Genomic DNA, 115,343 nt, shown 5'->3' with positions numbered 1-115,343 from the left:
TCTTTTGAAAAAAACGATTGACTTCCTCAAACACATGCTCCGGCTCCATCATTCTTCCTTGACCAGACAATCCACTGGCCAATTCGCCCGATTCAGCATCCAAAATCTGATTTCCAAAAGACTGAATACGAGCTAAATTAGTCCGAACAGCGGGATGCTGATACATGTCCAAATCCATCGCAGGAGCCAACATAACCGGACAACGGGCTGAGAGATAGGTGGCGGTGAGCAGATTATCACAGATGCCATTGGCGAGCTTTGCCAGGGTATTGGCACTCAATGGGGCAATCAAAAAAAGATCTGCCCAAAGGCTTAATTCGACATGATTGTTCCAAACTCCAGTTTCATCTTTTTGAAATTGATGAAGAGCGGGCCTCTTGGAAAGGGTTGCCAAGGTCAAAGGGCTAATAAAATCAAGAGCAGAAGCGCTCATAATGATTTGCACTTCTGCTCCTGCTTTTCTTAATAAACGGGTCAGATGGGCGGATTTGTACGCGGCAATACTGCCCGTCACACCTAAAATGATCCGCTTCCCCTGAAGGTTCATTTTTATTGCTCTGATTCTTGTTCGGGGAATCTGTGGTAAATTTTCCCCTCAACGAATTCTTCTAAGGCCAAAGTAGAGGGCTTAGGCATTCGCTCATAAAATTTGGAGATTTCGATTTGTTCCTTGTTCTCAAAGACCTCTTCCAAATTATCCACCGTGGAGGCAAACTCAGACAATTTTGTATTCAACTCTTCCTTAAGATTAGAAGAAATTTGCTTTGCACGCTGTCCGATCACATGGATGGATTCATAGATGTTGCCGGTTGGTTCGGCTATTTTTTCTAGATCTCGCGTAATGATGGATGGATTGACTGCCATTTTATTTATTCGTTTGTTAATTTCTGTTTGATTCGACTAATTCTTCAGCTTGTTTTTTTTGTTCGGCTTCCCGTTCGGCATATTGTTTTTTAAGCTCAAGGTGGGAGGTCAACTCTTCTTTGGAGGAGGCTTCATATTTTTTCACCTCAGAAAGGTATTTACTGTCCGGATATTTTCGGAAAAAATCTGAAGCAAAGTTTAAAGACTCATTTAATCGTTCTTCCTTTTTATTGAAAACACTGTTCATGGCATAGGTAGAACTCACCTCAACCAGTTTGTAAGCCAATTCCTCGTTGTATTTACTTTCAGGATAATCTCTAGCAAAGTTTTGAAAATTGACAATACATGCTTTTCGGTATTCTCCAGGAAATAAGCCATCTTTCAAGCGGTAGTACATAGTTGCTTCTTGGTAGGCTTTTTCTTCAAACCTCGACTCTAAATCCTCCAGCATTTCCATTGCCCGTTCGTAACTGGCTGAGCCGGGAAACTGTATAACAAATTGCTGAATGGCCGCAACTGCTTCTTGACTACTCTGCTGATCCAAATTGTAATCTGGAGAATCCAAGTACAAGGCATAGGCATTCATAAATAAGGCTTCTTCCGCTAAAGGACTTCTGTTGTAAGTCCGGTAGAAGTTGTTGAAATATCCTGCCGCCTCAATGTATCGCTTCGTTTTAAAGTGGCAATTGGCATAATTGTAATCTGCCAATTCAGCCTTTTCACTTCCCCTAATCACCGGCAAAACCTTATCATAAAGAATAATAGCCTTGTTGTATTCTCCTTTTTGGTAATAATCATTCGCTCCCTCGTAAAGCTCTTCCCAATTGGTGCTTTTTTCAAGCTTGCTAAATGGACCACAGGAAGCGGCTAGGAGTGAAATAAATAAAAGGGAAAGGATGGATAAACGCATGTTCATTTTCAAGACCGCAAATATACGGGATATTAATTGGTATTCAAACGGATAGATCAGAGGATAGATTTACTTCTTTACAACGAGTTTTTTTGTGACAATATTTTTATTGTCGACAAAAAGCGTGTAAAAATATACTCCCGGGTTAAAGTCAGAGACATTGACCTGAAGGGTAGTTCGCTCAGGGTCCAGCTCATATTCTGCAACTGGATTCCCAATAAAGCTGTTAATTGAGATTTTGGCTTTGGAAGACCTGTTTTTGATTAAGTAGTCAAAATAGGCCATTCGATTGCTCGGATTAGGGTATACATCGCTCAAGGAAAGGGCCTGGTAATCAAATTCATCAACCTTCTTTTCTGGATTGGAAACTTCGTATTGAGCCTCCACCAAAAAGGCATCGCGTATGTTTTCCACATTGACAAAGAACAAATCAAAACTCCCTCTGGTCTCCGCAATCCCCATTTCAAACTCTACATAAAGGTCTGTGATGATTTCACCCGGCTCCATGATTAATTTAACTTTTGCCAAGTCCTTTTTGGCATCAAAGCATTGCTCCCCTACACAGATTTTCATGTTTTGCGAGGAGCCTATACTACCTCGGATATTTTTGAGGTAAAAGGTCTTGGCACGGTCGGATTCATTTTGAATCAAAATACTTTTCCGTTGCGAAGAACCAATGTCTCCCACAAACTCCAAGTTCTCACTCAAAACACGAATATCCTGGGCTTCCACTAAAAATGGGAGCGACAGCATGAGCCATGTGAAAAGTTTGAAAATTTTGTTCATGTAAAGTTTTACGCTATAAGCTCTTCGATTTTTTTAATCTCTAAACAATATACGGACAAAATTAACTCCTGGATAGCCTCTGAGCGAAAAAATGCGGTTAATTGTTGTTAAGCCTTTTAAAATTTTTCCTGCCTTTGATCGTTTGCCCCTTTGATCTTGGTAGGGGCCTTTTTCAAACGACTCTTTAGCTCCGATGAAACGCTTTTTTCCAGTGATTTCTCCATCTCTTCCTCGGTAGGCATTCTGAGTCTGACATTGGGAATGTCGAATAGATTTTTTTGATCTAAATCAATTTCATCTACTTTTCGCCATGCCAAAATATCCTCCATTCGAGGCTTTTCTTCTTCTCTCCATTGGAAACCTTCCAATCGTGTTGATTTTTCATCGGTATCCTGAATAGGAATAAACCTCCCATCAGGTTTTACCCCATAATTAACACGGCGTACGGCCCCATCTTGAAAGTTCAACCGTATCGTAGCGGAAAGCGTTCGATTGATCCCTTGATTTAGTGTATCCCCCTCCAAAGCATAGTAAAGCGACTCCCCATTTCCTTCAATAAAAAGCTGTCTGATTTCTCCTTCCCCAAAAAAAGCAGTCATTTTTCTCCCTTTCATCTGATTAAAATTAGCCAGAGTATCAGTCATGACTGAAAACACTTTTTCTTTCATGATAGCCCGCTCCAGTTCCTCATTAACCAGGTAAAAAACCATTGAATCGGCAGAAATCTGGTTCCTTTGATTCCATATCACCGGATCATTAAACAGCTGGATAGAAGAATCCGCATAATTGTATACCAAAGAATCAGCAATCCCAGAAAGGTCCGATTTGATGAGGTTTATGGATCGAAAAGCCTTCAAAAATCTCAGGGAATCCCCTTCCTTATCCTGTGAAATCAGCGTATCGGAAATCATAAATAAGGTATCCTTCTCAAAGTATTTTCTTACTAGCGCATTGCCATATACACGACTATACCCACGGTCTTCCCAATAATTTCCCACATCCCCAAAAATCTCTACCTCTCGCTCTTTATTTAAGACAGCCACCCGGCCCTTTCCTTCGTAGTAAGCGTCCAGCTCTCGATAGATCAATTCGTCTGCTTTCACTCGACTGTTTTCGGTATCCACCACACCTTCAAAAAACCGGAACTGTTTGGTTTGCGTATGGTAAAAACTCCCCCGTTGAGCGTCAAGCGTGGTTCCATCCTCTGCGATTAGATTTGTTAAACCTTTGGTTTCTGCCGTCTTGGGAATCGTCATATAGACCAGATGATTGGTTTTCATCGTATAGTCCGGATTGACCAAAATCACCTCTTCATTAAAAGTAATGCGTTCCAAATTGACCTCATATCGACCTTTCACACTCGTCAGTACATTGGTGGTATCCACTACTTTCCCTTCATTGAAGTACACCGCCACATTTGCGGCTCGATCGAAATCCAAGTAATCGGTGTATAATGAGGTCTCCCCATTCGTCATCACTACATTGGTCCGGAGTTTGGCCAATTTGGTATTTCCATTGTAATCGGCATAAGCACTTCGAGTAGTTACTGAATCTTCCAAATTTTCAATAAATACCCGACCATAAAGTTTGGCTACATTTTGGGCACGGTAAAAGTGAGCCGAATCACAGTTGATGAGTGTACTTTGATTTTTCATCTTTACATCCCCATACAGCCGCTGAAAACCCTGGGCCCCTACCAAAGAATCTGCCCTAATGATCTCCAGCTGATTACTCCCCTCAGACTGTTCCGAAGAGGCAGAGGCATCTCGACGTGGATTGCCTTGCGAAAAGGTGGTTTCGGAAAACAGCAGCAAAAGGAAGAATAAAACCGGGAAGAGATTTCTCATGATGAATCGACAGTGGGCAAAATTAGTAGAAAAAGCTATTTTTGATCAATGATCACAGCCTTTAAAACGCATATACGTCAAAAGAACCTTTTGGATGCTCACAAAACCTATTTACTGGCCTGTAGCGGGGGACTAGACAGCATGGTTCTGGGAGAGCTTTTATTGGAATCGGGTGTGAACTTCGAAGTTGCCCATATGAATTTTCAATTGCGTGGACGTGAAAGTAGAGGCGATGAAGATTTTGTCGCAACTTGGGCAGAAAAAAATTCCCTGAAGCTCCACACCCAACGTGTGGATGCTGAAACGTTTGCATCCCAACAAAAAATTTCCATTCAGATGGCTGCACGGCAGCTTCGATACGAATGGTTTGAGAAACTGCGTCAGGCTAGAAACCTATCGGGAATTATCCTCGCCCATCATGAAGATGATCAAGTAGAAACCGTTTTTTTGAATCTTCTCCGAGGCACCGGACTGGATGGGTTACAAGGTATGGCAGATCGAAATGGTCAGTTGATAAGACCCTTATTGACCTTTTCTAGAGAAGACCTAGCCGCATTTGCGCAAGAAAAAAAAATTAGCTGGCGGGAAGACAGTTCCAACCAAAAAACCGACTACAAACGGAATAAGCTGCGATTGGAAGTCCTCCCAAAACTTTATGAAAGCAACCCAGACGCTAAAAAAAATCTGCTAGCAAGTCTTGCCCGGATTAAAGACAGCACCCGAGCTTTTGGAGGTCTTTATGAGCAGTGGATCCAACAACATGTCCGCAAAGAGGATGATGTGTCATTTTTGGCGATTTCAAGATTTATTCACATGCCCGGAGCAGTTAGTTTAATTTACCTGTGGATTAGGTCCTTTGGATTCAACTCAGATCAGGCAGAGTCTATTTATCAGGCTGCCAAATCCGGCGAAGTGGGTAAAATTTTCACCTCCACTACACACCTTTTGAATCTGGATCGGGATGATTTGATTCTAATGCCTCAGCGCCCAGATTTCCAGGCTTTGGAAATTTCAGAAAATGATATCGAAGTTTTTTTACCGGAGAATACTTATGACTTAATCAAGCTAAGCTGTCCAGTTTCCCTAGATACCCATCGAAGCAATGCCATGCTGGACCTGGAACAGTTAGAATTTCCTTTGGTGATCCGAAACTGGGTAATTGGGGATCGATTTATTCCTCTTGGAATGAAAAACAGTAAAAAGGTATCGGACTTTTTAATAGATTTGAAAGTACCATTAGCACAGAAATCCAAAATCAAGGTGCTCGTTTCCGGCGGAAAAATCGCCTGGATTGTCGGATATCGAATTGCAGAATGGGCTAAATACAATCCAGCAACTCGGAAATTGCTTTACTTCAAACAAAAAGTCCATGCGTAACCCTTTTTCCAAGACCTATACAGAAGAAGATCTGCAGTTGTTTGATTTTCTAAGATTAATCAAATTTTTTGAACGGCTTAAAAACAAAGAGATGGAACGTTTTCTCCCGGCCATGCATCAGCGCAAATACAAGAGGGATGAGGTTGTCTTTTTCAGTAAAGATCCCAGCCAGGCGCTTTATTTGGTCAAGAAGGGAAAAGTCAATTTAATGATTGATATTAAAGACAATTTCGAAACCATTCTGGAAATCAACCGCGGAGAAGCGTTTGGTGAAAATTCACTTTTAGAAAATGCCAAAAGAACTTACACCGCACTGGTCACCTCAGATGAAGCAGATTTGATCGTGATACCGCATTTTGTGATTCAGGAAATCTTTGATTCCAATCCAAAAATAAAAGCCAAAATGATGACCTCCTTGTCGGAATATTACAATGAAAATAATCAGCGCCTATTTCGATCTTACCGGGAGTCGTTTGGTTTTTTCAGCTTGAGGCAGATGTTTGAATGAAGTAATTCACTTTTCTTTCCATTTTCGTCCCCAATCCCTACCGCCAAACAAAGTATTCACTTTCGGGTTTCGAATCCTGTCTTTGTTAATTAACTTAGCGTCGCTTTTAGGCAGTTACCAATAATAAATCAAAACATAATTATGAGCAAAGTTACCGTAGTAGGGGCTGGAAATGTCGGTGCAACCTGCGCTGATGTATTGGCCTATCGCGAAATCGCCGAAGAAATTGTTTTAGTTGACATCAAAGAAGGCGTAGCTGAAGGAAAATCGCTTGATATTTGGCAAAAGGCACCCATCAATCAGTACGATAGCCGGACGATTGGCAGCACCAATGATTACAGCAAAACTGCCAATTCAGATGTGGTGGTCATCACCTCAGGACTTCCGAGAAAACCGGGGATGACTCGGGATGATTTGATTGAAACCAATGCCGGAATTGTAAAATCAGTTACTGAAAATGTGATCAAATATTCCCCCGATGCCATCATCATCGTAGTTTCAAATCCATTGGATGTGATGACTTATCAGGCTCACCTGACCTCCAAACTCCCTAGAACGAAGGTTATGGGAATGGCTGGAATCTTGGATACGGCAAGATATCGTGCGTTTTTAGCTGAAGAGTTGAACGTATCTGCTAAAGAAATTCAAGCCATTTTAATGGGTGGACATGGCGATACGATGGTACCCTTACCAAGATATACTACCGTTGCTGGAATCCCGGTGACCGAATTAGTCGCCAAAGATAAACTTGACGCCATCATCGAGCGAACCAAATTCGGAGGAGGTGAACTTGTTAAATTAATGGGTACCTCCGCATGGTACGCACCTGGCTCTGCTGCTGCACAAATGGTAGAAGCCATTCTAAAAAATCAGCGAAGAGTATTCCCAGTATGTATCAAGCTGGAAGGAGAATATGGAATCGATGATTGCTACCTTGGAGTGCCAGTAATTCTCGGAAAAAATGGCATCGAAAAGGTCATTGAGTTGGACCTAAATCAAGAAGAAAAAGACCTCCTCGAAACCTCCAGGGGACACGTCAAAGAAGTCATGAGTGTATTGGACAACTTATCCAACTAAATACATCTATTGACTAAAACCCGGCCTCCGAACGTTCTGGTTGGAGCCGGGTTTTATTATTATTTGATTGCCTGGATTTGACTACTCGCCTGTGAAACTCTGGAAAAGCCTTCTTATTTTAGTCCTGATTACCAGTGGTGGCCTTGCTGCTTATTGGGTGTATGACACCTATTTTGCAAAGACTGAAGTCAAACCGCTCGATTTGATCAGTCAAGATGCGGTTTTTGTATTTGAAAGTGAGCAGGGATCCACTACTTGGAATGCGCTTGTCGAGCATCCTTCTTGGGAAATTTTCCAAAGCTTCCCTGCTTTCCAAAAAATCTCTTCCCAACTCCAAGCACTCGATAGCCTCACCGGCAATAGCGGCCAGATCAGCAAAATTCTATCAGGCAATACACTGACAGTCAGCTACCACTCCATTGGGGCAGACAGTTTTGACCTGCTTTACACGCTGTCGGCGAGCACGAAAACGGGCCCCAATCTACTCGATGAATTAAAATCAAAACTTCCCCGAAACAGCAAGATTAACGAGAGAAAATACTCCGATCAACCTGTTTTTGAATATTTTGATGCTTCCAATACCCGGGTGTGGACTTTTTCATTTTTAGGCCCAATACTAATTATCTCCCAGTCCTCGGCAGTCGTCGAAGAAGCCATCAGGCATTACCTCAACCCAGAATTGATCACCTATCATGACCTGATTTCTGCCAACTCCTCAATTGATTATGAATTGGGAAGATTATGGGTGAACTCCCAAGGAATCAAAACACTCATGAGTGGTACGCTGTCAAACCGGGACCAAGATATTGTCCAAAGTATCGGGAGCTTTTCTGCACTTGCCGGACTGGAATTGTTTTTGGACGAAGGTCAACTCAGATTCGAAGGACCGGTTTGGTTTCCAGATACCATAGATTTTACGCCCTCCATCCAGGCAAATATAAGCCAACTGGAACAGGCCATTTCTGCCCGGGCAATTGCGGTAACCCAAATCAACTTAGGCAGCATCTTTGAAACTCAGAAACTGGTGAACCGCGCATTTCCGAGTAAATCAACCTTGGCTGCAGAAATCCAGCGAAATCTGCTAGATAAAGGCCTATTGGATGATTTTACCGGAGAAATCTACCTGCTTGACCTAGAACCCTACGGAGGCTCCTCCACCAACAAAGCACTTTTGGTCAGAAGCAAAAATACCGAAGCGGCTATTTCCTTATTTTCTGAATACTTAATGAATACAGAAGGTGAAACCACGGGAGATTTTTATGCCGGAAGAGATATTTTATTTATTGACGAAGAGGAGTTTCCAGCCTATATATTCGGGGGTAAATTTATGGGGTTTGAACAGACCTATCTTGCTGAGGTCGATGAGCTGTTGATTTTTGCCAATACTCAGCAAAGCATGAAACTGATTCTAGACGACATACAAAGTGGAAATACATGGGCTAATGCCAATCGTGCCCCAGAAGGAAAAATTGCACTTACGCCTACTGCAGGTTTTTCAAAAATTATCTTGACTAAAAACAGTTGGGACAAGTGGATAGCAGAAACCAACTCCTCATGGCGCACTTTCCTCCAAAAATATCAATCCGCATTTCAGGCCTTTCCTTACCTATCCTTCCGGATCAATCAACTTGCGGATGGTCCAAAGGCTAGTTTGACTATTCCCTTTCAATCAGCAAACCTCCAAAACATCGCATCCGAGACTTCTAGTGTAAGCATGGAAGCACAGAACCGCATTGGTTTTGATGCAAGACTGACCTATGGTCCGAAAGTTGCGATCAATCACTTAGACCTCACCGAGGATTTGGTGGTTCAGAATGAAAACCAAGTCGTTTATCAGGTGAATTCTGCTGGAGAAATTGTTTATTCTGTACCCCTTGACGGGCCGATAATTTCAGATTTGTTCCAGGTGGACTATTACCGAAATAACAAACTGCAAATTCTCTTTGCGACTCAAAATTCCATTTATGGGATTGACCGTTTGGGAAATCCATTACCCAATTACCCCATCAAAATTCCGGGAGAACAAATCACCCACCTCAATTTGGTGGATTACGACAACAATAAAAACTACCGCTATTTTGTCGCGACGCAATCAGGGAACCTTTACCTACTCGACAAAACGGGGAAGCAACTTGAAGGATGGAATCCACTTTCCACTACGGAGCCCTTAGTGAACCCTCCAAGCCACCTCCGCGTACCGGGACAAGGCGATTTTATGGTGAGTTTAAGCCCATCAGGCAACTTAAATTTATTTAACCGAAGGGGCGAGTACCAAGCCGGATCTCCAATCTCCTTAGGTAATTCCTTTTCATCGGGAATGATTTTGGAGCGAAACCCCAACTCAGGGGCATTTCAATTAGTCGGAGTGACGCAAAGCGGCGAAGTGGTGCGGGTAAATTTCAACGGGGAGATCACTTACCGAAACCAACTGATCAAAGAAGATCGGGACAGTGAGTTTATGCTCATTCCTGATCAAAAAAATCAGGACTACCTAATTCTCACTAGAAACTATAACCAAGTGAAGGTAATGGATCGTCAGGAAAACGAACTTTTCACGGCTCGGGTTTCTGAAGGGGATTTGGACTATCAGTATTTTGACTTCGGAGGAAAAAGACAGATTGTAGTGATCACAGATCTCACCCAAGAATTTTCCTACCTCTATAACAAGGATGGGGATTTATTGACTCAACTTCCTCCTGAAAGCAGTGGAACGCTTCACATCAGCTATCTAGCCAACCAAGGCAAATTACTGATTCGCACCATTGCCGGTAATTATTTGACCACTTACCAACTTAGCGAGTAGCTTTGGGTCGGGCGTGGGATTTGACTAAATTGGGGCAACTTTAATCAACAATGCAGAAAAACCTATTACTCTTCCTCGTTTTTTTTAGTTTGATCGCCAACCAGGCAAAGGGGCAGTTAGTCGAAGACACGATCGTCAAAGATCAATTTTCGAATCAAATCAATCTCAGCTCACCGTATTACACCACTCTTTCCTTTTTCTACAATTTGGAAGAATCGAACTTCAATCCAGATGAAGCCGCTAAGACCCTCCGGATTTCCGAGGAAATGGATCAGAGTGAGGAGACTTTGGCCATTAAGTTAAAACAAATTTTTGAGGGCAAAGGAGTCATGGTTCGCACCAGTTCCATTCCCAATGTATCCGATTACCAAGACAGCACCTCAGGAGTCGGCCAACCCATATTTTATTTCGATAAATCAAAACTGCCGGGGGTATTTTTAGAAAAGGTGGACAACCAGTGGAAATTTTCCTCTTTTACCGTCAGTCAAATCCCGGATTTGCATAAAGAGACCTACCCTTATGGAACTGATCGGCTTCTCAACCTGCTGCCCAAAATCGGAAACCAAGAATACTTTGGGCTGTACTTATGGCAGCTATCAGGTCTATTTTTGCTGGTTTTCATCGTTTTTCTTGCCCATTTCTTTTTCACCTTCCTATTAGACAAAGGCTTGGTTTATTTTTTCAAGCGGCTCGAATACCAACAAATTGGCGAAAATTACATTCTTCCGGTGGCACGGATCCTATCCTATTACCTCATTGTCCTTTTGCTTTCGGTGTTTATGCCTGTGCTTCAGTTGCCAGTTGAAATCTGGTCATGGATCATCGTCATTTTAAATACCCTCAAACCCTTATTTATCACCGTTGCTTTTTATAAACTGGTCAATGTAGTAGCCGTATATTTTGCACGGTTAGCAACCAAAACCGAGTCCACACTCGATGATCAGTTGGTTCCGTTAATGCGAAAAACGCTGAAAGCGTTTGTAGTGGTCATAGGTACCTTATTCATTTTGCGGGATGGACTTAATCTGGATATCATTCCATTTCTGACTGGATTATCCATTGGGGGTGTCGCCATAGCCCTTGCTGCCCAGGATACGATCAAAAATTTCTTTGGTTCGGTAATGATTTTCATCGATAAACCTTTCCAAGTTGGCGATTGGATAACTTCGGGTGACATTGATGGCACAGTAGAGGAAGTGGGATTTCGATCTACCAGAATCCGTACGTTCAGAAATTCACTCATGTACGTTCCCAACGGCAAAATCGCAGATGCCGTACTGGACAATCATGGCTTGAGAAGATATCGGCGATTTTTAACTACCTTGACGGTAACTTACGACACTCCTCCCCTCTTAATTGAGGAGTTTGTCAAGGGACTTCGTGAAATCGTAGCCGCTCATCCCGATACCCGAAAGGATTATTACCACATTTATTTCAATAATCTTTCTGCCTACAGTCAGGACATCATGTTTTACATATTTTTCGAGGTCCCCGGCTGGCCTGATGAACTCCGTGCTCGACATGAAGTATTAATCCAAATCGTCAAATTAGCCAATACGCTAGGGGTTCGTTTTGCCTTCCCGACGCAGACTCTCCACATGGAGTCTTTCCCTGAAAAGAAAGAGTTGATTCCTGAATACCCCTCAGATTCCACCTTTTATCAGAAAAAACTTGGAGAGTTTCTAACCAACGAATTGAAGAAAAAATAAACCGCTTAATTCCCTTTAACTTCAAATTGAAGTAGAGCAGTTGTCAGGCTTCCATCCTGATTTTTGAATTTGACCTTAATCTCAAATTCTCCTGGAAGTTGAGAAGTCAAAATCTCCAATTCCCTTGAATCCGGCAGATTTTGCAAAGGATCTTTAGACCAAAACAACAGAGATCTGAGATCAGCTAAGGAACCGGGTTGAGAAAGGGATTTTTCCATTTCGATTGGAATCTGAATGCCTTTATATTGTGAGAAAATCGCATTGCTTGGCAAAGGAAATCCACCTACATTTCCCTCATACGTAGAAAAACTCATCACCCCTTCATATTCCTGTTCGTTGAGATAAAATCTCCGAGATAGCACGTCGAGTTTTTCAAAACTCTCTGGATTAAACGAAGCCATTTGATCAGAATCAAAGACGGGCATCCCATCCACCAGCATCAAGGGATTTTCTGAAAAACTATTTCCAAATTCATTCACGGAGCGAAATTGCTTTTTTCCTTGGCGAGTGCGAACAGCAATCATGGGCACATATTCTTTGATCACAGTTTCCACGGTCTCAAAACGGGTATAATCATCCAACAGAAAGGTGCGGTCCGCCACAAATCCCGTGACCACCGGAATAGGTTCTTGTTCATAGCGCTCGGAGTAAAATGTCTGCACGCCACTGCTAATCAGCAGCTGGCGCAAAAACGCTTCATCATTGGGACCGATTTCCAATTCGGGAAAAATAAAATCGCTTTTAAATGCTGTCTGTACCGCTGGAGACTGAAGTTCAAAATCCAACAAACTCCCGTTTTGATCTGCCTGAGCAATGACAAATTCCCAGTGCTTTAACCCCCCAATGTCGAAATGGAGAACCCCCTCTGCATCGGCTCGATCGGTATATAAGGCAGACTCCATTCCATGAACTGACAGAAAATATACTCGGGTAGTATCCAGTAATTTGGGGTCCACTCTTGCGGTGACGATATGTCCAAAAAGTTCGGGAACCAAATCTCCTTTTACTTCGGTTTGATAAATAACTTTCGACGGAATTTGCCCTGATTTTTGCAAAAACGGATTAAAAATAGCCACACTGATTTCTTGGATTTCGGTCAAATCCCCGAATTTCAGCGTTAATTTTTCCCCAGCTTTCACTTCACTACTCGAAAGTCGGAGGGAGGCTGAAGACTCGGCTATGGAAAACGCCCGGGTGATCGATTCAGCGCTGACTTTTGGTGGTTTTGTGGGATTAAAAATTGTAATAAATTCTTGTTTGAGTCCATTTTCCAAATCAATTAATGGACTCACCCGAGTAAACACCCGAAGCAAGTAATGATCGGAAGGTAGGTTTTCCGGGATTTCCAAAAAATGAAATACCCTGCCCTTTTCAAGAAGAAACTTCTCCACATGTACCGATTGGTTTTCCCGATTGAGCAGTTCGGCATAAAGCACCTGTGAAGTCGAAGGTTTTTCATTTTGAAAGACGGAAGCCTCCAGCCAGATTTTTTCCCCAGTGAAATAAATCGACTTGGGGATCGAATAATTCACCTGCTCTTTGACCAGTTCTTGGGCAAAAAGTACCTGAACCCCAAAGGTCAAGATTAGGGTAAGGATTTTCCGGTAATTTCTCATAAATCTTCCCAAAATTCTGGTTTCACATTCGTTCCTCTTCGGGTACAATCCACACAGGATGCCGTGGCGTATCGATAGCCTATTGGCGCTAATGCATTACCTTCAGCAAAAATTGGAAGTGTCGGCATGTTTCTCCCGGTACGAAAATAATCATCATAGTCCTTTACCAGAACCGTATCCGGTTCCTGAATGCATCCAAAATATTCAGGCACTTCAGCTCTCCAAGGGACTACATCCCGCAGATCAATAAAGAGTCGCTTTTGTCTTATTTTACCCAGACTGACTTGCCCAATTACAGGAGCATCCGGATTTTGGTCTTGTCGGATATTTCCTCTGATATTGGAGGGAAGGGGACTAAAAATTGAACCCAAATCGTCGGTATTCTTTTTCAAAATCTCCCAAAATTCAGCATCTTCTTTGCTCAGGGCCATTTGGGAAATCAGGATACTGTAGCGAAGTGAAAGTCGCTCATCACCCTCATCGATCTGATTGATTGCCTGACGAAAAACAAACTGATCCTCGAAGCGGGAAGAAGTCTCCAGGAGCAGATCAGAGTTTCGCTCGCTTTTATAACAGACATCTATTCGCTCATCGGGCTCCCGCAGGATCACTTGCTTTGTTGCCGTATCGTATTTGACTTGAGAGGGAAAAGGAGGCCTAAATGCCCAAGTTTCCTCATACATCCACAGAAAGTCATCGGCATTCTCATCCCCCTGTGTGGTGAGAAAAATCTCTACGCCATCCTCGTTTCGTTCAAAGCCCACATCGACAATATCCGGGGTGAGGATAGGTGCCAATTCCTCAGAAGTATAACTCGTACCATTGGCTAAAATAATCCGTAACTGATAACGATCTTGCTCATTGATATCCTGGGAAAACTGATAGCTCCCTCCTCCAACCTCCTCCAAAGGAAAGCGATCCCCCCCAGAATTCTCCAAATACAGCGTCGCTCCAACCACAGGAACCAACTGTGGCAAATCCTCTTGAATGGGCCGGGTATAACTCAAGGAAATCAAGCTCGGTGAACCATCAGAGTCCAAGTAGCCTTCGACTACTAGAACGTTAAGATCAACCGCGTCAATTTCTGGTTCAAAAGGCTCTCTGCAAGCTCCAAAAGCCAGAAAAATCAAACTGTATAAAAACAAAATGCGCTTCATCAAAACTTGAAATTATAGGTAATAAATGGAATAGGACGTGCGAAAATGGAAAGTTGATAGCCTCTTAACTGCCCATCAACCGGAGCATAATAAACCGAATAAGGATTACTTCTCCCCAGCACATTGTACACGCCCACAGACCAAGAAGAATGGGCTAATTTTCTGACTTTGTGATTGCCTTCCAGATTGACTGAAACATCAATTCGGAAATAATCTGGAATTCGGTAGGCATTTCGATCGGAAAAATACACCCGTTCCGATCCGGCATATTCGAACTTGGCGATGGGTAAGGTTACGGGTCTTCCGGTACTGTAGTTTCCATTGATTGAGGTATTGATCCGCTTGCTTAATTCCAAATTCCCTACCAAAACTACATGATGTGGTTGGTCAAAATTGCTGGAATAGAAACGTCCTTGGTTAATCTTCTCGACACTCGGCTCATTGGAAGTCCGTAACAGGGATCGAGAGTAGGTATAGGCTAAAGATCCAGTGAGATTACCGGAGGTTTTTTTAAGTAATAGCTCTATCCCATAGGCTTTACCCAAAGAATTGAGAACATCCTGTTCAATATGGTCATTTAAAATAATCGTCGCTCCAGATCGATAGTCGAGCAGGTTATTCATGTATCGATAATACAATTCTCCAGAAAACTCCAAAGTATTGGAAGCCATATTGCGATAATAGCCTAAAGAAGCTTGGCCTCCAGTCTGAGGTTTGATGTATCGATCACTGAGTTTCCAGCTATCTGTCGGTGCAATGGCCGAGGTATTGGAAAGCAGGTGAAGATTTTGTCGCATGGTCGTGAACCCCAGTTTAATCGAAGATTGATTGGTAAGGGTATAGCGACCCGAAAGTCTAAACTCAGGTCCATGGTAAGTTTGGACCGTTTCTCCTGCGCCATAGGTTTGCTCTCCGATAACATTGCTTTCGGTAATTGCCTCCCCTGGCACATAGTCATTGACAGTCATCGGACCATAAAGCTGATAAAACATGTATCGCCCCCCATAGCTAATCGATAGCCGTTCGCTGATGGTCATTTCATCCCCGAAATACAAGGCAAACTCTCGCGCATTTTCATCTGAAATATCCTCGGGGATGACAATGGATTCCTCCCCAAAAGGAAGATTGGTACCCGGGTTAAGCTGGTATTGGATGCCGTGCACCCCAAATTTATAGAGGTGTCTTTCTCCTTTTCGGTACTCAAAATCCGCTCGAAAATGGAATTGATTAACGTCAAAATTAAACTGATACGCATTCAGAGGGTTATCAGCTCCAACAATGCCAAACTCATAGCCATCATAGCCTAAGGTCAAGCTTCCCTCCAATTCATCGTTAAAGAAGTGTCGCCAAGTGGCGGCCAGGTTCGTATTTTGGTAAGAATAGGTGGTGTCCCGATCAAACCCGAATTCATCTCTGGAAAGGTAAGAAGTGATTTCCACCTGATTCTTTTCGTTAAATTCATGCCGGACATTGGCATTAAAGTCATAAAAGGATGCATTGGAACCATTGAGTGCCGCTTCATCCTCAAGCAGATCGAGTGCCCAGTTGGAATAAGTAGTCCTTCCGCCTACAATAAATGTGGTCTTCTCTCCAATCGGTCCCTCTAGACTCAATCGCCCAGTCATGATTCCTATACCTCCGCTTCCGCCGATTTTATCCGAGCGTCCGAATTTGGGTTCGACCTGAAGCACCGAAGACAGCCGACCTCCATAATTTACCGGAATGGAACCTTTGTACAACTCGACCCCAGAAACCATATCCGGGTTAAAAGCCGAGAAAAACCCAAAAACATGCGCTGGATTAAATACCGTAGATTGATTGTAGAGAATCAGGTTTTGATCGGCAGCTCCTCCCCGGACATTGAACCCTACACTGGCCTCCCCTACAGTATTGACTCCTGGCATGGTCATGATGCCACGAATCACATCTACCTCACCCAAGATGGCCGGCAGACGTTTTACTTGGGACATGCTCATGGATTGCACGCCCATATCCAGTTTGCTGACATTACTAAGAGCACCCGAATTCACGACGATTTCATCCAAAGAGAGGAAACTTTCCTGTACTTCCAAATCAAACTCCCCATCTCCAAAGAGCTCGATTTGCCGCTGTTCTTGGTATCCACCCGGATTCTGAACAAAAAGTGTATGTCGCCCTTTGGGAAGTTCTAATCGGTATTTCCCTTGCTCATCGGTGATGGCTTGTAAGAATCCTTCCTTCTCAAAAATCACGGTTCCAAGCATCGGACTGCCGTTATCAATACTAGTAATCGTTCCGCTAAGAACTGCTGTCCTTTTGTTGGGATCCTGATTGTCTTTGCCGATTTCAAAGCGCATATTTCTTGCAAAAGCTCCCAAATTTGAATCCCCGGGTTCATCGGTACCTTGTTCGGCTTTGGACCGAGGTTCAAAATACCCTCTTGCAAAATTTACTACCATTTTTTTGCCTTGAGTGATGAAAACTCGATGGTCATCCGCAATGGAAAACTTAAAATCTGTGCCTGAAAAGATGGTTTCCAGCAAATCTGCCAAGTCACTGTCTTCCGCCTGTAAATTGACGGTTGTTTGAGCTAGCTGTTCTTGATCGTAAACAAACCGATAATCACTGCTTTCCTCGATTCTCTCGGTAAAACGATCGAAGGAAATCCCAGCAAAAAAACCTGAAATTTTTTGCCTTTGCTGTGCCTGAAGACTTTGATGACTCCATCCAGTGATCAGAAGGAAAAAAAATAAAATTCTACTTAAACTCATTTTGTGGTCATTTTGCTGGGACTGGATAAGTTCACTAACTCCTTCAAAAAGAGTTTTCGGTTTTGGTTGAAGTAAATGCCTTTTCGAATTAAATTCTCCCGCACTTCTTTTTTCTCAATTTGAAGAAGCTTGATGGCATCTTTTTTCTTACGGATGGGAAAAAACACTCCTTCTTTCTCAAGAAAAAAGTCTTCATATTCCACATAATAGGCCACAAACTCACCCACTTCGCGTGCAGGTTTCTCTTCTTTGTAATGCTTGGAAAGTAATCGAAACGATCCGGTTTCGATTAGTTCATAAAAGCCATTTCTATTATAAAAGTAGCGTTCGTTTCCCTTAAGCTGTATAAACTCCCTTCCGTCGGCAAGGACAAAGGCATCGATTTTATCGGGATTGATCAAAAGCTTCTGCGAGAAAAGCGGATGAAAGGTCACCAACTGATCGAACCTGATGTCATATAGTAGTGGAACATCGGGGTAGAAAACCCGGTTGATCGTCAACCCTCCATTTTGGAAAGACCGAGTTTCCAAAAAAGGAAAACCCTCGTGATTTCGGGGAGGTTCGGGATATTGGGCACCCGTTATCAATTCTTGAAAAAAAGGAAGCTGTTCTTGATACTGATCAAGATTTGCCAAATTTTCATTGACTGTTTGAGCTAGGGACGAAACCGTCAAAACCACAGATAAGCCCCAAGAAAAAATAAATTTCCGCATGGATGAAATTACGATAGAATCCTCTGGAAGATTCTTATTTTTAGAAATAAGTATAAATGGTATTCTTTTTCTATGAAAGGAAATATTCCTACATCAAAAATAGCACAATCCTAGCATGACTTCACGCAGAAATTTACTTAAAAGCCTCGCATGGGCTCCACTCTTGACTTTAGCAGGGCCTGCATGGGCAAAACCAAAATCCGGTCAGGAAGCGAATTTTCGCTTTTCACTAAATACCAGCACCATCAGAGGGCAAAAGCTTTCCCTTTCCGAAATGATTGAAGTAACAGCCCGGGCAGGATACGATGGCATAGAGCTTTGGATGATGGAAATCGATGCATACTTGGAATCAGGAAAAAGTTTGGCTATGCTTAAAAAAGAACTGGATGATGCAGGAATCGAAGCGGTCAATGCGATTGGTTTTGCTACTTGGATGGCTCAGGATCCAGAGAAAAGTAGTCGTGGCTTTGAGCAAATCAAGAAAGAAATGAATCAACTGGCAGCGATTGGCTGTAAACGCATCGCCGCCCCAGCCATTGGAGCCGAGGCGCCGGTGGATTTGATGGAAGCTGGTGAAAAATATGCGCAGCTTTTGGAACTTGGACGCAACACAGGCTGTATGCCCCAGCTCGAATTTTGGGGAGCCTTCCCTCCTTTTCATCAATTGGGACAAGCCTTGGCGGTTGCAGCCATGGCCAATGATCCGGATGCGCGATTATTACCGGATATATACCACTTGTTTCGCGGAGGTTCTGGATTTGATGGATTGAAGTTAATTCATGGACAGGCGATTGAAGTATTTCATCTTAATGATTTTCCGGATGCCTTGCCGCGTACCGAACAAGAGGACAAACACCGGGTGTATCCGGGAGATGGTGTAGGTCCTTTGGCAGAAGTAGCGCAAACCCTGAAATCCATGGGAGGTACCAAAATTCTGTCTCTTGAACTTTTTAATCCTAGTCTTTGGAAAATGGATGCGGATTTAGTCGCTCAAACTGGACTGCAAAAAATGAAACAGTTTTTCTAGGAAAGGGTCAAAAAAGGGGATTTGGATATAAGCAATCCTTGCTAGGTTAATGCAGGCCATATCTTAATCCAAAACCAGGAACCCATGGTTGGTTAAATGGGCATTACCCAAACAAATCTGAGCTCAAATAACGATCTCCCCGATCACAGGTAATGCAGACGATCAAGCCTTCTTCAAGTTCTTTGGAAAGTTCAATGGCGGCATGCAATGCCCCCCCACTGCTCATTCCTGCCAAAATCCCCTCTTCTTTTGCCATGCGACGAGTCATTTCAGTAGCTTGCTGCTGAGAGACATCGATTACTCGATCTACCCGTTCCTTTTCAAAAATTGCCGGCAAAAATTCCGGAGACCAGCGCCGGATTCCCGGAATACTCGACCCGTCAGTGGGTTGGGTCCCGACTATTTGTACGGTGGGATTCTTTTCTTTCAAGTAGCGGGACACCCCCATAATGGTTCCTGTAGTTCCCATTGCTGAGACAAAATGGGTAACTTTCCCATCGGTATCCCTCCAAATTTCAGGACCTGTGGTTTTGTAATGAGCCAGGTAATTATCCGGATTAGCAAACTGATTGAGCATAAAATACCCCTCTTCAGCATTCATTTTTTCGGCAAGTGTACGGGAATATTCAATGGTTTTGGCAGCAGGAGTCAAAATCACCCTGGCCCCATAAGCCTCCATCGAGAGTACCCGCTCGCGGGTAGAATTATCTGGCATAATCAGCGTCATATCCAAGCCCAAAACCTTGGCAACCATGGCCAAGGCAATACCGGTATTTCCACTTGTCGCCTCGACCAGTTTATCGCCCTTTTTGATTTCACCCCGATCTAATGCTGATTGGAGCATATTAAAAGCTGCCCGATCTTTAACACTTCCCCCGGGATTCTGCCCTTCCATTTTACAGAGAATGGTCACTTTGGGATTGACCGAAATATGTTGGATTTCGATAAGAGGCGTATTACCGATTAATTCAAAGAGTTTCATTTTCATCATTTTTGAAAATATACAAGTCAGTCACTTCCGAATCGGCATGGTGCATTTGTGCCTGATAATATACTTTAGATCCTGCGGCTACGGATTTAGTCAGCCAAACATTTCCTCCGATGGTGCTTCCTTTTCCAATGACGGTTTTTCCTCCAAGTATGGTAGCACCAGCATAGATCACCACATCATCCTCAATGGTTGGGTGACGCTTGCTATCTGCATCGGCTTTATCTACGCTCAAGGCCCCTAAGGTCACTCCTTGATAAATCTTAACCCGGTTACCAATTACTGTGGTTTCTCCTATGACTACGCCGGTACCGTGATCAATACAGAAATGCTGACCGATCTTCGCTCCAGGATGAATATCAATTCCAGTTCGGCTATGAGCGATCTCGGTAATCATCCTAGGAATCAACTTAATACCCAGGACATGAAGTTCATGGGCTATTCTATAGGCAGCAATGGCAAAAAAGCCAGGATAAGAACGGAGAATCTCAGTTCGGGATTTTGCAGCCGGATCTCCCGAAAACATGGCGTCTACGTCCTGATGAATCCAATCATACACCCGTTCCAATTGAATGAAAAACTGGTGAGCGAGTTGTTTGCCATCTTGTCCGTGCAGGTGCGTGTTTCGCTCCAGAATCTTGGCTAAACGCTCCTCCAATGCAGCAAGTTTTTGACTAATCTCTTGCTCCTCTTTGAGCTTTTGAACGGTGTACTCAGGAAAAAGCAATCCCAGCAATTCTTCAAAAAATTGCTGGATCACTTGTGGAGAAGGACAATCTGAACACTCTTGGTGGGCTTGATGGATTTTCTTAATCAATGAATTCATCGAATAGGTTTGAAGCGTGGTTACATCACAAAACCCACACGAATGACATAAGGTTCACCATAGGGTGAACGAAGATTGTCATGGAGAATATTGTAAAGAAAAGTGAAATTGGCTCCCCCTCTACCTCCGCCAAACGGCGCAAAATACCCTGCTCCAAGAAAAAGCGCATTGGACCAAATCCGGCTAAATTCTCCATTAAACTGATTAAAATTATCAAAGTTAATGGACTCAAATTCTCCATGAAGGAAAATATTGGGCAAAACATTATAGCGATTGAAAACCCTAGCTCCATAGGTGGAAGTAGACCCTCCTACGAAACGGCGGTCATTGAAATATTGATAGGTCACCCCCAAGCCGGCCGAATACCGCTCCGTAATCATCACCCCCGCCAAGGGGGAGACGTCCACAAGCGTAATGTTTCCAAACTGCATTCCAAAATTACCCCCGAAATACAGGCGATCCTTGAAAGGAATAGAGTCCGAATAGATTTCGCGCTGGGCTAGGCTTGCTAGACATGTAGTAAAGAATAATAACCCAAAAAGCAGTAAAAATTTATTCTTTGACAATAACATAGAGGTCCTCCGTTTTCTTCTTCATGAAATATTTTTCACGGGCAAACTTCTCCAAAAGTTCAGGGTTATTCATTAATTCTTTTCGGTCTGCCTGAATTTTTTGTTTTCGTTCTTGGTAAAACTCCTTTTGGTCTTCCAATTGATTTAATTTATGGCTCAGTTTAAACTGATTGACAATATTATTCGAATCAATAAAAATCATCCAAAACAAAAAGGAAAGGGTGGCAATACCGTAGAAATTGGTCGTGAATTTGAAAATCTTTTTCATCTGTTTATAATTGTTTTTTATTTATTTTTATATTTTTAGGTAAAGGGGTAAAAGACGCTAAGAAGTTAAATTTTCATCTACATGCTCGCGGCAATACTCCTGTGTGCTTAGCGTCTGATGTCAATTTCATCTGCGGGGTTTCGCTGCTTTCACAACGATGTTTCAACCTCCAGTAAAAAACGACCTTTGTTTTTTTATGCTACCTTTTCCTTGTCCAGTTCCACGCCAAGTTCCCTGAGTTTGTCCAGGTAATGTTGGATTTGTCTGTCCTTCTTCCGGCTTTCCAAGTATTCTGCTCCGAGTTCTTTGTATGTTGTTTTGTCCTTCAGGATGAAGTAGGCCGCTATCAGGATCTTGTGTCCTATTGCTACCAGCGCCTTTTTTTTACCTCTTCTTCCAACCAGACTTTCATACTTGCTCCTCAGATACGTGTTCTTGGTCCGTGTTGCCGCCCAGGCAAACTGCGTGAGCATTGACTTTAAATATTTGTCTCCATGGGTGGTCCGACTACTTTTTTTTTTACCGGCCGATTCATTGCTGCCCGGGCTCATCCCCGCCCAGGAGGCTAAATGCTGCTCATTGGGAAAGCGGTCCATGTCATTGCCGATCTCAGCCAGAATGTAAGCGGCTCCGTCTTTGCCCACCCCGGGAATGGTCTCCAGCAGTTTGGCGTCCAGCTCCAGCTGGTTCTCCTGGAGCATTTTATCAATCTGTTCATTCAGTCTGGCGATCAGCCGGTCTTTTTCGCTGATCGATTCTTTAATCGTCTGCAGCATGAACCGGTGATGGGCACTCAGCCTACCTCTCAGTGAGGCCGCCAGTTCTTCTTTGGTGCAGCGCATTTTCCCATGACGGAACTTCACCAGCTCGTCCACGTCCTCTTCCCCCTCGATCAGGGCCTTGATGATCTTGGTGGCCACCGCCCCGCTCATGTCACTGATCACACTGGAGAGTTTGATGTTGGCATCCTCCAGGATCTTCTGAATCCTGTTCTTCTCCGAGGCAATCTGGTTGATTATTTTGCGCTTGTATCGGGTCAGGTCACGCAGTTCCCGGATCCCTTTGGGAGGGATAAAACTCCCTTTCAACAATCCGCAAAGCAGCAGTTTGGCAATCCACTTGCTGTCCTTTTTGTCGGTCTTGTGCCCCGGCACGTTCTTGATATGACGCGCATTGACCAGTATAACCTCAAAATCTTCTTCCAATATGTTGTAAACAGGTTTCCAGTAGACCCCCGTACTTTCCATGGCTACATGGGTCACACGGTGCTCTTTCAACCAGTCCCGAAGCTGTTCAAGCGATTCGGTGAAGCCGTCATAGGAACGGGTCTCTTCCTTTAAGCCTTCACCCTTGATAGTCGCCACGATAAGGCTCTTGTGGACATCTATTCCACAGCCCCTTGCAATGAGTTGATCAAAGTTTACTGTCTGAGCTTTCATATCGTCCTGATTTGTACAGTTGATTTCTACGAAAACGGTGGATGCTCGGATATAATCATCCCCCTGTGTGTCGCGCTCCCGTCATGGATATTTCATCTGTTTATAATTGTTTTCAGCGGTCAGATGGAATGCCCTGTATAATCATTCCCCTGTGTGAGGTTTATTCTCATGGGCATTTCATCTGTTTATAATTTGTTTCTCAGAGGCCATATGGAATCTTCGCATTGATTATAAACATCCCTCTGTGTGTCGCTTTAGTCATGCTCGATTTCATCTATTTATAATTTGCTTTTCAGCAGTCAGATGGAATCTTGCAGCATTGATAATCATGCCCGTGTGTGACGGGTACGTCATGCTCGATTTCATCGGAATTACTATATCAACTTAAGGTACAAAAATGGTGCAAAAGCAAGTATCATTTCTATGGATTTTTATTAACCGCTTCAACTAAGTCCAAAAAAAACGTCCCCCTACTAAAAGCAAGAGGACGTTTTCAAAATTATGGAGAGTTTGGATTACTCTTATTTCAATTTCCCTTTGAATACCGCCGATTCGCCCAACTGCTCTTCGATACGAAGCAATTGATTGTATTTGGCCATTCGATCAGATCGAGAAGCTGAACCCGTCTTAATTTGTCCGGTATTCAAGGCTACTGCCAAATCTGCAATAGTTGAATCCTCCGTCTCCCCTGAGCGGTGAGACATTACTGCTGTAAAGCCAGCTTTGTGGGCCAAGTTTACCGCATTGATCGTCTCGGTAAGCGTACCGATTTGGTTTACTTTAATTAAAATGGAATTCGCCGATTTCTCTTCGATCCCTCTCTGCAAAAATTTCACATTGGTTACAAAAAGATCATCACCGACTAGCTGCACCTTATCTCCAATTTTAGCAGTTAGCATAGCCCAACCTTCCCAATCTTCTTCAGCACATCCATCTTCAATCGAGTCGATGGGGTATTTTTGAGAAAGTTCAGCTAAATAATCTACCTGCTCTTCTCTAGAGCGAACTTTTCCAGTTGAACCTTCAAATTTGTAATAATCGTATTTTCCATCTACAAAAAATTCGGAGGCAGCACAATCCAATGCTATGGTGACTTGCTCTCCAGCCTTGTAGCCTGCTTTGGAAATCGCATCCAAAATACTTCCAAGCGCTTCTTCAGTCCCCCCAGAGAAGTTTGGCGCAAAACCGCCTTCGTCCCCTACCGCAGTCACCAAGTTTTTGTCATGCAGGATTTTTTTCAGGTGATGGAAAATTTCAGCACCCATTCGAATGGCTTCAGAAAAACTTTCTGCGCCTACAGGACGAATCATAAATTCCTGAAAAGCAATAGGTGCATCTGAGTGAGACCCCCCATTGATGATGTTCATCATCGGCACAGGAAGCGTATTGGCATTAACTCCGCCGATGTAGCGGTAAAGTGGCTGACCAGACTCCATGGCTGCGGCTTTTGCCACAGCAAGGGATACACCCAAAATTGCATTGGCTCCAAGTTTACTTTTATTGGCAGTGCCATCGAGTTCGATCATGATTTGGTCGATCATGTTTTGCTCAAAAACATCCATACCAACTAGTTCTGGAGCAATCACGTCGTTGACATTGGATACCGCCTTTAACACCCCTTTTCCGAGGTATTTACTTTTGTCTCCGTCTCGAAGCTCCACTGCTTCATTGGCTCCAGTAGAGGCTCCACTAGGGACTGCTGCACGTCCAAAGGCTCCGTTTTCGGTCACCACATCTACTTCCACAGTAGGGTTTCCTCTAGAGTCAAGGATTTGTCTGGCATGAATTGATTGAATCAAGGTCATAGTTTTAAAAGGTTTAAGCGATTTAATTTTGATTGATTAAGGAAATAAAGTCATCAAAAAGGTACCTGGAATCGTGCGGTCCCGGAGATGACTCAGGATGATACTGCACAGAAAATGCAGGCTTATTTTTAAGTTTTATCCCTGCTACAGTATTATCATTCAAATGTACATGGGTGATTTCTACCTCGGCATGCTTCTCGGTATCTTCCCGCACAATATTGAATCCATGGTTTTGGGAGGTAATCTCACTTTTACCTGAAGTTAAATTTTTGATGGGGTGATTAATCCCACGATGCCCATGGTGCATTTTATAGGTGGATATCCCGACTGACTCAGCCAAGAGTTGATGCCCTAGACAAATCCCAAATAGGGGTTTACCTGTCTCCAATATATCTTTAACGGTATCTACAGCATATTCCATGACCGCCGGATCCCCCGGGCCGTTGGAGAGAAAATAGGCATTGGGTGACCATGCTTCCATTTCGGCTAATTTTGTTTTAGCGGGAAACACTTTACAATACACCCCTCTAGAAGCCAGATTTCTCAGAATATTCTTTTTAATGCCAAAATCCAAACAAGCCACTTTTATCCCTGCATTTTCATCTCCATAAAAATAAGGTTCTTGCGTACAGACCTTGGAAGAAAGCTCCAACCCATTCATATCGGGAAGTTTCTCCAACTCGGCACGCAATCCATCCCTATTGCCTTCAAACTCGGAACTGATAATCGCATTCATTGCCCCTTGAGAGCGAATATGTCTTACCAATTTCCGGGTATCGATATCGGCAATACCCGTTATTTTGTACTTAACCAAATAATCTTGGAGGGAACCATGTCCATCCAATCGGGAATAAACCTCGGAAAAGCAATTGACTACAATTCCGCCAATAGTAGGATGATCAGATTCTATTTCTTCATCGTGAACGCCATAATTTCCAATATGGGAAGTCGTCGTCACGATGACCTGTCCGGTATAGGAAGGGTCGGTGTAAATTTCTTGATAACCCGTCATACCGGTATTGAAGCAAATTTCACCGCCATTGGTGCCCGGGTTACCGATTAATGAACCGTGAAAAACGGTTCCGTCTGCAAGGAGTAAGGTAGCTTTTTGTTTAATCATGTTTCAAAAGATTGTCCAAAGTTAAGTAATTCTTGGAAGGAGGAGGAATGGTTGGGTATAAAAAAAAGGATTGAACTAACGTCCAATCCTTTTTATGTGTTGATAAGTATCCAATCTTATTTTTCTTCAGATTCAGCATTGGTATCATCAGAAGCCTCAGGTGCTTGTGGCTTGGAAGGCTTTTCCTCTGCTGAGGTTTCAACGGTAGCCTCAGTTTCGGCTGGCTTAGAAGCACCGCTTCCTCTACGAGATCTACGGGTAGTTTTCTTAGCTGGCTTAGCATCCTTCAACATCAATTCATTGAAATCTACTAACTCAATAATACACATTTCGGCATTATCACCTAATCTGAATCCCGTCTTGATGATACGTGTGTATCCACCTGGACGAGTACCCACTTTAGCAATTACTTCTCCGAAAAGAGAAATAATGGCTTCCTTATTCTTAAGATAAGAAAATGCCACACGTCGATTATGTGTAGTATCTTCTTTTGCTCTGGTTACCAGAGGCTCTACATATTTTTTCAATTCCTTTGCCTTGGCAAGCGTGGTAGAGATACGCTTGTGAAGAATCAGGGATGTAGCCATGTTAGAAAGCATCGCTTTCCTATGAGCAGCCTTTCTTCCAAGGTGGTTAAATTTCTTACCGTGTCTCATTTTATTTATTCTTCATCAAGTTTATACTTTGAAATATCCATTCCAAAGGTCAGGCCTTTTTCCTGAATCAGCTGCTCAAGCTCAGCCAATGATTTTTTACCGAAATTTCTGAATTTCATCATGTCAGAAATCTCCAACTTAGCTAAATCTCCCAAAGTCTTCACATCAGCAGCTTTAAGGCAGTTGAATGCTCGAACAGAAAGATCTAGATCACTGAGGGATGTTTTTAAGAGTTTTCTCATGTGAAGAAACTCCTCATCGATCGGCTCAGTCTCAGCAGGTCCAGTTGAATCAAGAACCATGGTCTGATCAGAGAACAACATGAAATGCTGGATCAGAATTTTGGCTGATTCTTGAAGTGCTTTTTCCGGGTGAATTGACCCGTCGGTGGTCACTTCAAGGATCAACTTTTCGAAGTCAGTTTTTTGCTCCACACGGGTGTTTTCTACACTATACTTCACATTTTTGATTGGAGTGAAGATCGCGTCTATGGCAATCTGACCAAAAACTTGCTCCTTTGGTTTGGATTCTTCAGCTGGCAAGTAGCCTCTCCCTTTATCAAGAATCAATTCGATCTCGAAGGTTTTTTTCTCATCGATATGGCAAATGACCAAATCAGGATTGAGTACTTCAAAGGAAGAAGTGAACTTGGCAATGTCCCCGGCAGTGAAGACAGACTGATTTTTAACTTCCACAGTAATTTTGCCGTCGAAAGCCTCATGTACTTTCTTAAATCGGACCTGCTTCAGGTTCAAAATAATGTCGGTCACATCCTCCACTACACCTTCGATGGTAGAAAACTCATGCACCACTCCAGGGATTTTGATTGAAGTGATGGCATAACCCTCCAGCGAAGAAAGCAATATTCTTCTCAGGGCGTTACCGATAGTAACTCCATAGCCTTTTTCGAGTGGTTTGAAGGTAAACAAGCCATGAAAGTCATCGGCTTTTTCCATTACCACTTTTTCGGGCATTTGAAATGCTAATATGGACATATATCTTGTTCTTTGTTTTAAAGCTGAAAATAGTAAATATTACTTAGAGTAAAGTTCGACAATAAGTTGCTCCTTGATATTCTCAGGAATATCATCTCTGCTTGGGATACTGACAAACTTTCCGGACAATGAAGCACCATCCCACTCTAACCAGGAATATTTATTGGCACCTTTTCCTGCTAGGCTTTCGGTGATCGCTTCTAAGGATTTGGACCGCTCTCTGACAGAAACGATGTCCCCTGGCTTCAAGGTAAATGATGGAATATTAACCACCTCACCATTGACCAAAATGTGCTTATGGGAAACCAATTGTCTAGCACCTCTACGAGTAGGAGAGATTCCTAATCTGTAAACGGTATTATCCAAACGCGCCTCGAGCAATTGCAATAGGTTTTCACCAGTGATTCCATTTTTTCTGGAAGCGATGTCAAACATTTTAGCGAATTGTCTTTCCAATACACCGTAAATGTATTTTGCTTTTTGCTTTTCAGCAAGCTGGATTGCGTATTCAGACTGCTTCTTTCTTCTTCCTCGCCCGTGCTGTCCGGGAGGATAGTTCTTCTTTTGAAGCGCTTTGCTATGCCCTTCGATAGGCTCGCCAAATTTTCGAGCGATCTTTGATTTAGGACCTGTATATCTAGCCATTCTGTTACAATTTTATAATTAAACTCTTCTACGCTTAGGAGGACGGCAACCATTATGTGGCATCGGAGTCACATCAATGATGGTGGTCACATCCAATCCTACATTTTGCAATGTTCTAATCGCTGATTCCCTACCGGATCCCGGACCTTTTACAAAAACTTCGATTTTTCGCAAACCTAAGTCATATGCAACCTGACCACAATTTTGGGCAGCCATTTGTGCAGCATAAGGAGTGTTTTTCTTTGAACCTCTGAATCCCATTTTACCGGCAGAAGCCCAAGAGATAACCTGTCCTGAATTATTGGTAATAGAGATGATAATATTGTTAAAGGAAGCTTTAATGTGGGCCTGGCCTACCGCCTCAACTTTAACTACTCTTTTTTTACCTTTTGCTTTATCGTTTCTTTTCTGAGCCATAATCTAAATCAGGTTTTATTTAGTCGCTTTTTTCTTGTTAGCAACTGTCTTACGCTTACCCTTCCTTGTTCTGGCGTTGTTTTTGGTCTTTTGACCACGCACTGGAAGTCCTTTTCTGTGTCTTAAACCTCTGTAACAACCGATGTCCATCAGTCGCTTGATGTTTAATTGGATCTCTGACTTCAACACACCTTCAGTTCTGAATTCCTCAGAGATGATGTTACGGATGGCAGTAGACTCATCGTCATCCCACTCTCCTGCTTTTTTGTCGAAGGAGATACCGGCCTTGTTCAGGATCGCTCTGGCGGAGCTTCTTCCTATTCCGAAGATATAGGTAAGTCCTACCTCGCCGCGCTTATTGTCTGGTATATCTACACCTGCAATTCTAGCCATAATCTTAACCTTGTCTTTGTTTAAACTTAGGATTCTTCTTATTGATGACATAAAGCTTTCCGTTTCTTCGGATCACCTTACAGTCAACACTTCTCTTTTTGATAGATGCTTTAACTTTCATATCAGTTTATTTATATCGATATACAATTCTGCCTTTTGACAAATCATAGGGAGAAAGTTCTAATTTGACGCGATCTCCAGGAAGGATTTTGATGTAATTCATCCTCATTTTACCAGAAATATGCGCAATCAATTGATGCCCATTCTCTAGTTCCACTTTGAACATGGCGTTGGATAACGCCTCTATGATTGTTCCGTCTTGCTCTATTGAAGTCTGTTTTGCCATATTAGAATTTAAAACTCTCTTCTATGTACTTATGTGAGGTCAAAACCTCTGTTCTATCTTCGAAAATCGCAACCGTGTGCTCATAATGTGCGCTGGGCTTTCGATCCGCTGTGCGGATCGTCCATCCATCCCGCTCTTGTACGATATTTCGCGTACCCAGATTAATCATGGGCTCAATTGCAATAACCATCCCTGCTTTTAGCAAGGGACCACTACCTCGTTTACCGTAATTAGGAACTTCAGGAGCTTCATGCAGATTTTTTCCTAGTCCATGACCTACCAATTCTCTGACCACGGTATAGCCTTTAGACTCAACAAATTTCTGAATTGCATGACCGATATCTCCAATCCGGTTACCAAAAATAGCCTGCTCTATTCCCAAATAAAGCGAATCTCGAGTGGCTTTTAATAAATTCAAAACAGGAATGGAGACTTCACCGATGGGGTAAGTATAAGCGGAATCGCTATGAAAACCTTGGTGAAAGACTCCACAATCTATTGAGATTATATCGCCATCTTTCAATTCATATGAGCTGGGAAATCCATGAACGACAACTTCATTCACAGAAATGCAGAGTGAAGCGGGAAAGCCATTATATCCTTTAAAGGACGGTACAGCTTGATGATCCCGAATGAACTCTTCAGCTATTTTATCTAAGTAAGAGGTCTTTACCCCTACTTTGACATGCTTGGCTACTTCTCCGTGAGCTTTGGCCAAGATGTCAGCACTTTCTTTAATCTTTTGAACTTCCTCTGAAGTCTTATAATGAATCATCTTAAGCTACTTGGTAATTTGAAGCACTATTCTTCATATTACCACTCTTCATCATTCCTTCGTAATGTCTCATCAAAAGATAACTTTCGATTTGACGAAGGGTATCCATGATCACACCTACCATAATCAACAGAGAGGTACCTCCATAGAATTGAGCAAATTCTGCACCTACACCTGCAATGATCGCCAGGGCCGGTAAAATGGCCACTACAGCAAGCAAAATGGAACCTGGAAGGGTGATTTTAGAAATAATACCATCAATGAACTCTGAGGTCGGCGCTCCAGGCTTAATTCCCGGAACAAAGCCACCATTTCGCTTCATATCCTCTGCGATTTGTTCTGGATTCACCGTGATCGCGGTGTAGAAGAAGGTAAAGATGATGATTAATGCGCCAAAGAGTACATTATACTGCCAAGAGGTAAAGTCAGAGAAGGTCGTTCCAATGTAATTGGCAATATCACTTTCACCAGCCCAAATTTGGGCAATCAAAGCAGGCACAAACATCAAAGATTGGGCAAAGATAATGGGCATTACACCGGATGCATTGACCTTAATAGGAATGTATTGACGCTGCCCACCGTACACTTTTCCACCTACCACTTGTTTGGCATACTGTACAGGAATTCGTCGAGTAGCTTCAGTGAGTGCAATTACGCAAACCACTACAAAGAACAAGACTGCCGCCTCAATCAAGAGTAGTAGCAAACCTGAAGTGTTTTTCTCCAAAACTTCCGCGATAATCGCACCGGGAAATCTGGAGATGATCCCAATCATGATCAGCATAGAGATCCCATTTCCAATCCCTTTTTCTGTGATCTTCTCACCCAACCACATACAGAACATCGTACCGGCTGAAAGAAGAACCAAAGAACTAAACATGAATAAGCCTGTACTAACCATCACAGCTCCGGTAGGTAAAATGGTAGCAGTTACATACCCTATACCCTGAGCAACTGTGATTAAGATGGTGAGAACCCGAGTGATCTGATTGATTCGTTTTCGACCAGATTCACCCTCTTTCTGCATTTTTTGAAAGTAAGGTACTCCGACAGTCAATAGCTGCAACACAATGGAAGCAGAAATGTAGGGCATAATCCCCAATCCAAAGATAGAAGCGTTACTAAACGCTCCTCCAAGGAAAGTGTCAATCAATCCGAAGATTCCCTCTTGAGGTCCTCCCAATTTGGAAGGGTCAACGCCGGGAAGTACGATAAACGAACCCAATCTGAAAATAATCAGAAAGCCTATCGTGTTAAGGATTCGAATCCTTAAGTCTTCGATCGAGAAGATATTCTTAACTGTCGAAATAAACTTTTTCATTTAATTAAATCTTGTTTACAGAACCACCCACTTTTTCAATGGCAGCGACAGCGCTGGCAGAGAAACCATGGGCAGAAACAGATAGCTTGGAACTCAACTCCCCATTACCCAAAATTTTAATCTTGTCATTTCTGGAAGCAACTCCATGAGCTACTAATGTCTCCATATCGACAGACTCCAAATTGTATTGAGAAGCCAGGGCCTGCAAGGTATCCAAATTTACTGGTTTGAACTCAACTCTGTTGAAGCTTTTGAATCCAAATTTAGGAACTCTTCGCTGAAGTGGCATTTGACCCCCTTCAAATCCTAACTTGGACTTGTAACCAGATCTTGATTTAGCACCCTTATGACCTCTTGTAGAGGTTCCTCCTCTACCGGATCCTTGACCTCTACCGATTCTTTTTCGGTTTTTGGTAGATCCTTCGGCTGGTTTTAATGTATGTAATTTCATAATTAAGCTTCCTCCACTTTTACAAGGTGATTAACTTTCTTTACCATACCGGCGATCTGAGGAGTATTTTCAACTTCTACAGATTTGCTGATTTTACCAAGACCAAGAGCGACAATAGTTGCTTTTTGATCTTTAGGTCTATCAATGACGGATTTAATTTGCGTGATTTTGATCTTAGCCATGATGATTATCCGTTAAAAACTTTAGACATTTTCACCCCTCGTTGCTGAGAAACAGCAATGGCATCTCTAAGCTGCAATAGTGCGTCTATTGTTGCTTTCACCACATTATGAGGATTGGAAGAACCTTTGGATTTAGCCAAAACGTCAGTCACTCCTGCCGATTCCAACACCGCACGCATCGCACCACCTGCAATCACCCCAGTACCTGGAGCCGCCGGTTTGATCAATACTAAACCACCTCCAAATTTACCAATTTGCTCATGAGGAATAGTTCCTTTAAGCACAGGTACTTTAACAAGGTTTTTCTTTGCGTCTTCGATGCCTTTGGTAATTGCATCAGTTACTTCATTGGCCTTACCCAATCCATAACCTACAACACCATTGCCATCTCCTACTACCACGATTGAAGAAAAAGAGAACCTTCTACCACCTTTTACCACTTTGGCTACGCGGTTGATTGCAACTACTTTTTCCTTTAATTCTGTATCTGTAGCCCTGATAGGCTTTTTTCTTAGTTGAGACATAATGGATTAAAATTTAAGGCCTCCTTCTCTGGCGCCTTCGGCCAAAGCTTTCACATTACCATGATACAAGTAGCCATTTCTATCAAATACTACTTCGGTGACACCATTGGCCACTGCTCGTTCAGCAAGTTTCTTCCCTACTTCGACAGAGACGGAAACGTTGATGTTTTGCTTTGCTCCCAATTCTTTGGAAGAAGCTTGAGCAAGAGTCTGACCTTTAAGGTCATCGATGAGCTGAGCGTAAATACCCGTATTACTTTTGAATACAGATAACCGAGGTCTGGAATCGGTACCGGAGATTTTTCTACGGATCCCCTGCTTGATTCTAAGTCTTCTGGAATTCTTATTAAATGCCATAACCTATTATTTTTTACCGGCAGTTTTACCAGCCTTACGTCTAATTTGTTCACCCACGAAACGTACACCTTTGCCTTTATATGGCTCGATTTTACGCAACGATTTGATTTTTGCAGCGATTTGCCCGATCAATTCCTTGTCAATTGCTTCCAGGGTGATGATGGGATTTTTACCTTTTGGGGTTTCAGTTTTCACCGCTACATCATTTGGCAATGCAAAAAAGATGTTGTGTGAATAACCGAGGTTCAATTCAAGAACCTGACCTTGATTGGCCGCTTTGTAACCTACACCAACTAGCTCCAACTCCTTTTTGTAGCCCTCAGAAACCCCGATGACCATGTTATTGATCAGAGATCTATAAAGACCATGAAGTGATTTGTGTCTTTTGGATTCGGTAGGACGGGAAACGATAATTTCATTCCCCTCCACTTTGACCTGAATATCAGGATTGACTTCCTGAGTCAGTGTACCCTTTGGACCTTTAACAGTCACCTCTCCGGGAGAGGAAACGTCTACAGTAACACCGCTGGGTAGATTTATTGGTTTTTTACCTATTCTTGACATGATAGTAAATTAATATACATAGCAAAGCACTTCGCCTCCGATACCTTCGGTACGTGCTTCTTTGTCAGTCATTACTCCTTTGGAAGTGGAAACAATTGCTACACCCAGGCCATTGATGACGCGAGGCAAGTCTTCATGTTTCACATATTTTCTCAAACCTGGTGTACTAACACGCTTCAGGCTCACGATCGCATTTTGCTTGGTAGTAGGATTGTATTTCAAGGCAATTTTGATGCTGCCCTGAGGTCCATTTTCCTCGAACTTATAGTTCTGGATATATCCTTTGTCATGCAATACTTTAGTGATCTCCTTCTTGATGTTAGAAGCAGGTATCTCTACGATTCGATGAGAAGCCTTGATGGCATTTCTCAATCGGGTCAGATAATCAGCTATTGGATCAGTCATGGTATTATTAGTCTAGCTCCACCCGTTTTGGGCGTGCAAAGTTACGAATTGATTTTTTAAATAAAAACTACTGTCGTTATTTTACCAGCTGGACTTAGTCACTCCCGGAATTTTGCCTGCTGAGGCCATTTCACGGAAGGTTACCCTGTTGATACCAAACTTTCTCATGTAGCCTTTTGGACGGCCAGTAAGTTTACATCTATTGTGTAATCTTACCGGAGATGCGTTTTTGGGCAATTTGTCAAGGGCTTCGTAATCACCGGCTGCTTTCAGCTCAGCTCTTTTCTTAGCATACTTGGCTACCAGACGCTCTCTCTTTCTCTCGCGAGCTTTGATGGACTCTCTTGCCATAATTATTCTTGATTTGCGGGTTTAACGAACGGCATGCCGAATGCTTTCAACAAAGCCAAACTTTCTTCATCTGAAGTAGCAGAAGTCACAAAAGTGATATCCATGCCGGAAATTCTGTTTACTTTCTCGATGGAGATTTCTGGAAATATGATCTGCTCGGTCACACCTAAGGTATAATTTCCTCTTCCGTCAAAACCTTTGTCAGAAATACCTTTGAAATCACGTACACGAGGAAGTGCGACAGTCATCAAACGATCTAGAAATTCATACATCTTCTCACCTCTTAGCGTAACCTTCGCGCCAATGGGCATTCCTTCTCTTAATTTAAAGTTAGAGACAGAAGTTTTGGCGATGGTCGCCACGGCACGTTGACCAGTGATCAAAGAAAGTTCTTCAACTCCCTGATCTACCAATTTTTTATCAGCTACTGCTGCTCCAATCCCTTTGTTGAGTACAATCTTGGTCAACTTAGGAACCTGCATTACAGAAGAATATTGAAATTTTTCTTTCAAAGCAGGAACGATCTCGTTCACATACTTTTCTTTCATTCTAGGATTAGCCATTGATCACCTCCCCAGTTTTTTTGGAATATCTTACTAGTTTACCATTCTCACCGATTTTGCGTCCTGTACGGGTTGCTTCCCCGGATTTAGGATCCACTAGCATCAGGTTACTGATATGTACAGCGGCTTCCTTCTTTTCAATACCACCTTGAGGCTTAGCAGCAGTAGGTTTCACGTGTTTGGTCACGATATTAATCCCTTCTACAAAAGCTCTAGTCTTGGCTGTATCTACGGCAAGTACTTTCCCTGTTTTTCCTTTGTCATCACCTGCGATCACTTTCACAGTGTCTCCGGTTTTGATGTGCAGTTTAGTCTGCTTTTTTGTCTTTTTTTCCATGATTACAATACTTCAGGGGCCAAAGAAACGATTTTCATAAACTGCTTCTCTCTCAACTCTCTAGCCACTGGGCCAAAGATACGAGTGCCTCTTGGCTCATCGTTGTTGTTTAACAATACAGCAGCGTTGTCCTCAAATCGAATATAAGAGCCATCTTTGCGTCTTATTTCTTTTCGGGTTCTTACGATTACCGCTCTAGAGACGGTACCTTTTTTCATGTTGCTGGAAGATAGGGCTGACTTAACAGTCACGACTACTTTATCACCGATAGAAGCATATCGCTTTTTAGTTCCTCCCAATACGCGGATGACCAATACCTCTTTGGCACCGGAGTTGTCCGCCACACTTAGTCTGGATTCTTGCTGTATCATGATTATTTAGCCCTTTCAATAATTTCAACTAATCTCCAACGCTTGTTCTTACTCAGCGGACGAGTTTCGCTTATTTTAACGGTGTCACCAGGGTTACACTCGTTTTTCTCGTCATGAGCCATAAATTTGGTTGTCTTGGTAACGAACTTACCATACATGCCGTGCTTCACTTTACGTTCTACAGCGACAGTGATGGACTTGTCCATTTTGTTACTCACGACTTTACCAACTCTTTCTTTTCGAAGATTTCTTTCGATCGTAGCCATTTTGTTTTCTGTTAGCTATTATTTGGCAGCCAATGCAGTCTTTAATCTTGCGATTAAACGCTTGGTCTCGCGGATTCTGTTAGGATTCTCAATAGGAGAAATTGAGTGAGCAAATTTAAGTTTGCCCAGATTCGTTTTCTCGGCGCTGATTTTCTCAGCGATTTCACTTGCGGAAAGTGATTGGATCTCTGTGTATTTCATAGTTCCTAATTATTCTGCGTAGTCTCTACGAACAACGAAATTTGTACTTACTGGAAGTTTCTGCTGTGCAAGTCTCAATGCTTCTTTGGCAGTTTCCATGGATACACCTGTAGCTTCGAAGAGGATGGTACCTGGCTTGATTACTGCTACCCAATATTCAGGAGCACCTTTACCTTTACCCATACGTACTTCAGCAGGCTTCTTAGTGATCGGCTTGTCTGGAAAAATTCTGATCCAAACTTGACCTTCTCTCTTCATCGCCCTTGTCATGGCGATACGAGCTGCTTCAATTTGACGGGAGGTAATCCATCCTGCTTCCAGGGATTTGATGCCAAAGTTGCCAAAAGAAAGCGTATGCCCTCTTTGTGCAATGCCTTTGACACGGCCCTTTTGCATTTTCCTATATTTAGTTCTTTTTGGCTGTAACATGAGTTCTCACTTATCGGTGAAAATTAGTTATTTCTTTTTCTGCGTCTTGGACCTCTGTCTCCTTTAGGACCTGCATTTCTTGGGCCTTTCGGCTCATTAGCGGCTCCCTGATTCGGTGACAAGTCTCTCTTTCCGTACACTTCACCTTTGAAGATCCAAACTTTGATCCCGATAATCCCGTAGACAGTCAATGCCTCAGAAATTGCGTAATCAATGTCAGCTCTCAACGTATGCAGAGGAATTCTTCCCTCTTTGTACATTTCAGATCGGGCCATTTCGGCACCACCTAGACGTCCAGAAAGTTTGATTTTAATTCCTTCAGCTCCCACTCTCATGGATGCGGCAATTGCCTGCTTCATTGCTCTTCTAAAGGAAATTCTGGCTTGAAGCTGCTGAGCAATGGATTCACCTACCAATTTGGCATCCAATTCAGGTCTTTTGATCTCAAAGATGTTGATCTGAATGTCTTTGTTGGTGATCTTTTTAAGCTCTTCTTTCAGCTTGTCTACTTCGGCTCCACCTTTACCAATCACTACTCCCGGACGAGCGGTATGAATGGTAAGTGTGATACGCTTGAGCGTCCGCTCAATGATCACCTTAGCAATCCCACCCTTAGGAATTCTGGCAAGGACGTACTTTCGGATTTGCTGATCTTCGTATAGTTTTTCAGCGAAGTCTTTCCCACCATACCAGTTGGAATCCCAGCCTTTGACTACACCAAGTCTAAATCCTATTGGGTTAATCTTTTGTCCCATAGTCTGTTCTTAATTTGCCTTTTCGTTTGTTTCTACTACATCAGCGGTAACCTCTTCTCCGCCGAACGCATCAACGACAAGGGTTACATGATTTGATCTCTTACGGATTCTGTGGCCACGGCCCTGAGGAGCAGGTCTCAATCGCTTCAGTGATCTTCCTTCATCTACCATGATGGTTTTGATGTATAGATCCGCTTCTTCGAGCTTTTCATCAGGATTTTTTGCCTGCCAGTTAGCTACTGCCGAAAGAAGAAGTTTTTCCAATCGGATTGCTCCGTGATTGGGAGTAAACTTCAATATGCTCAATGCCAATCCCACTCTTTTGCCTCTGACCAAGTCAGCGACAAGTCGCATTTTGCGAGGAGAGGTAGGAACATTATTTAATCTTGCTACTGCTTCCATGATTATCTCTTTCCTTTATCTTTTTTGGCAATGTGGCCTCTGAAATTTCTGGTAGGAGCAAATTCACCTAGCTTGTGACCTACCATGTTGTCTGTTACGAATACCGGGATGAATTTATTTCCGTTATGCACAGCGAAGGTATGTCCTACGAAATCTGGAGAAATCATCGATCTTCTTGACCAAGTCTTGATCACGGATTTCTTGCCGGACTCGTTCATTACATCTACCTTTTTCAACAGGTGATGCTCGATATAAGGACCTTTTTTTAATGAACGTGCCATAATTATTTAGATCTTTTGCTGACGATGAACTTGTTTGAATACTTTTTAGGAGAGCGGGTTTTCTTTCCTTTAGCCAATAGACCATTTCTGGATCTTGGATGACCTCCGGAAGAACGTCCTTCACCACCACCCATCGGGTGATCGACTGGGTTCATAGCTACACCCCTTACTCGAGGTCTCACTCCTAACCAACGCTTACGGCCAGCTTTACCCAATACCACATTCATATGATCTCCATTGGAAACGGTACCGATGGTTGCCATACAAACTCCTAATACCATACGCATTTCTCCAGAAGGAAGCTTGATCGTTACGTATTTGCCCTCACGAGCTACAATCTGCGCATACCCGCCAGCACTTCTTACCATTGCTGCACCTTTACCAGGCTTCAACTCCACACAGTGTACGATAGTACCCATGGGGATATTTTTCAAAGGCATCGCGTTACCCACTTCTGGGGCAACTTGCTCACCGGAAATCACTGTTTGACCTGCTTGCAAACCTTCCGGGGCGATAATGTAGGCTTTTGCACCGTCTGCATAATAAAGCAGGGCAAGACGTGCAGTTCTGTTTGGATCGTATTCGATCGACTTAACGGTCGCCGGCACACCAAACTTGTTTCGCTTGAAGTCTACAATTCTGAGTCTTCGCTTATGACCACCACCGATGTAGCGAGCAGTCATTTTGCCATCATTATTTCTACCACCTGACTTCTTGATAGGAGCAAGAAGTGATTTCTCTGGTTTTGACGCAGTAATCTCGTCAAAGGCCGGAGCCACTCTGAATCTTGTTCCTGGAGTTACAGGCTTTAATTTTTTAATTGCCATGATATTGATTCAATTAAATTTCTCCGTAAAAATCAATTACCTCACCGTCAGCTACCTGCACGATTGCTTTTTTGAAAGCATTGGTGAAGCCTGATACGATTTTTGCTTTGGTGTATCTTGTCTTATGCTTGGCAGCATATCTCATGGTTCTTACTGAAACCACTTTCACACCGTATGCTTTTTCTACAGCATTCTTGATTTCTGGTTTCTTTGCGGTTTTCTCCACGACGAACCCATAAACGCCTTTTTCGTTCATGGCAGAAATCTTCTCTGTAATTAAAGGCTGCTTTAGAATATCCATTGTCTTATTTCGATAAAATGGTTTCCAATTTACTTACCGACTCTTCGCAAAGAACCAAATGGTCTGCATTGAGCAACTGATAAGTATTCACATCATTCACAGTCACAACTTTTGCCTTAGGAAGGTTTCTGCTGGATAGGTAAACGTTTTTGTTGTCTTCAGGAAGTACCAAAAGCGTCTTCTTATCGGATAGCGCTAATCCATTAAGCAATGCCAGATAGCTTTTGGTCTTAGGCGCATCAAACGAGATGTTTTCTAAAATCGACAAGCAATTGTCCTTCACTTTGTAAGAAAGTGCGGATTTTCTAGCAAGTTGTTTTAACTTTTTATTCAATTTGAAGGAATAGTCTCTTGGCTTTGGACCAAAAACTCTACCTCCACCTCTGAATAGCGGGGACTTAATCGATCCAGCACGGGCACCACCGGTACCTTTTTGCTTTTTGATCTTCTTAGTAGATCCAGCTATTTCATTTCTTTCCTTTGACTTATGAGTACCTTGTCTCTGATTAGCCAAGTACTGTTTTACATCCAGATAGATTGCATTGTCATTCGGTACGATCCCAAAGATCTCTTCTGACAGCTGCACCTTTCTTCCGGTGTCTTCTCCTTTTTGATTAATTACTGCTAATTCCATGGCTTACTTCTCTAGAATGACATAAGAATTTTTTGGACCTGGTACTGAACCGGACACCAGAAGGAGATTTTGCTCAGCGTAAATTTTCAATACTCTGAGGTTCAATACTTTCACTCTGTCACCACCGGTTCTTCCAGCCATTCTCATACCCTTGAATACTCGGGATGGCCAAGAACAAGCACCAATGGAACCTGGGTGTCTCTGTCTGTTGTGCTGACCGTGAGTTTGTCCTCCCACTCCACCAAAACCATGACGCTTCACTACACCCTGGAAGCCTTTACCTTTTGAAGTACCGATCGCATCCACGAAGTCTCCCTCGATAAATACCTCTCCGGCCTTCACCGTAGCTCCGAGATCTACCTGGCCTTCAAATTCGACCCGGAAATCACGAAACTCAACAACTTTATGCTTGGGCGTAGTCCCGGCCTTTTTGAAATGGCCGATCAATGGCTTAGGAGTGTTTTTCTCCTTCCGCTCACCGAATCCCAACTGCACTGCGTTGTACCCGTCTGTTTCAACGTTTTTTACTTGCGTCACTACGCAAGGACCAGCTTCTATTAGCGTGCATGCGACATTACGTCCATCGGCACTAAAAATGCTAGTCATTCCTACTTTTTTTCCAATTATACCAGACATCTTTTATAAGATAATTTGATAACCCACAAGCAATTATGTGCAAGGGGCCCTTTTTAAGGACTGCAAAGTTACTGAAATAAAATTCTGCAACAAATGGCAACTCCTATATTTTCAAACATTTAGAAAATAATTGACCCTCAATCCCTCCAAAAGTTGATTCCTTTGATCGATTCAAGGCAAAACAAAAGACCTGCATTGAAAATACAGGTCTTTTAAATCTGTTGGTTTCAGGTCAGATCAGACCTTAATTTCTACATCTACACCACTGGGAAGTTCGATTTTCATCAACGCGTCCACTGTCTTGGAAGAATTGGAGTAAATGTCAACCAATCGCTTGTAAGTACAAAGCTGATACTGATCTCTTGCCTTCTTGTTAACGTGTGGGGATTTCAACACCGTAAACTTCTCTTTTTTGGTAGGCAAAGGAATCGGACCGACAACAACAGCACCGGTAGCCTTTACAGCTTTCACGATCTTCTCTGATGACTTATCCACCAGGCTATGATCGTATGATTTTAATTTTATTCTGATTTTCTGATTCATCGCAAATATTGATTAGTCTTTCTGACCTTTTACGTTAGCAATTACAGTCTCCGCTATGTTATTTGGCACGGGCTCATAGTGAGAGAATGTCAAAGAAGCTGTAGCTCTACCCGAAGAGATGGTTCTCAAGTCGGTAATGTATCCAAACAACTCAGACAAAGGAACAGCCGCCTTGATGACAGAAGAAGTACCTTTGGTATCCATTCCCTTCATCAATCCTCTTCGACGGTTCAAGTCACCGGTGATTGGACCAGTATATTCATCAGGAGAAACCACATCTACTGACATGATTGGCTCAAGCAATTGTGGCTTACACTTCTTAGCGGCTTCTTTGAAACCAATTCTAGCTGCCAATTCGAAAGAAAGCGCATCTGAATCGACGTCGTGGAAGGAACCGTGGAAAAGACGAACTTTCATCGATTCAATCGGATATCCTGCCAAAGGCCCATTTTTCATCGCTTCTGCGAAACCTTTCTGAATGGAAGGAATGAATTCTTTTGGAATTACCCCACCTACGATACCATTCACAAAATCAAGACCTGGCTTGATTTCTCCGGTCTCAGGATCTGGATCTTTAGGTCCAAGTTCAAATACGATATCGGCAAATTTACCTTTACCACCAGTTTGCTTTTTGTAAACTTCCTTATGTTCTACTGAACCAAATAAAGCTTCTTTGTAAGCCACCTGAGGAGCACCTTGATTGATCTCAACTTTGAATTCACGCTTCAATCGGTCGATGATGATATCCAGGTGAAGCTCACCCATACCTCTCAAGATGGTCTGCCCTGTTTCATGATCAGTATTTACTTGAAGGGTTGGATCTTCTTCTACCAATTTGGCGATCGCCATTCCTAGTTTATCAACATCCGCCTGAGTTTTAGGCTCAATTGCATAACCAATAACCGGCTCAGGGAATACCATGGATTCAAGGACTACTTTACGCTTTTCGTCGCAAAGGGTATCCCCTGTTTTAATGTCTTTAAATCCAACAACTGCTCCAATATCTCCAGCTCTAAGCGCATCAATTTGATTTTGCTTATTGGCGTGCATTTGGAATACGCGGGATATCCGCTCCTTATTACCGGATCGGCTATTGAATACATAGGAACCGGAATCCAATTTACCTGAATAGGCTCTTACGAAACACAATCGGCCTACAAATGGGTCAGTTGCAATTTTGAAAGCCAAACCAGCAAATGGCTCATCTTCATTTGGAGCAATTCTGATTTCTTTTTCCTCGTCATTGAGATCATGTCCGATGATATCATCTTTATCCATTGGAGATGGAAGCAACTCCATCACCAAGTCAAGCATGGTCTGAACTCCTTTATTTTTGAATGAGGAACCGCATACCATAGGGACAATTTTCATGTCGATGGTCGCCTGTCTCAACGCATTCAAAATCTCTTCTTCAGTAATCGAGTCTGGATCATCAAAAAACTTCTCCATCAAAGACTCATCGTAATCAGCTACAGCCTCAAGCAAATGCTCTCTCCACTGCGCAGCCTCTTCTTTCAAGTCTTCTGGAATAGGAACTACCTCAAAGGTCATCCCCATGTCCTCTTCATTCCAGACAATTCCACGGTTGTTGATCAAATCAACTACCCCTTTGAATTTATCTTCAGACCCGATTGGGATTTGCAAAGGCACTGCATAGCTGCCAAGCATCTCCTTCACCTGCTTACAAACCTCTAGGAAGTTTGCACCGGCACGGTCCATTTTATTTACAAACCCGATACGGGCTACTTTGTAATTATCAGCTAATCGCCAGTTGGTCTCAGACTGTGGTTCAACACCGTCCACAGCACTGAACAGGAAAACCAATCCATCCAATACCCGGAGTGAGCGGTTTACTTCTACAGTAAAGTCCACGTGTCCTGGGGTATCGATGATGTTGATTTGATATTTTTGATCTCTGTAGTTCCAGAATACGGTCGTCGCAGCCGAGGTAATCGTGATTCCTCGCTCCTGCTCTTGAGCCATCCAGTCCATGGTAGCTGCACCATCGTGCACCTCACCGATTTTGTGTGAAACACCAGAGTAAAAAAGGATCCGCTCTGTGGTAGTCGTTTTACCGGCATCAATGTGAGCGGCGATACCGATATTTCTGGTAAATTTTAAATCTCTTTTTGCCATCCTAATTAAAATCTAAAGTGTGAGAATGCTTTGTTTGCTTCGGCCATTCTGTGGGTATCATCTTTCTTTTTCACAGCAGCACCTTCACCTTTGGCACCTGCGATGATTTCGCCAGCTAGACGATCCATCATGGTTTTCTCACCTCTTTTACGAGCGTAGTTGATCATCCACTTGATTCCAAGGGCCATCTTTCTTTCGGGTCGGACTTCCATTGGAACTTGGAATGTAGCACCACCAACTCTACGACTCTTCACCTCTACGGATGGAGCAATATTGTTAAGCGCCTTTTTCCAAACTTCAAGACCATTCTCACCTACTTTGGATTCTACCTTTTCTACTGCATCGTAGAAAATCTTGTAAGCAATACTCTTCTTCCCATCTACCATCAGACAGTTCACAAACTTGGTCACCAAAGTATCGTTGAACTTGGGATCAGGAAGAATATATCTCTTCTTTGGTTTCGCTTTTCTCATTTCTTCTAATGTGTTTGATTATTTCTTTTTGCCTGGAGCAGCGGGAGCACCCTTACCTGCTTTAGGTCTTTTAGCACCGTACTTGGAGCGACCTTGCTTACGGTCTTTTACTCCGGCAGTATCCAATGCACCTCGGATGATGTGATACCTCACACCTGGTAGATCTTTCACACGACCACCTCTAATCAATACGATCGAGTGCTCTTGCAAATTATGACCTTCACCTGGGATGTAAGCATTCACTTCTTTTCCATTGGTCAATCTCACCCTGGCCACTTTTCTCATCGCTGAGTTTGGCTTCTTAGGGGTAGTAGTGTACACCCTGGTACAAACCCCTCTACGCTGTGGACAAGCGTCCAAAGCCCTTGATTTAGATTTGGTTTCCAGTGTAGTTCTACCTTTTCTTACTAACTGTTGAATAGTAGGCATTAACTGATAAAATTTAGTTTTCCTGTAAACTGTTAAATTTTGGACTGCAAAGGTATTGAAAGTAATAAATTAAACAAAATTAAGCAGTTATATTTTTCTTAGGCTTCTCCCGGTGTCCCGAAACTAATCGGAAACTGGGGGGCTCCTCCTGATTGATTAATCTTTCCAAAAGCAGCCTCGTATTTTTCAATATTATCCTTCAGTGCAGCAAGCAATCGCTTGGCATGATCCGGAGTCACAATGATCCTGGACTTCACTTTTGCCTTGGGTACACCCGGCATCAACCGGATAAAATCAATCACAAATTCAGAATTGGAATGGGCGATCATCGCCAGATTGGAATAAACACCTTCAGCTACTTCCTCTGAAAGCTCCACGTTGATCTGTTGATCGGGTCGGTTTTGATTTTTCTCGTCACTCATCATAAACTGGGATTAAAAAAGGCCTGTACTGCTACAGGCCTTTTGATAGTAGATTAACTTTTTATTATAGGATCGCCTCGCTTGATTTACGGGAAGACTTCTCCATATTTTCGGAAAGTTTCTCGTATTCTTCCTGTGAACCTACGATCGCATTTTGGATCTTTCGCTGGCCTGTTCCGGCAGGAATCAAGTGTCCTACGATTACATTTTCTTTCAGTCCCAAAAGCTCATCACGCTTGCCTCGGATCGCGGCTTCAGAAAGCACCTTGGTAGTTTCCTGGAAGGAAGCTGCCGAGATGAAGCTTTCCGTACCCAACGAAGCTGCAGTGATTCCTTGCAAAGTAGGCTTAGAAACAGCCGTCTCCGCATCACGTACCTGTACAAGCTTCAAGTCCTTACGCTTCAAGGAAGAGTTTTCGTCTCGAAGACGTCGGGAAGAAATAATCATCCCAGGCTTCAAAGTAGAGGAATCTCCGGCATCCATGACCACTTTCTTATCCAGAATGTTGTCGTTTTCCTCACGGAACGCCCACTTGTCCACGACTTGTCCTTGCAAGAATCCAGTGTCCCCAGCATCAAGGATTTCAACTTTTTGCATCATTTGGGTAACGATTACCTCAATGTGCTTATCGTTGATTTTTACCCCCTGAAGTCGGTAAACTTCCTGAATCTCATTGACCAAGTATTCTTGCACCGCAGTAGGTCCTTTGATAGACAAGATGTCATTTGGTGTAATGGCTCCATCGGAAAGGGGTTCACCCGCACGGATAAAGTCATTTTCCTGAACCAAGATGTGCTTGGAAAGCGACACCATGTATTTTTTGATCACCCCGTCCTTGGATTCGATGATGATCTCACGATTACCTCGTTTGATCCCACCATAGGTAACCACACCGTCGATTTCAGAAACTACTGCTGGGTTGGATGGATTTCGTGCCTCAAACAACTCGGTAACTCGTGGAAGACCACCGGTAATGTCTCGGGTTTTTCCGACAGATCGAGGAATTTTCACCAAAATCTGACCCGCTTTTACCTGATCACCTAACTCTACGGCAAGGTGAGCTCCCACTGGGATATTGTAGGATTTGGAATCTTCTCCATAATCTACAACAATCGCCGGGTTCTTGGTTCTATCCTTGGTTTCAATGATTACTTTCTCACGGAAACCTGTCTGATCATCAGCTACTTCCTTGAAAGTTACCCCTTCTACAATAGACTCAAAGTCCACTTTCCCGTCAAACTCGGAAATAATAACCGCATTGTAAGGATCCCAAGTACAAAGGGAATCTCCCTTAGCAATTTTCTGTCCATCCTTTACATTCAACAAGGCTCCATAAGGCACATGGTTTGAAACCAAAGTTTTTCCGGATTTAGGTTCATTGATCTTGATTTCTCCAGATCTCCCCATCACTACGGTAACTGGTTCTCCATCTTTATTGGTGGTTTCGATGAGTCTCAATTCCTCATCAAATTCGACCACCCCGTCGAACTTAGCGTTGATGCTGGCTTCGACGGCCATGTTAGAAGCTGTACCCCCGACGTGGAAAGTTCTCAACGTCAACTGGGTACCTGGCTCACCGATTGACTGAGCGGCAATCACACCGACAGATTCACCGGCCTGTACCATTCGGCCTGTAGCCAAGTTTCGTCCATAACATTTGCTACAAACTCCTCTTCTGGTCTCACAGGTCAATACCGAACGGATCTCCACTTCTTCGATTGCCGAATCATCGACCATCTTAGCGATTTCGTCTCCAATCTCCACACCAGCTGGAACGATTAATTCATCGGTCAACGGATCGTAAACATCATGTACGGAAACCCGTCCTAGAATTCGCTCAGAAAGTGGCTCAACGATTTCGTCGTTATCTTTCAATGGCTGAACGATCAAGCCTCTTAAAGTACCGCAATCCTCTTCGGTCACAATCATGTCTTGAGCCACATCCACCAATCGTCGAGTCAAATAACCCGCATCGGCAGTTTTCAATGCCGTATCAGCTAGACCTTTACGTGCACCGTGGGTAGAGATAAAGTACTCGAGTACATCGAGTCCTTCTTTAAAGTTAGAAAGAATCGGGTTTTCGATGATTTCACCGACAGAACCTTGAAGATTTTTCTGTGGCTTAGCCATCAATCCTCTCATTCCTCCAAGCTGTCGAATCTGCTCTCTGGAACCTCTTGCTCCGGAGTGCATCATCATATAGATGGCATTGAACCCTTGTTTATCCTCCTCCATCTGCTTCATCAAAATGTTGGTCAGATTGGAGTTGGTACGGGTCCAGATGTCAATAACCTGGTTGTAACGCTCATTGTCGGTAATCAGACCCATAAGGTAGTTGTTCCATACTGCATCCACTTCCTCTTTGGCTTTAGCCACCAATGGATCTTTTTGATCAGGAATAATTACATCGTTGAGTCCCATGGAAAGCCCACCTTGGTAAGCCATTTGGAAACCAAGATGCTTGATATCATCCAAGAACTGAGCCGTACGTGCAATACCACACACCTTCACTACTTCGGCAATAATTTGCTGAAGCTTTTTCTTCGTTAATAGCTCATTGACATACCCTACTTGATCGGGAACGAACTGATTAAAAATCAAGCGACCAGCAACGGTATCGATGATTTTATCCTCAAATTCGTCCGGGCCAATCTTCACACGAACTTTACATTTGATATTTGCGTGCTTGGAGACCTTGCCCTCGTTCATGGCAATAATTACTTCCTCCTGGGAATAGAAGGTCATTCCTTCTCCAGCCACTGGCTCCTCATCTGTCGATTTCTTCCCTTTGGTTACATAATACAATCCCAAAACCATGTCCTGAGAAGGTACCGTAATAGGAGCACCATTGGCAGGGTTTAGGATGTTATGAGAAGAAAGCATCAAGGTAGAGGCTTCCAAAATCGCTTCATGTCCCAATGGAACGTGAACCGCCATCTGGTCACCGTCAAAGTCAGCGTTAAACGCGGTACAAACTAATGGATGAAGCTGGATTGCCTTTCCTTCGATCAATTTAGGCTGGAAAGCCTGGATACCCAATCGGTGAAGTGTTGGGGCTCGGTTAAGCAGGACAGGATGTCCTTTCAACACATTCTCCAAAATATCCCATACTACTGGATCTTTCCGGTCCACAATTTTCTTAGCAGATTTTACGGTTTTCACAATCCCTCTTTCAATCAGTTTTCTGATGATAAAAGGCTTGAAAAGTTCTGCTGCCATATTCTTAGGAAGACCACACTCGTGTAGTTTCAGCTCTGGACCTACTACGATCACCGATCGACCGGAATAATCCACACGCTTACCCAACAAGTTTTGACGGAATCGACCCTGCTTACCTTTCAACATATCCGAAAGGGATTTTAGGGCTCGGTTTCCATCGGATCTTACCGCATTTACTTTTCTTGAGTTATCAAAAAGTGAATCTACCGCTTCCTGAAGCATTCGCTTTTCGTTTCTCAAAATCACCTCTGGAGCTTTGATATCAATCAAACGCTTCAATCGGTTGTTTCTGATAATTACTCTTCGGTAAAGGTCATTCAAATCCGAAGTCGCAAAACGTCCGCCATCCAAAGGAACCAAAGGTCTCAATTCTGGTGGAATCACAGGCACCATTCGTACGATCATCCACTCTGGGCGGTTTTCGATACGGGTTCTTGCGTCTCGGAATGCTTCTACAACCTTCAATCGTTTCAAGGCTTCAGCCTTACGCTGCTGAGAAGTATCCGTAGCTGCCTGATGACGAAGGGAGTAGGATAGATCATCCAAGTCCAAGCGAGCTAAAAGCATCTCAAGGGCTTCGGCTCCCATTTTGGCGATGAATTTATTCGGGTCATCATCATCAAGCATATGATTTTCCTTAGGAAGCTTGTCCATGATGTCCAAGTATTCGTCCTCGGTCAAGAAATCAAGGTACTGAATTCCTTCCTCTGCTTTGATGCCCGGCTGGACTACCGCATATCGCTCATAATACACGATTTGATCCAGTTTTTTGGTTGGCAAACCAAGCAAGTAACCGATTTTATTCGGCAAGGACTTAAAGTACCAGATATGAGCGACAGGCACTACAAGCTCGATGTGTCCCATTCGCTCACGGCGAACTTTCTTCTCGGTGACTTCCACCCCACAACGGTCGCAGATGATTCCTTTATATCTGATGCGCTTGTATTTACCACAATGACATTCCCAGTCTTTGACCGGACCAAAGATTCGCTCACAGAACAAACCGCCCATTTCAGGCTTATAGGTTCTGTAATTTATCGTCTCTGGCTGAGTTACTTCTCCATTTGAGCTATCCAGAATAGATTCTGGAGAGGCCAAACTGATCGTAACCCTAGAAAAATCATTGTTGAGTTTTTTATTTTTTCTAAACGACATAGTTTTTTGAAGATATGTGAAGGGCGGAATGACCGCCCTGTTGAGCCAATTTAATCTAAGGTAATTTCTAGAGCCAAGCCTCTCAACTCATGAACCAATACATTGAATGATTCAGGAATGTTTGGCTTCGGAAGGTTTTCACCTTTTACGATGGCCTCATAGGCTTTCGCTCTACCGATTACATCATCAGACTTTACGGTCAAGATTTCCTGCAGCACATGGGACGCACCAAATGCCTCCAATGCCCACACTTCCATCTCACCAAATCGCTGACCACCAAACTGCGCCTTACCACCCAAGGGTTGTTGGGTAATTAGGGAGTATGGACCAATAGATCTCGCGTGCATTTTATCATCCACGAGGTGACCCAGTTTTAGCATGTAGGCGATACCTACAGTTACCGGCTGGTCAAACTTCGCTCCGGTTAATCCATCGTAAAGGTAAGTACGGCCATAAGGTGGTAACCCTGCTGCATCGAGTTCGGCTGCAACTTCTTCCATGGAAGCCCCATCGAAGATTGGGGTGGCGTACTTCTTACCTAGTTTTTGCCCGGCCCAAGCCAATACCGTTTCAAAGATCTGACCAATATTCATTCGAGAAGGTACCCCTAGTGGATTCAATACGATATCCATTGGAGTTCCGTCTTCTAGGAAAGGCATGTCTTCGTCTCGTACGATTCTGGCGACAATACCCTTGTTTCCGTGACGACCCGCCATCTTATCTCCAACCTTCAGCTTTCGCTTCTTGGCGATATAAACTTTGGCTAGCTGTACGATACCTGCAGGTAATTCATCACCTACCTCTAATGTAAATCGATCTCGCTTAAACAAACCACTGATTTCATTACGGGAATTGGTGTAGTTTTTCACCAGTTTCACAATTAAATCATTGGTATGTGGATCATCTGTCCAATCGTCCAGAATAATATCGGAGATCAAGTTAGCTTCCTCAGGAACATTGTAATTTGACTCATCTCTGTACGGATTCTTTGCAGGGAAAAGGTTGTTTTCAATGTTCTTTTGATTGAACTTCATTCCTTTGCTGATGATTTCATCACCAAATTTGTGCTTGACCCCTAGGGAAGTTTTACCGTCCAGGATGGTTACCAACTTATTGATCATTCGAGCACGAATGGCCAAAAGATCTTTGGAGTACTTGGCTTTTAACTTTTCAACCTCCGCTTTTGCCTTTGCTCGGTTGTCTTTATCCTTTTTAGGTCTGGAGAATAATTTGGTTTCAATCACCACTCCATTTAGGGAAGGAGAAGCCTTCAAAGAAGCATCTTTTACATCCCCTGCTTTGTCACCAAAGATGGCTCTTAACAGTTTTTCTTCTGGAGTAGGATCAGTTTCTCCTTTCGGAGTGATCTTACCGATGATGATATCGCCTTCTTTTACCTCAGCTCCGATGGAAATTACCCCGTTTTCATCCAAATGCTTCACCGCCTCTTCCGAAACGTTAGGAATCTCCGAAGTCAATTCTTCTTCTCCACGCTTAGTATCCCGAACTTCTAGCTGGAATTCCTCAACGTGAATGGAGGTAAAGACATCTTCTCTGACTACTCGCTCCGAGATGACAATCGCATCCTCAAAGTTATACCCCTGCCATGGCATGTAGGCCACCCGGAGGTTTTTACCGAGTGCAAGCTCACCTTCGTTGGTCGAATAGCCTTCTACCAAAACTTGACCTTTGACCACTTTCTCTCCTTTTAAAACTAAAGGAGTCAAATTGATCGTGGTATCCTGGTTGGTTCTTCTGAACTTGATCAGATCGTACGTTTTATATTCATCGGTGAAGTTGACCAAAAGCTCATCCTCGCTCAAATCATATTTGATCGTGATTTTCTTTGCGTCCACGTATTCCACAACCCCATCTGCTTCTGCAATAATCAAGGATCTGGAATCGATCGCAGCTTTTCCTTCCAAGCCAGTTCCTACGATTGGAGATTCTGCCTTCAAAAGTGGAACAGCCTGACGTTGCATGTTTGATCCCATCAGCGCACGGTTTGCATCGTCATGCTCCAAGAATGGAATCAATGAAGCGGCCACTGACACAATTTGATTGGGAGCCACGTCCATGTAGCTGATCTCAGAAGGATCCAAGACTGGGAAATCCCCTTCGAATCTTGCTTTCACTTTTTCATTGACAAACATTCCTGACTCATCCAAAGGAGCATTCGCCTGCGCAATGTTGTGATCGTCTTCTTCCTCTGCGGTCAAGAATACAATGTCTTCTTTTTGCATGGCCACCTTACCGTCTTTTACTTTCCGATAAGGAGTCTCCAGGAAGCCCATGGAATTCACTTTAGCATGCACGCAAAGCGAAGAAATCAACCCGATGTTTGGACCTTCTGGAGTTTCGATCGTACAAAGTCTACCATAGTGGGTATAGTGAACGTCACGAACCTCAAAACCTGCACGCTCTCTGGACAGACCACCTGGCCCCAAAGCAGAAAGCCTACGCTTGTGCGTCAACTCAGCCAATGGATTGGTTTGATCCATAAACTGAGAGAGCTGGTTGGTTCCAAAGAAGGAATTGATGACCGAGGAAAGCGTACGAGCATTGATCAAATCAACTGGTTTAAAGTCTTCATTGTCACGAACGTTCATTCGCTCTCGAATGGTTCTGGCCATTCGGGCAAGCCCCACACCAAACTGGCTGTAAAGCTGCTCTCCTACGGTACGTACCCGTCTGTTGGACAAGTGATCAATATCATCGACTACCGCTTTGGAGTTGATCAATCCGATCAAATACTTTACGATATTGATGATATCTTCCTTAGTCAAAACAATCTTATCCGAATCAATATCAAGCCCTAGCTTTTTATTGATTCTATATCTCCCTACTTCCCCCAAGTCATAACGCTTGTCAGAGAAGAAAAGAGAATGGATTACTTCCCGAGCAGTAGCTTCGTCCGGTGCTTCAGTATTTCTCAACTGACGGTAAATCACCTCAACGGCTTCCTTCTCGGAGTTTGAATTATCCTTTTGTAGTGTATTGTAAATAATCGAGTAATCGGCCACATTCACATCCTCTCTATGCAGAATGATGCTTTTCGAACCAGAGTCCAAAATCATTTCAATGTCTTCATCGGTCAAAACGGTGTCACGCTCAAGCAATACTTCATTTCGATCGATGGATACTACCTCACCGGTATCTTCATCCACAAAATCCTCTACCCAAGTTCTCAAAACACGAGCAGCGAGTTTTCGACCAGCAGCCTTCTTCAAGGCAGTTTTGGTGGCAGATACTTCTTCAGAGAGGCCAAAAAGGTCCAGGATATCCTTGTCGGATCCGTACCCAATTGCTCTTAAAAGTGTGGTGACTGGGAATTTTTTCTTACGATCAATATAGGCATACATGACATTGTTGATGTCTGTAGCAAATTCGATCCAAGAACCTTTGAAAGGAATGATACGAGCAGAATACAACTTCGTCCCGTTGGTATGTTTACTTTGAGCAAAGAATACTCCCGGAGAACGGTGCAATTGAGATACAATTACCCGCTCGGCTCCATTAATTACAAATGAGCCCTTTTCGGTCATGTAGGGAAGATTTCCCAAAAATACCTCTTGCTCGATGGTTTCGAAATCCTCATTGTCCTCATCATGACAAAGCAATCTCAATTTTGCCTTCAATGGTACAGAGTAGGTCAAGCCTCGATCGATGCACTCACCTACACTGTACTTAGGAGGATCAACGGCATAATCGATAAATTCCAAAGTGAAGTTTTCTCTGGAATCAGAGATTGGGAAATTCTCAGAAAACACTTTGAATAACCCATCTGCCCGGCGTTTTTCTGCAGGTGTATCCAACTGAAAGAAGTCTTTGAATGACTGCAGCTGAATATCTAGAAAATCCGGATAGTCTTTGACCACCTTAATGGAGGAGAAACTTTTCCTTTCGGTTTGATTCTTGATAGCCAAGGTAGTATATGTTTATAGTGAAATTAATTTTTGGAAAATTACAATTTTCGCTCGAAATAATGCAATTTTTTACCTGCGCATAAACAGGAAAAGACCTGACTTGAATAGTCAGGTCTTAGGGCTACACCCAAACCTAAGCAGGCCTGGATGAACCAAATTATTTGATCTCTACTTCAGCTCCAGCTTCTTCGAGAGATTTTTTCAACGCTTCAGCTTCGTCCTTAGCGATGCCTTCTTTCAAGGCTTTCGGTGCAGAGTCAACCAATTCTTTCGCTTCTTTCAAGCCAAGACCAGTCAATTCTTTAACCAGCTTTACTACTGCTAGTTTCTGTCCACCAGCTGCTTTAAGAACTACGTCGAATGCAGTTTTTTCCTCTTCAGCAGCACCACCATCGGCACCACCAGCAGCAGGTCCAGCTACTGCAACAGCCGCTGCAGCAGGTTCGATTCCGTACTGATCTTTAAGGATGTCTGTCAATTCTTTAACCTCTTTTACAGTCAAGTTTACCAACTGTTCTGCAAGTTGTGTAAGATCTGCCATTGTATTATAAATTTAGATTTTTCGTTTTTTTTGATTGAATTTGAAGTATTGTTATTCTCCTCTGCTTTCTAAGGTTTTTAACACACCAGTAAGGTTGTTTTGACCACTCTGAAGGGCAGAGATAAGGTTCATCGCAGGAGCTTGTAGCAAGCCGATAAGATCGCCAAGCAATTCCTCCTTTGACTTGAGTTTAGACAGCATTTCAAGGTTTGCTTCACCGATGAAAATATCGGAATCAATGGCTGCCCCTTTGAATACTGGTCTAGTCTCTTTTTTACCTATTTTTTTCCTAAAATCCAGCAATACTCTAGCTGGCAGGTTACTAGTCTCTTTTGAGAAAATGATTCCAGAGAATCCTTTAAGCGATTCATCCAATCCTGAAAAGTCCGCCTCCAGATTATCTAGTGCTTTTTTGATTAAGGTGTTTTTGTAGACTTTATACTCTACACCTCTTTCATAACACGTTCTTCTGAATGCGTTTACTTCAGCTACAGAGAATCCACCGGCATCTGTAATGTAGAAGAAAGGGTTTTCTCTGAATTTCTCGGTAAGACCGTCGATTATTTCTTTCTTTTCGTCTCTAGTCATGATTAAATTCCTTGAATGCTACCCTTGTCCACTGAGATACCAGGAGACATTGTACTGGATACGTGAATACTCTTAAAATATGTCCCTTTAGAAGAAGCTGGTTTCAATTTGGAAATCGTCAAAATCAATTCTTTTATGTTCTCCTCAATTTTTTCAGGAGAGAAAGAGACTTTGCCCACACTTGCATGGATGATTCCGAACTTATCGACTTTAAAATCGATTTTACCCGCTTTAACTTCTTTGACAGCTTTTCCTACTTCTAGTGTTACTGTTCCTGCTTTAGGGTTTGGCATCAGACCTCTTGGTCCGAGCACTCTACCTAATCTACCTACTTTGGCCATCACATTAGGCATGGTGATAATGACATCAATGTCAGTCCATCCGCCTTCGATTTTGGCAATGTAGTCGTCCAATCCAACGTAATCTGCACCTGCTTCTTTAGCTTCGGCTTCTTTGTCAGGAGTACAAAGCACCAATACTTTGATGTCTTTTCCTGTGCCGTGAGGAAGAGCTACTACACCTCGAACCATTTGATCGGCTTTACGAGGGTCTACACCTAGGCGAACATCAATGTCCACTGAAGCGTCGAATTTAGTTGTAGTGATTTCCTTCACGATCGAAGAAGCTTCCTCCAGGGAGTACACTTGGCTTGGGTCGTACTTAGAAAGAGCTTCTTTTTGCTTTTTTGTTAACTTAGCCATAGTTTATTTTTTATACTTCCCAAGGGGCTTTTCCAGATACTGTGATTCCCATGCTTCGCGCTGTACCAGCTATCATTTTCATAGCTGACTCCACTTTGAAGGCATTTAGGTCAGGCATTTTTACTTCCGCGATTTCCTTAACCTGATCCCAGGTTACAGAACCTACCTTTTTTCGGTTTGGCTCTGCAGATCCGCCTTTTACCTTTGCCGCCTCGAGTAGCATGTTTGCTGCAGGAGGAGTTTTAACTACAAAGTCAAAAGACTTATCCGAGTAAATCGTAATCAAAACAGGGCACGTTTGACCCATTTTATCTTGGGTACGTGCATTGAATTGCTTACAAAACTCCATGATGTTCAAACCCTTGGAACCAAGAGCTGGACCTACTGGAGGTGACGGGTTTGCCTGGCCACCTTTCACTTGCAGTTTTAAATAACCAGTGATTTCCTTAGCCATTGCTTAGTCTTGTTTTTCTACTTGTATAAAGTTTAATTCTACAGGAGTGTTTCGACCGAAGATTTTGACCATAACATTCAATTTCTTCTTGTCATCAAACACTTCCTCAATTGTCCCGGTAAACCCACTGAAAGGTCCGTCCATTACTTTTACGGACTCTCCAACTATAAATGGGGTATCTAACTTCTCGGCAAACTCATCAATCTCCTCAACCTTTCCTAAGATACGGTTGACTTCAGATTGTCGTAATGGTTCAGGGGTTTTGGAAGCTCCCCCCTGGTTTGATCCAAGAAATCCGATGACACCCGGAATGCTTGTTATTACGTGGTTGGCCTCACCATTGGTAAGATCCGCATTGACTAAAACGTAGCCTGGAAAGAAATTTCTTTCCCGTACTCGCTTTTTGCCGTTTCGCATCTCATATACCTTCTCAGAGGGAATAAGGACTTCGGGGATAAATTCATCCAATTTTTGTCTGGCAATTTCATTTTCCAGATAAGTTTTGGTTTTCTTTTCCTGTCCCGCAACTACCCTGAGTACGTACCACATTTGTTCAGCCATCCTGTAATGTCAGTTCAATTAAAATAAATCATAAAACCATGTCATGATGTTCTCAAATCCTAAATCAACCGCACCAATAAATAGCGCAAAGATCAAAGATGCTACCAACACCAATACTGCTGAATTTTGAAGAAACGAATACTTAGGCCAAGTGACCTTGTTTTTCATTTCATCGTATGACTCGAGGACAAAGTTTTTGAGATTCATAATGTCTTTCTTACTTGCACGGGCAGAGAGATTCGAACTCCCATCAACGGTTTTGGAGACCGCTATTCTGCCATTGAACTATGCCCGTGTGAATGAACGCTCCGCTAATGGGAACGCAAAATTAGAGATAACTGCCTAAAGAAACAAATGCGATCCCAAAAATATTCAGGATCGCATTGTTTATTTATAAGGAATCAGTTCTGAATTAGTCAAGAATTTCAGTAACCTGACCTGCACCTACAGTACGGCCACCTTCACGGATCGCGAAACGAAGACCTTTTTCCAAAGCTACTGCGTTAAGCAAGTTAACTTCGATAGTCACGTTATCACCTGGCATAACCATCTCTACGTTTTCTGGAAGCTTAATCTCACCAGTCACGTCAGTGGTTCTCAAGTAAAACTGTGGTCTGTATTTGTTGAAGAATGGCGTATGACGACCACCTTCTTCTTTTGATAGTACGTAAACTTCAGCTTTGAAGTGTGCGTGAGGAGTAACAGAACCTGGCTTACAGATAATCATACCACGCTTGATTTGCGCTTTTTCAATACCTCTTAGCAACAAGCCTACGTTGTCACCAGCTTCACCTCTGTCAAGAATCTTACGGAACATCTCTACACCAGTAACGGTAGACTTCAGTCCTTCAGCTCCCATACCGATGATATCAACAGGATCACCAGAGTTGATTACACCTCTTTCGATTCTACCGGTAGCAACAGTACCTCTACCCGTGATTGAGAATACGTCTTCAACAGGCATCAAGAAATCTTTGTCGATCAAACGCTCAGGAAGTGGAATGTAAGTATCTACAGCATTCATCAATTCCATTACAGTTTCAACCCACTTCTCTTCACCGTTCAATGCACCAAGTGCAGAACCTGCGATTACTGGGATGTTATCACCGTCAAATTCGTAGAAAGAAAGAAGTTCTCTGATTTCCATTTCCACAAGCTCAAGAAGCTCAGGATCGTCCACCATATCCACTTTGTTCATAAATACTACAAGAGCAGGTACACCTACCTGGCGAGCCAAAAGGATGTGCTCTCTAGTTTGTGGCATTGGTCCATCAGTTGCAGCTACTACAAGAATAGCTCCGTCCATTTGAGCGGCACCAGTTACCATGTTTTTAACGTAGTCAGCGTGACCAGGACAGTCTACGTGAGCGTAGTGTCTAGCCTCTGTTTGGTATTCTACGTGTGAAGTATTGATGGTAATACCTCTTTCTTTTTCTTCCGGCGCGTTATCAATGGAAGAGAAATCTCTTAGTTCGGAAAGACCTTTTTTTGCCAATACAGTTGTAATGGCGGCAGTCAATGTAGTTTTGCCATGGTCTACGTGTCCAATCGTACCGATGTTAACGTGCGGCTTGGAACGGTCGAATGTTGCTTTTGCCATGCGTGAAAATCCTCAGTTTAAGTTTAAAGATATGTTTAGAATTATTTTAAAGCCGTTAAGAGCCAACGAGGGGATTTGAACCCCTGACCCCTTCCTTACCAAGGAAGTACTCTACCCCTGAGCTACGTCGGCTTTTACCCGATGCTTTCCAAGAGAAAAGCATAGAGCGGGAGACGAGGCTCGAACCCGCGACCTGCAGCTTGGAAGGCTGCCGCTCTACCAACTGAGCTACTCCCGCTTTTGATCCGGCAAAGCCGAATATTTTTTGCCCTGCAAAACTAGAAAAAAAATTTTACAATTCAGGCAATTTTGTGGGGGAAACAGGATTCGAACCTGTGAAGACATAAGTCAACGGATTTACAGTCCGTCCCAGTTGGCCGCTTTGGTATTCCCCCAACTAGCGTTTAGACAGGAAACTTTCTCCTTCTCTCTGTCTTAACGGATGGCAAAATTATAGGCTTTTCTCAAAGTTTCAAAACAAGGATTTTATTTTTAAGAAGATTTTTTACCGAATCAGTTCAATCCATTCTAAATCAGCCCATTAATTTTCACCAGAAAGTGCCTGAAGAAAATATTCCATGTAATTTTTGATCTCTGGGTTAGGTTCTGCGGCTACTGCCCTCTTCAACCGCTCTCCAACCCCCGGCTCATCAGCAAAACCCATGAGGCCCTGAAAGGCACCCAACCTTACATAAAGCTGTCCATTATTTTCCAACTCTGAAAACAAATAAGCGATCGCTTCACTTTTTCCTTCTTCCGGATTTCGGACAAAATATTCACTGTAATAGCCCAAAAAGTAGTACAGTCCTTCTCCGGTCAGCTGCGCTGTTTTTTCCTGAAACCATGCACCTTTTTGGTTTACATTTTTGGTTAAATAGTATTCTGCCAGCGGGACGGCTACCCTATAATTGGTGGATTGAGAAAAGCTTTCTAAAAACCCAGGCTCAATTTCTGTCGCTTCAGTTTGATTGATTGCCATCAAAGCCGAACTGACAATCAAATAGGAGGAATCATTGGCAAACCTGCGAAAAGCCTGATAATATTTATCCGCGTTAAATGCGGAAAGCACATCTATGGCACCGGCTCTCACCGAATTCCGGACGTCCTCCTCGGCCAGCTGATACACTTTTTCTTCCAGATTAGCATCCTTTTCCATCCAGTCAGTGTGGTTCTGAACAATTCTCAACCCGGACTCCCGTACGGCCCAAAATTCATCTTCCAATGCTAGGGGGATTACTTTTTGAAGCTCATCCTCCGCCTCCCAAGCAGACAAACTATCCAATGCTTCATATCGGGCTACTCCAAATTCAGACTCCTGAAATTGGCGAAGCATAAATTCGGGGCTTAGCTCCTGTTGACGGACAGCCAACAAATCTTTTTTCTCGTCCATGTAGACTTGACTGACGGCTTCCTTATTTTCCAAAGCAAACTGCTGAAAAGCCTGATCAAGCACAAAGACCTTCTCTTGTCTTTTCCCATCCGCATACCAGCTCACAGTAAACGGAATTCGGTAAAGCGGCGTAGTTTCCAAATTTTGTTTTTGACTTACTGAAATTAAAAGATTCTCCGGCACCGAGTAATCGACTTCAAAAGCAAGCAGAGGGTGTCCTTTATCCAAAAACCATTGGTTAAAAAACCAATTTAAGTCTTCCCCACTCACTTCCTCCAAGGCCAATCGAAGGTCATGCACCTCCACGCTATTTAATGCATTTTCAGTTAGGTAATGCTTGAGTCCTTTGAAAAATAATTGATCTCCCAGATGGATTCTTAGCTGATGGAGAACCCAGCCTCCCTTGGAATAACTGTGGGAATCAAACATATCCTCGGCAGAAGCATACTGAAAGCGAATCAGATCGACTTGCTTATTATCTGCCTCCACCAGGTAATTTTCCAACTCAGTCATCAACTTCAGCTTCGCTTCATCCTCCCCGTATTTGTATTCATGCCAAAGAAATTCACTGTAATTGGCAAAGGCTTCATTCAGCGTGAGATTAGCCCAGGATTCAGTGGTAACGTAATCACCAAACCACTGATGAAAGAGCTCATGAGCAATAATGTAATCCCATTCCGAATCGATGGCTTCCCGCTCATCCAACCGGAGCTCTTCCATAAAAATAGAAGCGGTAGTATTTTCCATCGCCCCAGAAACAAAGTCCCTAACTACAATTTGATCGTATTTTTGCCAGGGATATTCTACTTCAAGTAATTTCTCAAAGTACTGAATCATTTCCGGTGTATGCTCAAAGACTTTTTTGGCACCCGCTCCATACCCCTTCTCTACATAATAGCCGAGAGGAATTTCTTTATACCTGTCCGAGACTTTTTCAAATTCCCCGATTGCCAAAGCAACTAAATACGGTGCATGAGGCAAATCCATCAGCCAAGTATCCACTCGAAGGCCCTCTTTTCCCTTTTCCTGTTGGATCAACTTCCCATTGCTTATGGAAACCATTGTTTCAGGAACCTCAACTTTGATTTGGTGGGTAAATCGCTCATTGGGTTCGTCTATCGTCGGAAACCACTTAGAATTATGTGCAGTCTCCCCTTGGGTCCATATCATGGTGGGTTTAGCGTCTATCGAGTCCAGCGGATCGATAAAATACAATCCTTTGGTATCTGTGATTGCGGCACTTCCTTGGCCAGAATTTCGCTCTGGAAAAGCCCGATAGCTCAATCGAAGCTGAATGGTATCCCCGACTGAAACCGTATCTGGAAAATAAACCAGCAACTCACGCTCATCATAGCGGTAGCCAAGGGATACTTCCTTTTCACCATCCATCAAGCTTACTTTCCCCCACTCAAAGTCCTGAGCATCCAACTTCATCGTTTTTTGTGGGCGAGCGTAAGGCGTCAAGGTCAATCGTGCATCTCCAATGACTACCTGCTGGTCAAAATCAAAACCTACCGATAAATCCATGTGAACCAAATCCATCAGTCTGGGTGCTGCAGCCCGGTAGGAGGTAAGCTCAGTTTCCTTTTGTTTCACTAATCGAATGGAATCCTGATTGATTTCGGCCATAACCTCTACTTCTGGTTTTTGAGGATTAGCTGGGAGCGCTGGAGTCGGCTGTGTCGACTTACAGGCTAGTTGAAAAAAAATTAGCGCAAATCCCGAAATTCTAATCGTGAATTGCAAAATATTCTTTGGCTTGGTAATCATTTATTTGATATTTGGAGTAGAAATAAGCTCGGGTCCCTGAGCTTGACAACAATAGCGACTCAAATTAGCAGGAATGTTTTCAGTTATCCTCAACGAAAAGACGTTTTCGGTCGAAAAATCCGACAAAAGTCTCAAAGTAAACGATCAAATCCTGGATTGGGATGTCCAATGGATTTCCGACCGTAAAATTCACTTGATCAAAAACAATTCCTCCATGGAAGCGGAGCTAGTAAGTCTGAATCGGGAAGAAAAAACCCTTCAAATCAAGCTGGCAAACAAGATTGTGGAGGTACAATTAAAAGATAGATTCGATCTATTGCTGGAAGAGCTTGGCATGACTGACCTCAATCAAAGCAGTATTCAGGATATCAAAGCTCCTATGCCGGGCTTGATTCTGGACTTAAAGGTAGCTCCTGGAGACGAGGTGAAGAAAGGTGATGTAGTCTTGATATTGGAAGCCATGAAGATGGAAAACATCATCAAAGCTCCCGGGGATGGGATCGTCAAAGAAGTAAAAGTCTCGCTCAAACAAAGCGTGGAAAAAAATCAAGTGATGATCACCTTTTAATTTTTTGGCGCAGGAATTGAACCGTGCACTTTTGGGCAAATTGAAATTTTGACTAGCATTCTGAATGGAAGAAATTATATTTGTCCGGTTATTTTTGCAAAACCAATACTTGCACTCTTTTGAAAAAAACGACACCTATGAAATACAAAAGAATCCTCCTCAAACTCAGTGGAGAAGCCCTAATGGGAGATAAAAGCTACGGAATAGATCCCAATCGGCTCCAGCAATACACCCAAGAAATCAAGAAAGTAAAAGAAATGGGGGTAGAAATCGCCATTGTGATCGGAGGAGGAAATATTTTCAGAGGAGTACAGGCCGAAAAGTCCGGCATCGACCGAGTACAGGGAGATTACATGGGCATGCTGGCCACACTAATTAATGCTATGGCCTTACAAAGCGCCTTAGAGCAAGCTGGAATGTTTACCCGCCTGATGTCCGGGATTAAAATTGAATCGGTCTGTGAACCTTTCATCCGAAGAAGAGCGATTCGCCACTTAGAAAAAGGTAGAATTGTTATTTTCGGAGCAGGAATTGGTAATCCTTATTTTACCACCGACTCCACGGCAAGCTTAAGGGCGATCGAAGTGGAAGCGGATGTGGTCTTGAAAGGGACCCGCGTAGATGGCGTTTACACCGCAGATCCCGAAAAAGATGAGACTGCTACCAAATACCAAACCATCTCGTTTTCGGAGGTCTATGAAAAAAACCTCAATGTGATGGACATGACGGCCTTTACGCTTTGCCAGGAAAACAATCTGCCCATTATCGTTTTTGATATGAATAAGGCCGGCAACTTAAGCAAACTGGTCGAAGGAGAACAAATCGGAACACTCATCACCTCACTATAAATTAATCATGGAAGAGATCGAATTATACCTAGAAGAGGCAAAAGAAATGATGCAAAAAGCGGTGGACCATACCGCTGCTGAACTGTTAAAAATTCGTGCGGGCAAGGCCATGCCTAATATGCTAGACGGTATCCTGGTCATGTATTATGGATCCCCTACTCCGCTGAATCAAGTTTCCTCAGTAACCACTCCAGATGCGCGGACCTTGGCAATTCGCCCATTTGAGAAAAACCTGATCGGAGAAATCGAAAAAGCCATCATCAATTCGGATCTGGGGCTAGCTCCGCAAAACAACGGTGAAATGATCATTCTGACCATCCCGACTTTGACGGAGGAGCGTCGGATTACTTTGGTCAAAAATGCGAAAAACGAAACCGAAAATGGAAAAATTTCCATTCGTACCATCCGAAAAGACACCAATGATGCATTGAAAAAACTCAAAAATGACGGAGTTTCTGAGGATGACATCAAACGCGCCGAAGACAAGGTCCAAAAACTTACTGATCAATACTCAGCCAAAATTGACGAGTTATTGGTTAAAAAAGAAGCCGATATCATGAAAGTCTAAAGACGATAAAGCATATTTCAAAAGCCACTTTTCAAAAGAGAGTGGCTTTTTTATTTGGCTTTTAAAAAGCCAGAAATCTAATCAACTGGTAATGCCTTACAGAATCTCATTCTCTCAATCCCAGAATTTAGCTAAAAGCAGGAACTCAACTTCACGTATTTAGCTAAATTTATGAAGTTGGCTTCCTATCAATCCAAATCCCCTAAAATTTTCAGCAAAACCTATCCCAATTCCAGCTTTAAGGTAATCTACCCGGATAATTTTTATGAATTAACCGATTTGGGATAGCTCCAACTATTCCTTTCAAACGCATCCTTCAGAAAGAGGACCCCATTTTTAGCTTTGCATGATCAATACTGTTTCTAGAGGGTTAATTCAATACTCTTATTAAACACCTCCCCGTCCAGTGTCAATCCTTCGATTCGAATTCGCAATTGCCGGACTCCGTGGGGAATTTTAACCTGAACGCTGAAAACACCATCGTCAGTCTTTGCATCAGGTTCCCAGAAAATGGTTGGTTTTTTCTTTAAGTATTGGTCAGCTGGGGGATTTTTGGGAAACTCCTCGAATTCGGTAAAACCTAAGACATCAAAAAGCTGAAAACCTTTAGAATTAAAGTTGCGGCTTCTTTCTTCTCTGATTCTTTCACCACGTTTGGTTTCAAGTATCACTACTCCTGAATACCCTGCCATTCCAAATACCCCCGCGCCGAATGTATAAATTCCTACAGATTTTATTTCTTTAGGAACATAGGAATTAATCATATCCACAAATTCTTGGTTTTCAAGAAAAGGAAACTTGGAACCATCTATAATCAAAAGCGGTGCTCCAGTTCTTTCTCCGTAGCTATAATTGCCAAATTTTAAACTATTTGAATTAAAGCCCATGCGCGTTAAAACTGTCATCATATTTAAACTCATCGCTAACTGATCCTCAGTCATTACCCTATCTGGCTCCCCATATCCATACCAGTCAGATTCTTTCGCAACCTCTTTTTTAGCCTCTTTAACAAACTCCTCCAAAAGGATGTAATCGCCTGCTGCATCGAGAATATCTTCATCAGTCGGAAGAGATGCTTTCTGGTAGGGAATTCTTGGAAACTCCGAAGGAGGATCCGGTTTTCCCAAGGAGTCCAGCCTGACCGAGCCATAGGGTTTTCGTTTACTGTCCATTGCCGCCACTGCGATCTGGGCAGTATCCTTGAAATATAATCCCGTTGCCCAAAACCTCCCTGCCGAATCCGTGTCCACCTGTCCGTAATCCTCCAAGTCTCCCCGAACTATGGTAATGGGATTGATCAGGGGACGGCGTTTTTTGTCCGGAATAAACTGACCCTGAATGGATATCCCGTACTCGACGGGATGGGATAGCTCAGTCCCAACGTCTTCCGGTAGGGCAGTATCCAGCCAGTCCATGGCCTGCTCCAAACTGTTTATTCGGGGGAATTCCCGCACATACTCCGCATCTGTGATGCTAAGGATAAATTCCCCGTCGATGGGATTGTCAAAACCATCCTTCAGGGCCAACTCCAAATCCATTAGCCTATAGCTTAGCGAATCCCTGAGGGTATAGGAGGAACTCACCTGAATTTCCCCAAAATATTCCACCGGATCAGGAAGATCTATTGTGGGAAAATATCCCAGCTCCATTACCACAAAAGGGGTCAAGAATTCATCCAATTGTCCAAAGTTCCGGCTCCAATGGGTATAGGCTCTAAGGGCATAATCCCCCGGCTTCAAATCCTCTGATAAAACCAAGGCTCCGGAAAGCTTCCCTTCCCGGACAGGAAAAGTAGCCGATTGGATGACTTCTGCCTTGGAGTCCAACAAGTCCACATAGACTACCCGGCTGAGTGAATCTTTCAGGGTAGGTTCATGGTAAAGCATCCGTCCCCCGAGCCAAGCGGTCTCTCCGGGATAAAAATAGGGCTTGCTGGTAGTTATCCATGCCTTTTCCCGTAAGCGGTTCAGTTTGGAAGAAGGATCGTTGAGGATTTCGTTTGGTGGTTGTTGGGCCAAAAGTCCCGATTCTGGAACAAAATCCAGCGGCAAGGTCCGGGCTACCCGCTGCCGACTCAGATAGCCCGAGAGCATCAGCTGGGTGGGATTGATCAGTACCCCTCTGCGATCGATGTCATAAAAGCCCAGAGGGGCTTCGATCCAGCTGAGGGCATGATACACATCTCGGTAATACTGGTTGGGCCAGGGCTTATCCAGGTGGTGGATTTCCATCTTTCCGGGTAGAAAGATCCTGAAATTGCCATTTTCCAAAGGTTTTCTCAGCAAAGAGTCCTTGCTGACAGCAAGAATGGACTCATCCAATTCTTCATAAAACTCGTTGGTGCGTCTTCTGTCCATCCTTTCCGGCAAAACCCGATAGAGTTTAAATTCCACAGAATCCGGCGCATTGAGCAGGATGGACTGATTGAGGCTACGGATAGATCCCTGATAGTTTGCAGCCCTGGCTTCCGCCCAGCCTTGGGATTCCTCGGCATCTGTGGGATTCAGCGGTTCGAAAAATACCTGACCGTAAAACCGGGATCCGTTTCGGATAAGACGATAATCCTGAAGATAATAATCGATTCGGTACCCCAGGGCGCGGTTGATGATTTTCAGGGGTTCCCGGGCGCTAGCCCGGAGGTAATTTTGTCCCCTTTTCGGTTTTATCTTTTCAAATTCCACCACCCAGGGGTTTTGGATTTCGATTTGGGATTTATACGGGTCATCGGGCACCGCCAAAAAAACTTCCTCAAACCTTCGGAATTCGCGTTGCCAGGCTTTGTCGCGTTTAGCCTTGAGCTCTACTTCAGAAAGACCAGACTCCTGAAATGCAAGTTCAAAGTCCACCTTTAGCTCATTTTTGTTTTCAAAGGAAACCGTCTTCACCTCAGTGACATACCCGACAAATGAGGCAACGATCTCGATTTCGTCGGGGAAAGTTCCTATGAGCATAAACCGGCCTTCCTCGTCTGAGGCCGCGCCCAAGGTGGTATTGTTGACAAATACATGGGCAAAGGGAAGGGGAAGCCCAGATTCTTTTTCGAAAACCGTTCCCCTGATGGTTTGCCCGGAAAGAATTTTAGCTGAAAAAAGAAGTAAGATCAAAAAAAGGTTTCTCATCGTAAAGCTTTTACTTAATGGAATTGAATCTACTTGTTTTTTAATTAACTATTCCATTCAAAAGGCAAATTCTAAACCTTCCTTTTCAGAATCAGATTTTTAACCTTCTCTGATTTCCCCTATCGGAGTAGTCATATCGTTTCGGTAGACTAGGTGTTGTTTATTCGTCCTAAAAGCCGACCCTAGACTAAAATCATTCACAAAATGATTGCTTAAGTCCTTATCCTGCCCTACTATTTTTACCAATTTCTAATGGGTTGTTAAAACCTATTTACGAATAATCTACTTTAACCGGTCCACATCCTGCTACCTGAACAATCAAAAAACAAAGCAGCTCCTAATTTTATATCAGGAATGCTTTTCTCATAAAATCAAATTTTCCGAAAACAAATAATTTCAAAGTTATCATATCATGCCGGGATCGAACATCAAAAAAGCTTTTGTAAAACTTAGGAGCGAGAGGCCGGTCCACGACGATTGTCGGAAAAAAGGTAGGCATACTACGCCTAATCCCAAAATTGATTTTTCTACACCCAGATGGGAAATCCGAAGAAAATTAGAACAGAAGAGTATAAGTCAGAGAAAACCTAAAAAAACCAACCCTTAAGACTTGCTTTGAGATAGAAATAAACTACTCAATACGAATAAAGGTCGCCACCCCAAAGCGGGCTCCGCCTCTCAGGTACTTTCCATTTTCAAAACCGGCCCCAAATTCCACCCGAAATATCCGGAACAGATTATCAAGAGAATAGCCCAACTCCACATAATGGGGAGAGTTTTCGGTTTTGAGGTAATTGAGGAAAATATTTTCCCGCAATCCCGAAAACCGCAGCATCGGCAATTGAGTTAAGAGGAATTTTCGGAATTGGTAGTGGAAAATTCCAGTCAGATAGGTCGAATTTGTACTGTATCGATAGTAATCCATGAAACGGAAGTTGGAAGCTGGACCAAAATTGGAAAAGATCGTCCGGTTGCCTCCAAAGTGGGCAAAATCCTGAAAGTATACCCGTTCCCGGTTGAGGAAGGTACCCGCAGTAATATTGAAATCAAACTTGCCACTGACTCCAAATTTAAAGTCATGTTCGATCCCGAGTTCCACCTGATCAAAATTAGCCGCATCATTGCTTTGGAAAAAAGAAGGAATGGCCTTATTGTAAGTTGCTCTGATTAAAGGGGAGCGATCCGTGATTGGATATTTTCGACCGTTTGAAATTCCATACCGAATACCCGGTCTCCATTCTAGAGAGAGATTAAGTTTGGCTATTTGGTGCGTTAAAAAAGCTTCTTGACCCGCTTCCACATTTTCGGGTTGATTGGAGGTATAGCTTCGCTCGGGTTTATTGTACCAGCTCAGGTCTGAGTTATTTGAAAGTGACCGACGCTCAGCCAGCGTAAAATTCAGCCGATAAGTTAGGCCGTAGTTCACCCGATGATACCAGTAAATTTTGGCAAAATCCTGCTCATAGAGTTTCATGTAATTTTGTCGAAACAGCAAGGAATAAAGCGCATTCACTTGCTCATTGATCGGCTCACCCCCGTTAAACTGCTCGATAAATCGCCCGCCTTCTACTCCCCAGGTTTTGCCGGAGATAGACTCGGTAGTTGACCACCTAAAATTAGTCTTACCATAAAAACGCTTACTGGCAAATCCGTAGCGAAGTTCCGGTTCAATATTGAAACTCTTGCTGAATCTTACGGTGCTGTCGGTTTGAGCTTGATTCGAAAGTTTTCGATAGAAGAGCTTCATCCCTACTTTCCATCCCTCCACGGTATTGAAGGAGAATTTGGTCCAATTTTGATCAAAACCCAAACTTTTCCCCTTTCCAAAACTATAGCTCGCACCATTCAAAAAATCCAAAGGCCGGTATTTCCTCCGGGCTTTTTTAGCCACTGAATCCACCTCACTTACTTTGGCTGCCTCTACTGTGGCCAAACTATCATCCCGTTGATACCCTTGAATTTCACTTGCTGTCAGTGGAACAGGCCTGATACTATCCCAGTAACTTAAATCTCGCTTTTTGGCCATAGAGTCCACCTTGTAGTAGCGCTCGGTGACCACATCCTCCTCCTGTTTTTCTTCCAAAAGCTCCTTTTCATAAGCATTGATCAGCTTACGGTATTCCTTCCGTGTTTTGGGTTCCTCGGCCGTGAGCTTTTCTAAGGTTGAAAGACCTTCAGGAAGGTTTACCGTGGATTCAGGAACTTCCTCTACTTTTTCATCTATAATATCGGGAGTTTGAATTAAGTCAGGATTGAGGATAATTTCATAATCATTGGTAGATGCCAAATAGTTGAACTCTCCCTCGAAACCAAAAAATTTGCCTCCAAATCGATAGGTATGGGTAAAGGGCATCCACACATTTTCGGCCACTTGCGCATATTGTTGCTTGGCCTCAATTTGAAAACCTAAATAAGAGGTTTTCAAATCCAAACTATGAATTGCCCACAAATCCTCGATGATGTAGATATGGCCCTCAAATACCTGTTCTCCTCTTGAACGTGGAGTAACTCGGATTTTTGACACCAATACCTCCTGATCAAAAAAGCTGCCTTCGTATCGGAATTTATAGTATTGAAAAGCCATCCGCGAAAGAGGGGAAATAATTTCGTTGATTTTATCCTGATAAAAACTCGTTTGAATATAGGGTGCCGGTGAGGTGGATTGATTGTCCCCGTTAGTTCGGATCGAAATTACCTCCTCCTCAACCTTGTCGGGTTGGGTAAAGGTAATTTTTGAAACAGACTCCGAGGTGTAGGCTTCATTCAGGTTAAGTCCTTCCTTTTTCAGTGTATTTTTTAAAAAGAATGGAGCATCGGTTAGTTTACCCGTTCCTTTTAGATAAACCATCATGGAATAGGCATCAAGTTGACGTCGATGGTATTTGGCTTTGGTGATAGCTTTGCGCATGATGGTAAGGGCAGGATCCTCCTGTCCTGCCCTTACCTCCACCTCCGCTAAGGTATAGTCTTGAGGAGTCAATTTTACGTTCAACGATACCCAATCATCAGTTACAATGACCGTCTCAATAACAGACTTGTATCCCAAATACTGAAACAATACATCATAGGCTCCGGAAGGGAGCTTGAGTTCAAAATTTCCCTCTTCATTAGATGGAACCCCTTCACTAATATTCCGAACATAGACTGAGGCAAAACTCAAGGGATTACCTTGATCGTCAGTTATTTTCCCTTTGATCCCTTGAGAGAAGGAAATCGAAATGGTCAAAAAGAACAGACCCAACACCATCATCATTTTTAAAAAAGAAACCATAACCCTTGAATTTTTCCGAAGATTGGCGATTAGACCCAAATCCCAAAACGAGACCCTTAAATTTAAGATGCTTTAAGAAGCAAAAAGGTTTGCTAGACACAGAAATAAAAGCTGAATTTCAATTCTTACAGAATAAATATTTAATCAAAACAAAAGGACTTCTTTAAATTTTTTAAAAATGTGGAAATCAGGCTGAAAAACGAACATTTGAAAAAACAGGTGAATTTTCGAATAATTAATAAAAATGGTTTTTTTTAATTATCCGTAAATGGAAATCGATTTCCATTAGTGTCTTTATACTTAATTTAACAATTCACTAACAATTCATTAAAATATACATTATTCTGTTAATTGTCTGTTTTTCAACAATCACTAAAGCCATTTGTTAACAATTGCAAAATTAAAATTAATGCGTCACATTAGGTTTGAAATTAAGTACTCATACCTATTTCGCTTTTTCAAAAACAAAAAACCCTATGAGAAATTATTTACAAAAAGCAAAGACATTGATGCTGGCGATCACGCTCCTTTTTGGAGCTACGCTAGTAGCCAATGCCCAAAGTAGAACCATCACGGGTACTGTCCTGGATGCTTCCTTTGGAGACCCTGTTCCAGGTGCGACCGTCTTGATCAAAGGCACCACACGTGGCGTGCCTACCGACCTTGACGGGAAGTTCACGCTGGAAGTAAGACCAGGAGATGAAATTCTCGTGGTATCGTTCGTCGGTTACCTCACTCAAGAAGTAGAGATTGGTAGCCAAAGTACCTTCACTATCAACCTCGAAGAAGATATCCAAAGTCTGGAAGAGGCGGTAGTCATTGGTTATGGTTCTCAAGATAAAAAGGAAATTACCTCTGCAGTAGTGGGTGTTTCACCGGAGGACTTCAACCGAGGTAATGTGTCTAACCCGGCTCAATTGCTACAAGGTAAAGTAGCCGGTCTATCCATCACTCGACCAGGTGGTAACCCTAATGCCGGATTCAATATTCGTCTTCGTGGTCTTTCCACTTTCGGGGCAAACTCTTCCCCATTAATTGTATTAGATGGCGTCATTGGAGCATCCCTGGAAAACGTTGACCCCAATGACATTCAGTCTATCGATGTATTAAAAGATGGTTCTGCCGCAGCAATCTACGGTGCGAGAGGTTCATCGGGTGTGATTTTGATTACGACCACCAAAAAAGGAAGTAAAGAAGGAAGAGCTGAAGTCAACATCAACTCGTTTGGAACGTTGGATCAAGCCGCTAATTTGATCCCCATACTTTCTGCAGAGGAATTTGTGGCAAGAGGAGGTACGGATTTTGGGAGCGAAACCGATTGGAGACAAGAGCTAATCCGTGATGCTTATTCTTACACGACCAATGCCAGTGTTTCCGGTGGATTTAATAATACGAATTACTTGGCTGCTGTCAACTATCGTAGCAATAACGGGATCGTAAAAGGCTCATCCAATGACCGGATCAATACCAGAATCAATCTTTCTCAAGCTGCTTTTGATAATAAGTTGAGAATGAACGTAAACCTATCTTTCAGTACGATTGAATCAAACTCCATCAATGATGCGGCATTCAGATATGCGACTATTTACAATCCAACTGCGCCTATTTTTGAGGATACTGAAGATGCTAATGAACGATTTGGAGGCTATTTCCAACGCGACCTATTTGACTTCTACAATCCGGTAGCGATGATCAATCAGCAAAAATTCAGAAACGAACGAAAGACTGCCTTGACCTCTTACCGTGCGGAATATGATATTTTACCGAATTTGACGGTTTCAGCGCAGTATTCTGAAGACAGAAGTAATGATTTGATTGGTGGTTTCTGGTCAAGACAAGATTTTCAAGTAGGCTTAGGATCTAGAGGTTCTGCAGAACGAATCACCAATGACAGAAGACAACAAATCTTTGAATCCACTCTTCGTTATGAAGTTGATCTATTTGATGGATTGAATTTGGCATTGTTAGGTGGAGTGGGTACTCAAACCACCAAAAATCAAGGATTTGGAGCAAGATCCAGACAGTTTCTTTTTGATACTGGCTGGGATAACTTAGGGGCTGGAGCGATTCGTGTAGGTAACTTTACCAACATGTACTCCTATGCTAATGAGGATCAATTGAACTCTATCTTCGGTAGAGCAAACTTCAATTACAATAATTACTTATTTGTCTCAGCATCGGTAAGGGCAGAAACCTACTCTGGTTTTGGACCTGAAAATCAAACCGGAGTGTTCCCTGCATTCTCTGTAGGATCAGACTTTACTCAGTTATTCGACATGGGTGTATTTTCTCAATTCAAGCCTAGAGTATCCTATGGCGTGACCGGTAACCTACCTCCTTCTCCAACCCTTGCCCTGGGAGTTTTCGGAAATGGAAACCGAATTGACTTGGATGGTGACCCTCTGACTACTGATGACGTGTATGTTGGTATCGTACAAAACTCCAACCCGAACCGATTTTTGAAGTGGGAAACCAAGCGAGAGTTTAACGTTGGGCTTGACTTTGGAATATGGGACAATAAGGTAACCGGTAGCATGGACTACTATACCCGAAATATTTCAGACTTGTTATTCAATGTACCCGTAGGAGGTGGACCCAATATTTTTGATCCAGGACGATTCAATACCGTAGGTAGCACCTGGGTCAATTTGGCCGATTTGAGTAATGCAGGATTTGAATTTGCAGTTGCGGTAAACGGACTAAACCTCAGAGAGGTTGTTTGGACACCGAGCGGTAACTTCACCATCTATCAGAAAACTCAAATCGAAAGCTTGTCTGCTTCAGGTCTTGGTTTTGATGAGTTGCGTTTTGCAACGCCAGGCTCTCCAGGACAAAACAACAACCCAATCATCTACAACCGAGTAGGCCAGACTTTGGGTGACATTTATGGACCGAGATTAGAAGGCATTTCTGAATCTGGCGAATACATCCTTTCAACCACCAATCCAGATGAATTTGAACGATTGGGTAACGGACTTCCAAAAGGTGAGTTTGGTTTTGCCAACAACTTCGCTTGGAGACAGTTCACCTTAAATTTCTTCTTAAGAGGAGTTTGGGGTCATGACTTGTACAACTCCTACAGAGGATTCTATGAAAATGCAGACGGGGCTTCCGTGACTTGGAATTCGGTAGTTACCGATAAAACGCCTACTGATCCCTTCATTACTTCTACTCCGACCTTCAATAGTTCCTATGTAGAAGATGCAAGCTTTGTCCGTCTGGACAACATGGAAATTGGTTATAACTTCAAAACCAATTCCCCCAATTTAGGTTCTTTAAGAGTATACTTTGCTGGACAAAACCTGTTTACCATTACCAACTATTCAGGAATTGATCCAGAGGCAAGAGTAACGGATTTGGAAAACGGAGATGGATTTACCACTTCGCTTTCTCCGGGTATTGAGCGAAGAAATACTTATTTCCTTACTCGCTCATTTACCCTAGGCCTTTCTTTAAACTTCAAATAATCAATCAAAATACAGAGATATGTTTAAATCATTTAGAAAAACCTTTCTTTTGATCCCTGCGACATTGATGCTGGGATCATGCTGGGAGTTGGATCAAGAGGTGCTGGATGGGATTACGCAAGAAGAGGTAAATAATAGCAACAATCCGGTATTGATTGATGTCTTGAAAGCCTCTGCCTACTCTCGAATCGTCGGGAGCTGGGGATCTCATAACAGTATTTGGTCCATTTACGAAGTCTCTTCTGACGAGATGGCAATCCCCCAAAAGGGAGCCGATTGGGAAGATGGCGGATTATGGCTGAGAATGCACAGACACACTTGGCAGCCTTCTGACGAAGCCTTCAACAATTCTTGGGCTTATTGTTACACCGCAATTGGTGAGATCAACAACCTGATTGTAGCTTACCGGGACGTAGAGCTACTCACCGCAGAATTGCGTGTGTTAAGAGCTTTGGTGTATTCTTGGCTGATCGACAGCTTTGGTAATGTCCCCATCATCACTGAGGATGACTTGGAGGGAAACCCCTCCAATAATTCTCGACAAGAGGTATTCGATTTCATCGAAGCTTCCATTTTGGAAAATGTGGATTTACTACCAAAAGAAGATACCAAAACGACCTTGAATTACTATTCTGCACATGCTGTTTTGGCAAAGCTTTACCTAAACGCGGAAGTCTACACGGGAACTCCAAGATGGGCTGATGCAGAAGCAGCTGCAGACGTGGTGATCAATAGCGGGCTTTACTCTCTTTCTCAAAACTATTTTGCAAACTTTGCAACTAGAAATGGAGGTTCAACAGAAAATATCCTGACCCTGCCTTATGATGAGAATAACGCTGGAGGGTTCAACATCGCACAGATGACACTCCATTATTCAAATCAGGCTACTTATGATTTACAAGAGCAGCCTTGGAATGGATATGCTTCACTGGAAGAGTTTTACAATTCCTTCGATGATGAGGATGTCCGAAAGAACTCTTTCCTTGTAGGACCACAATTTGCTTCGGATGGAACCCGACTCAATGACATCTCCGCTGAAGATAGTGATCCCGACGGTGAGCCATTAACCTTCACTCCAGAGATTAACCAATTAGCCCCAAACGCGCTAAGACAAGCTGGTGTTCGGGTAGGAAAATATGAAATCGCCTCTGGTGCATCTTCGAACCTAAGTAATGATTATCCTTTGATCCGATTAAGTGATATGTATCTGACCAAAGCAGAAGCTGCTTTCCGTCAAGGAAATGCATCTGAAGCGCTTGAGCCATTCAATATGGTTAGAGAACGAGCCGGTTTGGACCCATTAGGTGCATTAACTTTGGATGATATTTTCAACGAAAGAGGATTTGAATTCTTCGCTGAAGCATCCCGAAGAACTGACCTGATTCGATTTGGAAAATGGAATGAGCCATGGTGGGAAAAAGGGCAATCAGAGCCATTCAGAGCTTTATTCCCTATTCCTTTGCAGCAAATCAATGCTAACCCTACGCTGACTCAGAATCCAGGTTATTAATAGTCTAACCAAATAAGCTAAAAGGAAGTGTACCAATGTGCACTTCCTTTTTTTTAAATCACCCATGAAACCCAGGATAATTTTCTTCCTGCTAAATATTCTCTTTCTACTCTCCTGTGCTAAGGAGAGCGAGGAAACCCCTACACTTTTTTCTCGTATCGACTCCGATCTTAGTGGAATAGACTTTAGAAATGACCTTCGCTATTCCGAAGAAATCAATCCCTATACTTTCCGAAATTTTTACAACGGTGCAGGTGTTGCGTTAGGAGACATCAACAAGGATGGACTGATTGATATTTTTTTGGCCGGAAATCAAGGCTCAAACAAATTATATCTCAACCAAGGAGACTTTAAGTTCAAGGACATTACCGGGTCTGCCGGTCTGGAGTCCAACGGATATTGGACTACAGGAGTGAGTATGGCCGACATTAATGGGGATGGTCAAATCGACCTTTACATCTGCAAATCAGGCCCTCCAGGAGGTGAAAAACGACACAATGAGTTATTTATTAATCAAGGTGACTTGACTTTTAAAGAAATGTCCAAAGCCTACGGCTTGGATGATCAAGGTCTTTCCCAGCATGCCGTATTTTTTGATTTTGACAAAGACGGTGATTTGGACTTCTATCTCCTCAGCAACTCAGGGAGATCGGTAGGCATCTATGACTTACGCGAGGGACAACGGGAAACCCGGGACCCGGAGGGAGGAAATAAGCTGTATAGAAATGACGGAGATCATTTTACTGATGTGAGTGAAGAGGCAGGAATTTATGGCAGTAGCATTGGCTATGGACTGGGTGTTACTGTGGCGGATCTTGATGGAGACAATTGGCCGGATATGTACGTTTCCAATGATTTTTTTGAGCGAGATTACCTCTACCTCAACAATCAAGACGGGACTTTCAGAGAGATCCTGCCCGAAGCCATGCCTGAAATCAGTCTCGGATCAATGGGTGCGGATATAGCCGATTTGGATAATGATGGGCTTGCGGATGTTTTTGTGACAGAAATGCTGCCTGAAGATCTGGCTCGGATCAAAACCAAAACTCCGTTTGAAGAATGGGATAAATATCAGGCAAATTTCAAGGCAGGCTACCATCGTCAATTTACCCGAAACACACTTCAGAAAAATCTGGGCAAGCATCCGGAGACTGGTGAACCGCTTTTTGCAGAAATCAGCCGGTTGACTGGCATGCATGCTACGGATTGGAGCTGGGGAGCCTTGATTTTTGACGCGGATCTGGATGGGTGGAAAGATGTATTTGTGGCCAATGGAATTGTCAAAGACCTCACTGATTTCGACTTTGTAGACTTCTACCTGGATAAGCAAGAAGAGGCTCGGCAAAATAAATCTGATTCCCTGCTGATTAGCAAAATGATTGACGAATTCCCCTCCAACCCCTTACAAAACTACTGGTTCAAAAACCTTGGAAACTGGAATTTTGAAAACCAAGCGGCCACCGCTGGATTAGATCAACTCACCTTCAGCACCGGAGCTGCTTACGGAGATCTGGACAATGACGGTGATCTCGATTTAGTCGTAAATAATCTCAATTCAGAGGCTGGAGTTTATAAAAATAGAGCCATCGAACTTGGGCTGGGTAATTACTTAAAGTTTGATCTGGGTAGTGAATTTGGTGCTAAAATCACACTTAAAGTTGAAAATCAAACCTTCACCCAAGAATATCAAGCGGTGAAAGGCTACCTGTCCTCCGTTGACCCCTTGGTACATTTTGGATTGGGCAACTTCACCCTAGTCGACTCGATAATCATCGACTGGCCCAACAATCTCCAAAGTATCCTTACTGAGATTCCGAGCAATCAAACACTGAAATTGACCCAAGAAAGTATGCGGCCGGCCCAAGTTAAATCAGAATTAGCCCCCCCCTTATTTGCTAAAGTGAATCTCCCCCTTAACTACAAACACCAAGAAAGTGATTTTATAGATTTTGACCGGGATCGTTTACGATTTTGGGCGATCAGCAACGAAGGTCCAAAAGTTGAAATTGGAGATCTCAACTCGGATGGTCGGTCCGACTTGCTTTTGCCGGGAGCTAAAGGATTTCCCAGTCAGCTGTTTTTTCAGACTAAAGATGGCTCATTTACCACCCATCTTCTCCCCAATTCGGAAGAGAACAGCTTATCAGAAGACATCGGAGCGCATTTTTTTGATGCCAATCAGGATGGACATCTCGATATTTTGGTCGTGAGCGGAAGCATAGAATTTGGGGCGGGAAGTCCTCATTATCAAGACCGCCTGTATCTAAATGACGGCTCTGGAGCCTTCCCTTCAATTTCCCAAACTTTTCCCAGCCAATCCACCTCATTTGCCCTTTCCTTGGATTGGGATCAAGATGAAGATTTGGATTTGATTTTGGGGCAGCGTGCGGCTCCCTTTCACTATGGCGAAGCGGTAGGACTGAATCTCTGGGAAAATCAAGGAGATGGAAAATTTGTCCAATTCAATACCAAATCAAATCCGGCACTTTCTCAACTAGGAATGTTGACCTGCGGTGCACTGGCGGATTTGAATCAAGATGGGATGCCGGAATTGATTGTAGCAGGGGAATGGATGGGAATCAAGATTTTCACCACTGGGAATGGACAATTTGAGGAAATCACGGAGGATTTTGGATTAGCTAATACTCGAGGACTTTGGAATTCAATCCTCGTTCAGGATCTCAATAAGGATGGGCTTCCTGATCTATTGGCGGGGAATATCGGATTAAACAGTCGCTTAAACTCACAGAATACATTCACAAACCGAATGTTTATTCAGGACTTTGATCAAAATGGATCTTGGGACCCAATCCTAACCCGATTTGAAAACGGCAGGAATTTTCCGCTTTTAAGCAAAAATACGTTGATTCGTCAACTCCCTTATTTAAGAAAACAATTGACTACCTATGCCGCCTATAAGGACAAGTCCATGGAGGAGCTCTTTTCTCCCATAGTTCTCTCAAATTCCTTAATTTTGGAGCTTGACGTCCAGGAAACCAGCCTTTGGATAAATAATGGGAAAAGTGGTTTTGAAAAACAAGAATTGCCGGTAGAGGTTCAATTCTCCCCTGTCTATGCCAGCCATCTTGTCCAAGATTCAAAGGGGGATTCCTACTTGCTTTTAGGAGGAAATCAATCTCGGATCAAACCCGAACTTGGCAGCAATTTGGGAAGTTATGCTTGGGTACTAAAACAATCCCCTAAAGGAGAATGGGAAGTCCTATCCCCTCAAGCCAGTGGGATAGCCATCTCAGGTGAAATCCGAGATTTTGAAACCCTAGAAATTGAAAACAAACCACACATACTCGTTTTAAGAAATGATCAGGAACCGCTACTATTTACGATTCGTTAAACTTTCCTTTTTTCTCCTTCTTTTAGGAGCCTGCCAATCCGAATATCAAAAGATTGAAGAGCGGGAACTTGCCTCTGGAAAAGAAGTCAATGAACTCTTTCTGGGATTGCAATTGGGCATGGATCGAAAGGGATTTTATGAGACCTGCTGGGACCTGAACAAAGAAGGGATTTTGACCAATGGGCCGACTGAATTGTCGGTGGAATACATCCCCAAACTTCCTTCAGGGAATCCTGCCCGGATGCGTTTTTATCCTAAGTTTGAAGATGAAAAAATCTACCTAATGCCGGTAGAATTTACCTATGACGGCTGGGCACCTTGGAATGAGGAATTAGCTGTAGAAAAACTTCGAGCAGATGTGGTCAGCTATTTTGAAGAACTCTATGGAGAAGGTTTTTTTGAAGTGAGTAATGAGGATAAAAGCCTGATCGCCTTTGTCAAAATCGATGGGAACCGAAGAATTCGGGTTTTCAAAAAAGACCTATCCACCATCCGCGCTGAGATCGTTGATCTCAAGGTTCAAAAACAACTCGAAAAGGAAGCTTCATGAAAATAAACGCACTTTATTTAGCAAGTTTCGTCGGGCTTGTGGCTTGCTCAACCCCACAGGAAACTGCCCCCACCCTTTTTCAAGAGGTATCGTCAGAAAGCTCTGGCGTTTTCTTTAGCAATGATCTTTCCTTTGATGAAGATTTTAACATTTTCACCTACCGGAATTATTACAATGGTGGGGGAGTTGCGCTAGGAGACATCAACAATGATGGCTTGTTGGATATTTATTTTACCGGTAACCTGACTAGCAACAAGCTTTATTTAAATAAAGGAAATTTTCAATTTGAGGATGTTACTGAACAAGCGGGCGTTGGGGGAAATCGCGCTTGGAGTACCGGAGTATCCATGGCGGATATCAACGGTGACGGCTATTTGGACATTTACGTGTGCAACTCAGGGGATATCTCTGGAGACAATAAACAAAACGAACTTTTCATCAATCAAGGCGACGGCACGTTTACAGAAAAAGCCGAAGAATTTGGGTTAGCCGATCAGGGATTCTCCACACATGCAGTGTTTTTTGATTATGATAAGGACGGAGATTTGGATGTCTATTTGCTCAACAACAGCTACCAAGCCATCGGAAGCTTCAATAAAATGCAGAATGAACGTCCGAAACGAGATCCGGTAGGCGGAGATAAATTATTCAGAAATGATGGAGATCGCTTTACCGACGTGAGCGAAGAAGCTGGTATTTATGGCTCCATCATTGGCTTTGGACTGGGGATCACGATCGGGGATGTCAATCAGGATGGCTGGCCGGATATCTTTATTTCCAATGATTTTTTTGAGCGGGATTACCTTTACCTCAACAACCAAGACGGCACCTTTACTGAATCGTTGGAATCGGCTATGCGCTCCATTTCGGCCGCATCCATGGGGGCTGATATTGCAGATATTAACGGGGACGGTTTGCTCGATATTTTTGTCACAGACATGCTACCCGAGCCTTTGCCTCGACTCAAACAGGTGACCACTTTTGAGAATTGGGATAGGTTTCAGTTCAATAAAACCCATGGCTATCATTATCAATTCTCCAGAAATATGCTTCATATCAACAATGGAGATGGGACCTTTAGTGAACTGGGGCGAATGGCCAATGTGGAGGCGACTGATTGGAGCTGGGGAGCCTTGATTTTTGATATGGACAATGATGGCCTGCGAGATTTATTTGTGGCCAATGGCATCTATCAGGATATTACGGATTTGGATTACCTCAACTTCATTGATGATGAAGAGACCAAAATTAAAATCATCTCTCAACAAGGAGTGGACTACAAAGCCCTAATTGATCCCATTCCAATCCATCCCATTCCCAACTATGCCTACCAAAACTTGGGAGATTTGAACTTTGAAAATAAAGCGAGGGAATGGGGACTCGGCCAAGCCATACACTCCAATGGGGCAGCTTATGGGGATTTAAACAATGATGGAACACTGGACTTGGTAATCAACAATGTCAACCGACCTGCCCAAATCTTTAAAAATGCCCAGAAGGAAATTGCTCCAGCAAATAACTTTATCCAATTTCGCCTAGTTGGCAAGGGGCAAAATACCTTCGCCATCGGTGCCCAGCTAAAGGCAAAAGCGGGAGAGCAGGTGTTTTATTTGGAGCAAATGCCCAATAGAGGGTTCCAGTCTTCGGTGGACCCTAAACTCACCTTGGGATTGGGGGAAATCACCCAACTCGATGAACTGATCGTGACCTGGCCAGATGGATCACAGACGATTTTGGAAAATATTCAGGCAAACCAACTTCTTAAACTCCATTGGAAAGATGCTCAAGTGTATCAAAACCCGTCAAAAAAATCCCCGATGGGCATCAAGTTCGCTCAAGTGGATCAAAATCAACTCAACTACACGCATCAGGAAAATCCTTTTGTAGATTTTGACCGGGATCGATTGACCTATCACATGCTTTCTACTGAGGGCCCTGCTTTTGCCAAAGGGGATGTCAATGCAGACGGCCTAGAAGACCTTTACCTAGGTGGAGCAAAAGGAAATCCCGGCAAACTGTACCTGGCCACTCCAGTCGGTCGCTTTGTGGAAACAGAACAAGCAGATTTTCTTATCGATGCCGTTTCAGAAGATACCGATGCGGCTTTTTCCGATGTCAATGGAGATGGATTTTTGGATTTAATTGTGAGTTCAGGAGGAAATGAATCCCCTCGCAATGCTCCTGATTTGGCGGACCGGATCTACCTCAATGATCGTGGAGGTAACTTTACCAAAAGCCTAACCTCCGGGCTCCAACAAATCCGTGGCAGCAGTTCCTCTATTCAAGTCCTTGATCTCAATGAGGATGGTGCGGAAGACCTCATCATTACCGAGCGATTGGTCCCCTTTGTCTATGGCGCTCCTGCATCCAGTCAGGTTTGGATTAACGATGGAAAGGGAGGTTTCAGCAATCAAACCGAAGAACTTGCTCCTGATTTTAAGGAGGTAGGAATGATCACAGATGCGGCAATTTTGGATTGGGATCAGGATGGGTTGCAGGATCTGGTTTTGGTGGGAGATTGGATCGCCCCACTTTTTTTCCGAAATACCGGAGGAAAATTTGAAAAAATCGAAATGCCCGAAACGGATAAACTTAAGGGCTGGTATCGCACCGTGGAAATCGCTGACTTGAATGCAGATGGTCTTCCCGATATTCTGTTAGGAAATCAAGGACTCAATACCCGATTCAAAGCCAGTGCAGAGAAGCCCATTCGTCTCTACTTGAATGATTTTGATCAAAATGGCTCGATAGAGCAAATTTTTACCACTTCTGAATCCGGCAAACAAATTCCCTTTGTGCTTAAGCATGAACTGGAAAAACAAATTCCTGAAATCCGGAAGAAATACGTTCGTTACACCAGTTACAACAACCAAAGTCTAGATCAGATTTTTGATGCGGAAACCCTTTCCAAATCCATCATTGAAGAAGTCAATCAGTTTGAATCTGGCGCCTTGATTAATCGAGGGGCTGGAAAATTTGAATGGAAAGCCTTTCCCCGAATGGCTCAAAAAACCTGGACTTTCGCCATCGAACCCGTGGACTTGAACGAAGACGGAATTCTAGACTTAATTCTTGGAGGAAACCTTTTCGGAATCAAACCTGAAATCGGAAAGTCTGATGCTGGTTTTGGAGAAGTTTTGCTGGGGAAAGGAGATGGAACCTTCACCTTTTTGCCCAATGCACAGCATGGATTGCAACTCAAGGGGGATATCCGAGCGATTTCAAACTTGGGGAATAATCGCCTGTTGATCATCAAAAACAACGATTCGGCGGAATTTTGGAATTATGGGATTGACTAAAATTATTGGGTTTAACGGCTTATTGGCGGCGGGATTAATTTTTTTCTCTTGCCAAGAAGCACCGAAAGCGCCCCCCTTGTTTGAATTGCTTCCCGGTGATCAAACCGGAATCTCTTTTTCCAATGAATTAACCTCCAGCTCTGAACTCAACATTTTGGAGTACCTCTATTTTTATAATGGAGGGGGCGTGGCAGCTGGGGACATCAATAATGATGGTTTGATTGACCTGTATTTTACCGGAAATCAAGTCCCCAACCGGCTTTACCTCAACCAAGGTAAGCTCAAGTTTCGAGACATCACCGACTCTGCTGGTGTTTCCGGAGATGGAGGCTGGTCCACAGGAGTGACCATGGCTGATGTGAATGGAGATGGATTATTGGACATTTATGTCTGTCAAGTAGGAAATTTTTTAGGCCTAAGCGGGAAAAATAAACTGTATATCAACCAAGGAAACGAGACTTTCAAGGAAGTTGCCCAAGAATACGGGCTCGACTTTCAGGGTTTTGGAACTCATGCTGCTTTTTTTGACTACGACCGAGATGGCGATTTGGATCTTTACCTGCTCAACCATGGAGTCAAGTCGCCCGAGGTCTTTGTGAAAGCAGAAAACAGAATATTCCCTGATCAAAATGGGGATAAACTCTTCAAAAACCTGGCAAAGGAAGGAGGAAAAGGGTTTGAAGAGGTAACCGAGGAGGCAGGAATCTATTCTAGTATTTTAGGCTTTGGTTTGGGGATCAGTATCGAAGATTTCAATGCAGACGGATGGCCCGATATTTATGTTTCGAATGATTTTACCGAAAACGATTACCTCTACCTGAATAATCAAGATGGAACATTTGCCGAATTGTTGGAGAAACGGATTGCCCACACTTCCCGCTATTCCATGGGAAATGACGCCGCAGATCTCAATGGAGACGGCCTGCCGGAAATCATTACCACCGATATGCTCCCCGAAGACCCAGAGATCTGGATGAAGTCAGTCGGAGAAGACAAAGCGGAAGTATATGCAATTAAAAAAAATCTGGAATATGGCGATCAATACGTCCGTAACCATCTCCAGCTCAATCAAGGTGAACAAGGATTCAGCGAAATCGCGCTTTACTCCGGGGTTTTTGCCTCAGATTGGAGTTGGTCCCCCCTGCTGTTTGATATGGATAATGATGGGGTTACCGATTTGCATATTAGCAATGGCATCTTAAAGCGCCCAAACGATCTGGATTTTATCCAGTATTCTCAATCCATTGATCCAACCCTATCGCTGGAACAAGTTCGCCAAAAGCAAATCGACATGCTTCCTAATGTGAAGCTACCCAACTACACATTTCGAAACACCGGTGAGCTCAGGTTTGAGCAGGTAGCTAAAAATTGGGGTTTGGACCAGCCCAGCTACTCCAACGGCAGCACCTATGCGGATCTCGACAATGACGGAGACCTGGATTTGGTCATCAACAATATCAATCAGGAGGCATTTGTTTATGAAAACAAAAGTGAGCGACTCAATCATCAATTCCTGCGAGTCAAGCTTGAAACAACCAGCCTCAACCCCCAGGCAATCGGCGCTGAGGTCCGTATTTTTGCAAAACGAAAGCTCTGGAGACAGCGCCTGAGTACCAGCAGAGGATTTCAATCGGGAACTCCTGCCGAGTTGGTTTTTGGTTTGGGAAATACTCAAAAAATTGACTCTATATTGGTTCGTTGGCCCCAAGGAAATCTAGAAAAATTTGAAGGAGTAGCTTCCAATCAAGACCTGACCTTAAAACAAGGAGCTGGTACTCCCCAAAATGAAGAAATAAGTAAACCGGCGACCGATGGATATTCCTTCCCCATCCACTGGCAACACCAAGAAAAAACCGAGCGAGAAGAAACTATCCGAGAATACCTGATTCCTAAAAGCTTTGCCAATCGAGGACCCGCCGCTGCTTTAGCTGATGTTAATGGAGATGGGCTAGATGACGTTTATTTGGGTGGTGCCAAAGATCAAGCAGGAAGTCTTTTTTTACAAAACAAAGACGGGAGCTTTCAGGCAGTGCCCCATCCGATTTTTGAGCAATTGGCAAGAGCAGAGGATGTGACAGCGGAGTTCACCGACCTAAATGGAGATGGATATCTCGACTTATATGTGGGAAGTGGAGGAAATGAAGCAGAATCTGGGAATTTATTTTTGTTTGACCGAATCTTTCTTGGCAATGGAAAGGGAGATTTCACCTTTTCCCCAACTGCTCTCCCGCCCATCGGGGAAAATACGGCAAGCCTGGCCATTGAAGATGTAAATGGAGATGGGGCCTTAGACATTTTCGTCGGCGTTTCCAATGTACCGGGAGATTATGGCGCTAATCCAAAAAGCTATTTATTAGTCAACAATGGCTCAGGTCAATTTCAAGAGGCCACTGCTGCATTTTTTGGATCCAACACAGAATTAGGAATGATTAATTCAGCCCAATGGGCGGATCTAACTCAAGACGGCAAAAAGGAGTTAATCTTGGCTGGGGATTGGCAAAACATACGGGTATTCAGGCTTTCAGAAAATCAGCTCCAAGAAATCTACCTAGCAGGCCTTGAGCATTCTTCAGGCTGGATCAACACCCTAAAACCGGCTGATCTAAACGGTGATGGATTGATGGATTTGATCGTGGGTAACTTGGGATTAAACACCAAGCTCAAAGCAAGTCCTGAAAAACCCATTTGGCTGTATCATTCGGATTTTGATCAAAATGGTCAATCCGACCCGATCATCTTTCATTACATGCAAGAAAAATTGGTTCCTTTTGCCACCCGTGATGATCTAATCAAGCAAATCCCTTCCATCAAACGCCTACATCCGAGTTATACAAGCTATGCCCAACTCAAGTCACCCGAATCCCTTTTTGGAGCTGAACTCTTAGAGCAAATCAAGCCCAAAAAAGCGGTAGAACTCCGCTCAGGAGTGTATTTTCAGCAAGCAAATGGAAGTTTTGAGTTTGAACCATTTCCCTGGGAAATCCAGTTAAGCCCCCTACAAGCTATCCATTGGGATGAATCATCCCAAATCCTGAGTTTAGCAGGAAATGAATCGGGATATCGAGTGGATTTGGGAAAATCAGTAGCGGCCTCATTTCACCAACTAAAATGGAAGGATTCAAATTGGGAAACCCTGCCTAAAACCCACCAAATCCCGCTTCATGCGGAAGTTCGTGCCATCCTTTCCCCCGAATCAAAAAATCAATCCCTATTATGGCTAGTGACCAACAATGGTCCTGTTTACCAAGTAAAATCGAAAGAAAATTGATGCAAGTCATTTGCGCGAGTCAAAAATGCTCCTAGCTTTGGACTTCTTCTTTCTATGGGAAGCCGCTAAAATTTGAGCTTTGAATAGCAATGCTTAACTTTAACCCCATTAGGATGAGCGAATTCTAACTTGGTTCACTAACCGCTTCTTCAATATCAGAAAGGTTTTTAGTGCACAAACACCCATGAAAATACAATTACCCATGAAACGAATTACAAGCCTGCTTTACCTAGGAATGTTTGCCCTGGCAAGCTCCTGTTCGGAGCCGGTGGATTACAGTCAAGCCATTACCGACGGGCATTACCTGAGTGAAGCTCAGGATCGAATTACAGAGGTGATCATTCACGATATCTTTTCTCCTCCAGTAGCGGCACGGATTTACTCCTATTCTTCCTTGGCTGCCTATGAAGTCGCCGCTGCAGTGGACCCCAATTATTCGTCACTTTTGGGTCAGCTTAAAGGTTCTGAAGAAGTGAAGTTCACGGTTCCAGAAAACATCTACCCTCCCCTAGCTTCCTTAGCGGCCTATTATACGATGGGCACTCAGTTGATTTTTTCAGAAGAGATGGTTAATGCTCACCGGGACAAAGCCTTTGAGGAATTGAGAGCAAAGGGAATTCCTGAGGAGGTGTTTGACGCATCGGTTAATTTCGGAAAAGAGGTAGCCGAAGCCGTCAAAGCGTATTCGGCGAAGGATAATTATCATCAGAGCCGTTCCTTTCCTAAATACACGGTAACCAATCTCCCTGGAACTTGGGAGCCCACTCCTCCTGCTTACATGGAAGGGATTGAGCCCCATTGGAATAAAATCAGAACCTTTGCGCTGGACTCAGCCGGTCAGTACAAAGTTTCTCCACCCCCTCCCTATTCCACCGAACCCGACTCAGAGTTTTTCAAACGCGCCAAAGAAGTTTATGAGGCAGTGAATCAAGCCAGCAAAGAGGAATTGGACATCGCCATGTTTTGGGATTGCAATCCCTACAAAATGAACGTTAAGGGTCATGTCATGTTTGCCGAAAAAAAAATCACACCTGGTGGACACTGGATGAGTATTGCGGCAATTGCAGCGAAAACCGCAGGATCAGATTGGAAGCAAACCGCAGAAGCCCTTGCGCTTACGGGTATTTCACTTCATGATGCCTTTGTGGCTTGTTGGGACGAAAAGTACCGAAGCAAGCTCGTTCGCCCGGAAACCTACATCAATCAATTTATCGATGAAGAGTGGGTTCCCGTTTTGCAAACCCCTCCATTTCCGGAGCATACCAGTGGACATAGTGTAGCTTCCACGGCTGCGGCCTATACCTTGACTCAGCTATTTGGCGAAGAATTTCATTTTGTGGATAGCTCCGAAGTGAATTATGGACTGCCCGTAAGGGAATACAATTCTTTTTCTCAGGCAGCTGAGGAAGCAGCAATATCACGGTTTTATGGAGGCATTCACTACATGCCTGCGATTGAGGAGGGCGTTTGGCAAGGCCAAAAAGTGGGCGAACTCCTCTGGTCACGAATCAGTACCAAACCCAAGAACCTGGCGGAAAACAAGTAAGTCAAGCAGCCCCAAGGGGCTGTTTTTTTAAACCCAAAACCTAGTGATACATGGCAAATCCCATTTGGATCATGACCTCGGCTTTTGATCAGCTGAACTTGGAACAAACCCTTGAAAAGGCAAAAGAAATCGGGGTGCAAGGACTGGATCTTTGTGTATTCAGAAAAGACGGTACACGGGATGATTTTGTAGCAACCCACCTGGATTATGAAAATTTTGGTCCCGAAGATGCCCAGAGGCTACTTGCTCAATTTAACAGAGCTCAATTACGGCTTTCCATCGGTGCCTTCGAAAACCTCATCGGTGGAGATCCGAAACAGCGAATTAAAAATCAAAATCACCTGTTACGCTTGATCCGAATGGCTTACCTGCTTGGAGGAGATGAAAATGATGTCAAAGTCGGAACCTTTGTCGGATATAACCATGAATTGGGAAACCAAGAGGGTGGCTTTGAAAAAAACCTGTTAGAATACCAGCGGATTTTCACTCCGATCATCAAGTATGCAGCTGATCTTGGTGTGAGCATATTGTATGAAAATTGCCCGATGGAAGGTTGGAGAAGCCCGGGGCACTTTGGCACCTACAATAACCTGCCCGGAGTCCTAGCCGCCCGAAAGCTGATGTACGAACTGATCCCCTCCCCCAATCATGGAGAAATCTACGATCCTTCTCATGACATTTGGCAGCATACCGATCCAGTAGATGTCATTCGAAATACGGATATGACACGCCTTAAGCGAATTCACGTCAAATCAACCCGAAACAATCCGGATCCCTTTTGGGGAAATATGTATCCCATGCATCAAATCCCTGAAGGCTGGGCAAAAAAAGCAGGAATTCCTTCAAGTACTAATCCTTGGGACCGGCATCATTATGAAGCGACATTACCGGGATTCGGATTGGGAGATTCTATGGATTGGAGAGCTTTTGTCCATGCGCTTAAAGAAAAAGATTTCTCAGGCCCCTTTGAAATTGAAAATGAAGCGGTACTCTCCAAGCAAACCGGAAAAATGGCTGCCATCGTACAAGGATGCAAAGCCGCTGTGCAGAATTTGGCTCCTCTTCTTTATGAATTGACCAATGAAGGCTGGGTTTATCCAAAATCTGAATATAGACCTTTGAAAGAAGTCCATCGAAAGGACCTCCCATTGGTGACAATGGAGGACTTACAGGGCTAGAGTTTATATTGACAAAATAAACTCTAGCCTTTGAGTAATATAATTGGTAGAATTTTCCTACTCAAAGAAGAAATAGAACTAACAGGCAATCGGCAAAAACAGCTTTTCAACCAAAAATTGCCACTCACTCGTAAAGAGGCAAAAAAAATAAATCAAGGAAGCCGTCAAATAGAAGTAATCCCCGGAATCAGAAGATCAGGGAAAAGTTCGCTGATGCGACAACTCATAGATGAATTTTCTCCGAACTTTTCCTATTTGAACTTTGAAGACCCTCGGATATTTGATTTTACAGTTGTTGATTTCTCCAAATTGGATGAAATGTAAGAATCAAGTGGTCCACCATGTTTTTTTGATGAAATTCAAAACGTAAAAGGATGGGAAGTTTATGTTAGGCAATTGCATGATCGAGGACAAAAAGTCTTCATTACTGGATCCAATGCTTCGCTTCTCAGCCGGGAACTCGGGACACGACACACTGGAAGATATTTGGCTTATGAAATATTCCCGTTTTCCTATTCTGAGTTTTTAGCCTATTGCAATTGGGAAGACAATGCTAAAAACTTCCAAAATTACTTAGACTTGGGCGGGTTCCCGGAGTATCTACGAGACAGAAATCCTGAAATCCTCCAAAACTTGCTCAAGGATATCGTGTTCAGGTACATTGCCATACACCACAGTATCAAAAACACCAAAACACTTTTGGGTATCACCTTATACTTGATATCCAATGTGGGAAAAGAAATAAGCTACAACGGAATCAAAAAAACCTTTGCAGTCGGATCAGCCAATACCGTCTCTGACTATCTAAACTGGTTGGAGGATGCCTATCTCTTATTTTTTCTTTCGCGTTTCAGCTGTTCAGCCAAAAGCATATCCAAAAACCCCAAGAAAGTCTATTGCATAGATACCGGTTTTGCTGGGGCTATTTCCCTGAGCATTTCAAAGGATCAGGGAAGATTATTGGAGAATTTAGCATATTTAATCCTTCGAAAAACAAGTTTTTGGTTGTTTTATTTCAGAGAAAAGAAAGAATGTGACTTTGTAGTTTTTGAAGAGAAAACCAGTAAATGGGCCATTCAAGTTTCTGAAAAAATTCAATCCTAAGATAAAAATCGGGAAGTTGAAGGCCTTCTTGAAGCAATGAGTTTCTTTGATTTAAAAGAGGGCATTATTCTCACTTTAGATCAAAAGGATACTCTTATCGGTGAGGGTAAAACCATTCAAATACTTCCAATCAGAGTTTTTCTTAAGGAACATTTCAACTAAACCCTAGCTAAGAATTGGATTCATACCCCACGTCCACTTTCAGCCCGGGTCCTTCGGCAGCTTCCACCGCAAGCTGGTCGCAGCGTTCGTTTTCGATATTGCCGGCATGACCCTTTACCCACACGAATTTCGGTTTGTACTTCAGGTGAAGGGGAATATAGCGTAGCCAGAGGTCTGGATTTTTCTTGTCTTTAAAGCCTTTTTTTTGCCAACCCCAGAGCCAGCCTTTTTCCACCGCATCGACCACGTATTTGCTATCCGAGTAAATGGTTACCGGAATCCCGGTTAGTTTTAATTCCTGCAAGGCGCGAATGACGGCCAAAAGCTCCATCCGGTTATTGGTCGTCAGGCGAAAGCCCTCGGAAAGTTCCTTTCGATGCTTGTTGAATTTCAAAACCGCTCCATAGCCCCCAGGGCCGGGATTGCCTTTGGCAGCTCCATCGGTATAAATCGTAATCATGGCACAAAGAAAAGAATAAAAATCGGCTCCTTAGATGATATCCATGGGGAAGGCATTCGTTTTGAAAATTTTGACTGCTATGGAAAGTAAGATGATTCCAAAAATTCTCCGAAGCACATCCAAGCCGGTTTTCCCCAGCTTTCGCTCCAACCAATTGGTACTTTTCAGAACTGCATAGACAAAAACCAGGTTCAACAATATCCCAATGGCAATATTGACTTGATCAAACTCCGCCTTCAGAGTTAAAATCGTTGTTAAGGTCCCCGCTCCGGCTATGAGAGGAAAAGCAATCGGAACGATGGAAGCTCCCGTGGAAGCCTCGGGGTCAGGTTTAAACAGTTCAATTCCTAAAATCATTTCCGCTCCTAAAGCAAAAATGATCAAGGCTCCCGCTATGGCAAAATCCTCTACCCCAATCCCGAAAAGGCCCAAAATGGACTTTCCGGCTAGTAAAAATAAGATCATCAAAAGTCCAGCGGCCAAGGTTGCCTTCTCACTTTGAATATGCCCCGCCTTTTTTCGCAAATTGATAATGATCGGTATGGAGCCGAGTATATCTATGACCGAAAAGAGAATCAGTGACACTGAAAGGATTTGTTTGAAGTCAATCATGTCGCAAAGCTACACCAAATAAAATTTGCCAAAAAGCAATTTCATGTTAGCCAATTGTGAAATAGTTAAAAGCACAGAAAAAATCGGTTTTTTACCTCGCCCCTTTCCGAATAGCACACCCTCCACTCACTTAATACGTTGACAAAAACGCGATCAGTCGGTCAATCTCAGCATCTGTAATAGCAGGAAAATTCGCGATACGGAAAGAAGTTGGCTTCAAGGGTCCATAACCACTGCCCAATTGCATCCCCTGTTTTTCTGCTTCCTTTTTGACTCGGGTAATTAATTCTTCCGGACCAGAAACCCCAAGCACCGTGGTGCTTCTGCTGAGCTCATTATCTACCAAAAGACGGAGAGAGGAAGTTTGGGCGATACAAGTCTCCAATTTCAGCATACGCTCTCTTAGACTTTTATCGGTATGCTGAATTTCAGGGATATCTTGAAGCACCCGGTTAAGCAAATAGATACCCAAGACATTGGGCGTGTAATGGGTTTGGTAGCTGGCCGCATTTTCCAGCATAAAAGTCAGGGAATTGTATCGACCACGTTCTCCTTTTTGCAGAGTTTGCTCTTTAGCCTTGGGACCCAAAATCAAAATCCCCAAACCGGCAGGAAGTCCAAAGCATTTTTGAACGGAAGCATACCAAATATCTGCTAATTCAAACCTGAGTTCGATCCCACCCATACTCGAGGTGGTATCCACGGCGATGAGTTTCTTAGCATATTTTTCACGAATCGCCTCCAAATAGTCCATGCTCACCTGTGAGGCATTCGAAGTCTCGTTTTGGGTGATGGCAATCAGGTCAAAGCGCTCCTCAATTTCCAAATTTGGCACATCGATAACCTGATTTGCCTGGATCTTTATCCCATCAGTATGGGGTAGAATATACTTGGCAAATTCAATCCATTTTTTTCCAAATGAACCTGAATAGACATGAAAGCTGGCACTCTGGACGATCGATTGGGAAATGATTTCCCAATTCTCGGTTGCCGATGAGGTAAAAAGGAGTTGATAATTCTCTGGAAGATGAAGCTTCTCTTTCATCAATTGCTCGGTTTCCTCATAGAGGCTCATAAATACCGAGCTCCGATGGTTGGCACTCAATATTCCCTGAGTATAGGCATCATTTAGGTAGTGAGGTAAAGCCTCATAAACTTTGGATGGTCCGGCAGCAAAGGTCAACATAGTCGAAAATAGGTTTAGCGAAAGTATTGGATAGCTAGCTGGTAGCCTTTCAGCCCCAAACCGGATACCATCCCAACACAGGATTTGGAAATAATGCTTTTGTGGCGAAATTCTTCGCGCTTATAAATATTGGAAATATGAACCTCCACCACCGGAGTGGTCACCCCCGCAATGGCATCCGAGATCGCCACAGAAGTATGGGTATAACCTCCGGCATTGAGTAAAATTCCATCAAAGGAAAATCCTACTTCGTGAATCTTATCAATGATTTCACCCTCAATATTGCTTTGAAAATAGTCGATTTGAATTTCCGGAAACTGGGAACGGAGGGATTCCAAATAGTCCTCAAAAGATTGACTTCCGTAAACTTCGGGTTCCCGCTTTCCAAGCAGATTCAGGTTGGGCCCATTGATAATTTGAATTTTCACAAGCGATCGGTTGAAAACGATAAAAGAATTTCAACCAAAGTTAAAAACTAAGTACAGATATTCAGCTAAGCTTCCAGCAGTATTCAAAGATTTTTACCATTAGCTGCTTTATATTTAAAGGGATGGGATTCAGCAATCCGCCTTCAAATTCGTAGCTTTGCCTCATGGAAGAAATCCAAAAAAGGGACATTCGGAAACTCAGCCAATCGGATTTGGAAGAATTCTTTTTGGAGCAGGGGGAAAAAAAATTTCGAGCCAAGCAAGTTTATGAATGGCTTTGGAATAAGTCCTTGAAAAATTTTGACGAAATGAGTAACATTTCCCTTTCCACCCGGGAAATGCTCAAGAAATATTTTATAATTAATCACATTCAGGTGGATTTGATGCAACATTCCCAGGACGGTACCATCAAAAACGCAGTGAAGCTTTTTGATGATAAAATCGTGGAGTCTGTACTCATTCCTACCAGCAAACGGATTACCGCCTGTGTTTCTTCTCAAGTTGGTTGTAGTTTGGATTGTAATTTTTGTGCCACTGCTCGGCTTAAACGCATGCGGAACCTCAATGCGGATGAAATCTATGATCAGGTGGTAGCAATCAAAGAGGAGGCTGAAACCTATTTTCAGCGACCCTTGACCAATATTGTATTTATGGGCATGGGTGAACCACTACTCAACTATTCCAACGTGATTGATGCGATCGAAAAAATCACTTCGCCGGAAGGACTCGGAATGGCTCCCCGACGGATTACACTATCGACCGTGGGGATTCCCAAAATGATTAAAAAAATGGCCGATGATGGGGTTAAATTTAATTTAGCCATCTCCTTACACTCAGCCATTAATGAGACCCGATCTCGACTCATGCCCATTAATGATAAAAGTCCACTCGAAGAACTTGGCGATTCTTTACGCTATTGGTATGAAAAGACGAAACGAAAAGTCACCTACGAATATGTGATTTGGGAGGGGATAAATGATGACCAGAAGCATGCAAAAGCCTTGGCGAAATTCTGTAAAATCATTCCCTCCAAAGTAAATATCATCCAATACAATCCGATTGACGAGGGCGAATTTCGCCAAGCCTCTTCAGAGGCTGTGGCTCTCTATGTCCGTGTTTTGGAAAGCCAGGGGATCATTGCCAAAGTTCGAAAATCAAGAGGTCAGGACATTGATGCGGCCTGTGGTCAGCTTGCCAATAAGAACGAAGTAGCCGAATTAACAAAGTTTTAAGAATTTTTGACTTGCATTTTGCGTCGACTTTAGTTTATTTACGACTTATTAGCACTTAACCAACTAATTTTATGAAAAAATTACTTTTCGGGTTGTTGTCCTATTTTGCTTTTTTCACGGCACTTTTTGGCCAAGAAGAGCTTCCTACGCAAATTCAGAACTATTTTCAAAACTACCAAAAGGAAACTCCACCAGAGAAAGCATACTTACACTTTGACAAGTACACCTATACACTGGGCGAAGATCTCTGGTTCAGCGCCTATGTAGTCGCCGGCAGTGTGCAGATTCCCTCTCCCTTAAGTCAGACGCTTTATGTAGATCTTTTTGATGGGGATGGATTGCTTCTTGATCAAAAAATCGTCCGGATTGAAAACGGGAGAGGCCAAGGGGATTTTCAGTTGCCTCCCTTTGGGAAACCGGGTATTTATCGAATCAAAGCCTACACCTCTTGGATGAAAAACTTTGGTGAGAACTATTTTTTCAATCAAAAACTTAATGTGATTGATGGTCAGGGAGGAAGTTTTCTGCCCCAACTAAAATTCACCGAAATTTCCTCCTCTAATGGAGAAGTCACCTATAGAGCCGAACTTCAAGCAATAGATGAAATCGGGAACCCGCTTTCCTCGAAAGAAATCAGTTTAAAAGCGTTTGGTGGAAATGAGGAAATCCTAAGCCGAGAATTAGCGCTTAATCAAGATGGGCAGGCTAGTTTTAGTTTTACAATTCCGGAAAAGGCCTACCCCAGTCAACACCTCGTATTAGGCTTTTTTGAAAATGAAAATTATGAAGTAACCCAAAAAATACGCCTACCCTACAGCTTGACTTTGGCTGATATTCAATTTATGCCTGAAAGCGGAAATTGGCTGATTGGAAAAAATTCGACGATCGCTTTTCGTGGAGTGGAACCTGACGGTACCCCGCTTTCATTTACCGGTCAAATAGAGGGGGTCGAAAACAGTAGTTTCGAAAGTAATTTTGCCGGTTTAGGGAAGCTTACTTTAATGCCAAATCAATCGGACTATAAGGCCAAAATTCAAACTGAACTAGGCCAATCGATTACATTGCCCCTCCCCAAAGCCCTTTCAAAAGGCTTGATCATGCAGGTTGTTAACAATCCTGAAGCAGGTTATTTGACAGCATTTGTGCAGGGAACCGAAGAAAATCAAGATCTGTTACTGGTCAGCCAAACCCGTGGCATTATCAATTACATGATTCAGGGACAATTGACAAACGGCGTTTGGGGAGTGCGAATTCCCAAAGAAAACCTCCTTACTGGAATCAATCAAATCACTGTTCTTGATGGCAAAGGAATTCCTTTATTGGAACGACTGGTCTATATTGATCAGAAACCTGAACTTGCCCTTGAATTATCCAAGTCAGGCACCCTTGGCCCCAGAGATCTTATTAAATTAAGGATCCAAAGTCAGGTGAATGGACAACCTGCCGCAGGTAGTTACTCCCTTTCGGTGGTCGATGCTGACCAACAAAAGGATGAAAGTGAAGTTGTTGGGACTATTTTCTCCAGCCTGCTTTTGGATTCTGATTTGAAAGGAAAAATCCATTCTCCCGGGTACTATTTTCAAAACCAAAGTGCCAAAACCCAAGAGGAACTTGATTTGGTTATGCTTACCCATGGCTGGACGAGGTTTCAATGGAATCAAGTGACCTCCAACCAACTTCCCAAAATTGATTTTTTCATCGAGCGAGGCATCAATATTGAAGGTCAAATCACCGATGCGGAAGATACCCGCAAAGGTCTCTCTGGAGGAAAAGTAAGTGCAGTAGTCGGAGAAGGAATTGAAATTATTTCGTCTGAATACGGTCCAAATGGACGGTTCATTTTGCGTGATTTGGAATACCGAGATTCGGTCAATGTTACCATCACCGCAGAGGACAATCGACTAAAGAACTTTGTCGATGTGGAGGTAATCCAGCCTGAACCCGTATTCAAAAGCACTGAGGGTAGCTATCCATCCCAGATAGTCTGGCCCGAAGCCCTTGCCGCAACCTATCAGGAAAGAACCCTCATGCAGCGAATGAATGAAGATCCTGACATTTTAGATTTGGAGGAAGTAACGGTAGAAGGTCAAACCCTAGAAGCCGAAGAGGAAGAAATCAGAAAAATCTATGGCGCAGGGGATGTGACCTTGGATCCAGAAAAAATCCCCGGATCAGTCGGCTTTACCAATGTATTTCAATTGATCCAAGGCCGCGTTTCTGGGGTTTCAGTTTACATTGCAGGTACCGATGTCAGTGTGAATATCCGAGGAATCGGGTCATTGGGCGGTTCTGGGACCCAGCCGCTATTCCTTCTTGACAACACCCCGGTAGATGCCAATACGCTACTTCAGGTGAGTCCTCGAGACATAGCCAATGTGGATGTATTTAAAGATCCGGCACGCTCGGCTATCTTTGGAGCCCAAGGAGCCAATGGAGTAATCGCCGTGTATACCAAGTCTGGTGCTGGAATCTCTCAAAGCGTGGGAGGAACCCTGGTCACCAACTATGGAGGCTATTCTATTCCCAAGGAATTTTACACCCCAAAATATGACGAAAAGACGAGCGAAAACGCCATCGATGATAAGCGAGCGACCATTTACTGGAACGCCCTGCTCGAAATCGAGGAGAATGGTGAGATCGAAGTGGAATATTACAATTCCGATGTGGCAAAACGCCAACTTTTAATCATCGAAGGGATGGATGCCGAGGGAAGATTAGGGCGCCTGGTCAGAGTTTTGGAATAAGTTCTTGTTTTAATCACCAAAGCCACCTAATTTTTATGCTTTAACATGAATGACTTGAAGGATGAAAAAGGCTTTGGTGATTAGTTTAATTTTAGTTGTTTGTGGCACTGGTAAGTTGATCGCTCAGACACAGGAACAAGGAGATGTGCGAGTCCATGCCTTTGGTACCTATGGCCTTCGCTGGAAAAATTTCGGAACTGGTGTAGGCCTGGAATATTTTTTTGTAGACCAATTTGCTATCAAGCCCAGTTATACACGAATCTTCCCCCGAGTAGGAACCGCATCCAATTTTAGCATGGATCTGCGATACTACGTTTCCGGTGGTCCATCTCAACTCTACTTCATGGCAGGATACAGCCAAAACTGGGAAACACCCAATACCGCCGGAAATCCCGGAGTTACCCGGAATTTTAAAGGAGCCAATGTAGGCGTTGGGGCCTACATTCGACTGGTAGATTGGGTGGGACTTAGCACCGAATTTCGGGTACAAAGTCAGAGTCCCAGAGAGGCGGGATTTCGATTTGGATTGGCTTTTCCGCTCTAGTATTACTTTTTGCTAAATTCAAAAAGCTTGCGTTTTTCCTCTTTACTCAAGGATTCATAGCCCTTTTCAGCGATTTTATCTAAAATCCGGTCGATTTCCTCTTGGCTAGTTTCCTCAGCGGAAGTTCGTGCTGACCTTTCTTTGGAAGAAGGATCTGCGGATTTGGAAAAAGTAGAAAATGTACCTGTACTGGCTTTGGATTTACGGTAGCTCACCTTCACCTTGGGAGCTCTTTTTTGAATTAAATTTTCAAAAAATATCCCCACTTTTTGTACTGGAATCCCCAAGTCCACTCCTCTACGCAGCTGAATTATGTAAAGATATCCAAGCAAGGCACCACCCAAATGGGCTAGTTCTCCCCCGGCATTGGCTCCGGCAGAATTGACAAATGACAACACCACGTAAAATATGGCGATGTACTTAATTTTTACAGGCCCTAAGAGCAATAAGAAAAACGTGGTGTTCGGTGACAAAGTCGCCGCTCCGACCACAATGGCAAATACCCCTGCACTTGCCCCTAGCATCAAGGAACTATCCACCGAGGAGCTGAAGTACGGTGCTAAATTATACATCAACAGGTAAAAAAGACCGCCCGCCAATCCTCCCAAAACATATAAGTTTGTAAGCTTTCGACTCCCTAAAAACTGATGGATTAATTGCCCAAACCAATACAGAAAAAGCATATTGAATAGAATATGAAAGAGCCCTTCATGTAAAAACATATAAGTAAACAAACTCCAGGGCTGAGTTAATAATCTAGACAACGATGCGGGAAGCATAAAATAAGAGATCAGCTCGGCATAAACCTCCCCAAACCCGCCAATAGTCATCAAAACATTAAGTACAATAAACACAGCCCAAAGGATCAGGTTGATCGCAATGAGTTTGTAAAGGCTATTGTCTCGGTGCCGAAAGGCGTTTTTCAGATTCTCCCAAAAATTTCCGTACATTTTAATAAAAGCTATTTCTATCCTTTTTCCACTTATATACCAGCAACCCACCAATGACCAAGCCACTCAGGTGAGCAAAATGGGCAACATTATCCAATGGGTTATTGTTCAATACGTTGTAAATCGTGTAAAGTCCATAAAAAAGGACCAAATATTTGGCTTTGACAGGCATGGGAGGAAAGAGCAAAAAAAGCTGGGTATTGGGAAACAACATGCCAAAAGCGATCAAAACTCCAAATAAAGCACCTGAAGCACCTACCATGGGGATATTGGCTTTCAAGTCTAAAATTGAATTCAAGGTTTGATTGGCTTGAGAAATCTTCACCGGATCTTCAGGGTTTCTACTGTAATCATCGACAAAATCAAAAACCTCACGATTGAAATAGCCCCGGTTTTGAATCACAATCCGGTTAAAATTTTCCGGATCGGGGTTTGCTTGAAACTGCTCGACGGTAGATTCGAAACTACTTATCCGATAAATATTGTATCCTGAATACAAGACTCCTGAGCCTACCCCACAGACCATCCACAAAGTCAATAATTTTTTGGGGCCCAAAAACTGCTCGAGCAAAGGACCGAAAATAAATAAACCAAACATGTTACTGAACAAATGCCAAAAATCGGCATGCATGAACATGTAGGTCAAAAATTGAAAGGGTTTAAAATTTTCACTCCCAATATAAAAAAGGGCAAACCATTCATTGAGCTGAGGTAGGACAAAGCCGCTCACAATGAAAAGACCAATATTGATCAATAAAATATTCTGTACGACAGGGGTGATATTTCTAAACATAGGATTCTATTTTCCGAAAAAGGAGTGGATGCTGGATAAATCCAATTTGACAAAGGTTTTGTTCCCGCTCAGGCCATAATTTGGGTTTTGGCAGGCAAACAGCTGCCCCACGAGCGTTTCCATTTCTTGGGAAGTCAGCTTTTGTCCCCGCTTGAGAGAAGATTTTCTTGCCAGGGAGCGGGCCAAATTTTCTCGTTTGTCCAGCGAAAGTTCATTTTTAAAATTCTTAAATTGTTCAATAAGTCCTTCAAACAGGTCTTTTTCATTCTTCAGTTGCACATCTGCCGGGATGCCCTGGACTAGGACCGTATGGTTTCCAAATTCAGAAATCATAAATCCCAAACTATGTAACTCCGGCATCAATCCCAAGACCAATTCAAAATCCCCCGGACTCAGCTCCACTACGGGAGGAAATAAGCACTGCTGAGAGGGGCCTTGGGCCAGCTTAAGCTGTCTCAAGTACCGCTCGTATAAAATCCGTTCGTGAGCGGTTTGCTGATCGAGGATCAAAAGTCCAGTGGACATTTGGGCGACGATATAATTCAACTCCACCTGAAAAGTAGTCCCCGTTGCTTCTTCCTGTGGAGAAGGTTTCAATACCGGTAAATCTGCTTCGGTATTGGCCTTACTTTTAAAGGTTAAGATTTCAGAATCATCCTCTTTAAATTTCCGATCTGCCAAAGATTCAGCGTTCGATGGTCCCCCTTCAAAGAGTCGCTCCCAACCACTACTGGCTGGGGACTTTTTAAACTCTGGAGTATTAAAGGTTTTATAACTATATTCCCGATCCACGGCAGCTTTCTTTTCAGGATCTTTACTCCAGTTTTCCGTGAAATTAATATCGATACTAAAATCCAATGCCGGAACCACATGATGGGCACCCAGCGCTTGCTTGACCGCAGAGCGTAAAACCGCATAGACTGTGCGCTCATCATCAAACTTGATTTCGGTTTTAGTCGGATGCACATTGATATCGATGTGCGAAGGGTCAATTTCCAAAAACAGGACATAAAAAGGATGCTGATCGCTTTGGATCAAGCCTTCAAAAGCAGTGGAGACCGCATGGTGAAGGTAATTGCTTTTGATGTATCGATTGTTGACAAAGAAAAATTGTTCTCCCCGAGTCTTTTTTGCCGACTCGGGTTTGCCGATGTATCCTTTGACATTGAGATGAGGAGTGAGTTCTTCGCAGGGCACCAGATTACTCTGGTAATTTTTACCAAAAAGCCCGACAATCCGTTGACTCAATTTGCCTGGCTGAAGGTTAAACACCTCCATATCATTTTGTGTCAGTACAAATCCAATTTCGGAATAGGATAAGGCTGCGCGCTGAAATTCCTCCACAATATGCCGCATTTCTATGGGATTGGATTTGAGGAAATTTCTTCGAGCAGGAACGTTGAAAAATAGATTTTTCATGGCCACAGAAGTCCCCGGAGTGGTGGCGATGGGCTCTTGCTTTTTGAGCTCCGATCCTTCGATTTGGATCAGGGTCCCAAGCTCTTGATCCGCTTGCCGTGTTTTGAGTTCGACCTGGGCAACAGCTGCAATAGAGGCTAAAGCTTCTCCTCGAAACCCAAAGGTTCGGATAGCAAACAAATCCGCACTGGATCGGATTTTGGAGGTTGCGTGTCGCTCGAAGCTCATCCGGGCGTCGGCAGCGGACATGCCTTTTCCATCGTCAATGACTTGGATCAGCTGTTTTCCGGCTTCCTTGACGATTACCTGAACCTTACTTGCCCCTGCATCGATAGCATTTTCGAGCATTTCCTTCAGTGCCGAGGCTGGTCGCTGTACGACTTCACCTGCAGCAATCTGATTGGCGATGGCATCGGGCAAAAGTTGGATCACATCACTCATTGCGGGATTTTTTGAGCTTGGAAAAATAATACCCTGCAGCAATAATCATCCCCAAATAAATCAAGTATTCGAAAATTACCGGACCGATGTAAATGTATCCCGCCAATCCTGTGATCAAAAATAAAAAAATCAAGGACCTGACCATGGCGGTGGAGTTCATCACACTATTGCCCTTTTCTCGGATTCCCTGATGCTGAGCAAATGCTCCCCGAATTCCACTTTGGTATCGTTTGAGCCTTTCTTCTTCGGTAATTTCTCCTAATTTTCCTTCCGCCTCGAGTTCTTGTTTAATCCTTGAGGTCCGCTGCTCCAGCTCTTCTTTGATGGGGTCGTAATACCTTGGCTTGATGTCAAATCGAGCCGGATTTGCTGTACGAAATATGGATGGAAATTTCATCTTCTTATCTTTTTTCTTCCATGGACCAGCAGCCAGTCCAACGATTAATTTATGCTCTGATTCAATCCCTCGCGAAGGTTCCTTTGGGGAGTCTCCATGCTAGGCAATAGGCTACTCAGGCCTGCTCAATTTTAAGATTGAGAATCTTTTACCGGACTTCGAAGCTAGGAAGTTTTGATCCTAAGCTACGGCCGATAATCAAATTTATATCAATTTTAACCCGAAAAGGAACTCATTGTTACCCTTTCTTTACTATCTTCAATTTACTTTTACCTCAACAGGAATTAGTGAAAAGACCTTTTGACTTGCTATACCAGAAGTAGTAACAAAACGTTCAAAGGTCTGTCTGTTTAATTAATTTCAAATTTAAGAATTAAAACTTAACACATCCATGCGTGATACGGTTCAGCGGGTTTTTGGCATTTGCTTGGTTGCCCTATTTTTCACCTCGGGAAAAATAGACCATGCTCTTTTAGTCGAAGATCCCTTAATCGCACCCGATCCCATTGCCCAGCTCAACTGGGTAGATTCGGTTTACCAAAATCTTTCCCTGGACGAGCAACTCGGCCAGCTTTTTATGGTGGCCGCTTATTCAAATAAAGACGAAGCTCATGTCGATGAGATAAGCCAACTGGTGAAGAACGAAAATTTAGGCGGATTGATTTTTTTCCAAGGGGGACCTGATCGACAGGCAAAATTGACTAATTACTATCAAGCGCAAGCAAAAACCCCACTTTTCATCGCCATGGATGCTGAATGGGGATTGAGTATGCGCCTGGATTCCATTCCGGATTTCCCCAAAGCCATGACACTCGGAGCCATTCAAAACACCGAGTTAATCTATTCCATGGGAAGCGAAATGGCCCGCCAATTTAAGGAAATGGGCATGCACATCAACTTTGCCCCAGTCGTGGACGTCAATTCCAACCCTGATAATCCGGTAATTGGCTATCGTGCCTTTGGCGAAAACAAACAACTGGTCGCTAAGCGGGCAGTCGCCTACATGAAAGGCCTACAAGATCATGGAATCATTGCCAACGCCAAACATTTCCCCGGTCATGGAGATACTGAGGCCGACAGTCATTATGCACTTCCGGTCATCAAGCATCCCGAAAATAGAATCTGGGACATCGATCTCTACCCTTATCAGGAGCTGTTTCGTGAAAACCTCATGTCGGTCATGGTCGCCCACCTTAATATCCCCTCCTTAGATGATCGAGCGAATACCCCAACCAGTTTAAGTCGGAAAGTTGTCACCGACCTCCTTCAAAACCAAATGAATTTTCAGGGATTGGTATTTACCGATGCCCTCAACATGCGCGGCGTGCTGCAATCCAGCAGTCCGGGAGAAGTAGACCTCAAGGCCCTTTTAGCAGGAAATGATGTGCTGCTCTATTCTCAGGACGTACCCAAAGCCAAATCTCTAATCAAGGAAGCTATTCAAGAGGGAAAAATCTCAGAGAAAGAGCTCGAAAGGAAAATCAAAAAAATCCTTAAGGCAAAATACCAAGTAGGCCTCCACACGTATAGACCCATCAAAACCGCCGGGCTGGTCGATCGCCTCAACACGCCCGAAACTGAAGTAATTCGGGAGGAATTGTATGCTAATGCCATTACCGTGGCAGCCAACAAAGATGAGCTGATTCCATTCAAAGGGTTAGACATGAATCGATTTGCCAGTTTGACCATTGGTGGCGAAGGAGAAGCCTTCCAACAACAACTCAGCAAATACACTAAGTTTGATCATTTTGACATCGACAAAGCCTCCAGTGAATCTGAGCATTATAAGCTGATGAAAAAACTGGAAGACTACGAAGTTGTGGTCGTCGGTCTGATGGGAGTAACCAATAGCCCAAGACGAGCCTTTGGCATTGCACCGGGAGATATAAGCCTGCTACGAATGCTTCAAAAGCGTCAAAAAGTCGTCACCGTATTATTTGGAAATGCTTACGCTTCCCAATTTTTGGAAGGACTGGAGCATGTCGTTTTTGCTTTTGAAAACAATGAGTTGACCCAAAAACTAAGTCCCCAGATCCTTTTTGGTGCAAGGCCGGCACAAGGAATTCTTCCCGTATCGGTGAGCACCCAATTTACCTATGGCGTAGGAGGGTTTCTGCAAGGGATGAACAGACTTTCTTATGGCACGCCTGAAAGTGTGGGACTGGACAGCAAAGTACTGAACCAAATCGATGAAGTTGCCCAAAAAGCAATTCGGATCCAAGCCACACCGGGAGCAAACGTACTGGTGGTCAAAGACGGAAAAGTAGTGTTTGAACGATCCTATGGGCAACTCGAATACAAGCGTTCCCCAAAGGTGAATTCAGAAACCGTATACGACCTGGCCTCAATCACCAAAGTCTTGGCCACTACGCAGGCAGTGATGTTTCTTCATAGCCGAGGGGAACTGGACATGAACAAAACATTGGGCGATTACCTCCCAGAACTGAAGGGCACCAACAAAGCAAAGTTGATCCTTCGGGATGTGATGGCACATGAAGCAGGATTAAAAGCATTTATTCCTCATTACGTAAAAACAGTGGAAGGCGGGCAGTGGCGTGATACGTATTACCAACCAAATCCAACACCGGATTTTTCCAGCCCGGTTTCCAACGACATGTTTGCGGTAAATCACCTTCGGGATAGCATCTGGCATTGGACCGTAAAATCCTATCTGCTCCCAAAAAGCGGGGGCCGAAATCGCTATGTTTATTCCGACCTGACCATGTATTTTATGCAGGCCGTGGTCGAGCGAATCGTCAATCAACCCTTAAACGAGTTTTTGGACCAAAACTTCTATGAGCCGCTTGGATTGTATAGCCTGACCTTTAAGCCATTCGAAAAAATGCCGATCGACAACATCGCTCCTACAGAAAATGATGTGGCCTTTAGAAAACGACAAGTCAAGGGTTATGTACACGATCCCGGTGCGGCCATGTATGGGGGAGTTGCCGGACATGCGGGACTTTTTGGCAAGGCCAATGACTTGGCTGTGATGATGCAGCTGATGCTCAACCAGGGATATTACGGAGAGCTCAGCCTGCTGAAGCCTGCCACTGTTGCTGCATTTACTCAGCGCCAATCTACCCAAAGCAGAAGAGGATGGGGATGGGACAAACCTGAACCCGAATTGGGAAAGGGCGGCTCTGCTGGAGATTTAGCACCAAAGACGACATTTGGCCATACCGGATTTACCGGAACCTGCGTCTGGGCGGACCCTGAAAACAACTTAATCTATGTTTTTCTATCCAATCGGGTATATCCTGAGGCAGAAAACACCAAGTTACTCAAAGAGGGGATCCGAACTGAAATCCACGATATTATTTACAAAGCATTGGAAAGGAGAAAAACCCCCTTATTCAGAGCTTCTTCCGACAATTAATATTTTTCTCCAATCAAAATCAATTCCTCCTGAGGCTGGATCAAAAATTCAGCCCCATTTTCTGTGATCACAGCCATTTCCTCCACAGAGATTGTTTTGAAAGTTCCATCGGCTCGTTTCCAGGAATGGAATCCATCGAAAGCGAAAACCATCCCTGCTTTTAATTCCTTTTCGGCGGCAGGCCGCACAGATGGGCTTTGTGCTCCGCCTAAATTAGGTCCTACGTCATGAGCAACATAGCCGACAGGATGACCGGTACTCCACATCACATATTCTGAACCGGCCTTTTCCATCAGTTTCCGTTGTGCCCGATCTACCTCCACACCCTTAACTCCTGGTTTCATGGCTGCAAAGGCTGCTCGAGAACCTGCTTTGCCATGCTCCCAGTAAGATTGAATAGCTGCAGGAACTTCCGTCTCCCTTTCGTTCAGCACATAGGCGAAGCGCTGAATATCACTGACCCAGATATCATAAAGCTTTACACCGAAATCAATCTGAATTACATCCCCTGGCATGATCACCTTTTCTGTAGCATGGGAATGTCCCCGATCGGGCCCGGAATTCACATTGGGATTTTGATCAGGATGCCAGGCATCTTTCACTCCATATTCCGCCATTTTTTCTTTTAAAAATTGAGCGACTTCCGCATCGGTGGTTTTTCCGGGCTTTATCATTTCATAGGCTTGATACTGAAAATCTGAAGCTAATTGGGCGGCCTGACGCATGATTTCTACCTCAGCGGGAAGTTTAATGGACAACCACTCATAAACCAGTTCGGTCGAGGAGACAAGCTTTTCTGAGGCATCACCTAGTGCTTCCTCAAGCGCAACGCGCTGGCTATACGATAAGCCATCTGCCATCGCATTGCTCTGGGAGCTATTCACCGCGATTTTCTCAAAATTCTTTTCCTCAATAAAAGCGGCGGCTGCCTCCACTGCCGACTCTCCGCGAGGAACTCTCCTCACTTCCTCATGAATATCCAATTCATCGAGCGCGGTGGCTTCGCCGTCTGGGGAAAACACCAAGGAATGAAATCCTCCTTCATCGAGGTAAAATAGAAACACGGCCGTCCCACCGGCATTTTCTCCCCCAATATGAGAAGCGATCGGATCATTGTGATTTTCCCGACAGATACTGATCCAACAGTCCACTCCTGCGGATTTCATCGCTTCGGGTAAAAGACGATTGATTCGCTCTTTTCGGATTTCCGGCCAGGGATTAGCTGACCAATCGGGAAGGGTGTTGGGGGGATTTTCTACCGGAGCTTGACAGGAGAAGGTTACGGAAATGAGAAAGAGTAAAAAAAGGAAGGATCGAGTCATAAATCAATTTTTAAATGCCAAGTTTAAACTAAAGGTAAATCCTAAATAAATATGTTTTCGAATCAGGAATTCTAATTCTGATTTCTTAAGCACGAGTAATTTGAATGCTCAATTCCTTCAATTTATTGATAATCAGCTTATCTTTACTTGGTACTAGTTAAAACCTCCACTGGATAAATATAAATCCCCACTTTATTTGAACAAAATCAATGTGGATGCGTGTTTAAACCAGATTAGCCAAAAAGGCTGAAATAAAGCTATGAAAATTGGAATTGTATGTTATCCTACTTTTGGTGGGAGCGGTGTAGTAGCCACAGAATTGGGAAAAGGCCTGGCAAAAGTCGGACACGAGGTTCACTTTATTACCTATAGTCAGCCTTCCCGTTTGGATTTTTTCAGTGAAAACCTGTATTACCACGAAGTAGATATCAAAAGCTATCCCCTTTTTGAACATGCCCCTTATGAACTGGCTTTAGCCAGTAAAATGGTCTCTGTTGTCAAATATGAAAATTTGGATTTACTCCATGTGCACTATGCAATTCCCCATGCATCGGCAGCCTATATGGCCAAGCAAATCCTCAAAGATCAAGGAATTCAGATCCCGGTAGTAACCACGCTGCATGGGACAGATATCACTTTGGTCGGAAAGGATCCAAGCTACGAGCCGGTGGTTACCTTCAGCATCAACAAATCCGACGGAGTTACTGCAGTATCCGAAGATCTAAGAAAAGAAACGTATAAATACTTTGACATCAAACGTGAAATCGAGGTTATCCCCAATTTCATTGATTTGGAACGTTTCAAAAAACAGAAAAAAGAGCATTTCAAAAAAGCCATCTGTCCCAATGATGAGAAACTACTTGTCCACACCTCCAACTTCCGAAAAGTAAAACGTGTAGAGGATGTCGTACGGGTTTTTTATGAAGTCCGAAAAGAAATCCCCGCCAAATTACTACTGGTCGGTGATGGCCCAGAGCGGGACAAAATGGAGCGTCTCTGCCGCGAGCTAGGCACCTGCGATGATATCCGGTTTTTAGGCAAACTCGATGCGGTAGAGGAAGTTCTCTCGGTGGCAGATTTGTTTATTATGCCTTCTGAAAAAGAAAGCTTTGGTCTGGCCGCACTGGAAGCTATGGCCTGTGAAGTTCCTATTCTGACTTCAAACGCCGGAGGGATTCCTGAATTAAATATCGACGGAGTCACCGGTCATGTCTGCGAAATTGGCGATATTCAAGATATGAAAGAAAAAGCATTGCGAATTCTTTCCGATGAGCACATTGCCCAATACAAGGCCAATGCGTTGGCTCGCGCAAAGGAATTTGACATTTCTCAAATTCTTCCACGCTACGTGGATTATTATCAAAAAACCATTGAGAAAACCCTTGCGGCAATTTAGAAGCCAAAATAAACTGACAAAAATCAGGGCATTTACACAACCCAAAAGGTTACTTTTGCAGTTAATTATTAAACCAACTAGTTATTTTACCTTTGATTAATTCACGAACAATATGAAAAAGATTGGAAGACTCGAAAGACCGGACAATTTTGGTTCAGTGAGAATGTTCGATAACCCGGTACTAGAACGTTTATCTCGGACCCATATCAGTATCCCGATTTCAATGTTTGGTATTTTATCGGCGATTTCTTTCTATTATGCATTAGACACCACAATTCCTTTGTCAAAGGGATTAGTGATACTTTTTGCAGGATATATTTTCTTCACCTTTGTGGAGTACATGATGCACAAGTATTTCTTTCACATGGAACCTGATACACCGATGAAAGACAAACTGCAGTATTCGGTTCATGGCGTACACCATGACTATCCAAAAGACAAGGATCGATTGGCCATGCCACCCTTTGTGAGTGCAGCCTATGCAGCAATAGCCTATTTGATTTTCAAATTGATCATGGGCGATTTCGCTTATTATTTTCTTCCTGGATTCTTAATCGGATATGCCAGTTACCTGGGTGTACATTACATCGTTCATGCTTACAATCCTCCCAAAAATTTTCTAAAAATACTCTGGGTCAATCATGCGATTCATCACTACAAAAATCCGGATGTCGCCTTTGGGGTAAGTACCCCACTCTGGGACATCATTCTCGGCACCATGCCCAAAAAAGAGTAAGATAAAACCTCTCGTATGGGAGGTTTTTTGATTTTAAAGCTTATGAACAATATTTCTATCATCGGACTGGGATGGATTGGTTTGCCTTTGGCAAAACTGCTATTGAAAGAGGGTTTCGCAGTAAAAGGAAGCACGACCAGCTCTGACAAAGCCACCTCACTACAAAATTCAGAAATCCACGCAGTCCACTTTGCCTTAGAGCCTCACCCCGTAGGTACAGGGTTTCACCAACTTTTTCAAGGCGATGTCCTAGTGCTTAATATTCCTCCCCGAAGCCGACAGGATGGCGGAGAAAAGTATCTTGAGCAGTTAAAATTTATTTCCGCTTTACTTGAAACCTCCCCTATTCAGAAAGTTTTGTATGTGAGTTCAACAGGGGTTTATCCCGAAAATTTTTCCGCTGAGGAATATACCGAAGAAGAGATCATCACTCCCAATACGGCGGGCAATGCTGCACTCTGGAAGGCAGAACGCTACCTTCTTGAAAACCTGAGGCAAGATTTGACCTTGCTTCGCTTTGGCGGGCTTTTGGGTGATGATCGCATTCCCGGAAGATATTTTTCCGGAAAAGAAAATGTGGTCGGCCATACTGGAGTCAATTACATCCATAGAAATGACGCGGTACGGATGATGCATTTTATTTTAGCAAACGAGTTATGGGGCACAACCTTCAACGGCGTAGCTCCGCTTCATCCATTGCGGAAGGCAGTTTACGAGAAAAATGCTCAAGACCTTGGAATTGCTCCTCCAGCTAGCTACGCTCCTGAAAATCCAACCGAACAACGCCTCATTTCTTCCCGGAAAATTATCGATGAGGGATTTGACTTTATTTTTCCGGATCCTTTGGATTTTCCTTACCAAAAATAGTCACCCTGACTAAGTAAAAAAATTCAGGTAACCCAACTGATTTTTGCATCCCAAAGGATTTTTAAAAGAAATTGCGCATATTCTCGGGCTAATCAATAACCTATCGGAATGTGCGCCATTCACCCATTTGACAAAACCCAAAATCAATCCCTCTTAAGAGGTACAAAACGATCTTTTTTGATCTTGCTTGGCTTGATTTCATCCCTCGCCTGTCAGTCTCCCCGCTCTCAAACCGACTACACCGACTGGTCTTACTACGGAGGACCCGAAGATGGAAGTCGATATTCTAGCCTTTCCCAAATCACCAAAGAAAATGTCACTCAGCTCGAGGTAGCTTGGACTTATCGCACAGGAGATGCCACCGAGCGATCTCAGATACAATGTCAGCCCATCGTCAAAAACGGCATCCTCTATGGCAGCACACCCTCGCTGAATATTTTTGCCTTGGATGCGGCTACTGGGACTGAAATTTGGCGTTTTGATCCATTTGAAGTATTAGGTGGCGAAAATTCTTGGGCCGGGACTAATCGAGGCGTATCCTATTGGGAAAAAGGGGAGGATAAACGTATCCTATTCGGTGCAGGGAATTGGCTGATGGCAGTGGATGCCCAAACAGGAAATCCTATTTCGAACTTTGGGCAAAATGGAAAATTGGATCTTCGGGAAAACTTAGATCCAGAGCGAAAAGATTTTTTGATCGTGGCCAATGCCCCTGGAGTAGTTTATCATGATCTATTGATTATCGGAATGCGGCTCTCTGAGGGATTGGATGCTGCCCCAGGCCATATTAGAGCCTATCACATCGAAACCGGCGAACTGGAATGGACCTTTCACACCATCCCAAAAGAAGGAGAGCTGGGCCATGAAACCTGGGACCCAGCATACATCAATCAAATTGGCGGAGCCAATAATTGGGCTGGGATGGTCGTGGATTATTCCAGGGGAATCGTCTTTGTACCCACCGGGTCAGCAACCTATGACTTCTGGGGTGGGTACCGACATGGGGATAATCTTTTTGCCAATTCACTGATTGCTCTTGATGCCAAAACAGGGGAAAGAATCTGGCATTTTCAGGGCGTTCACCATGATATCTGGGATCGGGATTTCCCTTCCCCTCCTACGCTAATCCGCATCCAAAAAGATGGCCAATGGATCGATGCGGTGGCTCAACCTTCCAAGCAAGGATACACTTTTGTTTTGAACCGGGAGACCGGCGAGCCCGTTTGGCCGATTGAGGAGCGACCCGTCCCTCAAAGTACCCTTCCGGGAGAAAAAACCAGTCCCACACAACCCATTCCAACTCTTCCCGAGCCATTTATGAGTCTTATTTTTGAGGAAGAGGACATCCTAAATCTTAAGCCCACATGGGAGGCTGATATCCGGAATCAATTAAAAAATGCGCTTTATGGGGATATGTGGCTTCCTCCCAATGCGGAAGAGCCTATAATCCTGTTTCCTGGAATGGACGGAGGGGCCGAGTGGGGAGGAGCGGCTTTCGATCCTGAAACCCAGACCTTTTATGTCAATGCCAATCAAATCCCTTGGATCATCGAGATGAGCCCCAATACGGATTTTGAAAATGTGGGAAAATCCGCTTATACCAATTATTGCGGCAATTGTCATGGATTGGAGCGAAGGGGAAATCTCCCCGCCATCCCAGATTTGATCCAAATCAACCAAAAATACACCCCCGATTCCTTGGATCAATTGCTCCAGAAAGGTCGTGGAGCCATGCCGGCTTTTGATTATTTGAGCCAAGAGACCCGAAAAGTCTTGGTCGATTACCTGATGGGAACTTTAGAGGAAGGGAATAAAAAAGAACTCGAATCCGCCTCGAGTCATCTCAATCCACGCTACTACATGAAGGGCTATAAAAAACTCCTTACCCAAGAAGGTCTTTACGGCTCCAATCCTCCTTGGGGGCTTCTCACAGCGCTGGATATGCAAACTGGATTGAAAAAATGGCAAATCCCATTGGGAGAGATTGATAGTCTGGCTGCACAGGGATTGAAAAACACAGGAATTGAAAATTACGGGGGACCAGTTGTCACCGCTGGAGGCTTGCTGTTTATAGCCGCCACAAAAGATGAAAAAATCCGGGCATTTGATAAGGATACTGGGGAATTACTCTGGCAAGCCAACTTACCCGCTGCCGGACATGCGACGCCCGCGATGTATGAAAAGGATGGAAAACAGTTTTTGGTCATTGCCTGTGGAGGGGGAAAGGGAACCAAAAGCGGAGATGCTTACGTGGCTTTTGCCCTACCGGAGAATTTAAAAGATTGAACCCCTAACCCATGAAATTCCTTAGCATTTCCACCATACTCATCTGTTCATTTCTTCATCCCATAGAAGTAAATCCAGAATTTCATGACGCATTTGTAGAGGAGTTTGACTCCCAAAATCTCCAACACTTTGAGTACGTTTCCAGAGGATCAGATGCCCATTTTAAATGGCAGGCGGGCACGTCTTCAAAAAAAGAGAAAGAAACTTCCATTCTTTCTTTGAAGCTAAACCCAAATGACCCAGCAGGTCCTGGAAGAGGGCCAGAAATCAGCTCCAAAAAATCAGTTCACTTTGGCCGCTACGCAGCTCGGCTCAAGGTGCCTGAGGCGAAGTTTAAGCAGCCCGATATGGGAGCTGTGGCCGGATATTTTACCTATACCCATGACTCGATTTTAGGATTGAGTGAAATCGATTTTGAATGGCTGCTGGCCGATCCAGAAGTCATTTATGTGGGCACTTGGACTGGAAAAAGTGGAGATTTGAAGCGAGTGGGCCGAACCATAAATTTAGCTCAAGGCTTGATCTATACCAGTGAATACCGGGAAGATGCCCAAAAAATCAAAGAAGACATCACCCATGAACAACATCAACCTATGTTTATAGAAACCATTCCAGATTTTGACGCCTCAGCTGAGTTTCATACCTATGGTTTCGACTGGTATCCGGATCGCATTCGATGGTGGATGATTCATCCTCACCGAGGGGACACTTTAGTGCTTTGGGATTATCAGGGAAAGCGAGGAATCCCTCAGCATCCCAGTAAGTACTTGATGAACTTTTGGCATACCGATAATTGGGCGGTGGAGACCAACCCGCAAGCTTTGGAGAAACCTAAGCATCGATTCGAACTGGAAGTGGACTGGATGTCCTATAAGCCACTAAGGACCAATCAATAAGTTTTATTTTTTTTGCTGCGCCCTCAGGGCTTCCAACTGGAGTTTGATTAGGTCAAGTTTTTCCTGAGTTTTGGATTTTAGTTCTGCTAAGCTCAAGTTGGTATGGAGCAATGTGGATGACCTTTTGATTTCGATCTGGACAATTTTTTCCAAGTCTCTTAGCCTTTTACGCTGCATTTTTTCCTGTCGGATGTACTCTCTAAAAAGTAAATAATGTATAGCCAGCATACTTCCCGAAACAAGAATTATCAGAAGTTTTAACAAGAAGGGTTCAAGTCCAAAATCCGCCATTTGCTTTTTACCCTTCCTTTAGGGAAAGGAAGGACTCAAAACTATCAAAAGATCCCCCAAAGCACTATACGACAAAAGACCTATTTACTCAAGATGACTTGGGTTCCTGCTTTGGGTTTACTGATAATTTCCAGGTTACCACCCAGTTCCTCTGCCCTCTTTCGCATATTGTACAATCCATGACCAGCTTGAATCTGGGATTCATCAAAGCCTAGTCCATTATCGGAAATACTCAATTCAAAATGCACCTCATTTCCTGTTAAATTAATCTTGATTGCACTGGCTTGGGCATACTTGATTGCATTTTGGACAGCTTCTTGGATGATCCTCAAAACATGAAGGCTATCGGAGGAATTCAGCTCACTTTTTGAGGGAAAATTCGGAGCAACCGTTAAGGTAATATCCATTTCGACGATTTCTTTCGCCTTTTTCAAGTAATCCTGCACTCGGACAAACAGAGATTCCCAGCTGACTTTTCCTTGGTTCATCGCCCAGATGGTATCTCGAAGTTCGGTAATCGTCTGTCGAGTAAAGTCAGCGATCGCACGGTAGCGCTGAGTCAAAGTCTCTTTGATGGGCTCAAAGTAATTGAGGTTTTCGATCGACGAAATTATAAAAGTCAGTTGTGCACCGATCGTGTCATGGAGATCTCGAGCGATGAGCATACGCTGCTCATTGAGTTTGTTTTGGGTTTCGATTTTGGCCAAGGCCGTTTTAAGGGCTGATTCTTGGCGAATTTGTTGATTTCGAAGTCGCTGCTGATAATAAAGCAAATAACCCACCACTGCCAAGATCAAAGCCAGAATCAAGGAGCCAAAGATTTGAAGATTTTTATTTTGTATTTCCAACTCCTGCTCGGCAATCTGAAGATCCTTAAGTTCGGTTTGATATCGAGTATCCAATTCAGCGGTAAGTTCTCGGGACTCCTTCTCTATTTTTTGTCGTTGCAGCTCAATATAGCGATTAGCGTAATAGCGAGAACTGTCTGGAATCCCCTGGGCTGCATAGAGTGAAATCAATTCAAAAAAAGGCCCAAGCACATCTTCCTCAGCTCCTTGGGATTGAAAACTGGCAGCTGAATTGAGCAAATGAGCCTTTGCCTCATCAAAGGAACCCTGAGCATTAAGTGATACTCCCAAAGCAAACTCAAGGGTAGCCTCCTCATAGCCCGCATTTATAGATCGAGCTACTTCCAAACCCGATCTTGACACCTCTTCAAGTGCTTTCATTTCCCCTAGTTCTTGGAGAAAAATGGCATAAACCCGATGAGATATTGCCAAACTCATCGGCTCACCAAGTTCTTTGGCCAAACTTAGTGCTTTTTGGAAATAGGCTTCTGCCTGATCAAAATCCTTTAAGTATTTGTAGGAACTTCCCATATTATTGTAGGTCCCAACTAAAGAGCGGTAATCTCCTAACTCCTCTCGGATGGCAACCGATTCCTGATAAACCTGAATGGCATCCTCAAAGCGCGACAGATTTTGATAAATTACACCCAGGTTACTTTTGATCGTGGCCACACTAAGCAAGTCATTTTCTTTTTCGAAAATAGGGAGAGCCCTTAAAAAACTGGAAATAGCCGAGTCTGACTCATAGGTCTTTTGATAAACAAAACCCAAGGCAATGAAAACTTTGGCCATACCCAGAGAATCTCCCAATTGCTGACGAATATCCAAGGCTTGAGTATACATTTTTCGCCCCTCTTCCAGCTCCCCTTTTTGTAAAAAACCACTTCCCAAATCGCTGTATGCTTGGGCGAGTATGCCGGGATTATCGGTTTTATGAGCAGTTTCTACGGCCAATTTTCCAAAATAAATCGCAGAATCGAGGTTGAAAGCCGCGTATTGCCAACCCAATTCCCCATAGAGATTGGCGAGTTTTTCATCCGACATCGGTTCGGTTACCTGAGCTCGTAGACTATCGATCAGTATCTTAGCACCTTGGCCAAAAATATAATTTGAATGAAAAACGAATGCTAGTAAGGCTAAGATTGCCTTCCCTTTCCTAAAAGATGAAGACTTTTTCATGAAGTGACAAAACAAATAAAACCGCTATTGAACAAGAAATGAAACCAAAAAATAAGAGATTTTCGACTCACTATACACTTGAATATGCTTTTTTTATTCGATCAGCCCAATTTTATACGGTTTTGAGTGATTTGCTGAAACCAAACTAAATGTGAATCTTAGGGTTTGATTAACAGCATATAAACCCAAAGTATACGATGAATTTTACGATGAACGAGAATCAGCGAATGATCGCTGAGATGATCCGGGATTTTGGAGCCAAGGAAATCACCCCCTTTCGCAAAGAGTGGGATGATCAGCAGTATTTTCCCATCGAACTTTTCAAAAAACTTGGCGAGCTCGGATTAATGGGCGTCCTGGTTCCAACCGAGTACGGGGGTTCCGGTTTTGGCTATTATGAATACGTAACTGCCATAGTAGAGCTATCTAAATTGGATCCTTCTGTAGGCCTTTCCATGGCTGCGCATAATTCCCTGTGCACCGGCCACATCATGCTATTTGGCAATGAAGAGCAAAAGAAAAAATACCTCCCCAAACTAGCCACTTGTGAATGGCTTGGGGCTTGGGGTTTGACCGAGCCCAATACCGGTTCGGATGCCGGAAATATGCGGACCGTTGCCAAAAAAGAAGGTGACTATTACATCCTCAATGGCGCCAAAAACTTTATCACCCATGGCTATTCGGGTGATGTGGCAGTGGTCATTGCCCGAACGGGTGAAGTAGGTGACTCCCATGGCATGACTGCTTTTGTGGTTGAAAAAGGAACTCCCGGGTTCAAGGGAGGAAGAAAAGAAGACAAACTCGGCATGCGAGCCTCCGAAACAGCTGAGATGATTTTTGAAGATTGCAAAGTTCATAAAAGTCAGATCTTAGGAGAGGTTGGCGAGGGCTTTATCCAATCCATGAAGATTTTGGATGGAGGTAGAATCTCCATCGCGGCACTTTCCCTCGGAATTGCTGAGGGTGCGTTGGAAGCGTCCATTCAGTATTCCAAAGAACGGCAGCAATTCAATCAGCCGATCAGCAAGTTTCAGGGGATTTCCTTCAAGCTAGCCGATATGGCTACACAACTAGAAGCCGCGAGTCTGTTGACTTTCAAAGCAGCGGATTTAAAAAACCGAGGCGAAAAAGTAACCTTAGCCGGAGCTCAAGCCAAATTATATGCTTCTGAAATTGCCGTTTCAGTCGCCAATGAAGCGGTACAGATTTTCGGTGGCTATGGCTTTACCAAAGACTATCCGGTGGAAAAATACTACCGAGACGTCAAACTGTGTACCATCGGGGAAGGGACCTCAGAAATACAGAAATTGGTGATTTCAAGAGAGGTCTTGAAGAAATGACGCTTGAAGTCCAGTGTCGGATGTCCGATGTCCAGTAAGCTCAAATTTTAGCCAAGATGCTAAACTTCAAAACTTCCTTGGTGATTTCCTCAAGGAAGTTTTTTTGATTTCAACCAGTCCGAAACTGTGCTGATTAATTGTTTTATGTACCATTGGTGAATAGGATCAGCCATTATACATTTTTCTGATTTCTGGGATGAAAATCTGTCAAAACCTGACGTAGGTAATCCCGATCCAAATGGGTATAAATTTCCGTGGTGGTGATGCTTTCATGTCCGAGCATTTCCTGAACAGCTCGTAAGTCCGCTCCTCCCTCGATCAGATGTGTGGCGAAAGAATGTCGAAATGTATGAGGGCTCACATTTTTTTGAATTCCTACCCGCAATACAGCTTCCTTGATAATCATAAAAATCATCACCCGACTCAGTTTTTTGCCTCTTCGATTCAGAAAAACAAATTCCTCATGACCTCGGGCAATATCCTGATGATTTCGTACTTCTTCTTGATAGATTTTCAGGTATTTCAATGCATCCTTTCCAAAGGGAACCAAGCGTTCTTTATTTCCTTTTCCCACGATTCGCAGAAAACCAATGTCTTCAAAAATCTGGCTTTTCTTCAAATTAATCAATTCCGAAACCCGCAGACCACTGCTGTAAAGTAATTCCAGCATGGCCCGATTGCGATGTCCTTGAGGTTCGCCCAGCGGAATTCCCTCCAAGATCTGATTGATTTCGTTAAAGCTCAGCGTATCAGGCAACTTTCTTCCCAATCTTGGCGAATCCAGCAATTGTGCGGGATCCTTGGCTATCAACTCCTCATACATCAAAAAACGGTAAAAAGCCTTGATCCCGGAAATCATGCGAGCTTGGGTAAATTCAGAAAGCCCGAGTTCGCCAATGGTCTGGACAAAAGTCTGAAGCTCTTTGGAGCTTACATCGGTAGGACTCAACCCGCTAAAGGTAGTTTCCACAAATTGTCCCAATCGCTGCACATCCCGGCAATAGGCTTCGATGGAATTTTCACTCAACGAACGCTCAATTTTCAGGTAGTGCCGAAATTGTTTGTTATACGATTCCCAGGATTTGGACATAACGAAAATTTAAGAATATAAATCAAAAATGAAGCCATCCAAAAGAAAAGATAGCTTTGTAAGAGCTTGTATTTTTTTGTCAAGGTATCCCATAAATGATATAGTGATAGCCAAATAAGAAATCTAAATTATGATTAATCAGAAAGAAAATCCAATCCCCTGATAGGCCTTCGAATTTCACAGCGTTAAACCCGAATTATGCATTAGAATAATTGAAAGGAGGACTGAGATTTTGAATTTG

Annotated in this window: 102 protein-coding genes, 4 tRNA genes and 1 pseudogene (1 of these 107 running past the window's edge); 29 read left to right on the top strand and 78 right to left on the bottom strand. The window is 43.4% G+C overall.

Annotated elements, in window-relative coordinates; genetic code table 11:
* The 5 genes from coaBC to Q0L00_RS10550 all read right to left on the bottom strand — a co-directional run.
* A protein-coding gene (gene coaBC / locus Q0L00_RS10570; RefSeq protein ID WP_297336837.1) for a bifunctional phosphopantothenoylcysteine decarboxylase/phosphopantothenate--cysteine ligase CoaBC crosses the window boundary here: on the bottom strand, positions 1-547 show its start. 668 nt of this gene lie to the left of the window's left edge; 547 of the gene's 1,215 nt are visible here — the first part of the coding sequence; it begins with the start codon at positions 545-547; its stop codon lies beyond the left edge, outside the window.
* Between the two features lie 2 nt (positions 548-549).
* On the bottom strand, positions 550-864 hold the full coding sequence (locus Q0L00_RS10565; RefSeq protein WP_297336836.1) for a DNA-directed RNA polymerase subunit omega: 315 nt from the start codon (positions 862-864) through the stop codon (positions 550-552).
* Positions 865-880: 16 nt separating this feature from the next.
* Positions 881-1,774 carry an outer membrane protein assembly factor BamD gene (gene bamD / locus Q0L00_RS10560; RefSeq protein WP_297336835.1) on the bottom strand — a complete coding sequence of 298 codons (894 nt, stop codon included), beginning with the start codon at positions 1,772-1,774 and terminating at the stop codon, positions 881-883.
* Between the two features lie 69 nt (positions 1,775-1,843).
* A complete protein-coding gene (locus tag Q0L00_RS10555) occupies positions 1,844-2,560 on the bottom strand; it encodes a T9SS type A sorting domain-containing protein (protein ID WP_297336834.1) in 717 nt (238 codons plus the stop codon).
* A gap of 116 nt (positions 2,561-2,676) precedes the next feature.
* Positions 2,677-4,407: an OstA-like protein gene (locus Q0L00_RS10550; RefSeq protein WP_297336833.1), complete on the bottom strand. Its 1,731-nt coding sequence runs from the start codon at positions 4,405-4,407 to the stop codon at positions 2,677-2,679.
* Positions 4,408-4,455: 48 nt separating this feature from the next.
* Here Q0L00_RS10550 and tilS point away from each other — a divergent pair, with 48 nt between their 5' ends.
* The 5 genes from tilS to Q0L00_RS10525 all read left to right on the top strand — a co-directional run bounded on the left by tilS (position 4,456) and on the right by Q0L00_RS10525 (position 11,881).
* Positions 4,456-5,784, top strand: a complete 1,329-nt coding sequence (gene tilS, locus Q0L00_RS10545; RefSeq protein ID WP_297336832.1) for a tRNA lysidine(34) synthetase TilS — start codon at positions 4,456-4,458, stop codon at positions 5,782-5,784.
* Positions 5,777-6,292, top strand: coding sequence for a cyclic nucleotide-binding domain-containing protein (locus Q0L00_RS10540; RefSeq protein ID WP_297336831.1), 516 nt, complete (start codon positions 5,777-5,779; stop codon positions 6,290-6,292). The genes tilS and Q0L00_RS10540 overlap by 8 nt, the downstream gene beginning before the upstream one ends.
* 141 nt (positions 6,293-6,433) lie before the next feature.
* Positions 6,434-7,369 carry a malate dehydrogenase gene (mdh, locus tag Q0L00_RS10535; protein ID WP_297336830.1) on the top strand — a complete coding sequence of 312 codons (936 nt, stop codon included), beginning with the start codon at positions 6,434-6,436 and terminating at the stop codon, positions 7,367-7,369.
* A 91-nt stretch (positions 7,370-7,460) separates the two neighbouring features.
* Positions 7,461-10,172 (top strand): hypothetical protein, encoded by a 2,712-nt coding sequence (locus tag Q0L00_RS10530; protein WP_297336829.1) that lies wholly within the window; start codon positions 7,461-7,463, stop codon positions 10,170-10,172.
* A 50-nt stretch (positions 10,173-10,222) separates the two neighbouring features.
* Positions 10,223-11,881, top strand: a complete 1,659-nt coding sequence (locus Q0L00_RS10525) for a mechanosensitive ion channel family protein (protein WP_297336828.1) — start codon at positions 10,223-10,225, stop codon at positions 11,879-11,881.
* 5 nt (positions 11,882-11,886) lie between these two features.
* Here Q0L00_RS10525 and Q0L00_RS10520 read toward each other — a convergent pair whose 3' ends face one another.
* From Q0L00_RS10520 to Q0L00_RS10505, 4 genes are read right to left on the bottom strand one after another with little or no spacing between them, the layout of a single operon-like run.
* Positions 11,887-13,497 (bottom strand): hypothetical protein, encoded by a 1,611-nt coding sequence (locus tag Q0L00_RS10520; RefSeq protein ID WP_297336827.1) that lies wholly within the window; start codon positions 13,495-13,497, stop codon positions 11,887-11,889.
* Positions 13,494-14,654, bottom strand: a complete 1,161-nt coding sequence (locus tag Q0L00_RS10515; RefSeq protein WP_297336826.1) for a DUF4249 domain-containing protein — start codon at positions 14,652-14,654, stop codon at positions 13,494-13,496. The genes Q0L00_RS10520 and Q0L00_RS10515 overlap by 4 nt, the downstream gene beginning before the upstream one ends.
* Positions 14,654-17,404, bottom strand: coding sequence for a TonB-dependent receptor (locus Q0L00_RS10510; protein ID WP_297336825.1), 2,751 nt, complete (start codon positions 17,402-17,404; stop codon positions 14,654-14,656). Before Q0L00_RS10510 ends, Q0L00_RS10515 begins: the two co-directional genes overlap by 1 nt.
* Positions 17,401-18,117, bottom strand: coding sequence for a hypothetical protein (locus tag Q0L00_RS10505; protein ID WP_297336824.1), 717 nt, complete (start codon positions 18,115-18,117; stop codon positions 17,401-17,403). Before Q0L00_RS10505 ends, Q0L00_RS10510 begins: the two co-directional genes overlap by 4 nt.
* 115 nt (positions 18,118-18,232) lie before the next feature.
* Here Q0L00_RS10505 and Q0L00_RS10500 point away from each other — a divergent pair, with 115 nt between their 5' ends.
* Positions 18,233-19,144 (top strand): sugar phosphate isomerase/epimerase, encoded by a 912-nt coding sequence (locus Q0L00_RS10500; protein WP_297336823.1) that lies wholly within the window; start codon positions 18,233-18,235, stop codon positions 19,142-19,144.
* A gap of 103 nt (positions 19,145-19,247) precedes the next feature.
* Here Q0L00_RS10500 and cysM read toward each other — a convergent pair whose 3' ends face one another.
* From cysM to Q0L00_RS10225, 55 genes are all read right to left on the bottom strand, one after another.
* A complete protein-coding gene (gene cysM / locus Q0L00_RS10495; RefSeq protein WP_297336822.1) occupies positions 19,248-20,126 on the bottom strand; it encodes a cysteine synthase CysM in 879 nt (292 codons plus the stop codon).
* The gene (locus Q0L00_RS10490; protein ID WP_297336821.1) at positions 20,113-20,958 is read right to left on the bottom strand and encodes a serine acetyltransferase; all 846 of its coding nucleotides are present in this window, start codon (positions 20,956-20,958) and stop codon (positions 20,113-20,115) included. The genes cysM and Q0L00_RS10490 overlap by 14 nt, the downstream gene beginning before the upstream one ends.
* 20 nt (positions 20,959-20,978) lie before the next feature.
* Positions 20,979-21,530: a hypothetical protein gene (locus tag Q0L00_RS10485; protein WP_297336820.1), complete on the bottom strand. Its 552-nt coding sequence runs from the start codon at positions 21,528-21,530 to the stop codon at positions 20,979-20,981.
* A complete protein-coding gene (locus Q0L00_RS10480; protein WP_297336819.1) occupies positions 21,511-21,798 on the bottom strand; it encodes a septum formation initiator family protein in 288 nt (95 codons plus the stop codon). The genes Q0L00_RS10485 and Q0L00_RS10480 overlap by 20 nt, the downstream gene beginning before the upstream one ends.
* A gap of 194 nt (positions 21,799-21,992) precedes the next feature.
* The gene (locus tag Q0L00_RS10475) at positions 21,993-23,237 is read right to left on the bottom strand and encodes an IS110 family transposase (RefSeq protein WP_297336818.1); all 1,245 of its coding nucleotides are present in this window, start codon (positions 23,235-23,237) and stop codon (positions 21,993-21,995) included.
* A gap of 521 nt (positions 23,238-23,758) precedes the next feature.
* Positions 23,759-25,042 carry a phosphopyruvate hydratase gene (gene eno / locus Q0L00_RS10470; protein ID WP_297336817.1) on the bottom strand — a complete coding sequence of 428 codons (1,284 nt, stop codon included), beginning with the start codon at positions 25,040-25,042 and terminating at the stop codon, positions 23,759-23,761.
* A gap of 22 nt (positions 25,043-25,064) precedes the next feature.
* Positions 25,065-26,162 (bottom strand): glutamine-hydrolyzing carbamoyl-phosphate synthase small subunit, encoded by a 1,098-nt coding sequence (carA, locus tag Q0L00_RS10465; protein WP_297336816.1) that lies wholly within the window; start codon positions 26,160-26,162, stop codon positions 25,065-25,067.
* Positions 26,163-26,278: 116 nt separating this feature from the next.
* Positions 26,279-26,818 carry a 50S ribosomal protein L17 gene (rplQ, locus tag Q0L00_RS10460; RefSeq protein ID WP_297336815.1) on the bottom strand — a complete coding sequence of 180 codons (540 nt, stop codon included), beginning with the start codon at positions 26,816-26,818 and terminating at the stop codon, positions 26,279-26,281.
* A gap of 5 nt (positions 26,819-26,823) precedes the next feature.
* Positions 26,824-27,813 carry a DNA-directed RNA polymerase subunit alpha gene (locus tag Q0L00_RS10455; protein ID WP_297336814.1) on the bottom strand — a complete coding sequence of 330 codons (990 nt, stop codon included), beginning with the start codon at positions 27,811-27,813 and terminating at the stop codon, positions 26,824-26,826.
* Between the two features lie 39 nt (positions 27,814-27,852).
* Positions 27,853-28,458, bottom strand: coding sequence for a 30S ribosomal protein S4 (rpsD, locus tag Q0L00_RS10450; protein ID WP_297336813.1), 606 nt, complete (start codon positions 28,456-28,458; stop codon positions 27,853-27,855).
* Positions 28,459-28,476: 18 nt separating this feature from the next.
* Entirely contained in the window at positions 28,477-28,875 is a 399-nt protein-coding gene (gene rpsK, locus Q0L00_RS10445; RefSeq protein ID WP_297336812.1) for a 30S ribosomal protein S11, read from the bottom strand.
* 15 nt (positions 28,876-28,890) lie between these two features.
* Positions 28,891-29,268 carry a 30S ribosomal protein S13 gene (rpsM, locus tag Q0L00_RS10440; RefSeq protein ID WP_092791650.1) on the bottom strand — a complete coding sequence of 126 codons (378 nt, stop codon included), beginning with the start codon at positions 29,266-29,268 and terminating at the stop codon, positions 28,891-28,893.
* 4 nt (positions 29,269-29,272) lie between these two features.
* Positions 29,273-29,389 carry a 50S ribosomal protein L36 gene (gene rpmJ / locus Q0L00_RS10435; protein ID WP_014772314.1) on the bottom strand — a complete coding sequence of 39 codons (117 nt, stop codon included), beginning with the start codon at positions 29,387-29,389 and terminating at the stop codon, positions 29,273-29,275.
* Positions 29,390-29,395: 6 nt separating this feature from the next.
* A complete protein-coding gene (infA, locus tag Q0L00_RS10430; RefSeq protein WP_008202999.1) occupies positions 29,396-29,614 on the bottom strand; it encodes a translation initiation factor IF-1 in 219 nt (72 codons plus the stop codon).
* Between the two features lies 1 nt (position 29,615).
* On the bottom strand, positions 29,616-30,389 hold the full coding sequence (gene map, locus Q0L00_RS10425; RefSeq protein WP_297336811.1) for a type I methionyl aminopeptidase: 774 nt from the start codon (positions 30,387-30,389) through the stop codon (positions 29,616-29,618).
* A 1-nt stretch (position 30,390) separates the two neighbouring features.
* The gene (gene secY / locus Q0L00_RS10420; RefSeq protein ID WP_297336810.1) at positions 30,391-31,710 is read right to left on the bottom strand and encodes a preprotein translocase subunit SecY; all 1,320 of its coding nucleotides are present in this window, start codon (positions 31,708-31,710) and stop codon (positions 30,391-30,393) included.
* Between the two features lie 4 nt (positions 31,711-31,714).
* The gene (gene rplO, locus Q0L00_RS10415) at positions 31,715-32,161 is read right to left on the bottom strand and encodes a 50S ribosomal protein L15 (RefSeq protein ID WP_297336809.1); all 447 of its coding nucleotides are present in this window, start codon (positions 32,159-32,161) and stop codon (positions 31,715-31,717) included.
* 2 nt (positions 32,162-32,163) lie between these two features.
* Positions 32,164-32,343 carry a 50S ribosomal protein L30 gene (gene rpmD / locus Q0L00_RS10410; RefSeq protein ID WP_297336808.1) on the bottom strand — a complete coding sequence of 60 codons (180 nt, stop codon included), beginning with the start codon at positions 32,341-32,343 and terminating at the stop codon, positions 32,164-32,166.
* 5 nt (positions 32,344-32,348) lie between these two features.
* Entirely contained in the window at positions 32,349-32,867 is a 519-nt protein-coding gene (gene rpsE / locus Q0L00_RS10405) for a 30S ribosomal protein S5 (protein ID WP_297336807.1), read from the bottom strand.
* A gap of 6 nt (positions 32,868-32,873) precedes the next feature.
* The gene (gene rplR, locus Q0L00_RS10400) at positions 32,874-33,224 is read right to left on the bottom strand and encodes a 50S ribosomal protein L18 (protein ID WP_297336806.1); all 351 of its coding nucleotides are present in this window, start codon (positions 33,222-33,224) and stop codon (positions 32,874-32,876) included.
* Between the two features lie 6 nt (positions 33,225-33,230).
* A complete protein-coding gene (gene rplF, locus Q0L00_RS10395; protein ID WP_297336805.1) occupies positions 33,231-33,788 on the bottom strand; it encodes a 50S ribosomal protein L6 in 558 nt (185 codons plus the stop codon).
* A 9-nt stretch (positions 33,789-33,797) separates the two neighbouring features.
* Positions 33,798-34,193: a 30S ribosomal protein S8 gene (rpsH, locus tag Q0L00_RS10390; protein ID WP_297336804.1), complete on the bottom strand. Its 396-nt coding sequence runs from the start codon at positions 34,191-34,193 to the stop codon at positions 33,798-33,800.
* An 81-nt stretch (positions 34,194-34,274) separates the two neighbouring features.
* Positions 34,275-34,544, bottom strand: a complete 270-nt coding sequence (rpsN, locus tag Q0L00_RS10385; protein ID WP_026956459.1) for a 30S ribosomal protein S14 — start codon at positions 34,542-34,544, stop codon at positions 34,275-34,277.
* A gap of 2 nt (positions 34,545-34,546) precedes the next feature.
* A complete protein-coding gene (gene rplE / locus Q0L00_RS10380) occupies positions 34,547-35,107 on the bottom strand; it encodes a 50S ribosomal protein L5 (protein WP_297336803.1) in 561 nt (186 codons plus the stop codon).
* Positions 35,100-35,444: a 50S ribosomal protein L24 gene (gene rplX / locus Q0L00_RS10375; RefSeq protein WP_297336802.1), complete on the bottom strand. Its 345-nt coding sequence runs from the start codon at positions 35,442-35,444 to the stop codon at positions 35,100-35,102. Before rplX ends, rplE begins: the two co-directional genes overlap by 8 nt.
* A 2-nt stretch (positions 35,445-35,446) precedes the next feature.
* A complete protein-coding gene (gene rplN, locus Q0L00_RS10370; RefSeq protein WP_057939449.1) occupies positions 35,447-35,815 on the bottom strand; it encodes a 50S ribosomal protein L14 in 369 nt (122 codons plus the stop codon).
* Between the two features lie 2 nt (positions 35,816-35,817).
* On the bottom strand, positions 35,818-36,081 hold the full coding sequence (gene rpsQ, locus Q0L00_RS10365; RefSeq protein ID WP_087938027.1) for a 30S ribosomal protein S17: 264 nt from the start codon (positions 36,079-36,081) through the stop codon (positions 35,818-35,820).
* 18 nt (positions 36,082-36,099) lie between these two features.
* Complete coding sequence (rpmC, locus tag Q0L00_RS10360) at positions 36,100-36,282, bottom strand: 50S ribosomal protein L29 (RefSeq protein ID WP_297336801.1); 183 nt, start codon at positions 36,280-36,282, stop codon at positions 36,100-36,102.
* A gap of 9 nt (positions 36,283-36,291) precedes the next feature.
* Positions 36,292-36,711, bottom strand: coding sequence for a 50S ribosomal protein L16 (gene rplP, locus Q0L00_RS10355; RefSeq protein WP_092791625.1), 420 nt, complete (start codon positions 36,709-36,711; stop codon positions 36,292-36,294).
* A 23-nt stretch (positions 36,712-36,734) separates the two neighbouring features.
* A complete protein-coding gene (gene rpsC, locus Q0L00_RS10350; RefSeq protein ID WP_297336800.1) occupies positions 36,735-37,466 on the bottom strand; it encodes a 30S ribosomal protein S3 in 732 nt (243 codons plus the stop codon).
* A 9-nt stretch (positions 37,467-37,475) separates the two neighbouring features.
* Positions 37,476-37,868, bottom strand: coding sequence for a 50S ribosomal protein L22 (gene rplV, locus Q0L00_RS10345; RefSeq protein WP_297336799.1), 393 nt, complete (start codon positions 37,866-37,868; stop codon positions 37,476-37,478).
* A 2-nt stretch (positions 37,869-37,870) separates the two neighbouring features.
* Positions 37,871-38,149, bottom strand: a complete 279-nt coding sequence (gene rpsS / locus Q0L00_RS10340; protein WP_008203028.1) for a 30S ribosomal protein S19 — start codon at positions 38,147-38,149, stop codon at positions 37,871-37,873.
* Between the two features lie 2 nt (positions 38,150-38,151).
* Positions 38,152-38,976 (bottom strand): 50S ribosomal protein L2, encoded by an 825-nt coding sequence (rplB, locus tag Q0L00_RS10335; protein ID WP_297336798.1) that lies wholly within the window; start codon positions 38,974-38,976, stop codon positions 38,152-38,154.
* 13 nt (positions 38,977-38,989) lie between these two features.
* A complete protein-coding gene (rplW, locus tag Q0L00_RS10330; protein WP_297336797.1) occupies positions 38,990-39,277 on the bottom strand; it encodes a 50S ribosomal protein L23 in 288 nt (95 codons plus the stop codon).
* Positions 39,278-39,281: 4 nt separating this feature from the next.
* Positions 39,282-39,911, bottom strand: coding sequence for a 50S ribosomal protein L4 (gene rplD, locus Q0L00_RS10325; RefSeq protein WP_297336796.1), 630 nt, complete (start codon positions 39,909-39,911; stop codon positions 39,282-39,284).
* Between the two features lie 3 nt (positions 39,912-39,914).
* A complete protein-coding gene (rplC, locus tag Q0L00_RS10320) occupies positions 39,915-40,547 on the bottom strand; it encodes a 50S ribosomal protein L3 (protein ID WP_087938035.1) in 633 nt (210 codons plus the stop codon).
* A 237-nt stretch (positions 40,548-40,784) separates the two neighbouring features.
* On the bottom strand, positions 40,785-41,090 hold the full coding sequence (gene rpsJ, locus Q0L00_RS10315; RefSeq protein WP_024284766.1) for a 30S ribosomal protein S10: 306 nt from the start codon (positions 41,088-41,090) through the stop codon (positions 40,785-40,787).
* Positions 41,091-41,102: 12 nt separating this feature from the next.
* Positions 41,103-43,226, bottom strand: a complete 2,124-nt coding sequence (gene fusA / locus Q0L00_RS10310) for an elongation factor G (RefSeq protein WP_297336795.1) — start codon at positions 43,224-43,226, stop codon at positions 41,103-41,105.
* Positions 43,227-43,231: 5 nt separating this feature from the next.
* Positions 43,232-43,699 (bottom strand): 30S ribosomal protein S7, encoded by a 468-nt coding sequence (gene rpsG / locus Q0L00_RS10305; protein ID WP_087938037.1) that lies wholly within the window; start codon positions 43,697-43,699, stop codon positions 43,232-43,234.
* A gap of 18 nt (positions 43,700-43,717) precedes the next feature.
* Positions 43,718-44,128 (bottom strand): 30S ribosomal protein S12, encoded by a 411-nt coding sequence (rpsL, locus tag Q0L00_RS10300; protein ID WP_092791611.1) that lies wholly within the window; start codon positions 44,126-44,128, stop codon positions 43,718-43,720.
* Between the two features lie 98 nt (positions 44,129-44,226).
* Positions 44,227-44,550, bottom strand: coding sequence for a DUF3467 domain-containing protein (locus Q0L00_RS10295; RefSeq protein WP_297336842.1), 324 nt, complete (start codon positions 44,548-44,550; stop codon positions 44,227-44,229).
* A 64-nt stretch (positions 44,551-44,614) separates the two neighbouring features.
* Positions 44,615-48,925 (bottom strand): DNA-directed RNA polymerase subunit beta', encoded by a 4,311-nt coding sequence (gene rpoC / locus Q0L00_RS10290; protein ID WP_297336794.1) that lies wholly within the window; start codon positions 48,923-48,925, stop codon positions 44,615-44,617.
* A gap of 50 nt (positions 48,926-48,975) precedes the next feature.
* The gene (gene rpoB, locus Q0L00_RS10285; protein ID WP_297336793.1) at positions 48,976-52,851 is read right to left on the bottom strand and encodes a DNA-directed RNA polymerase subunit beta; all 3,876 of its coding nucleotides are present in this window, start codon (positions 52,849-52,851) and stop codon (positions 48,976-48,978) included.
* Between the two features lie 157 nt (positions 52,852-53,008).
* The gene (gene rplL, locus Q0L00_RS10280; protein ID WP_297336792.1) at positions 53,009-53,392 is read right to left on the bottom strand and encodes a 50S ribosomal protein L7/L12; all 384 of its coding nucleotides are present in this window, start codon (positions 53,390-53,392) and stop codon (positions 53,009-53,011) included.
* A gap of 51 nt (positions 53,393-53,443) precedes the next feature.
* Positions 53,444-53,980, bottom strand: a complete 537-nt coding sequence (gene rplJ / locus Q0L00_RS10275) for a 50S ribosomal protein L10 (RefSeq protein WP_297336791.1) — start codon at positions 53,978-53,980, stop codon at positions 53,444-53,446.
* Positions 53,981-53,982: 2 nt separating this feature from the next.
* Positions 53,983-54,681, bottom strand: a complete 699-nt coding sequence (rplA, locus tag Q0L00_RS10270; protein ID WP_297336790.1) for a 50S ribosomal protein L1 — start codon at positions 54,679-54,681, stop codon at positions 53,983-53,985.
* 10 nt (positions 54,682-54,691) lie between these two features.
* Entirely contained in the window at positions 54,692-55,135 is a 444-nt protein-coding gene (gene rplK, locus Q0L00_RS10265) for a 50S ribosomal protein L11 (protein WP_297336789.1), read from the bottom strand.
* Between the two features lie 3 nt (positions 55,136-55,138).
* Entirely contained in the window at positions 55,139-55,696 is a 558-nt protein-coding gene (gene nusG, locus Q0L00_RS10260) for a transcription termination/antitermination protein NusG (protein WP_297336788.1), read from the bottom strand.
* Positions 55,697-55,714: 18 nt separating this feature from the next.
* The gene (secE, locus tag Q0L00_RS10255; protein WP_087938047.1) at positions 55,715-55,903 is read right to left on the bottom strand and encodes a preprotein translocase subunit SecE; all 189 of its coding nucleotides are present in this window, start codon (positions 55,901-55,903) and stop codon (positions 55,715-55,717) included.
* Positions 55,904-55,920: 17 nt separating this feature from the next.
* Positions 55,921-55,991 (bottom strand) — tRNA-Trp (locus Q0L00_RS10250).
* A gap of 117 nt (positions 55,992-56,108) precedes the next feature.
* Entirely contained in the window at positions 56,109-57,296 is a 1,188-nt protein-coding gene (gene tuf, locus Q0L00_RS10245; RefSeq protein WP_297336787.1) for an elongation factor Tu, read from the bottom strand.
* 60 nt (positions 57,297-57,356) lie between these two features.
* Positions 57,357-57,428: transfer RNA gene (locus Q0L00_RS10240), tRNA-Thr, on the bottom strand.
* Between the two features lie 33 nt (positions 57,429-57,461).
* Positions 57,462-57,534 (bottom strand) — tRNA-Gly (locus Q0L00_RS10235).
* Positions 57,535-57,608: 74 nt separating this feature from the next.
* A tRNA-Tyr gene (locus Q0L00_RS10230) sits at positions 57,609-57,691 on the bottom strand.
* A 146-nt stretch (positions 57,692-57,837) separates the two neighbouring features.
* A complete protein-coding gene (locus tag Q0L00_RS10225) occupies positions 57,838-60,456 on the bottom strand; it encodes a M1 family metallopeptidase (RefSeq protein WP_297336786.1) in 2,619 nt (872 codons plus the stop codon).
* A 73-nt stretch (positions 60,457-60,529) separates the two neighbouring features.
* On the opposite strand from Q0L00_RS10225, the gene Q0L00_RS10220 reads away from it, so the two are divergent.
* From Q0L00_RS10220 to frr, 3 genes are all read left to right on the top strand, one after another.
* Positions 60,530-61,024, top strand: coding sequence for an acetyl-CoA carboxylase biotin carboxyl carrier protein subunit (locus tag Q0L00_RS10220; protein WP_297336785.1), 495 nt, complete (start codon positions 60,530-60,532; stop codon positions 61,022-61,024).
* A gap of 137 nt (positions 61,025-61,161) precedes the next feature.
* The gene (gene pyrH, locus Q0L00_RS10215) at positions 61,162-61,872 is read left to right on the top strand and encodes a UMP kinase (protein ID WP_087938052.1); all 711 of its coding nucleotides are present in this window, start codon (positions 61,162-61,164) and stop codon (positions 61,870-61,872) included.
* A 7-nt stretch (positions 61,873-61,879) separates the two neighbouring features.
* A complete protein-coding gene (gene frr / locus Q0L00_RS10210) occupies positions 61,880-62,440 on the top strand; it encodes a ribosome recycling factor (protein WP_297336784.1) in 561 nt (186 codons plus the stop codon).
* Between the two features lie 362 nt (positions 62,441-62,802).
* Here the strand turns inward: frr and Q0L00_RS10205 are convergent, their stop codons facing one another.
* Positions 62,803-65,559: a carboxypeptidase-like regulatory domain-containing protein gene (locus tag Q0L00_RS10205; protein ID WP_297336783.1), complete on the bottom strand. Its 2,757-nt coding sequence runs from the start codon at positions 65,557-65,559 to the stop codon at positions 62,803-62,805.
* 631 nt (positions 65,560-66,190) lie between these two features.
* Positions 66,191-68,830, bottom strand: coding sequence for a DUF5686 family protein (locus Q0L00_RS10200; protein WP_297336782.1), 2,640 nt, complete (start codon positions 68,828-68,830; stop codon positions 66,191-66,193).
* Between the two features lie 476 nt (positions 68,831-69,306).
* Here Q0L00_RS10200 and Q0L00_RS10195 point away from each other — a divergent pair, with 476 nt between their 5' ends.
* The 10 genes and pseudogenes from Q0L00_RS10195 (at position 69,307) to Q0L00_RS10150 (ending at position 88,104) form a co-directional block, all read left to right on the top strand.
* Entirely contained in the window at positions 69,307-72,297 is a 2,991-nt protein-coding gene (locus Q0L00_RS10195; protein ID WP_297336781.1) for a SusC/RagA family TonB-linked outer membrane protein, read from the top strand.
* A gap of 19 nt (positions 72,298-72,316) precedes the next feature.
* Positions 72,317-73,807 carry a RagB/SusD family nutrient uptake outer membrane protein gene (locus Q0L00_RS10190; RefSeq protein WP_297336780.1) on the top strand — a complete coding sequence of 497 codons (1,491 nt, stop codon included), beginning with the start codon at positions 72,317-72,319 and terminating at the stop codon, positions 73,805-73,807.
* A 64-nt stretch (positions 73,808-73,871) separates the two neighbouring features.
* Entirely contained in the window at positions 73,872-77,159 is a 3,288-nt protein-coding gene (locus Q0L00_RS10185; protein WP_297336779.1) for a VCBS repeat-containing protein, read from the top strand.
* Positions 77,125-77,709, top strand: coding sequence for a hypothetical protein (locus Q0L00_RS10180; protein ID WP_297336778.1), 585 nt, complete (start codon positions 77,125-77,127; stop codon positions 77,707-77,709). The genes Q0L00_RS10185 and Q0L00_RS10180 overlap by 35 nt, the downstream gene beginning before the upstream one ends.
* Positions 77,706-81,008, top strand: coding sequence for a VCBS repeat-containing protein (locus Q0L00_RS10175; protein ID WP_297336777.1), 3,303 nt, complete (start codon positions 77,706-77,708; stop codon positions 81,006-81,008). Before Q0L00_RS10180 ends, Q0L00_RS10175 begins: the two co-directional genes overlap by 4 nt.
* Positions 80,995-84,276 (top strand): VCBS repeat-containing protein, encoded by a 3,282-nt coding sequence (locus tag Q0L00_RS10170; RefSeq protein ID WP_297336776.1) that lies wholly within the window; start codon positions 80,995-80,997, stop codon positions 84,274-84,276. The genes Q0L00_RS10175 and Q0L00_RS10170 overlap by 14 nt, the downstream gene beginning before the upstream one ends.
* Positions 84,277-84,478: 202 nt before the next feature.
* The gene (locus Q0L00_RS10165) at positions 84,479-85,822 is read left to right on the top strand and encodes a vanadium-dependent haloperoxidase (protein ID WP_297336775.1); all 1,344 of its coding nucleotides are present in this window, start codon (positions 84,479-84,481) and stop codon (positions 85,820-85,822) included.
* A 50-nt stretch (positions 85,823-85,872) separates the two neighbouring features.
* Positions 85,873-87,000 (top strand): sugar phosphate isomerase/epimerase, encoded by a 1,128-nt coding sequence (locus Q0L00_RS10160; RefSeq protein ID WP_297336774.1) that lies wholly within the window; start codon positions 85,873-85,875, stop codon positions 86,998-87,000.
* Between the two features lie 30 nt (positions 87,001-87,030).
* Positions 87,031-87,516, top strand: a pseudogene (locus Q0L00_RS10155) (AAA family ATPase); the annotation flags it as partial.
* Positions 87,517-87,579: 63 nt separating this feature from the next.
* Complete coding sequence (locus Q0L00_RS10150) at positions 87,580-88,104, top strand: DUF4143 domain-containing protein (protein ID WP_297336841.1); 525 nt, start codon at positions 87,580-87,582, stop codon at positions 88,102-88,104.
* A 169-nt stretch (positions 88,105-88,273) separates the two neighbouring features.
* Here Q0L00_RS10150 and rnhA read toward each other — a convergent pair whose 3' ends face one another.
* From rnhA to aroQ, 4 genes are all read right to left on the bottom strand, one after another.
* Complete coding sequence (gene rnhA / locus Q0L00_RS10145; RefSeq protein WP_297336773.1) at positions 88,274-88,726, bottom strand: ribonuclease HI; 453 nt, start codon at positions 88,724-88,726, stop codon at positions 88,274-88,276.
* A gap of 30 nt (positions 88,727-88,756) precedes the next feature.
* Positions 88,757-89,338: a MarC family protein gene (locus Q0L00_RS10140; protein WP_297336772.1), complete on the bottom strand. Its 582-nt coding sequence runs from the start codon at positions 89,336-89,338 to the stop codon at positions 88,757-88,759.
* A gap of 130 nt (positions 89,339-89,468) precedes the next feature.
* Positions 89,469-90,524, bottom strand: coding sequence for an aminotransferase class V-fold PLP-dependent enzyme (locus tag Q0L00_RS10135; RefSeq protein ID WP_297336771.1), 1,056 nt, complete (start codon positions 90,522-90,524; stop codon positions 89,469-89,471).
* Positions 90,525-90,538: 14 nt separating this feature from the next.
* The gene (gene aroQ / locus Q0L00_RS10130) at positions 90,539-90,952 is read right to left on the bottom strand and encodes a type II 3-dehydroquinate dehydratase (RefSeq protein ID WP_297336770.1); all 414 of its coding nucleotides are present in this window, start codon (positions 90,950-90,952) and stop codon (positions 90,539-90,541) included.
* 164 nt (positions 90,953-91,116) lie between these two features.
* Here aroQ and rlmN point away from each other — a divergent pair, with 164 nt between their 5' ends.
* From rlmN to Q0L00_RS10115, 3 genes are all read left to right on the top strand, one after another.
* On the top strand, positions 91,117-92,184 hold the full coding sequence (gene rlmN, locus Q0L00_RS10125) for a 23S rRNA (adenine(2503)-C(2))-methyltransferase RlmN (protein WP_297336769.1): 1,068 nt from the start codon (positions 91,117-91,119) through the stop codon (positions 92,182-92,184).
* Positions 92,185-92,255: 71 nt separating this feature from the next.
* A complete protein-coding gene (locus Q0L00_RS10120) occupies positions 92,256-94,928 on the top strand; it encodes a TonB-dependent receptor plug domain-containing protein (RefSeq protein ID WP_297336768.1) in 2,673 nt (890 codons plus the stop codon).
* Between the two features lie 61 nt (positions 94,929-94,989).
* A complete protein-coding gene (locus Q0L00_RS10115; RefSeq protein ID WP_297336767.1) occupies positions 94,990-95,472 on the top strand; it encodes a hypothetical protein in 483 nt (160 codons plus the stop codon).
* Between the two features lie 2 nt (positions 95,473-95,474).
* On the opposite strand, the gene Q0L00_RS10110 is transcribed toward Q0L00_RS10115, so the two are convergent.
* The 4 genes from Q0L00_RS10110 to Q0L00_RS10095 are packed head-to-tail and all read right to left on the bottom strand — an operon-like array spanning position 95,475 to position 99,472.
* Entirely contained in the window at positions 95,475-96,422 is a 948-nt protein-coding gene (locus Q0L00_RS10110) for a rhomboid family intramembrane serine protease (protein WP_297336766.1), read from the bottom strand.
* A 1-nt stretch (position 96,423) separates the two neighbouring features.
* The gene (locus tag Q0L00_RS10105; protein WP_297336765.1) at positions 96,424-97,215 is read right to left on the bottom strand and encodes a rhomboid family intramembrane serine protease; all 792 of its coding nucleotides are present in this window, start codon (positions 97,213-97,215) and stop codon (positions 96,424-96,426) included.
* Between the two features lie 6 nt (positions 97,216-97,221).
* A complete protein-coding gene (gene mutL / locus Q0L00_RS10100; protein ID WP_297336764.1) occupies positions 97,222-99,075 on the bottom strand; it encodes a DNA mismatch repair endonuclease MutL in 1,854 nt (617 codons plus the stop codon).
* Complete coding sequence (locus tag Q0L00_RS10095) at positions 99,068-99,472, bottom strand: hypothetical protein (protein ID WP_297336763.1); 405 nt, start codon at positions 99,470-99,472, stop codon at positions 99,068-99,070. Before Q0L00_RS10095 ends, mutL begins: the two co-directional genes overlap by 8 nt.
* A 391-nt stretch (positions 99,473-99,863) precedes the next feature.
* Here Q0L00_RS10095 and Q0L00_RS10090 point away from each other — a divergent pair, with 391 nt between their 5' ends.
* Positions 99,864-102,851 carry a glycoside hydrolase family 3 N-terminal domain-containing protein gene (locus tag Q0L00_RS10090; protein WP_297336762.1) on the top strand — a complete coding sequence of 996 codons (2,988 nt, stop codon included), beginning with the start codon at positions 99,864-99,866 and terminating at the stop codon, positions 102,849-102,851.
* Here Q0L00_RS10090 and Q0L00_RS10085 read toward each other — a convergent pair.
* Positions 102,848-104,173 carry a M24 family metallopeptidase gene (locus Q0L00_RS10085; RefSeq protein WP_297336761.1) on the bottom strand — a complete coding sequence of 442 codons (1,326 nt, stop codon included), beginning with the start codon at positions 104,171-104,173 and terminating at the stop codon, positions 102,848-102,850. The two genes, Q0L00_RS10090 and Q0L00_RS10085, sit on opposite strands and share 4 nt — an antisense overlap.
* A 259-nt stretch (positions 104,174-104,432) precedes the next feature.
* Here Q0L00_RS10085 and bshA point away from each other — a divergent pair, with 259 nt between their 5' ends.
* The 5 genes from bshA to Q0L00_RS10060 all read left to right on the top strand — a co-directional run bounded on the left by bshA (position 104,433) and on the right by Q0L00_RS10060 (position 110,354).
* Complete coding sequence (gene bshA, locus Q0L00_RS10080; RefSeq protein WP_297336760.1) at positions 104,433-105,569, top strand: N-acetyl-alpha-D-glucosaminyl L-malate synthase BshA; 1,137 nt, start codon at positions 104,433-104,435, stop codon at positions 105,567-105,569.
* A gap of 112 nt (positions 105,570-105,681) precedes the next feature.
* Positions 105,682-106,305, top strand: coding sequence for a sterol desaturase family protein (locus Q0L00_RS10075; RefSeq protein ID WP_297336759.1), 624 nt, complete (start codon positions 105,682-105,684; stop codon positions 106,303-106,305).
* A gap of 42 nt (positions 106,306-106,347) precedes the next feature.
* Positions 106,348-107,172, top strand: coding sequence for an epimerase (locus tag Q0L00_RS10070; RefSeq protein WP_297336758.1), 825 nt, complete (start codon positions 106,348-106,350; stop codon positions 107,170-107,172).
* A 108-nt stretch (positions 107,173-107,280) separates the two neighbouring features.
* Positions 107,281-109,458: a pyrroloquinoline quinone-dependent dehydrogenase gene (locus Q0L00_RS10065; RefSeq protein WP_297336757.1), complete on the top strand. Its 2,178-nt coding sequence runs from the start codon at positions 107,281-107,283 to the stop codon at positions 109,456-109,458.
* Between the two features lie 11 nt (positions 109,459-109,469).
* Complete coding sequence (locus Q0L00_RS10060) at positions 109,470-110,354, top strand: glycoside hydrolase family 16 protein (protein WP_297336756.1); 885 nt, start codon at positions 109,470-109,472, stop codon at positions 110,352-110,354.
* A gap of 3 nt (positions 110,355-110,357) precedes the next feature.
* Here Q0L00_RS10060 and Q0L00_RS10055 read toward each other — a convergent pair whose 3' ends face one another.
* Together Q0L00_RS10055 and Q0L00_RS10050 are read right to left on the bottom strand one after the other, a co-directional pair.
* Positions 110,358-110,582: a hypothetical protein gene (locus tag Q0L00_RS10055; protein ID WP_297336755.1), complete on the bottom strand. Its 225-nt coding sequence runs from the start codon at positions 110,580-110,582 to the stop codon at positions 110,358-110,360.
* A 143-nt stretch (positions 110,583-110,725) separates the two neighbouring features.
* The gene (locus tag Q0L00_RS10050) at positions 110,726-112,672 is read right to left on the bottom strand and encodes a sensor histidine kinase (RefSeq protein ID WP_297336754.1); all 1,947 of its coding nucleotides are present in this window, start codon (positions 112,670-112,672) and stop codon (positions 110,726-110,728) included.
* Positions 112,673-112,869: 197 nt separating this feature from the next.
* Between Q0L00_RS10050 and Q0L00_RS10045 the strand changes: the two genes are divergently transcribed.
* Positions 112,870-114,012: an acyl-CoA dehydrogenase family protein gene (locus tag Q0L00_RS10045; RefSeq protein WP_297336753.1), complete on the top strand. Its 1,143-nt coding sequence runs from the start codon at positions 112,870-112,872 to the stop codon at positions 114,010-114,012.
* Between the two features lie 172 nt (positions 114,013-114,184).
* Here the strand turns inward: Q0L00_RS10045 and xerD are convergent, their stop codons facing one another.
* Positions 114,185-115,102: a site-specific tyrosine recombinase XerD gene (gene xerD, locus Q0L00_RS10040; RefSeq protein WP_297336752.1), complete on the bottom strand. Its 918-nt coding sequence runs from the start codon at positions 115,100-115,102 to the stop codon at positions 114,185-114,187.
* Positions 115,103-115,343: the final 241 nt, after the last annotated feature.

It is taken from the genome of Algoriphagus sp., assembly GCF_024305035.1.
Classification (GTDB): domain Bacteria; phylum Bacteroidota; class Bacteroidia; order Cytophagales; family Cyclobacteriaceae; genus Algoriphagus.
The sequence above is the reverse complement of the archived record's forward strand: the minus strand, read 5'-3'. Positions and strand labels throughout refer to the sequence as shown.

What these genes read in the sequence shown, in the direction of transcription:
- Q0L00_RS10565 (WP_297336836.1), bottom strand. Translation starts at nt 864, where the DNA reads ATGGCAGTCAATCCATCCATCATTACGCGAGATCTAGAAAAAATAGCC.
- bamD (WP_297336835.1), bottom strand. Translation starts at nt 1,774, where the DNA reads ATGCGTTTATCCATCCTTTCCCTTTTATTTATTTCACTCCTAGCCGCT.
- Q0L00_RS10555 (WP_297336834.1), bottom strand. Translation starts at nt 2,560, where the DNA reads ATGAACAAAATTTTCAAACTTTTCACATGGCTCATGCTGTCGCTCCCA.
- Q0L00_RS10550 (WP_297336833.1), bottom strand. Translation starts at nt 4,407, where the DNA reads ATGAGAAATCTCTTCCCGGTTTTATTCTTCCTTTTGCTGCTGTTTTCC.
- tilS (WP_297336832.1), top strand. Translation starts at nt 4,456, where the DNA reads ATGATCACAGCCTTTAAAACGCATATACGTCAAAAGAACCTTTTGGAT.
- Q0L00_RS10540 (WP_297336831.1), top strand. Translation starts at nt 5,777, where the DNA reads ATGCGTAACCCTTTTTCCAAGACCTATACAGAAGAAGATCTGCAGTTG.
- mdh (WP_297336830.1), top strand. Translation starts at nt 6,434, where the DNA reads ATGAGCAAAGTTACCGTAGTAGGGGCTGGAAATGTCGGTGCAACCTGC.
- Q0L00_RS10525 (WP_297336828.1), top strand. Translation starts at nt 10,223, where the DNA reads ATGCAGAAAAACCTATTACTCTTCCTCGTTTTTTTTAGTTTGATCGCC.
- Q0L00_RS10520 (WP_297336827.1), bottom strand. Translation starts at nt 13,497, where the DNA reads ATGAGAAATTACCGGAAAATCCTTACCCTAATCTTGACCTTTGGGGTT.
- Q0L00_RS10515 (WP_297336826.1), bottom strand. Translation starts at nt 14,654, where the DNA reads ATGAAGCGCATTTTGTTTTTATACAGTTTGATTTTTCTGGCTTTTGGA.
- Q0L00_RS10510 (WP_297336825.1), bottom strand. Translation starts at nt 17,404, where the DNA reads ATGAGTTTAAGTAGAATTTTATTTTTTTTCCTTCTGATCACTGGATGG.
- Q0L00_RS10505 (WP_297336824.1), bottom strand. Translation starts at nt 18,117, where the DNA reads ATGCGGAAATTTATTTTTTCTTGGGGCTTATCTGTGGTTTTGACGGTT.
- Q0L00_RS10500 (WP_297336823.1), top strand. Translation starts at nt 18,233, where the DNA reads ATGACTTCACGCAGAAATTTACTTAAAAGCCTCGCATGGGCTCCACTC.
- cysM (WP_297336822.1), bottom strand. Translation starts at nt 20,126, where the DNA reads ATGAAACTCTTTGAATTAATCGGTAATACGCCTCTTATCGAAATCCAA.
- Q0L00_RS10490 (WP_297336821.1), bottom strand. Translation starts at nt 20,958, where the DNA reads ATGAATTCATTGATTAAGAAAATCCATCAAGCCCACCAAGAGTGTTCA.
- Q0L00_RS10485 (WP_297336820.1), bottom strand. Translation starts at nt 21,530, where the DNA reads ATGTTATTGTCAAAGAATAAATTTTTACTGCTTTTTGGGTTATTATTC.
- Q0L00_RS10480 (WP_297336819.1), bottom strand. Translation starts at nt 21,798, where the DNA reads ATGAAAAAGATTTTCAAATTCACGACCAATTTCTACGGTATTGCCACC.
- Q0L00_RS10475 (WP_297336818.1), bottom strand. Translation starts at nt 23,237, where the DNA reads ATGAAAGCTCAGACAGTAAACTTTGATCAACTCATTGCAAGGGGCTGT.
- eno (WP_297336817.1), bottom strand. Translation starts at nt 25,042, where the DNA reads ATGACCTTGATTCAATCAATTCATGCCAGACAAATCCTTGACTCTAGA.
- carA (WP_297336816.1), bottom strand. Translation starts at nt 26,162, where the DNA reads ATGATTAAACAAAAAGCTACCTTACTCCTTGCAGACGGAACCGTTTTT.
- rplQ (WP_297336815.1), bottom strand. Translation starts at nt 26,818, where the DNA reads ATGAGACACGGTAAGAAATTTAACCACCTTGGAAGAAAGGCTGCTCAT.
- Q0L00_RS10455 (WP_297336814.1), bottom strand. Translation starts at nt 27,813, where the DNA reads ATGTCCATATTAGCATTTCAAATGCCCGAAAAAGTGGTAATGGAAAAA.
- rpsD (WP_297336813.1), bottom strand. Translation starts at nt 28,458, where the DNA reads ATGGCTAGATATACAGGTCCTAAATCAAAGATCGCTCGAAAATTTGGC.
- rpsK (WP_297336812.1), bottom strand. Translation starts at nt 28,875, where the DNA reads ATGGCTCAGAAAAGAAACGATAAAGCAAAAGGTAAAAAAAGAGTAGTT.
- rpsM (WP_092791650.1), bottom strand. Translation starts at nt 29,268, where the DNA reads ATGGCTAGAATTGCAGGTGTAGATATACCAGACAATAAGCGCGGCGAG.
- rpmJ (WP_014772314.1), bottom strand. Translation starts at nt 29,389, where the DNA reads ATGAAAGTTAAAGCATCTATCAAAAAGAGAAGTGTTGACTGTAAGGTG.
- infA (WP_008202999.1), bottom strand. Translation starts at nt 29,614, where the DNA reads ATGGCAAAACAGACTTCAATAGAGCAAGACGGAACAATCATAGAGGCG.
- map (WP_297336811.1), bottom strand. Translation starts at nt 30,389, where the DNA reads ATGATTCATTATAAGACTTCAGAGGAAGTTCAAAAGATTAAAGAAAGT.
- secY (WP_297336810.1), bottom strand. Translation starts at nt 31,710, where the DNA reads ATGAAAAAGTTTATTTCGACAGTTAAGAATATCTTCTCGATCGAAGAC.
- rplO (WP_297336809.1), bottom strand. Translation starts at nt 32,161, where the DNA reads ATGAAATTACATACATTAAAACCAGCCGAAGGATCTACCAAAAACCGA.
- rpmD (WP_297336808.1), bottom strand. Translation starts at nt 32,343, where the DNA reads ATGGCTAAGATCAAAATCACGCAAATTAAATCCGTCATTGATAGACCT.
- rpsE (WP_297336807.1), bottom strand. Translation starts at nt 32,867, where the DNA reads ATGTCTCAACTAAGAAAAAAGCCTATCAGGGCTACAGATACAGAATTA.
- rplR (WP_297336806.1), bottom strand. Translation starts at nt 33,224, where the DNA reads ATGGCATTTAATAAGAATTCCAGAAGACTTAGAATCAAGCAGGGGATC.
- rplF (WP_297336805.1), bottom strand. Translation starts at nt 33,788, where the DNA reads ATGTCAAGAATAGGTAAAAAACCAATAAATCTACCCAGCGGTGTTACT.
- rpsH (WP_297336804.1), bottom strand. Translation starts at nt 34,193, where the DNA reads ATGACTGATCCAATAGCTGATTATCTGACCCGATTGAGAAATGCCATC.
- rpsN (WP_026956459.1), bottom strand. Translation starts at nt 34,544, where the DNA reads ATGGCAAGAGAGTCCATCAAAGCTCGCGAGAGAAAGAGAGAGCGTCTG.
- rplE (WP_297336803.1), bottom strand. Translation starts at nt 35,107, where the DNA reads ATGGCTAATCCTAGAATGAAAGAAAAGTATGTGAACGAGATCGTTCCT.
- rplX (WP_297336802.1), bottom strand. Translation starts at nt 35,444, where the DNA reads ATGGAAAAAAAGACAAAAAAGCAGACTAAACTGCACATCAAAACCGGA.
- rplN (WP_057939449.1), bottom strand. Translation starts at nt 35,815, where the DNA reads ATGATACAGCAAGAATCCAGACTAAGTGTGGCGGACAACTCCGGTGCC.
- rpsQ (WP_087938027.1), bottom strand. Translation starts at nt 36,081, where the DNA reads ATGGCTACGATCGAAAGAAATCTTCGAAAAGAAAGAGTTGGTAAAGTC.
- rpmC (WP_297336801.1), bottom strand. Translation starts at nt 36,282, where the DNA reads ATGAAATACACAGAGATCCAATCACTTTCCGCAAGTGAAATCGCTGAG.
- rplP (WP_092791625.1), bottom strand. Translation starts at nt 36,711, where the DNA reads ATGTTACAGCCAAAAAGAACTAAATATAGGAAAATGCAAAAGGGCCGT.
- rpsC (WP_297336800.1), bottom strand. Translation starts at nt 37,466, where the DNA reads ATGGGACAAAAGATTAACCCAATAGGATTTAGACTTGGTGTAGTCAAA.
- rplV (WP_297336799.1), bottom strand. Translation starts at nt 37,868, where the DNA reads ATGGAAGCAGTAGCAAGATTAAATAATGTTCCTACCTCTCCTCGCAAA.
- rpsS (WP_008203028.1), bottom strand. Translation starts at nt 38,149, where the DNA reads ATGGCACGTTCATTAAAAAAAGGTCCTTATATCGAGCATCACCTGTTG.
- rplB (WP_297336798.1), bottom strand. Translation starts at nt 38,976, where the DNA reads ATGGCAATTAAAAAATTAAAGCCTGTAACTCCAGGAACAAGATTCAGA.
- rplW (WP_297336797.1), bottom strand. Translation starts at nt 39,277, where the DNA reads ATGGATATTCTAAAGCAGCCTTTAATTACAGAGAAGATTTCTGCCATG.
- rplD (WP_297336796.1), bottom strand. Translation starts at nt 39,911, where the DNA reads ATGGAATTAGCAGTAATTAATCAAAAAGGAGAAGACACCGGAAGAAAG.
- rplC (WP_087938035.1), bottom strand. Translation starts at nt 40,547, where the DNA reads ATGTCTGGTATAATTGGAAAAAAAGTAGGAATGACTAGCATTTTTAGT.
- rpsJ (WP_024284766.1), bottom strand. Translation starts at nt 41,090, where the DNA reads ATGAATCAGAAAATCAGAATAAAATTAAAATCATACGATCATAGCCTG.
- fusA (WP_297336795.1), bottom strand. Translation starts at nt 43,226, where the DNA reads ATGGCAAAAAGAGATTTAAAATTTACCAGAAATATCGGTATCGCCGCT.
- rpsG (WP_087938037.1), bottom strand. Translation starts at nt 43,699, where the DNA reads ATGAGAAAAGCGAAACCAAAGAAGAGATATATTCTTCCTGATCCCAAG.
- rpsL (WP_092791611.1), bottom strand. Translation starts at nt 44,128, where the DNA reads ATGCCTACTATTCAACAGTTAGTAAGAAAAGGTAGAACTACACTGGAA.
- Q0L00_RS10295 (WP_297336842.1), bottom strand. Translation starts at nt 44,550, where the DNA reads ATGAGTGACGAGAAAAATCAAAACCGACCCGATCAACAGATCAACGTG.
- rpoC (WP_297336794.1), bottom strand. Translation starts at nt 48,925, where the DNA reads ATGTCGTTTAGAAAAAATAAAAAACTCAACAATGATTTTTCTAGGGTT.
- rplL (WP_297336792.1), bottom strand. Translation starts at nt 53,392, where the DNA reads ATGGCAGATCTTACACAACTTGCAGAACAGTTGGTAAACTTGACTGTA.
- rplJ (WP_297336791.1), bottom strand. Translation starts at nt 53,980, where the DNA reads ATGACTAGAGACGAAAAGAAAGAAATAATCGACGGTCTTACCGAGAAA.
- rplA (WP_297336790.1), bottom strand. Translation starts at nt 54,681, where the DNA reads ATGGCTAAGTTAACAAAAAAGCAAAAAGAAGCTCTTTCTAAGTACGAC.
- rplK (WP_297336789.1), bottom strand. Translation starts at nt 55,135, where the DNA reads ATGGCTAAGGAAATCACTGGTTATTTAAAACTGCAAGTGAAAGGTGGC.
- nusG (WP_297336788.1), bottom strand. Translation starts at nt 55,696, where the DNA reads ATGGCTGAACAAATGTGGTACGTACTCAGGGTAGTTGCGGGACAGGAA.
- secE (WP_087938047.1), bottom strand. Translation starts at nt 55,903, where the DNA reads ATGAATCTCAAAAACTTTGTCCTCGAGTCATACGATGAAATGAAAAAC.
- tuf (WP_297336787.1), bottom strand. Translation starts at nt 57,296, where the DNA reads ATGGCAAAAGCAACATTCGACCGTTCCAAGCCGCACGTTAACATCGGT.
- Q0L00_RS10225 (WP_297336786.1), bottom strand. Translation starts at nt 60,456, where the DNA reads ATGATTACCAAGCCAAAGAATATTTTGCAATTCACGATTAGAATTTCG.
- Q0L00_RS10220 (WP_297336785.1), top strand. Translation starts at nt 60,530, where the DNA reads ATGTTTTCAGTTATCCTCAACGAAAAGACGTTTTCGGTCGAAAAATCC.
- pyrH (WP_087938052.1), top strand. Translation starts at nt 61,162, where the DNA reads ATGAAATACAAAAGAATCCTCCTCAAACTCAGTGGAGAAGCCCTAATG.
- frr (WP_297336784.1), top strand. Translation starts at nt 61,880, where the DNA reads ATGGAAGAGATCGAATTATACCTAGAAGAGGCAAAAGAAATGATGCAA.
- Q0L00_RS10205 (WP_297336783.1), bottom strand. Translation starts at nt 65,559, where the DNA reads ATGAGAAACCTTTTTTTGATCTTACTTCTTTTTTCAGCTAAAATTCTT.
- Q0L00_RS10200 (WP_297336782.1), bottom strand. Translation starts at nt 68,830, where the DNA reads ATGGTTTCTTTTTTAAAAATGATGATGGTGTTGGGTCTGTTCTTTTTG.
- Q0L00_RS10195 (WP_297336781.1), top strand. Translation starts at nt 69,307, where the DNA reads ATGAGAAATTATTTACAAAAAGCAAAGACATTGATGCTGGCGATCACG.
- Q0L00_RS10190 (WP_297336780.1), top strand. Translation starts at nt 72,317, where the DNA reads ATGTTTAAATCATTTAGAAAAACCTTTCTTTTGATCCCTGCGACATTG.
- Q0L00_RS10185 (WP_297336779.1), top strand. Translation starts at nt 73,872, where the DNA reads ATGAAACCCAGGATAATTTTCTTCCTGCTAAATATTCTCTTTCTACTC.
- Q0L00_RS10180 (WP_297336778.1), top strand. Translation starts at nt 77,125, where the DNA reads ATGATCAGGAACCGCTACTATTTACGATTCGTTAAACTTTCCTTTTTT.
- Q0L00_RS10175 (WP_297336777.1), top strand. Translation starts at nt 77,706, where the DNA reads ATGAAAATAAACGCACTTTATTTAGCAAGTTTCGTCGGGCTTGTGGCT.
- Q0L00_RS10170 (WP_297336776.1), top strand. Translation starts at nt 80,995, where the DNA reads ATGGGATTGACTAAAATTATTGGGTTTAACGGCTTATTGGCGGCGGGA.
- Q0L00_RS10165 (WP_297336775.1), top strand. Translation starts at nt 84,479, where the DNA reads ATGAAACGAATTACAAGCCTGCTTTACCTAGGAATGTTTGCCCTGGCA.
- Q0L00_RS10160 (WP_297336774.1), top strand. Translation starts at nt 85,873, where the DNA reads ATGGCAAATCCCATTTGGATCATGACCTCGGCTTTTGATCAGCTGAAC.
- rnhA (WP_297336773.1), bottom strand. Translation starts at nt 88,726, where the DNA reads ATGATTACGATTTATACCGATGGAGCTGCCAAAGGCAATCCCGGCCCT.
- Q0L00_RS10140 (WP_297336772.1), bottom strand. Translation starts at nt 89,338, where the DNA reads ATGATTGACTTCAAACAAATCCTTTCAGTGTCACTGATTCTCTTTTCG.
- Q0L00_RS10135 (WP_297336771.1), bottom strand. Translation starts at nt 90,524, where the DNA reads ATGTTGACCTTTGCTGCCGGACCATCCAAAGTTTATGAGGCTTTACCT.
- rlmN (WP_297336769.1), top strand. Translation starts at nt 91,117, where the DNA reads ATGGAAGAAATCCAAAAAAGGGACATTCGGAAACTCAGCCAATCGGAT.
- Q0L00_RS10120 (WP_297336768.1), top strand. Translation starts at nt 92,256, where the DNA reads ATGAAAAAATTACTTTTCGGGTTGTTGTCCTATTTTGCTTTTTTCACG.
- Q0L00_RS10115 (WP_297336767.1), top strand. Translation starts at nt 94,990, where the DNA reads ATGAAAAAGGCTTTGGTGATTAGTTTAATTTTAGTTGTTTGTGGCACT.
- Q0L00_RS10110 (WP_297336766.1), bottom strand. Translation starts at nt 96,422, where the DNA reads ATGTACGGAAATTTTTGGGAGAATCTGAAAAACGCCTTTCGGCACCGA.
- Q0L00_RS10105 (WP_297336765.1), bottom strand. Translation starts at nt 97,215, where the DNA reads ATGTTTAGAAATATCACCCCTGTCGTACAGAATATTTTATTGATCAAT.
- mutL (WP_297336764.1), bottom strand. Translation starts at nt 99,075, where the DNA reads ATGAGTGATGTGATCCAACTTTTGCCCGATGCCATCGCCAATCAGATT.
- Q0L00_RS10095 (WP_297336763.1), bottom strand. Translation starts at nt 99,472, where the DNA reads ATGAAATTTCCATCCATATTTCGTACAGCAAATCCGGCTCGATTTGAC.
- Q0L00_RS10090 (WP_297336762.1), top strand. Translation starts at nt 99,864, where the DNA reads ATGCGTGATACGGTTCAGCGGGTTTTTGGCATTTGCTTGGTTGCCCTA.
- Q0L00_RS10085 (WP_297336761.1), bottom strand. Translation starts at nt 104,173, where the DNA reads ATGACTCGATCCTTCCTTTTTTTACTCTTTCTCATTTCCGTAACCTTC.
- bshA (WP_297336760.1), top strand. Translation starts at nt 104,433, where the DNA reads ATGAAAATTGGAATTGTATGTTATCCTACTTTTGGTGGGAGCGGTGTA.
- Q0L00_RS10075 (WP_297336759.1), top strand. Translation starts at nt 105,682, where the DNA reads ATGAAAAAGATTGGAAGACTCGAAAGACCGGACAATTTTGGTTCAGTG.
- Q0L00_RS10070 (WP_297336758.1), top strand. Translation starts at nt 106,348, where the DNA reads ATGAACAATATTTCTATCATCGGACTGGGATGGATTGGTTTGCCTTTG.
- Q0L00_RS10065 (WP_297336757.1), top strand. Translation starts at nt 107,281, where the DNA reads ATGTGCGCCATTCACCCATTTGACAAAACCCAAAATCAATCCCTCTTA.
- Q0L00_RS10060 (WP_297336756.1), top strand. Translation starts at nt 109,470, where the DNA reads ATGAAATTCCTTAGCATTTCCACCATACTCATCTGTTCATTTCTTCAT.
- Q0L00_RS10055 (WP_297336755.1), bottom strand. Translation starts at nt 110,582, where the DNA reads ATGCTGGCTATACATTATTTACTTTTTAGAGAGTACATCCGACAGGAA.
- Q0L00_RS10050 (WP_297336754.1), bottom strand. Translation starts at nt 112,672, where the DNA reads ATGAAAAAGTCTTCATCTTTTAGGAAAGGGAAGGCAATCTTAGCCTTA.
- Q0L00_RS10045 (WP_297336753.1), top strand. Translation starts at nt 112,870, where the DNA reads ATGAATTTTACGATGAACGAGAATCAGCGAATGATCGCTGAGATGATC.
- xerD (WP_297336752.1), bottom strand. Translation starts at nt 115,102, where the DNA reads ATGTCCAAATCCTGGGAATCGTATAACAAACAATTTCGGCACTACCTG.